The organism is Massilia sp. Masssp93, assembly GCF_059491295.1.
Map to the genome: position 1 here is coordinate 4,924,810 of NZ_CP168502.1, position 115,343 is coordinate 5,040,152.

Annotated in this window: 86 protein-coding genes, 1 other RNA gene and 1 pseudogene (1 of these 88 running past the window's edge); 48 read left to right on the forward strand and 40 right to left on the reverse strand. The window is 67.2% G+C overall.

Features of this window, described 5'->3' with window-relative positions:
• The first annotated feature begins 63 nt into the window (after nucleotides 1–63).
• The 8 genes from ACEN9Q_RS20370 (at nucleotide 64) to ACEN9Q_RS20405 (ending at nucleotide 11,678) form a co-directional block, all read left to right on the forward strand.
• Complete coding sequence (locus ACEN9Q_RS20370; protein WP_056447229.1) at nucleotides 64–249, forward strand: hypothetical protein; 186 nt, start codon at nucleotides 64–66, stop codon at nucleotides 247–249.
• 328 nt (nucleotides 250–577) lie between these two features.
• Nucleotides 578–1,000, forward strand: a complete 423-nt coding sequence (locus ACEN9Q_RS20375) for a DUF2141 domain-containing protein (protein WP_495625821.1) — start codon at nucleotides 578–580, stop codon at nucleotides 998–1,000.
• A 9-nt stretch (nucleotides 1,001–1,009) separates the two neighbouring features.
• Nucleotides 1,010–2,503 (forward strand): carotenoid oxygenase family protein, encoded by a 1,494-nt coding sequence (locus ACEN9Q_RS20380; protein ID WP_495625822.1) that lies wholly within the window; start codon nucleotides 1,010–1,012, stop codon nucleotides 2,501–2,503.
• Between the two features lie 12 nt (nucleotides 2,504–2,515).
• Complete coding sequence (locus ACEN9Q_RS20385) at nucleotides 2,516–3,625, forward strand: sensor histidine kinase (protein WP_495625823.1); 1,110 nt, start codon at nucleotides 2,516–2,518, stop codon at nucleotides 3,623–3,625.
• Between the two features lie 32 nt (nucleotides 3,626–3,657).
• Nucleotides 3,658–4,443, forward strand: a complete 786-nt coding sequence (locus tag ACEN9Q_RS20390; protein ID WP_495628975.1) for a LytR/AlgR family response regulator transcription factor — start codon at nucleotides 3,658–3,660, stop codon at nucleotides 4,441–4,443.
• A 315-nt stretch (nucleotides 4,444–4,758) separates the two neighbouring features.
• Nucleotides 4,759–6,993 (forward strand): NADP-dependent isocitrate dehydrogenase, encoded by a 2,235-nt coding sequence (locus ACEN9Q_RS20395; protein WP_495625824.1) that lies wholly within the window; start codon nucleotides 4,759–4,761, stop codon nucleotides 6,991–6,993.
• Nucleotides 6,994–7,533: 540 nt separating this feature from the next.
• Nucleotides 7,534–8,118 carry a PEP-CTERM sorting domain-containing protein gene (locus ACEN9Q_RS20400; protein WP_495625825.1) on the forward strand — a complete coding sequence of 195 codons (585 nt, stop codon included), beginning with the start codon at nucleotides 7,534–7,536 and terminating at the stop codon, nucleotides 8,116–8,118.
• A 20-nt stretch (nucleotides 8,119–8,138) separates the two neighbouring features.
• A complete protein-coding gene (locus ACEN9Q_RS20405) occupies nucleotides 8,139–11,678 on the forward strand; it encodes a pectinesterase family protein (protein WP_495625826.1) in 3,540 nt (1,179 codons plus the stop codon).
• A 49-nt stretch (nucleotides 11,679–11,727) separates the two neighbouring features.
• Here ACEN9Q_RS20405 and ACEN9Q_RS20410 read toward each other — a convergent pair whose 3' ends face one another.
• Complete coding sequence (locus ACEN9Q_RS20410; protein ID WP_495625827.1) at nucleotides 11,728–13,323, reverse strand: DUF4139 domain-containing protein; 1,596 nt, start codon at nucleotides 13,321–13,323, stop codon at nucleotides 11,728–11,730.
• A 166-nt stretch (nucleotides 13,324–13,489) separates the two neighbouring features.
• Between ACEN9Q_RS20410 and aqpZ the strand changes: the two genes are divergently transcribed.
• Nucleotides 13,490–14,218, forward strand: a complete 729-nt coding sequence (gene aqpZ / locus ACEN9Q_RS20415; RefSeq protein ID WP_495625828.1) for an aquaporin Z — start codon at nucleotides 13,490–13,492, stop codon at nucleotides 14,216–14,218.
• 93 nt (nucleotides 14,219–14,311) lie between these two features.
• Here aqpZ and ACEN9Q_RS20420 read toward each other — a convergent pair whose 3' ends face one another.
• Nucleotides 14,312–15,634: a metal-dependent hydrolase family protein gene (locus ACEN9Q_RS20420; protein WP_495625829.1), complete on the reverse strand. Its 1,323-nt coding sequence runs from the start codon at nucleotides 15,632–15,634 to the stop codon at nucleotides 14,312–14,314.
• Nucleotides 15,635–15,808: 174 nt separating this feature from the next.
• On the opposite strand from ACEN9Q_RS20420, the gene ACEN9Q_RS20425 reads away from it, so the two are divergent.
• Complete coding sequence (locus tag ACEN9Q_RS20425; protein ID WP_495625830.1) at nucleotides 15,809–16,114, forward strand: hypothetical protein; 306 nt, start codon at nucleotides 15,809–15,811, stop codon at nucleotides 16,112–16,114.
• On the opposite strand, the gene ACEN9Q_RS20430 is transcribed toward ACEN9Q_RS20425, so the two are convergent.
• Entirely contained in the window at nucleotides 16,115–16,993 is an 879-nt protein-coding gene (locus ACEN9Q_RS20430) for an NAD(P)-dependent oxidoreductase (protein WP_495625831.1), read from the reverse strand.
• Between the two features lie 139 nt (nucleotides 16,994–17,132).
• Between ACEN9Q_RS20430 and ACEN9Q_RS20435 the strand changes: the two genes are divergently transcribed.
• Nucleotides 17,133–17,561, forward strand: a complete 429-nt coding sequence (locus tag ACEN9Q_RS20435) for an ion channel (RefSeq protein WP_495625832.1) — start codon at nucleotides 17,133–17,135, stop codon at nucleotides 17,559–17,561.
• Nucleotides 17,562–17,762: 201 nt separating this feature from the next.
• Here the strand turns inward: ACEN9Q_RS20435 and lpdA are convergent, their stop codons facing one another.
• The 3 genes from lpdA to aceE all read right to left on the reverse strand — a co-directional run bounded on the left by lpdA (nucleotide 17,763) and on the right by aceE (nucleotide 23,759).
• Nucleotides 17,763–19,559: a dihydrolipoyl dehydrogenase gene (gene lpdA / locus ACEN9Q_RS20440; protein WP_495625833.1), complete on the reverse strand. Its 1,797-nt coding sequence runs from the start codon at nucleotides 19,557–19,559 to the stop codon at nucleotides 17,763–17,765.
• A 9-nt stretch (nucleotides 19,560–19,568) separates the two neighbouring features.
• Complete coding sequence (gene aceF, locus ACEN9Q_RS20445) at nucleotides 19,569–20,915, reverse strand: dihydrolipoyllysine-residue acetyltransferase (protein WP_495625834.1); 1,347 nt, start codon at nucleotides 20,913–20,915, stop codon at nucleotides 19,569–19,571.
• Nucleotides 20,916–21,062: 147 nt separating this feature from the next.
• A complete protein-coding gene (aceE, locus tag ACEN9Q_RS20450; RefSeq protein WP_056446125.1) occupies nucleotides 21,063–23,759 on the reverse strand; it encodes a pyruvate dehydrogenase (acetyl-transferring), homodimeric type in 2,697 nt (898 codons plus the stop codon).
• A gap of 405 nt (nucleotides 23,760–24,164) precedes the next feature.
• On the opposite strand from aceE, the gene folD reads away from it, so the two are divergent.
• The 6 genes from folD to ACEN9Q_RS20480 all read left to right on the forward strand — a co-directional run bounded on the left by folD (nucleotide 24,165) and on the right by ACEN9Q_RS20480 (nucleotide 30,410).
• Nucleotides 24,165–25,022, forward strand: a complete 858-nt coding sequence (folD, locus tag ACEN9Q_RS20455) for a bifunctional methylenetetrahydrofolate dehydrogenase/methenyltetrahydrofolate cyclohydrolase FolD (protein ID WP_056446129.1) — start codon at nucleotides 24,165–24,167, stop codon at nucleotides 25,020–25,022.
• Between the two features lie 336 nt (nucleotides 25,023–25,358).
• The gene (locus tag ACEN9Q_RS20460; RefSeq protein WP_495625835.1) at nucleotides 25,359–27,458 is read left to right on the forward strand and encodes a M3 family metallopeptidase; all 2,100 of its coding nucleotides are present in this window, start codon (nucleotides 25,359–25,361) and stop codon (nucleotides 27,456–27,458) included.
• 38 nt (nucleotides 27,459–27,496) lie between these two features.
• Nucleotides 27,497–28,162, forward strand: coding sequence for a DUF4124 domain-containing protein (locus ACEN9Q_RS20465; protein ID WP_495625836.1), 666 nt, complete (start codon nucleotides 27,497–27,499; stop codon nucleotides 28,160–28,162).
• A gap of 174 nt (nucleotides 28,163–28,336) precedes the next feature.
• Nucleotides 28,337–28,762, forward strand: a complete 426-nt coding sequence (locus ACEN9Q_RS20470; RefSeq protein ID WP_056446134.1) for a DNA polymerase III subunit chi — start codon at nucleotides 28,337–28,339, stop codon at nucleotides 28,760–28,762.
• Nucleotides 28,759–29,157, forward strand: coding sequence for a DUF2486 family protein (locus ACEN9Q_RS20475; protein ID WP_495625837.1), 399 nt, complete (start codon nucleotides 28,759–28,761; stop codon nucleotides 29,155–29,157). The genes ACEN9Q_RS20470 and ACEN9Q_RS20475 overlap by 4 nt, the downstream gene beginning before the upstream one ends.
• Nucleotides 29,158–29,273: 116 nt before the next feature.
• Nucleotides 29,274–30,410 (forward strand): branched-chain amino acid ABC transporter substrate-binding protein, encoded by a 1,137-nt coding sequence (locus ACEN9Q_RS20480; RefSeq protein WP_495625838.1) that lies wholly within the window; start codon nucleotides 29,274–29,276, stop codon nucleotides 30,408–30,410.
• 274 nt (nucleotides 30,411–30,684) lie between these two features.
• Here the strand turns inward: ACEN9Q_RS20480 and ACEN9Q_RS20485 are convergent, their stop codons facing one another.
• Nucleotides 30,685–30,999 carry a c-type cytochrome gene (locus ACEN9Q_RS20485; RefSeq protein WP_056446143.1) on the reverse strand — a complete coding sequence of 105 codons (315 nt, stop codon included), beginning with the start codon at nucleotides 30,997–30,999 and terminating at the stop codon, nucleotides 30,685–30,687.
• Between the two features lie 174 nt (nucleotides 31,000–31,173).
• On the opposite strand from ACEN9Q_RS20485, the gene ACEN9Q_RS20490 reads away from it, so the two are divergent.
• Entirely contained in the window at nucleotides 31,174–31,398 is a 225-nt protein-coding gene (locus tag ACEN9Q_RS20490) for a TIGR04438 family Trp-rich protein (RefSeq protein WP_056446146.1), read from the forward strand.
• A 263-nt stretch (nucleotides 31,399–31,661) separates the two neighbouring features.
• Here ACEN9Q_RS20490 and ilvD read toward each other — a convergent pair whose 3' ends face one another.
• Nucleotides 31,662–33,347: a dihydroxy-acid dehydratase gene (ilvD, locus tag ACEN9Q_RS20495; RefSeq protein ID WP_495625839.1), complete on the reverse strand. Its 1,686-nt coding sequence runs from the start codon at nucleotides 33,345–33,347 to the stop codon at nucleotides 31,662–31,664.
• Nucleotides 33,348–33,464: 117 nt separating this feature from the next.
• Here ilvD and ACEN9Q_RS20500 point away from each other — a divergent pair, with 117 nt between their 5' ends.
• Both ACEN9Q_RS20500 and lgt read left to right on the forward strand, forming a co-directional pair.
• On the forward strand, nucleotides 33,465–34,352 hold the full coding sequence (locus ACEN9Q_RS20500; RefSeq protein WP_495625840.1) for a LysR family transcriptional regulator: 888 nt from the start codon (nucleotides 33,465–33,467) through the stop codon (nucleotides 34,350–34,352).
• 1 nt (nucleotide 34,353) lies between these two features.
• Complete coding sequence (gene lgt / locus ACEN9Q_RS20505) at nucleotides 34,354–35,166, forward strand: prolipoprotein diacylglyceryl transferase (protein WP_495625841.1); 813 nt, start codon at nucleotides 34,354–34,356, stop codon at nucleotides 35,164–35,166.
• A 94-nt stretch (nucleotides 35,167–35,260) separates the two neighbouring features.
• On the opposite strand, the gene ACEN9Q_RS20510 is transcribed toward lgt, so the two are convergent.
• From ACEN9Q_RS20510 to ACEN9Q_RS20525, 4 genes are all read right to left on the reverse strand, one after another.
• Nucleotides 35,261–35,737 (reverse strand): EVE domain-containing protein, encoded by a 477-nt coding sequence (locus ACEN9Q_RS20510; protein ID WP_495625842.1) that lies wholly within the window; start codon nucleotides 35,735–35,737, stop codon nucleotides 35,261–35,263.
• 58 nt (nucleotides 35,738–35,795) lie between these two features.
• Nucleotides 35,796–35,976: non-coding RNA, 6S RNA (gene ssrS, locus ACEN9Q_RS20515), on the reverse strand.
• 44 nt (nucleotides 35,977–36,020) lie between these two features.
• Complete coding sequence (locus tag ACEN9Q_RS20520; protein ID WP_056446155.1) at nucleotides 36,021–36,332, reverse strand: cell division protein ZapA; 312 nt, start codon at nucleotides 36,330–36,332, stop codon at nucleotides 36,021–36,023.
• The gene (locus ACEN9Q_RS20525) at nucleotides 36,329–36,556 is read right to left on the reverse strand and encodes a hypothetical protein (RefSeq protein ID WP_056446158.1); all 228 of its coding nucleotides are present in this window, start codon (nucleotides 36,554–36,556) and stop codon (nucleotides 36,329–36,331) included. Before ACEN9Q_RS20525 ends, ACEN9Q_RS20520 begins: the two co-directional genes overlap by 4 nt.
• Nucleotides 36,557–36,945: 389 nt before the next feature.
• Between ACEN9Q_RS20525 and groES the strand changes: the two genes are divergently transcribed.
• From groES to ACEN9Q_RS20555, 6 genes are all read left to right on the forward strand, one after another.
• A complete protein-coding gene (groES, locus tag ACEN9Q_RS20530; protein ID WP_036169735.1) occupies nucleotides 36,946–37,236 on the forward strand; it encodes a co-chaperone GroES in 291 nt (96 codons plus the stop codon).
• 38 nt (nucleotides 37,237–37,274) lie between these two features.
• Nucleotides 37,275–38,921, forward strand: a complete 1,647-nt coding sequence (gene groL / locus ACEN9Q_RS20535) for a chaperonin GroEL (protein ID WP_056446161.1) — start codon at nucleotides 37,275–37,277, stop codon at nucleotides 38,919–38,921.
• A gap of 153 nt (nucleotides 38,922–39,074) precedes the next feature.
• Nucleotides 39,075–41,027 (forward strand): M13 family metallopeptidase, encoded by a 1,953-nt coding sequence (locus ACEN9Q_RS20540; protein WP_495625843.1) that lies wholly within the window; start codon nucleotides 39,075–39,077, stop codon nucleotides 41,025–41,027.
• A 70-nt stretch (nucleotides 41,028–41,097) separates the two neighbouring features.
• Nucleotides 41,098–41,520 (forward strand): hypothetical protein, encoded by a 423-nt coding sequence (locus tag ACEN9Q_RS20545; RefSeq protein WP_495625844.1) that lies wholly within the window; start codon nucleotides 41,098–41,100, stop codon nucleotides 41,518–41,520.
• Between the two features lie 163 nt (nucleotides 41,521–41,683).
• Entirely contained in the window at nucleotides 41,684–43,384 is a 1,701-nt protein-coding gene (locus ACEN9Q_RS20550) for a methyl-accepting chemotaxis protein (RefSeq protein ID WP_056446173.1), read from the forward strand.
• A gap of 139 nt (nucleotides 43,385–43,523) precedes the next feature.
• Nucleotides 43,524–43,973 carry a hypothetical protein gene (locus ACEN9Q_RS20555; RefSeq protein WP_495625845.1) on the forward strand — a complete coding sequence of 150 codons (450 nt, stop codon included), beginning with the start codon at nucleotides 43,524–43,526 and terminating at the stop codon, nucleotides 43,971–43,973.
• Nucleotides 43,974–44,130: 157 nt separating this feature from the next.
• On the opposite strand, the gene ACEN9Q_RS20560 is transcribed toward ACEN9Q_RS20555, so the two are convergent.
• Nucleotides 44,131–44,925 (reverse strand): AraC family transcriptional regulator, encoded by a 795-nt coding sequence (locus ACEN9Q_RS20560; RefSeq protein WP_495625846.1) that lies wholly within the window; start codon nucleotides 44,923–44,925, stop codon nucleotides 44,131–44,133.
• An 81-nt stretch (nucleotides 44,926–45,006) separates the two neighbouring features.
• Between ACEN9Q_RS20560 and ACEN9Q_RS20565 the strand changes: the two genes are divergently transcribed.
• Complete coding sequence (locus ACEN9Q_RS20565) at nucleotides 45,007–46,218, forward strand: MFS transporter (protein WP_157202025.1); 1,212 nt, start codon at nucleotides 45,007–45,009, stop codon at nucleotides 46,216–46,218.
• 176 nt (nucleotides 46,219–46,394) lie between these two features.
• Here ACEN9Q_RS20565 and glk read toward each other — a convergent pair whose 3' ends face one another.
• Together glk and ACEN9Q_RS20575 are read right to left on the reverse strand one after the other, a co-directional pair.
• On the reverse strand, nucleotides 46,395–48,269 hold the full coding sequence (glk, locus tag ACEN9Q_RS20570) for a glucokinase (RefSeq protein ID WP_056446188.1): 1,875 nt from the start codon (nucleotides 48,267–48,269) through the stop codon (nucleotides 46,395–46,397).
• Between the two features lies 1 nt (nucleotide 48,270).
• A complete protein-coding gene (locus ACEN9Q_RS20575) occupies nucleotides 48,271–49,911 on the reverse strand; it encodes an alpha-amylase family glycosyl hydrolase (RefSeq protein ID WP_495625847.1) in 1,641 nt (546 codons plus the stop codon).
• A 202-nt stretch (nucleotides 49,912–50,113) separates the two neighbouring features.
• Between ACEN9Q_RS20575 and ACEN9Q_RS20580 the strand changes: the two genes are divergently transcribed.
• A complete protein-coding gene (locus ACEN9Q_RS20580; protein WP_495625848.1) occupies nucleotides 50,114–52,840 on the forward strand; it encodes an alpha-1,6-glucosidase domain-containing protein in 2,727 nt (908 codons plus the stop codon).
• Between the two features lie 75 nt (nucleotides 52,841–52,915).
• The gene (locus tag ACEN9Q_RS20585; protein WP_495625849.1) at nucleotides 52,916–54,427 is read left to right on the forward strand and encodes a pectinesterase family protein; all 1,512 of its coding nucleotides are present in this window, start codon (nucleotides 52,916–52,918) and stop codon (nucleotides 54,425–54,427) included.
• Nucleotides 54,428–54,515: 88 nt separating this feature from the next.
• Here the strand turns inward: ACEN9Q_RS20585 and ACEN9Q_RS20590 are convergent, their stop codons facing one another.
• Both ACEN9Q_RS20590 and ACEN9Q_RS20595 read right to left on the reverse strand, forming a co-directional pair.
• On the reverse strand, nucleotides 54,516–55,301 hold the full coding sequence (locus ACEN9Q_RS20590) for a CPBP family intramembrane glutamic endopeptidase (protein ID WP_495625850.1): 786 nt from the start codon (nucleotides 55,299–55,301) through the stop codon (nucleotides 54,516–54,518).
• A 223-nt stretch (nucleotides 55,302–55,524) separates the two neighbouring features.
• Nucleotides 55,525–56,094: a hypothetical protein gene (locus ACEN9Q_RS20595; RefSeq protein WP_495625851.1), complete on the reverse strand. Its 570-nt coding sequence runs from the start codon at nucleotides 56,092–56,094 to the stop codon at nucleotides 55,525–55,527.
• A 619-nt stretch (nucleotides 56,095–56,713) separates the two neighbouring features.
• Between ACEN9Q_RS20595 and ACEN9Q_RS20600 the strand changes: the two genes are divergently transcribed.
• Complete coding sequence (locus tag ACEN9Q_RS20600; protein WP_056446216.1) at nucleotides 56,714–57,622, forward strand: hypothetical protein; 909 nt, start codon at nucleotides 56,714–56,716, stop codon at nucleotides 57,620–57,622.
• A gap of 145 nt (nucleotides 57,623–57,767) precedes the next feature.
• Here ACEN9Q_RS20600 and ACEN9Q_RS20605 read toward each other — a convergent pair.
• From ACEN9Q_RS20605 to ACEN9Q_RS20615, 3 genes and pseudogenes are all read right to left on the reverse strand, one after another.
• A pseudogene (locus ACEN9Q_RS20605) lies at nucleotides 57,768–58,551 on the reverse strand (DMT family transporter).
• 55 nt (nucleotides 58,552–58,606) lie between these two features.
• A complete protein-coding gene (locus ACEN9Q_RS20610) occupies nucleotides 58,607–60,478 on the reverse strand; it encodes a glucokinase (RefSeq protein ID WP_495625852.1) in 1,872 nt (623 codons plus the stop codon).
• A 119-nt stretch (nucleotides 60,479–60,597) separates the two neighbouring features.
• Nucleotides 60,598–61,938 (reverse strand): MFS transporter, encoded by a 1,341-nt coding sequence (locus ACEN9Q_RS20615; RefSeq protein WP_495625853.1) that lies wholly within the window; start codon nucleotides 61,936–61,938, stop codon nucleotides 60,598–60,600.
• Between the two features lie 166 nt (nucleotides 61,939–62,104).
• Between ACEN9Q_RS20615 and ACEN9Q_RS20620 the strand changes: the two genes are divergently transcribed.
• Complete coding sequence (locus ACEN9Q_RS20620; RefSeq protein ID WP_495625854.1) at nucleotides 62,105–64,231, forward strand: sensor histidine kinase; 2,127 nt, start codon at nucleotides 62,105–62,107, stop codon at nucleotides 64,229–64,231.
• Entirely contained in the window at nucleotides 64,228–64,827 is a 600-nt protein-coding gene (locus ACEN9Q_RS20625) for a response regulator transcription factor (protein ID WP_495625855.1), read from the forward strand. Before ACEN9Q_RS20620 ends, ACEN9Q_RS20625 begins: the two co-directional genes overlap by 4 nt.
• A 75-nt stretch (nucleotides 64,828–64,902) precedes the next feature.
• Here the strand turns inward: ACEN9Q_RS20625 and ACEN9Q_RS20630 are convergent, their stop codons facing one another.
• The 7 genes from ACEN9Q_RS20630 to ACEN9Q_RS20660 all read right to left on the reverse strand — a co-directional run bounded on the left by ACEN9Q_RS20630 (nucleotide 64,903) and on the right by ACEN9Q_RS20660 (nucleotide 79,522).
• Nucleotides 64,903–66,585 carry an alpha-amylase family glycosyl hydrolase gene (locus ACEN9Q_RS20630; RefSeq protein WP_495625856.1) on the reverse strand — a complete coding sequence of 561 codons (1,683 nt, stop codon included), beginning with the start codon at nucleotides 66,583–66,585 and terminating at the stop codon, nucleotides 64,903–64,905.
• 66 nt (nucleotides 66,586–66,651) lie between these two features.
• Nucleotides 66,652–68,292: an alpha-D-glucose phosphate-specific phosphoglucomutase gene (locus ACEN9Q_RS20635; RefSeq protein WP_495625857.1), complete on the reverse strand. Its 1,641-nt coding sequence runs from the start codon at nucleotides 68,290–68,292 to the stop codon at nucleotides 66,652–66,654.
• A gap of 88 nt (nucleotides 68,293–68,380) precedes the next feature.
• Nucleotides 68,381–69,715 carry an MFS transporter gene (locus tag ACEN9Q_RS20640; RefSeq protein ID WP_495625858.1) on the reverse strand — a complete coding sequence of 445 codons (1,335 nt, stop codon included), beginning with the start codon at nucleotides 69,713–69,715 and terminating at the stop codon, nucleotides 68,381–68,383.
• Between the two features lie 166 nt (nucleotides 69,716–69,881).
• On the reverse strand, nucleotides 69,882–71,642 hold the full coding sequence (locus ACEN9Q_RS20645; RefSeq protein ID WP_495625859.1) for a DEAD/DEAH box helicase: 1,761 nt from the start codon (nucleotides 71,640–71,642) through the stop codon (nucleotides 69,882–69,884).
• Between the two features lie 192 nt (nucleotides 71,643–71,834).
• The gene (locus tag ACEN9Q_RS20650; protein ID WP_495625860.1) at nucleotides 71,835–74,495 is read right to left on the reverse strand and encodes a TonB-dependent receptor; all 2,661 of its coding nucleotides are present in this window, start codon (nucleotides 74,493–74,495) and stop codon (nucleotides 71,835–71,837) included.
• A 313-nt stretch (nucleotides 74,496–74,808) separates the two neighbouring features.
• Nucleotides 74,809–76,320 carry a tryptophan halogenase family protein gene (locus ACEN9Q_RS20655; protein WP_495625861.1) on the reverse strand — a complete coding sequence of 504 codons (1,512 nt, stop codon included), beginning with the start codon at nucleotides 76,318–76,320 and terminating at the stop codon, nucleotides 74,809–74,811.
• Nucleotides 76,321–76,654: 334 nt separating this feature from the next.
• Nucleotides 76,655–79,522, reverse strand: a complete 2,868-nt coding sequence (locus ACEN9Q_RS20660) for a TonB-dependent receptor (RefSeq protein ID WP_495625862.1) — start codon at nucleotides 79,520–79,522, stop codon at nucleotides 76,655–76,657.
• Between the two features lie 534 nt (nucleotides 79,523–80,056).
• Here ACEN9Q_RS20660 and ACEN9Q_RS20665 point away from each other — a divergent pair.
• The 3 genes from ACEN9Q_RS20665 to ACEN9Q_RS20675 are packed head-to-tail and all read left to right on the forward strand — an operon-like array spanning nucleotide 80,057 to nucleotide 85,981.
• Entirely contained in the window at nucleotides 80,057–81,952 is a 1,896-nt protein-coding gene (locus tag ACEN9Q_RS20665; protein WP_495625863.1) for a glycoside hydrolase family 13 protein, read from the forward strand.
• A 10-nt stretch (nucleotides 81,953–81,962) separates the two neighbouring features.
• Nucleotides 81,963–84,893 carry an MGH1-like glycoside hydrolase domain-containing protein gene (locus tag ACEN9Q_RS20670; RefSeq protein ID WP_495625864.1) on the forward strand — a complete coding sequence of 977 codons (2,931 nt, stop codon included), beginning with the start codon at nucleotides 81,963–81,965 and terminating at the stop codon, nucleotides 84,891–84,893.
• Entirely contained in the window at nucleotides 84,890–85,981 is a 1,092-nt protein-coding gene (locus ACEN9Q_RS20675; protein WP_495625865.1) for an alpha/beta hydrolase, read from the forward strand. The genes ACEN9Q_RS20670 and ACEN9Q_RS20675 overlap by 4 nt, the downstream gene beginning before the upstream one ends.
• Here the strand turns inward: ACEN9Q_RS20675 and ACEN9Q_RS20680 are convergent.
• The 3 genes from ACEN9Q_RS20680 to ACEN9Q_RS20690 form a co-directional block, all read right to left on the reverse strand.
• Nucleotides 85,944–86,507, reverse strand: a complete 564-nt coding sequence (locus tag ACEN9Q_RS20680) for a GNAT family N-acetyltransferase (protein ID WP_056446254.1) — start codon at nucleotides 86,505–86,507, stop codon at nucleotides 85,944–85,946. The two genes, ACEN9Q_RS20675 and ACEN9Q_RS20680, sit on opposite strands and share 38 nt — an antisense overlap.
• A 4-nt stretch (nucleotides 86,508–86,511) precedes the next feature.
• Entirely contained in the window at nucleotides 86,512–86,994 is a 483-nt protein-coding gene (locus ACEN9Q_RS20685) for a GNAT family N-acetyltransferase (protein WP_229412803.1), read from the reverse strand.
• 177 nt (nucleotides 86,995–87,171) lie between these two features.
• Nucleotides 87,172–88,461 (reverse strand): amidohydrolase family protein, encoded by a 1,290-nt coding sequence (locus ACEN9Q_RS20690; RefSeq protein ID WP_495625866.1) that lies wholly within the window; start codon nucleotides 88,459–88,461, stop codon nucleotides 87,172–87,174.
• Between the two features lie 211 nt (nucleotides 88,462–88,672).
• Between ACEN9Q_RS20690 and ACEN9Q_RS20695 the strand changes: the two genes are divergently transcribed.
• The 5 genes from ACEN9Q_RS20695 to ACEN9Q_RS20715 all read left to right on the forward strand — a co-directional run bounded on the left by ACEN9Q_RS20695 (nucleotide 88,673) and on the right by ACEN9Q_RS20715 (nucleotide 95,520).
• Nucleotides 88,673–89,503 carry a phasin family protein gene (locus tag ACEN9Q_RS20695; RefSeq protein WP_495625867.1) on the forward strand — a complete coding sequence of 277 codons (831 nt, stop codon included), beginning with the start codon at nucleotides 88,673–88,675 and terminating at the stop codon, nucleotides 89,501–89,503.
• Between the two features lie 180 nt (nucleotides 89,504–89,683).
• Complete coding sequence (locus ACEN9Q_RS20700) at nucleotides 89,684–91,435, forward strand: ABC transporter ATP-binding protein (protein WP_495625868.1); 1,752 nt, start codon at nucleotides 89,684–89,686, stop codon at nucleotides 91,433–91,435.
• On the forward strand, nucleotides 91,425–93,224 hold the full coding sequence (locus tag ACEN9Q_RS20705) for an ABC transporter ATP-binding protein (protein WP_495625869.1): 1,800 nt from the start codon (nucleotides 91,425–91,427) through the stop codon (nucleotides 93,222–93,224). Before ACEN9Q_RS20700 ends, ACEN9Q_RS20705 begins: the two co-directional genes overlap by 11 nt.
• Nucleotides 93,225–93,465: 241 nt before the next feature.
• Nucleotides 93,466–95,232 carry a sensor domain-containing diguanylate cyclase gene (locus tag ACEN9Q_RS20710; protein ID WP_495625870.1) on the forward strand — a complete coding sequence of 589 codons (1,767 nt, stop codon included), beginning with the start codon at nucleotides 93,466–93,468 and terminating at the stop codon, nucleotides 95,230–95,232.
• Nucleotides 95,233–95,250: 18 nt separating this feature from the next.
• The gene (locus tag ACEN9Q_RS20715) at nucleotides 95,251–95,520 is read left to right on the forward strand and encodes a hypothetical protein (protein ID WP_495625871.1); all 270 of its coding nucleotides are present in this window, start codon (nucleotides 95,251–95,253) and stop codon (nucleotides 95,518–95,520) included.
• 99 nt (nucleotides 95,521–95,619) lie between these two features.
• Here the strand turns inward: ACEN9Q_RS20715 and ACEN9Q_RS20720 are convergent, their stop codons facing one another.
• Together ACEN9Q_RS20720 and ACEN9Q_RS20725 are read right to left on the reverse strand one after the other, a co-directional pair.
• Nucleotides 95,620–95,973 (reverse strand): hypothetical protein, encoded by a 354-nt coding sequence (locus ACEN9Q_RS20720; protein ID WP_056449697.1) that lies wholly within the window; start codon nucleotides 95,971–95,973, stop codon nucleotides 95,620–95,622.
• Nucleotides 95,974–96,060: 87 nt separating this feature from the next.
• The gene (locus ACEN9Q_RS20725; RefSeq protein ID WP_495625872.1) at nucleotides 96,061–96,954 is read right to left on the reverse strand and encodes a LysR family transcriptional regulator; all 894 of its coding nucleotides are present in this window, start codon (nucleotides 96,952–96,954) and stop codon (nucleotides 96,061–96,063) included.
• Nucleotides 96,955–97,044: 90 nt separating this feature from the next.
• On the opposite strand from ACEN9Q_RS20725, the gene ACEN9Q_RS20730 reads away from it, so the two are divergent.
• From ACEN9Q_RS20730 to ACEN9Q_RS20740, 3 genes are all read left to right on the forward strand, one after another.
• Nucleotides 97,045–97,482, forward strand: coding sequence for a PACE efflux transporter (locus tag ACEN9Q_RS20730; RefSeq protein ID WP_495625873.1), 438 nt, complete (start codon nucleotides 97,045–97,047; stop codon nucleotides 97,480–97,482).
• A gap of 109 nt (nucleotides 97,483–97,591) precedes the next feature.
• A complete protein-coding gene (locus ACEN9Q_RS20735) occupies nucleotides 97,592–97,753 on the forward strand; it encodes a hypothetical protein (RefSeq protein ID WP_495625874.1) in 162 nt (53 codons plus the stop codon).
• Nucleotides 97,702–99,405, forward strand: coding sequence for an FAD-binding oxidoreductase (locus ACEN9Q_RS20740; protein WP_495625875.1), 1,704 nt, complete (start codon nucleotides 97,702–97,704; stop codon nucleotides 99,403–99,405). Before ACEN9Q_RS20735 ends, ACEN9Q_RS20740 begins: the two co-directional genes overlap by 52 nt.
• Before the next feature lie 6 nt (nucleotides 99,406–99,411).
• On the opposite strand, the gene ACEN9Q_RS20745 is transcribed toward ACEN9Q_RS20740, so the two are convergent.
• From ACEN9Q_RS20745 to ACEN9Q_RS20770, 6 genes are all read right to left on the reverse strand, one after another.
• On the reverse strand, nucleotides 99,412–100,335 hold the full coding sequence (locus ACEN9Q_RS20745) for a hypothetical protein (RefSeq protein WP_495625876.1): 924 nt from the start codon (nucleotides 100,333–100,335) through the stop codon (nucleotides 99,412–99,414).
• Nucleotides 100,336–100,344: 9 nt separating this feature from the next.
• Nucleotides 100,345–104,067, reverse strand: coding sequence for a tubulin-like doman-containing protein (locus tag ACEN9Q_RS20750; protein WP_495625877.1), 3,723 nt, complete (start codon nucleotides 104,065–104,067; stop codon nucleotides 100,345–100,347).
• 24 nt (nucleotides 104,068–104,091) lie between these two features.
• The gene (locus ACEN9Q_RS20755) at nucleotides 104,092–104,574 is read right to left on the reverse strand and encodes a hypothetical protein (protein WP_495625878.1); all 483 of its coding nucleotides are present in this window, start codon (nucleotides 104,572–104,574) and stop codon (nucleotides 104,092–104,094) included.
• 17 nt (nucleotides 104,575–104,591) lie between these two features.
• Entirely contained in the window at nucleotides 104,592–106,073 is a 1,482-nt protein-coding gene (locus tag ACEN9Q_RS20760; RefSeq protein ID WP_495625879.1) for a hypothetical protein, read from the reverse strand.
• Nucleotides 106,070–107,566: a hypothetical protein gene (locus tag ACEN9Q_RS20765; RefSeq protein WP_495625880.1), complete on the reverse strand. Its 1,497-nt coding sequence runs from the start codon at nucleotides 107,564–107,566 to the stop codon at nucleotides 106,070–106,072. The genes ACEN9Q_RS20760 and ACEN9Q_RS20765 overlap by 4 nt, the downstream gene beginning before the upstream one ends.
• A 136-nt stretch (nucleotides 107,567–107,702) precedes the next feature.
• Nucleotides 107,703–108,245, reverse strand: coding sequence for a DUF3828 domain-containing protein (locus ACEN9Q_RS20770; protein ID WP_495625881.1), 543 nt, complete (start codon nucleotides 108,243–108,245; stop codon nucleotides 107,703–107,705).
• 113 nt (nucleotides 108,246–108,358) lie between these two features.
• Here ACEN9Q_RS20770 and ACEN9Q_RS20775 point away from each other — a divergent pair, with 113 nt between their 5' ends.
• On the forward strand, nucleotides 108,359–109,396 hold the full coding sequence (locus ACEN9Q_RS20775) for a M29 family metallopeptidase (protein WP_495625882.1): 1,038 nt from the start codon (nucleotides 108,359–108,361) through the stop codon (nucleotides 109,394–109,396).
• Between the two features lie 58 nt (nucleotides 109,397–109,454).
• Nucleotides 109,455–110,294, forward strand: coding sequence for a phytanoyl-CoA dioxygenase family protein (locus tag ACEN9Q_RS20780; RefSeq protein WP_495625883.1), 840 nt, complete (start codon nucleotides 109,455–109,457; stop codon nucleotides 110,292–110,294).
• A 117-nt stretch (nucleotides 110,295–110,411) separates the two neighbouring features.
• Here the strand turns inward: ACEN9Q_RS20780 and ACEN9Q_RS20785 are convergent, their stop codons facing one another.
• The gene (locus ACEN9Q_RS20785) at nucleotides 110,412–111,302 is read right to left on the reverse strand and encodes a LysR substrate-binding domain-containing protein (protein ID WP_056449720.1); all 891 of its coding nucleotides are present in this window, start codon (nucleotides 111,300–111,302) and stop codon (nucleotides 110,412–110,414) included.
• A gap of 171 nt (nucleotides 111,303–111,473) precedes the next feature.
• Here ACEN9Q_RS20785 and ACEN9Q_RS20790 point away from each other — a divergent pair, with 171 nt between their 5' ends.
• The 3 genes from ACEN9Q_RS20790 to ACEN9Q_RS20800 all read left to right on the forward strand — a co-directional run bounded on the left by ACEN9Q_RS20790 (nucleotide 111,474) and on the right by ACEN9Q_RS20800 (nucleotide 114,482).
• Nucleotides 111,474–111,983 (forward strand): GNAT family N-acetyltransferase, encoded by a 510-nt coding sequence (locus ACEN9Q_RS20790; RefSeq protein ID WP_495625884.1) that lies wholly within the window; start codon nucleotides 111,474–111,476, stop codon nucleotides 111,981–111,983.
• 142 nt (nucleotides 111,984–112,125) lie between these two features.
• The gene (locus ACEN9Q_RS20795; protein ID WP_056449887.1) at nucleotides 112,126–112,995 is read left to right on the forward strand and encodes an NmrA family NAD(P)-binding protein; all 870 of its coding nucleotides are present in this window, start codon (nucleotides 112,126–112,128) and stop codon (nucleotides 112,993–112,995) included.
• Nucleotides 112,996–113,204: 209 nt separating this feature from the next.
• Nucleotides 113,205–114,482 carry a glucan 1,4-alpha-maltotetraohydrolase domain-containing protein gene (locus ACEN9Q_RS20800; protein WP_495625885.1) on the forward strand — a complete coding sequence of 426 codons (1,278 nt, stop codon included), beginning with the start codon at nucleotides 113,205–113,207 and terminating at the stop codon, nucleotides 114,480–114,482.
• A 13-nt stretch (nucleotides 114,483–114,495) separates the two neighbouring features.
• Here ACEN9Q_RS20800 and ACEN9Q_RS20805 read toward each other — a convergent pair whose 3' ends face one another.
• Nucleotides 114,496–115,343: the 3' portion of a GGDEF domain-containing protein gene (locus ACEN9Q_RS20805; RefSeq protein WP_495625886.1), read on the reverse strand. 358 nt of this gene lie beyond the right edge of the window; 848 of the gene's 1,206 nt are visible here — the last part of the coding sequence; its start codon lies beyond the right edge, outside the window; it ends in the stop codon at nucleotides 114,496–114,498.

Below are 115,343 nucleotides of genomic sequence, written 5' to 3' on the forward strand. Positions count from 1 at the left end.
TTTGAAGGAGGATGTCATGAAAAACAACAATGTCAAGACGGCAGTTCGCCGCAAGGAGGGTGCATGAGCAAGTCATCCCGATATGAATGGCGCGACCAGCAGGCCGCGCTGCACGAGCGCATGAACGGGTTCCTCGCCAACCCGAGCAATGAACAGCTCGAGGCCGTCGTCGCCGAAATGCGAGCGTACGCGGCCGCGGCCCAGTCCGGCAGCATCGAAATTCCGCAGCGGTGGACCGCTTACGGTTGAGCTAGCGTGGGCACCCCGTGCCCACGCGCAATCGGCTCCGACACGGACGGGCACACCGGTCATTCACGCGCCGGTTGAACGCGTGGGCGGGGGCCGCCCACCCTACGTGCGGCGCGGTCATGGTTTTGTAGGGTGGGCACCAGTGCCCACGCGTGACGTTCGCGGTTCGTTGGCGCGTGGACCGGACGGCAAGCCCACCCGCCCCCACACATTTCACGCTCTTCCACCGCATTTCGCGCCACCCGGCTGCATGTCGTCGCATTGCCGACAAGACCACGACCCGCCTGGCTACAGTGTGTCCATCGAGACAACGACACTGGAGCCCACCATGATCCGCACCGCCTTCCTGGCCCTGGCCATCGCCGCCCCGCTTGCCGCCCCGCTTTCTGCCCACGCCGCCGACCTCGTCATCCACGTCGGCAACGTCAAATCCGCCACGGGCCAGGTGATGGTCGCCCTGTACGACGCCGCCGGCAGCTTCCTCAAGCGCCCGGCCCGCGTGACGAAAACCCCGGCCAGCACGGCCGGCGCGACCCTCGTCTTCCACGACCTCGCACCGGGCAGCTACGGCTTCTCGGTCTTCCACGACGCCAACGACAACGGCCGCCTGGACACGAACCTGATGGGCATTCCCACCGAGCCGATCGCCTTCAGCAACGACGCGCAAGGCCACATGGGCCCGCCCGCCTTCGACGCCGTCAGGCTGGCCGTGCCGGCCGCCGGCCTCGAGACGACCGTGTCCCTGCGCTGAGAGGCCACCATGCAACGACGCCAATTCCTCAAGGCCGGCGCCGGCCTCGCCGCCCTCGGTCTGTCCGGCCTCGCCCGTGCCGACGCCCACACGACGTATCGACGCTTCCACGCCGCCCTCGCGCGCGATCCGGGCCTCGTGGTGTACGCGAACGTCGACGGCAACCAGCAGGGCGCAGCCGTGGTCGAAGGCCGGATGCCGGCCGGACTGCAAGGCACGTTCTTCCGCAACGGTCCCGGCCGCTTCGAACTGGGCGGCGAGCGTTACCGGCACTGGTTCGACGGCGACGGCTTCGCCCAGGCCTGGCGCATCGGCGGCGGCACGGTGTCGCACCAGGGCCGCTTCGTCGAGACGCGCAAATTCCTCGACGAGTCCGCCGCTGGCCAGTTCCTGTATCCGGCCTTCGGCACGAACTTCGCGCGGCGCGGCTTTCGCGACAACGACAGCCTGAACACGGCGAACACGAACCTGCTGCCGTTCAACGACCGGCTGTACGCGCTGTGGGAAGGCGGTTCCGCGACGGAGATCGACCCGGCGACGCTCGCCACGGTCGGCATCCACACCTGGCGCGACGACCTGCGCGCGATGCCGTTCTCCGCGCATCCGAAAGTGGAGCCCGACGGCACGCTGTGGAATTTCGGCGCCCTGCCCGGCGCCGACAAGGTGGCGCTGTACCGCATCGGCGCGGCCGGGCAAGTGCTGCAGGCCGGCGTGATCGAGGTGCCGAAGCTCGCGCTGCTGCACGACTTTGCCGTCAGCGCGCGCCACCTGATCTTCGTCGTGCCGCCGTACGACATCGCCGCCGACGACAACCTGAGCCTGGCCGAACGCCACGTGTGGGCCGGCCGTACGCGCGGCGCCCGCGTCGTCGTCGTGGCGAAGGACACGCTGGCGATCCGCCGCGTCTACGAACTGCCGCCGCGTATGGTGTTCCACTTCGGGAACGCCTGGGACGAGGCCGGCGGCGCGGTCACCCATTTCGACCTCGTGCTGCACGACGGCGACTTCCTGGCCGCGGCGGGCCGCGTGATGGAAGGCGTGCGCGAGCCGAACCGCCCCGCCGCCCACGCGGCGATGCGCGTCAGTCTCCACCACGCCAGCGGCAGGGTCGAAACGGTGCGCCTGCTCGACGGCGCGGAATTCCCGCGTGTGATGCCGCACGTCGTCGGCCGCCGCCACGGCCGCCTCGCCGTCCTGTCGAGCGATGCGCGCAACGCGTCGCTCGTGCTGGACACGGTGAACGTCGTCGACGTCGACAAGGGCCGCGCGGACAGCTGGCGCTTCGGCCCCGGCTGGCGCGTCGAGGAACACGTGCTCGTGCCGCGCACGGGCGCGCGATCCGAAACGGACGGCTGGCTCGTGGGCGTCGCGCAGGACACCAACACGACGACCAGCGTGTTGACCGTGTTCGACGCGGCACGCGTGCACGCCGGCCCGCTGGCGCTGGCCCGGCTGCCCTATCGCACACCACATTGTTTCCATGGTAACTTTCTGGCTGCTTGATACAAGGACGACATGCCGACATCCACCACCCTTTCGATGCACCCGCTGGAAACGTTCGCCCCGTTCCGGCGCTGGCCGCCCTCGCCGCTGCGCAACCTCGTCTACACGTTCGTGTGGAATGGCCTCGTCGGCATCGCGCTGGCCTGCGCGGCCCTGCTGTTCGGCACCGCCACGCCCTTCGGCGCGCTGCTGGCGGAGATGCTGCTGGCGTCGAACGTCATCGGCTTCCTCATCCATGGCATGGTGCGCCTGCTGCGCGGCGTCGCGCCGGGACGGGACAGCCGCGCGCTGCGCAGCGCCAAGCTGCTGCTGACCGCGTGCTGCGCCCTGCTCGGCATGGCGGTCACCAACGCCCTGCTGGGCGGCCGCAGCATCTTCGACGAGTTGCTGCACACGGGCGCGCTCGCGCGCTACCTGCCGGGCGCCCTCGTCGTCGCGCTGCTGATGGCTGCCGTGCTGGCGTCCGGCGAGCGCCGCGTCGCGCGCGAGGTCGAGGCCGCGCGCCAGCAGGAGCAGATCGCCGAGGCCGCACGCCTGCTGGCCGAAGCCAAGTTGCGCACGCTGCAGGCCCAGATCGAGCCGCACTTCCTGTACAACACGCTGGCGAACGTCGTGAGCCTGATCGGTTCGGACCCGGCGCGCGCGCGTCACATGCTGGAGCGCCTGATCGATTTCCTGCGAGCGAGCCTGGCGGCCAGCCGCGCCGAACACGCCACGCTGGGCGCCGAGATCGACCTCGCCCGCGCTTACCTGGATCTGCTGACGGTGCGCATGGGCGCGCGCCTGCGCTACCGCATCGACGTCGACGCGTCCTGCCGCGACGCCGCCATTCCGCCCATGCTGATCCAGCCGCTCGTGGAAAACGCCGTCATGCACGGCATCGAGCCCACGGTGGACGGCGGCACGATCGTCCTGCGCGCGCGCCGGGGCGACGCCGGCCTGTGCGTGGAAGTGGCCGACGACGGGGCGGGCCTGTCGACCGCGCCGCCGCGGCCGGGCGGCGGCGTGGGCTTGTCGAACCTGCGCGAGCGGCTGCGCACCTTGCATGCCAATAATGCTCAAGTACAATTGCTTGAAAATCAAGACGGAGGCGTGACGTCACGTCTGATCCTGCCCTTATAAACAACGCTGACCGAGGTGACGCCATCGATCCCATCCGTGCCCTGCTTGCCGACGACGAACCGCACCTGCTGGCCTACCTCGAAGAGCAGTTGGCGATCGCCTGGCCGGAACTGCACATCGCCGGACGCGCCGGCAACGGCATCGAAGCGCTGCGCCTCGTCGACGAGCTGGCGCCCGACGTCCTCTTCCTCGACATCCAGATGCCCGGCCTGAACGGCCTCGACCTCGCGGCCCGCCTGGTCGACGACAGGCGCGCGCCGCGCGTCGTGTTCACGACTGCGCACGAGGCCTATGCGCTGCAGGCGTTCGAGCACGCCGCCTTCGATTACCTGCTGAAACCCATCCGCCTGGAACGCCTGCAGCGCACGGTCGAGCGCCTCAAGGAAACGCTGGCGGCGCCGCCGGCGGCGCCGTCCGCCGACATGCTGGCCGGCCTGCTGCGCCAGCTCGGCGCGGCCCCGGCGCCGGCCGCACCTGCGCCCGCGCCGGCGGCGCCGCTGCAATGGATCCGCGCCGCGCAAGGCCAGGAGACGCGGCTGATCGCCATCGACGAAGTGATCTATTTCCAGAGCAACGACAAGTACACGAGCGTATTCCTGGCCGACGGCGAGCACCTGATCCGCACGCCGCTGCGCCAGCTGCGCGACCAGCTCGATCCGCAGCAGTTCTGGCAGATCCACCGCGGCGCCATCGTGGCCGCGCGCCACGTGGCCGGCACGCGCACGGACTTCCGCGGCCGCCTGCTCGTGAGGCTCAAGGGACGCGACGAGCAACTCGTCGTCAGCCGCAACTACGCCGACCTGTTCCGCCAGATGTAGGCACGGTTGCCACGCGCCCGCCTGGATTCCGCATTGCGAAAAGGCCTTTCACGATCTGCTTCGCCTTTACGAAAAGGTCGTGCATAATAGCGCCTGTCCTATGTCTTATATAAGACTTAGCTGCACGGAAAGATGCAACGGTTCGTGGCCGCCGGATCGACGTTTGACGGAGTATGATCCTCGATCTGTTCACCACCTTGGCGCGTGGCCCGGACAGCCGTGGAAACCTCAAGAAACCGTTGCGCAGCAGGTTTATTGACGTTTCCCTTTTAGAAATAGTATTCCAAACCCTCCCGCACATCGAGGAACCAGCGTATGAGCAGTGATCAGACCATCATCTACACCCTAACCGACGAGGCGCCCCTGCTGGCCACCCACGCCTTCCTGCCCGTCGTCGAGACGTTTGCCAAACCCGCCGGCATCCGCATCGAAGAGAGCGACATCTCCGTCGCGGCGCGTATCCTCGCCGTCTTCGCCGACCGCCTGTCGGCGGACCAGCGCGTGCCGGACACGCTGTCGGAACTCGGCAAGAAGACGCTGCAGCCGGAAGCCAACATCATCAAGCTGCCGAACATCTCGGCGTCGGTGGGCCAGCTGCAGGCGGCCATCAAGGAACTGCAGGGCAAGGGCTACAACCTGCCCGACTATCCGGCCGATCCCAAGACCGACGAAGAAAAAGAGATCAAGGCCCGCTACGGCAAGTGCATCGGCTCCTCCGTGAACCCGGTGCTGCGCGAAGGTAACTCGGACCGCCGCGCGCCGCGCGCCGTCAAGGAATACGCCCGCAAGAATCCGCACTCGATGGGCGAATGGTCGCAGGCGTCGCGCACCCACGTGTCGCACATGACCCACGGCGACTTCTACCACGGCGAAAAGTCGATGACGCTGGACCGCGCGCGCGACGTCAAGATGGAGCTGGTCACGAAGAGCGGCGCGACCATCGTGCTGAAACCGAAGGTGTCGCTGCTGGACGGCGAGATCATCGACTCGATGTTCATGAGCCGCAAGGCCCTGCTCGAGTTCTACGAACAGCAGATCGAAGACGCGCACAAGACCGGCGTGATGTTCTCGCTGCACGTGAAGGCGACGATGATGAAGGTCTCGCACCCGATCGTGTTCGGCCACTGCGTCCGCACCTTCTACAAGGAGGCGTTCGAGAAGCACGGCGCCCTGCTGGACAGCCTCGGCGTGAACGTCAACAACGGCATGGCCGACCTGTACAACAAGATCGCCAAGCTGCCGGATTCGCAGCGCGAAGAAATCATCCGCGACATCCACGCCTGCCAGGAACACCGCCCGGCGCTGGCGATGGTCGACTCGGCCAAGGGCATCACCAACTTCCACTCGCCGAACGACGTGATCGTCGACGCGTCGATGCCGGCGATGATCCGCGCCGGCGGCAAGATGTACGGCGCCGACGGCCGCCTGAAGGAAGTCAAGGCCGTGATCCCGGAATCGACCTTTGCCCGCATCTACCAGGAGATCATCAACTTCTGCAAATGGCACGGCGCCTTCGACCCGCGCACGATGGGCACGGTGCCGAACGTCGGCCTGATGGCCCAGCAGGCCGAGGAATACGGTTCGCACGACAAGACGTTCGAAGTGCAGGAAGACGGCGTCGCCAACATCACCGACCTGGCGACGGGCGAAGTGCTGCTGTCGCAGAACGTCGAGAAGGGCGACATCTGGCGCATGTGCCAGGTGAAGGACGCGCCGATCCGCGACTGGGTCAAGCTGGCCGTCACCCGCGCCCGCAACTCCGGCATGCCGGCCGTGTTCTGGCTGGACCCGTACCGTCCGCACGAAAATGAACTGATCAAGAAGGTCAAGACCTACCTGAAGGATCACGACACGGAAGGCCTGGACATCCAGATCATGTCGCAGGTGCGCGCGATGCGTTTCAGCCTGGAGCGCGCATGGCGCGGCCTGGACACCATCTCGGTGACCGGCAACATCCTGCGCGACTACCTGACCGACCTGTTCCCGATCCTGGAACTGGGCACCAGCGCGAAGATGCTGTCGATCGTCCCGCTGATGGCCGGCGGCGGCATGTACGAGACGGGCGCCGGCGGTTCGGCACCGAAGCACGTGCAGCAGCTGACCGAAGAAAACCACCTGCGCTGGGACTCGCTGGGCGAATTCCTCGCGCTGGCCGTGAGCTTCGAGGACTTGGGCATCAAGACCGGCAACGCGAAAGCCAAGCTGCTGGCCAGGACGCTGGACGCCGCCACCGGCAAGCTGCTGGACAACCGCAAGTCGCCGTCGCCGAAGACCGGTGAACTCGACAACCGCGGCAGCCAGTTCTACCTGTCGATGTACTGGGCCCAGGAACTGGCCGCGCAGACCGAGGACGCCGAACTGGCCGCCTACTTCGCGCCGCTGGCCAAGCAACTGGTCGAGAACGAGCAGAAGATCGTCGCGGAACTGCTGGAAATCCAGGGCAAGCCGGTCGACATCGGCGGCTACTACAAGCCGGACAATGCCAAGGTCAAGGCCGTGATGCGTCCGAGCGCGACCTTCAACAAGGCACTGGAAAGCGTCGGCGCCTGATAGCGCGATACTGTCGGTAGTCCGATAAAAAACCCCGGTTCCGCGTCATGCGGGCCGGGGTTTTGTTTTGGCGTGACGCAATGGTGGGCACGGGGTGCCCACCCTACGGCACTGTTCGATGATACATAGGGTGGGCATTTGAGGCCGGGGGCCTCAAATAAAACGTGCCCACCTCCTCCCGGCCAAAATTGGTCAAGCCAATTCCCATTCTGGCCCAAATATATTTGCAACACGATTCAATTGGCCCGACCAATTATCGTATCCTTGTGCTAACATTCCCCGACCTGGCCGCCGAGTAACCGGTCCAGGCAGCGACATCCTCGCCGTCCCGCCATCATCGCAACGCCCAGCCACGAGCCGGCCGCCACGACCACGCGGAACGCCGCATCGCAGCAGCGCAGAACCGCAGCACCGCACCAAGGTCCGCCGGCATCGGCCGACTTCCCTGTTTCAGCATCGCACGCACACCGGTCCGGCCGGCCGGGCGCCTTCGCGTCCGTCTCCGGCCAGGCACGGCAGCGGCTCTATTCGGGAATAACAATGAAAACGACTACAATCTTGGAGACCCTCGTCGTCGCAGCCCTCGCTGCCGGCCAGGTACACGCAGCACCGCTTTCCCTGCACGACGCCACCATCACCGCCACCTACAACGGCAGCGCGGCCGACGTCCTCGGACTCGACCACCTGTTCGCGCAAGAACCCGGCAGCAACACGAGCACGCTCGATCCGACCGACAGCGGCGTCGAATTCCTCACCGCCGACTTCCTGTTCGGCTTCGATTTCGCCACGGACGGCAAGCTCACCATCTATGAAAACATGCCGGTCCCCACCGGCGACTACAAGCTGACCTTCGACTTCGGCGCGACCCTGCCCGCCGCCATCGCGAACTTCACGCTGCTGGACGGCAGCCAGGCGGACGGCGTGCCGGGCCTGTCCGTCATCGACGGCCATACCATCGGCCTCGACCTCGGCGGACTCGCCTGGCATGGCGACTTCGCGTCGATCACGACGCAGATCGGCGCCGCCGGTTCGGGCACGAGCGTGCCCGAACCTGCCGTCCCCGCCCTGCTGCTGGCCGGCGCCGCCGGTCTCGCGATCAGCCGCAAGCGCGCCCGCCGCGCGTAAGCCACCGCCAGGAGACCTTCATGAGATACGCACGCATCAAGGCTGCGCTGGCACTGGCCGCGCTTTGCGTCACCGCGAACGCCGCCACCGACCCCGCCCGCGCCACCGCCCCGCTCGACGGCTGGGCGAGCCAGGGCGGCGGCACCCTCGCCGGCGCCAACGCCACCACCGACCAGATCTACACCGTCACGAACCGCGCCCAGTTGCTGGCTGCGATCGCGAACGGCGGCACGACGCCCAAGATCATCAAGCTGTCCGGCATCGTCGACATGACCGAAGGGAAGCCGTACACGAGCACCGCCGACCAGTCGGCGCGCGGCGCCATCCGCCTCAAGAACAACACGACGCTGATCGGCGACGGCGCCAATTCCGGCTTCGTCAACGGCCACATCATCCTGTCGAACGTCAGCCAGATCATCATCCGCAACCTCAAGATCCAGAACCCGTGCGACGTCGAACCCATATTCGACCCGACGGACGGCGCGACCGGCAACTGGAACGCGGCGTATGACGCCATCGGCATCTCCGGCTCGGACCACATCTGGATCGACCACAACGCCTTCACCGACGCGCCGGTCACCGACAACTACCTGCCCATCGAAAACGGCCACGTGAAGCAATGCCACGACGGCGCCGTCGACATCACCAACGCGTCCGACTACGTGACGGTGTCGTACAACGTGTTCGGTGAACACGACAAGAACAACCTGATCGGCTCCAGCCCCACCGCCACGGCGGACGAAGGCAAGCTGCGCGTCACCTTCAGCAACAACGTGTTCCGCGCGATCCAGTCGCGCGCGCCGCGTGTGCGCTTCGGCCAGGTCCACCTCTTCAACAACTACTACGTGGGCAGCAAGACGGCGGCCGTGTACAAGAACAGCTACAGCGTGGGTCCCGGCGCGAACGCGAAGATCCTGTCGAACGCGAACGTGTTCGAGATCGCGGGCGCGAGCGGCTGCGACAGCGTGGTCAAGAATCCGGGCGACGCCGTCGCCGGCACGTTCAAGGACACCGGTTCGCTGCTGAACGGCGCGGCGCTCGGCGCGTGCGCGGTGTCGAACGCGACGACGTGGACGCCGCCGTACGCCTACACGCCCCGCCCCGCCGCCCTCGTGAAAGCGAACGCGCTGGCGCAGGCCGGCGGCGGCAAGCTGGCGACGGCGATCACCGGCACCGGCAAGACCACCATCGACACGGGTCCCTCGCTGAACTGCCCCGCCAGCGGCCTGTACTTCTGCGACGATTTCCAGGACGGGACCACGGCCAGGTGGAACCTGCTGCCGCTGGCCGGCCCGAACGGCACGTTCGGCGTGACCGATGAAGTGGCCGGCAGCGCCAGCAAGGTGCTCCAGTACACGGCCGCGTCGACGGGCGGCGTGCTTGCGCTCGTGAAGCCGGACGCCTTTACCGGCGTGCCCTCCGCCGACTATTACGTGGAAGCGCGCATCCGCCCGATGGCCAACGGCACCACGGGCAGCAAGCTGCTGTACCTCGTCGCGCGCTACGTTGACGCGGGCAACTGGTATGGCGCGGGCCTGAACGTCCAGAACAGCACGACGAGCACCCAGGTCGAGATCGCGCGCATGCTGAACGGGACACTGAGCCGCCCGAAACAGGCGAGGACGCCGATCGCGATGGACGCCCAGTTCTACACGGTCCGCTTCGAAATGATCGGCACCACGCTCACGGTCTACCTGGACGGCAAGAACCTCGGCAGCATCACCGACGCCTCGTTCGCGCAGCGTGGGCTGATCGGCCTGTACACGTCGAACAAATCGTTCCAGATCGACGACGTGCGCGTGGGCGATCCGCGCCAGAAGCCCGTGCAGCTGACGCTCGATCCGGCCGCCACCACCTACACGGCCGAAGCGGGCGACGCGCCGCGGCAGGTCGCGGTCACGGCCGTCACGGCGGACGGCACGGCGGACAGCTTCACGGTCGCGTCCAGCAATCCGGCCGTCGTCGGCGCCACCGCGAGCGGCAACGCCGTCACGCTCACGCCGCTGTCCGCGGGCACGGCCAGCATCGTCTTCACGAGCGGTTCGGAGCCCGGCCTCACGCGCACGATCGCCGCGACCATCGGCGCGCAATTCGTCCAGCCGACGCAGACCTATGCGCTGCAGGGCGCCAGCAGCCCGGCCGCGCAGGCGGGCGCAGTCAACGTCGATACGGTCCTGACGCTGACCTTCGACAGCCCGCCGACCTTGGGCGCGAACGGCAGCATCCGCATCTTCCGCAAGGCCGACGACGCGCTGGTCGACGTGATCCGCACGAGCGGCGAAACGGACGCCCTCGGCTATCCGGGCCAGAGCCTCGTGCGGCGCGTGAACACGGCGCCGATCCGCATCGCCGGCAATACGGTGAGCATCGCCCCGCACGTGGGCAAGCTGGCCTACGGCACCGAATACTACGTCGCCATCGCGGACGGCGTGTTCACGAACACGACGCTGGGCGGCCTGCCGTTCGTCGGCATCGGCAAGCTCGGTGGCTGGTCGTTCACGACACAACCGGCGGCGCCGACGTCGAGCACCGTCACGGTCGACGACGACGGCCCCGCCGACTTCCGCACCGTGCAGGGCGCGCTGAACTACGCGATGCAGAACTTCGCGAAGACGGCGCCCGTGACGATCAACGTCAGGAACGGCACCTACGACGAGCTGCTGTACCTGAACGGCAAGGACAACGTCACGATCAAGGGAGAAAGCCGCGACGGCGTCGTGGTCCGCTACACGAACAACGACACGCTGAACACCGGCACCGGCACGAGCCAGTCGTCGACGGTCGCGGGGTCCCCGGCCGGCGGACGGGCCGTCATGCTGGTCGAGAACGCGGACATGCTGGTGCTCGACACGCTGACCATCGACAACACGACCATCCGCTCGGCCGCCATCTCGGGCCAGGCCGAGACGCTGTACTTCAACAGCGACACGCGCCTCGTCGCGAAGCACGCGAACTTCTTGAGCGAGCAGGACACGCTGAACCTGAAAGGCTGGGCGTGGTTCTACGATGCGCTCGTGGCGGGCAACGTCGACTTCATCTGGGGCGGCAGCCACGCGGCCCTGTTCGAGAACAGCGAGATCCGCAGCGTCGGCGACAGCGCCAACGCCTCCAGCGGCGGCTACGTGCTGCAGGCGCGCGTGCCGGTGGCGACCGACATCGGCTACGTCTTCCTGAACAGCGCACTGACGCACGGCGCAGGTCCGGGTCCGAACCACGGCGACGTGCCGGCCGGTTCGACCTATCTCGCGCGCAGCCCCGGCGGCACGGCGACGTGGGACAACATCGCCTTCGTCAACTGCCGCATGGATGCGCACGTGGCCCCCGTCGGCTGGGCAGGCCAGGGCGTGAACGGGCAGCCGGCGCCGAATCCGGCCGTCGCCAGCGCGGATGCCGGCTGGCGCGAGTACGGCAGCACGACCCTGGCCGGCACGCCGCTCGACCTGCGCACGCGCGTGGGCGGCTACGTGCTGTCGGACGCGGATGTGGCGAACCGCTTCGCGACGCGCGACAAGGTGTTCGCGGCGTATGGCGGCGGCGCGGGGTGGAATCCGCAGCCGTGATCCCGGGCCCCCGGTACGCGACCGGGGGCCGTCGCGCAGGTTGTCCGGCTTATGGCAAACCCTGCACGACGCCGTCCTTCGGATAGTCGATGACGTAGTCGACGTCGAAACGCGCGGTCTCGTTCGGCTTCAGGGTCCGCGACCAGCCGACCAGTCCGCGCCGGTGTTCCCAGTCGCGCACGTCCGGCTCCGGACGCAGCGCCGTCTTGACGGTCACCTTGTCCGATTCGCTGATGGGCGTCGGTTCGAGCACCAGCACGTCGACGGGTTGGCGGTGGGTGCTCGTGACGACGTAGGTGTCGGCGATGCGGCGCTGGTTGGCGCCGTTGAAGAAGCCCACCTCGCCCGACTTGCGGTCGCGGTGTTCGACGGTCACGCGCACGAGCGGATCGCGCCCGAACGCGAACTGCAGGCGGTCGCCCGCCTGCGGGTCCCAGTGCTGCGCGCCGACGTACGACCCGTCGCGCTGCAGCTGCACCTGGCCGGGCAGCCAGACGCCGTCCGGCCGCGGCGCGCGCGCCGTCACGACCGCCGCCTCGTTGCCGCTGCGCGGCGCGATGAGGACGCGCTGCTCCGCCTTCAGCGTCTGGCGCGACAGGCCGACGGCGATCTCGCGGCCATCCGACGCCAGCGTGACGCGGGCCGGCACCTCGAACTCGGTCGTGAAGGTCCCCTGTGTTTCCAGGATCGGCGCAATGTAATCGTCCTGCCCGGCGGCTTCCACGGGCCGGATCGTGCGGTAGTCGGCGGAGGGCACGGGCGGCGGCGGCGGCGCGGGCGCGCGCAGGAACATCGCCGGATCGACCGGCGGCTGGTAATTCAGCAGCCACGGTGACGGATCGGGCGCGTACACGATCAGGTTCGGCTGCCCGGTCGACAGGCGCAGCCGGACGTTGCTCCAGTCCTCGCCCGTCTTTTGCGAAATCGTCGCCAGCCGCTCCAGGTCGATGGTGGCCGCGTTCGAATCGAGCGCGACCCGGTACGTCGGCTTCCAGCCCGCGCGGTTGACCTGGTAGGACAGCAGCAGCTTGCCGCCCTGCCGGGCCGCGACCTGCACCGTGATCGTCCGGCTCTCGCGCGTGCTGGCCTGGGCCCTGGCGAGGTCGCGCTTGAGGACGTCGAGCTGCTTCGACAGCAGCCGCTTCTTGACGTCGTCGTTGCGCACGCGCTCCAGCGCGTCGAAGGCGCCCTTGCGGATGGCGTCGAGCGTGCCGGTGAGGTTTTTCGCATCGACCGGCGCGGCCTTGTCGCCGCCCGCGCCCAGCCGCTCGAGATACCCCTGCACGATCTGGGCCGACTTGATGTCCGCATCGATCGCCGCGACCTGGTCCTGCAATGCCTGGACCTTCGCGTCGAGGTCGGCCTCGCGCGCACTCGGACTGTCGACGCGGCCCTGGTCGCGCGTGACGACCTGCCCGACCTGGATGCCGGCGTCGGCATGCAGCCGCACGGTGTCCTTGTCGAAGTTCGCCAGCAGCCCGGTGATCTCGACCTGCGTCGCGCCGGGTGCGACCTGCACGACGCGCTCCACGGTGGCGCTGCCGGGATACAAGGTAACGCTCTGGATCGGCGCTTCCGCGGCCATGGCGGTCGTCACCGCGACGAACGCCGCGCCGGCGACCGCTCCTCTCTGCCTGAATACCATGATGTCCTTTCGGGGTTGAACCCGCCGAGCTTATCAAATGGCGCATCCGCAAAAGCCGCGAAATGTAACAATGTTAACCATCATCTTCTGGCAACGTTGATGTTGTACAATTTCTTTTGCGACAAGTCGCGCAATGACCCGGCCCTACTCTCTTGGAGATCACACCATGTTTCGTAAATGTTTTGCCGAATTCCTCGGCACGTTCTGGCTCGTGCTGGGCGGCTGCGGCAGTGCCGTGCTGGCCGCGAAGTTCGGCGACGTCGGCATCGGCCTCGCGGGCGTCTCGCTCGCCTTCGGCCTGACCGTGCTGACGGGCGCCTATGCCTTCGGCCCCGTCTCCGGCGGCCACTTCAATCCGGCCGTCACGGTCGGTCTCTGGGCCGGCGGCCGCTTCCCCGCGCGGCACATCGTCCCGTATGTCGTCGTGCAGGTCTGCGGGGCGATCGCCGCCGCGGCCGTCCTGTACATGATCGCGAGCGGCAAACCCGGCTTCGACCTGGCCGGGGGCTTCGCCGCCAACGGCTACGGCGAGCACTCGCCGGGCGGCTACTCGCTCGGCGCAGCCCTCGTCACGGAGCTGGTCATGACGTTCATGTTCGTGTTGATCATCCTCGGCGCGACGCATACGCGCGCGCCGGTCGGCTTCGCCGGTCTCGCGATCGGGCTGGCGCTGACGCTCATCCACCTGATCAGCATCCCCGTCACCAACACGTCCGTCAATCCGGCCCGCAGCACGGGCCAGGCGCTGTTCGTCGGCGGCTGGGCGCTCTCGCAGTTGTGGCTGTTCTGGCTCGCCCCGCTGGTGGGCGGCGCACTGGGCGGGGTCGTGTACCGCGCCGTGCTGGAACGCGACGAGGCCGAGCCGGACGTGGAGGGGCGTCCGACCCGTCAATAAATTACGGCGCGTATCGTCGCGTGGGCACGGGGTGCCCACCCTACGACCTGGAACGCCGTCCGGCCCGTCAATAGATTTGACGCGTAGCGCCGTTCAGCGGACGGCGCCCCGTCGCACGACGACGCCGTCCTTCATCACGAACACCGGCCGCTCGGTGACCGTGATGTCGGCGACGGGATTGCCCGGCACGGCGACGACGTCCGCCAGCTTGCCCGCCTCCAGCGTGCCGACGCGATCGATGGTGCCCAGCAGGCGCGCCGCGTTGGACGTGCCGGCCAGCAGCGCCTGCGCGGGTGCCATGCCGTTGTCGACCATGTAGCGGAACTCGCGCGCATTGGTGCCGTGGGCGCCGACGCCGGCGTCGGTCCCGAGCGCGATCGGCACGCCGATCTGCACGGCGTGGCGGAACGTCTGGCGCACGTGCGCGGCGGCGGCGCGGCCCTTCTCCGCGATCACGGGCGGGAACGTGGCGATCTTTTCCTCGACGTGCATGACGGCGGAAATCGTCGGCACGAGATACACGCCCTTCGCCTTCATCATGCGCAGTGTGTCGTCCTCGAGAAAGCTGCCATGCTCGATCGAATCGACGCCGGCCGCCACCGCCATCGTCGCGGCCTTGTCGCCGTGCGCATGCGCCGCGACCTTGCGGCCCCACGCATGCGCTTCGCCGACCACGGCATTCATTTCTTCCTGGGTCAGTTCGGGCGCGTCGACGGGATCGGACAGCGACAGCACGCCGCCCGACGGCATGAACTTGATGACGTTGGCGCCGTACTTGATCTGGTAGCGCACCGCGGCGCGGCACTCGTCCGGCCCGTTGCACACGCCCTGCAGCGGCCCGGCCGGCGCAAGCTTCTGCGGCGGGATCGGGTCCTGGTCGGCGTGGCCGCCCGTCGAGCCGATCGCATAATTCGACACGAGCATGCGCGGCCCCGGCACCTTGCCCGCGTCGATGGCGTTGCGCAGGCCGAGCGCGATCCAGTCCGTCGAGCCGACGTCGCGCACGGACGTGAAGCCCGCTTCCAGCGTGATGCGGGCGTACCAGGCGCCGTACAGCGCCTGCTCGGCCGGGAAGCGCATCATGTTGTCGAAGAAATCGCCGTACCAGTTGTCGCTCGACTGGCCGGACAGGTGCACGTGCGCGTCGATGAAGCCCGGCAGCAGCGTGGCGTCGCCGAGGTCGATGACGTCGGCGCCGGCCGGCACCGCCGCCTTGTCATCCTGCGCGACACGGACGATCCTGTTGCCGACGATGGTCAGCTGCGGATGCTCGACCAGCTTGCCGCTGGCGCCGTCGAACATGCGCGCGGCGCGCAGCACGACCGTGTGTGGCGTCGACGGCATGGCGTCGGCCGCCCAGGCGTTGGTGGCCAGCAGGGCAAGGGAAGCGGTCAGGATGCGGGTTCGTGTTCTCATTGGCGGCAGCCCATCGGTGGAAAAGCGCCGATGTTACGCCGGGATGTTTTTATGAACAACGTATTCCGATGCGGCAGTGCGGAACACGGCATCATTTGCTAACCTCACAGACATTCCACTACCGACCCCGCATCCATGACGCCGCGCTGCCAATCGATTTCCGCAAACTTCCTGATGGGTGCCGGAATCCTGCCGCTGGCCCTGTACATTGCCTGGGTCACGGCTTTCCTGCTCACGACCGTGCCCGGCCAGCCGCCCCGCGTCCCGATCATCGACCCGATCGGGATGCTGGGCCTCGGCATGTTCGTCTACCTCGGCGCGCTCGTCGTCGCGGGACTGGGCATGGTGTGGTCATGGCTGCTGGTGCACGCGCATCCCGCACAGGGCACGCGCTGGACGCTGGTCCTGCGCGCCATCGTCGTGCTGGTGCTGGCGCTGCCGTTTGCCTTCAACTTCCTGGCCAGCATGCACCTCGTGTAATCAGTTCAACCCGCCCTGCCTTGCCGCATGCTTGCCCAGCGCCGCCAGATCGAGGTCACCATCGCCCTGCGCCACGGCATCCTGCAAGGTCGCCTTCAGGGTCGCGCCGAACGCCAGCGGCAACTGCTTGCCCTGGCCCGCCTCCACCGCGAGGCGCACGTCCTTCAAACCCAGCGACAATTTGAAGCCGGCCGGCGCATAGCGCTCCGCGGCGATCATCCCGCCATAGCCCTTGTAGACGGGCGAGCCGGCGAACAGCGTGCCCGTGACCAGGTCGATGAAATCCGCGGCCGGCACGCCGTGCGTGCGCGCCAGCGCGGTGCCTTCGGCCGTCGCCTCGATCGCGCACGCGAGCATCAGGTTGCACGCGAGCTTGACGGCGTTCGCCTGTTCCGGCTCGCTGCCGAAGCGCCACGTCCTTTGTCCCATCAGGTCGAACAGCGGCTGCACGCGCGCGATCAATTCGTCGCTGCCGCCGGCCAGGATATTCAGCTTGCCCGCTTGCGCGACGTCGACGCGGCCCAGCACAGGCGCCGCCACGTAGCCGACGCCATGCTCGACGTGCAGCGCCGCCATCTCGCGCGCGAACGCGACGGAGACGGTCGCCATGTTGACGTGGATGCTGCCGGGCGCCATCGCGGCCAGCACGCCGCCGTCCAGCAGCACGGCGCGCGTCGCGTCGTCGTCGGACAGCATGGTGAAGACGACGTCGGCGATGCCGCATTCGGCGGGCGTCAAGGCCGGCTTGGCGCCGAGCGCCGCCAGCGCGTGCACGGGTTCCGGGCTGCGGTTCCAGACGTGCACGGGCTGGCCGGATTGCAGCAGGTTGGCGGCCATGTGGTGGCCCATGCCGCCCAGGCCGATGAATGCGATGCTCATGTATGGCTCCTTGGTTGGGTGCCGTCGGACGACGGACCGGAACAGTATTAAACCAGCAATCGCCGACCTTCGCCGCGCCACCGCTGGCGCTGGGGTTTGCTATGCTGGCCGCTGTTCGCATCGATTCGAAAGGATGGGCATGGGCATCGCCATCACCGCCTGCGCGTTCCTGCTGGTTGCCACCACCGTGTTCCACTACGAAGTCCTGCGCCTGATCACGGCGGGCCTGCCCGCGCTGCGGATCCCGGCGCGCATGCAGCTCGTGTTCGTGATCGTCGGCGCGTTCGCCGCGCACTTCATCGAGATCCTGCTGTACGGCTTTGCCTACTACCTGCTGGCGACCCGGTTCGGCATCGGACACATGGGCGACACGGGCCCGCTGCCGTTCACGCGCTGCCTGTACTTTTCCGCCGAAACCTACACGACGCTGGGCTACGGCGACGTGCTGCCGCACGGCGACCTGCGCCTGCTGGCGGGCGTGGAAGCGCTGAACGGCATGCTGCTCATCGGGTGGACGGCGTCGTACACTTATCTGTCGATGGTGCGGTTCTGGGATGACAAACCATAACGTCGGACAATGCCTGCTCACGTAGGGTGGGCGACCTCCGCCCACGCGGCGATACGTAACGGCGTCGTATTCGTGCACGAGCCGGGTGACGTCAACTATCACCGCGTGGGCACGGGGTGCCCACCCTACGATCGTTTGACGCCCGAAAAAAAACCGGGACACGCGGTCCCGGTTTTCGATGCAGCCAGCCTGGCGCCTGAATCAGCGCTTGCGCGGCGGCGGCAAGTCGGTGCAGACGCCTTCGTAGGCTTCCGCCGCCATGCCGATCGATTCGCCCAGGGTCGGGTGCGGGTGGATCGTCTTGCCGATGTCCACGCCGTCCGCGCCCATCTCGATGGCCAGCGCGACTTCGCCGATCATGTCGCCGGCGTTCGTGCCGACGATCGTGCCGCCGATGATGCGATGGGTCTCGGCATCGAACAGCAGCTTCGTGAAGCCTTCCGAGCGGCCGTTGGCGACGGCGCGGCCCGATGCGGCCCACGGGAAGTGGCCCTTCTCGATCTTGATGCCCTTGGCTTTCGCTTCGTCTTCGGTCAGGCCGACCCATGCCACTTCCGGATCGGTGTAGGCCACCGACGGGATCACCTTCGCATCGAAGAAGGCCTTCTCGCCGTGCGCGGCTTCCGCTGCGACGTGGGCTTCATGCACGGCCTTGTGCGCCAGCATCGGCTGGCCCACCAGGTCGCCGATGGCGAAGATGTGCGGCACGTTGGTGCGCATCTGGCCGTCGACCGAGATGAAGCCGCGGTCGCTGACCGCGACGCCCGCGTTCTCGGCGCCGATCTTCTTGCCGTTCGGGCTGCGGCCCACGGCCACCAGCACGAGGTCGTAGACCTGCGCTTCCGGCGCCGGCTGCCCCGCTTCGGCGGCTTCGAACGTGACCTTGATCCCTTCCGGCAGCGCTTCCACGCCGACGGTCTTGGTCTTCAACATGATGTTGTCGAAGCGGGCCGCGTTGAACTTCTGCCAGACCTTGACGGCCTCGCGGTCCGCGCCCTGCATCAGGCCATCCATCATCTCGACGACGTCGATGCGCGCACCCAAGGTCGAGTACACCGTCGCCATTTCCAGGCCGATGATGCCGCCGCCGATGACGAGCATGCGCTTCGGCACCTGGCGCAGTTCCAGCGCGCCGGTCGAATCGACGATGCGCGGATCTTCCGGCACGAACGGCAGCTTGACCACGGCCGAACCGGCCGCGATGATCGCCTTCTGGAACGCGACGACCTTCTTCGCGCCGTCCGGACCGGTCACTTCGATGTGGTTCGGGCTCAGGAACTTGCCGACGCCTTGCACCACATTGACCTTGCGCGCCTTGGCCATGCCGGCCAGGCCGCCCGTCATCGTCTTGATGACCTTGTCCTTGTAGGCGCGCAGCTTGTCGATGTCGACGTCCGGCTTCGCGAACGACACGCCGAGGTCCGCCATGTGCGCCGTCTCGTCCATGATGTGCGCCACGTGCAGCAGCGCCTTGGACGGGATGCAGCCCACGTTCAGGCAGACGCCGCCCAGCGTGGCGTACTTCTCGACGAGGACGGTGTTCATGCCCAGGTCGGCCGAGCGGAACGCGGCGGAATAACCACCGGGGCCCGCGCCCAGCACCATCATCTCGCATTCGATGTCGACGGCGCCGGTGTAGCTCGACGCATTCGGAATCTGTGCGGGTGCGACGGCGGGCGCCGGAGCGGCGGGTGCCGCGGCCGGCGCCGGTGCGGCTGCCGGTGCGGGGGCCGCCGCGGCAGGCGCCGAAGCGCCGGCGCCCGCGTCGTCCACGGTCAGCAGCAGCGAACCTTCGTTCACCTTGTCGCCGACCTTGACCTTCAGTTCCTGCACGACGCCGGCGTGGGTCGACGGGATCTCCATGCTGGCCTTGTCCGATTCGACAGTGACCAGCGACTGGTCGACCTTGATGGTGTCGCCGGGCTTGACCATCAGTTCGATGATTTCGACGTCCTTGAAATCGCCGATATTCGGGACTTTGACTTCAACGGTGCTCATGGGCTCTCCTTACAGCAGCGTCTTGCGCAGGTCGGCCAGGACGTCGGCCAGGTAGGTCGTGAAGCGGGCGCCGGCGGCGCCGTCGATCACGCGGTGATCGAACGACAGCGACAGCGGCAGCATCAGGCGCGGCTGGAATGCCTTGCCGTCCCACACCGGTTTCATCTGCGACTTCGACAGGCCCAGGATGGCCACTTCCGGCGCGTTGATGATCGGCGTGAACGCGGTGCCGCCCAGGCCACCGAGCGACGAGATCGTGAAGGTCGCGCCCTGCATATTGGCCGGCGACAGCTTGCCGTCGCGCGCCTGCGCCGACAGTTCGCCCATTTCGGTGGCGATCTGCGACACGGACTTCTTGTCGGCGTCCTTGATGACCGGGACGACCAGGCCGTTCGGCGTGTCGGCCGCGAAGCCGATGTTGTAGTACTTCTTGAGGATCAGCTGGCCGTTGGCTTCGTCGAGCGACGCGTTAAAGTTCGGGAACTTCTTCAGCGCGGCGATGGAGGCCTTGATCACGAAGGCCAGCATGGTCAGCTTGACCGTCGACTTGGCCTTGGCGTACGACGCGTTCGATTCGACGCGCAGTGCTTCCAGGTCGGTCACGTCGGCTTCTTCGAACTGCGTCACGTGCGGGATCATGACCCAGTTTCGGTGCAGGTTCGGGCCGGAGATCTTCTTGATGCGCGACAGCGGCTGCGCTTCGGTCTCGCCGAACTTGGAGAAGTCCAGCGACGGCCATGGCAGCAGGTTCAGGCCTGCGCCACCGCCCGCACCTGCCGGCGCGGCCGTCGGGCCGGCGGCCAGCGCCGACTTGACGAAGCCCTGCACGTCCTGCTGGGTGATGCGGCCCTTGGGACCGGAACCCTTCACCTTGTTCAGGTCGACGCCCAGCTCGCGCGCGAACTTGCGCACGGATGGCGAGGCGTGGGCGGCGGAGAAGCTCGCGGCAGGACCGGCGGCGGCCGGTGCCGCGGCAGGCGCAGGCGCCGGTGCGGCCGCAGGCGCCGGTGCCGGAGCGGGTGCCGGTGCCGGTGCCGGTGCCGGTGCAGCGGCCGGAGCCGGTGCCGCGGCGGCGGGTGCCGGTGCGGCGGCGGCAGGCGCGGGCGCCTCGCCGCCGGCGGCTTCCTCGAGCAGCAGCACGAGCGAGCCTTCGCCGACCTTGTCGCCGACCTTGACCTTCATTTCCTTCACGACGCCGGCGTGGCTGGACGGGATCTCCATGCTGGCCTTGTCCGATTCCACCGTGATCAAGGACTGGTCGACCTTGATCGTGTCGCCCGGCTTGACCATCAGCTCGATGATTTCGACTTCCTTGAAGTCACCGATGTCGGGGACTTTGACTTCCACAATGCTCATAGTGTGTTAGCTCCGTATTCTTATCGTTAGCTCATCCGTCGCCCCTGCGCAGGCAGGGGCCCAATTTTTGCGCGATTGGTTACACAAGCAAGCTTGGGTCCCCGCCTTCGCGGGGACGACGTCTTTCGGCGCGCGAGCGCCAGAGCATTACTGGGTCACAGGATTCGGCTTGTTCGGATCGATGCCGTACTTGGCGATCGCGTCCGCCACCACCTTCGCGTCGATCTTGCCTTCCTCGGCCAGCGATTTCAGCGCGGCGACCGTGATGTAGTAACGGTTCACCTCGAAGAATTCGCGCAGCTTGGCGCGGGTGTCCGAACGGCCGAAGCCGTCGGTGCCCAGCACCTTGTACGTGCGGCCGCTCGGGACGTAGGCGCGGATCTGCTCGGCGAACAGGCGCATGTAGTCGGTCGTCGCGACGATCGGGCCTTCGGAACCCTGCAGCAGCTGGGTCACGTACGGCACGCGCGGCGCGTCGAGCGGGTGCGTGAGGTTCCAGCGCTCGGCGTCCTGGCCGTCGCGGGCCAGCAGCGTCAGCGACGGGCACGACCACACGTCGGCGGCGACGCCCCAGTCGTTCTTCAGCAGTTCGGCGGCGAACACGGACTCGCGCAGGATGGTGCCGGAGCCCATCAGCTGCACGCGCTGCTTGGCCGACTTGTCGCCTTCCTGGAGCAGGTACATGCCCTTGATGATGCCCTCTTGCTGGCCTTCCTTCAGGCCCGGCTGCTCGTAGTTCTCGTTCATGATGGTGATGTAATAGAACACATCTTCCTGCTTTTCCACCATGCGATGCAGGCCGTCCTGGATGATCACCGCCACTTCGTGCGCGTAGGTCGGGTCGTACGGCACGCAGGTCGGGATCGACGCGGCGAAGATATGGCTGTGGCCATCCTCGTGCTGCAGGCCTTCGCCGTTCAGCGTCGTGCGGCCCGCCGTGCCGGCCATCAGGAAGCCGCGGGCGCGGATGTCGCCGGCCAGCCAGGCCAGGTCGCCCACGCGCTGCAGGCCGAACATCGAGTAGTAGGTGTAGAACGGGATCATCACGCGGTTGTTCGTCGAGTACGACGTCGCCGCGGCGATCCACGAGCACATGCCGCCCGCTTCGTTGATACCTTCCTGCAGGATCTGGCCCGCCTTGTCTTCGCGGTAGTACATCACCTGGTCCTTGTCGACCGGCTCGTACAACTGGCCTTCCTGGTTGAAGATGCCGATCTGGCGGAACAGGCCTTCCATGCCGAACGTACGCGATTCGTCGACGAGGATCGGGACGATGCGCTGGCCCAGGCTCTGGTCCTTCAGCAGCGTCGTCAGCGTACGCACGTAGGCTTGCGTCGTCGAGATCTCGCGGCCGGCCGCGGTCGGGTCGGTGACGGCCTTGAAGGTCGCCAGCGGCGGCACGGCCAGCTTCTCGTCGGCCTGCTGGCGGCGCTGCGGCAGGTAGCCGCCGAGGGCCTGGCGGCGCTCGTGCAGGTATTTCATTTCAGGCGCGTCGTCGGCCGGCTTGAAGAACGGGATCTCGGGCAGCTTGTCGTCCGGGATCGGGATGGCGAAACGGTCGCGCATTTCGCGGATCGCCTCGTCGTCCAGCTTCTTGGTCTGGTGCGCCGTGTTGCGCGCCTCGCCCGACTTGCCCATGCCGAAGCCCTTGACGGTCTTCACGAGCAGCACGGTCGGGGTGCCCTTGTTTTCCTGGGCGTTCTTGAAGGCCGCGTAGATCTTGTGCGGATCGTGGCCGCCGCGGGTCAGGCGCCAGATGTCGTCGTCGGTCATGTTCGCGACCATCTTCAGCAGCTCGGGGTGCTTGCCGAAGAAGTGCTTGCGCACGTATGCGCCGTCCTTGGCCTTGTAGTTCTGGTATTCGCCGTCGACGGTTTCCATCATCACGCGCTGCAGGATGCCGTCCTTGTCCTTGGCCAGCAGGGCGTCCCAGCCCGGGCCCCAGATGACCTTGACGACGTTCCAGCCGGCGCCGCGGAAGTCCGCTTCCAGTTCCTGGATGATCTTGCCGTTGCCGCGCACCGGACCGTCCAGGCGCTGCAGGTTGCAGTTGACGACCATGACCAGGTTGTCGAGCTTTTCGCGCGCGGCCATGCCGATCGCGCCCATCGATTCCGGCTCGTCCATCTCGCCGTCGCCGCAGAAGACCCAGACCTTGCGGTTGTCGGTCTTGGCGATGCCGCGGGCTTCCAGGTACTTCAGGAAGCGCGCCTGGTAGATCGCCATGATCGGGCCCAGGCCCATCGACACGGTCGGGAACTGCCAGAAGTCCGGCATCAGTTTCGGGTGCGGGTAGGACGACAGGCCGTGGCCGTCGACTTCCTGGCGGAAGTTCAGCAGCTGCTCTTCGGACAGGCGGCCTTCGAGGAAGGCGCGCGCGTAGATGCCGGGCGACGAGTGGCCCTGGATGTACAGCAGGTCGCCGCCGTGGTCTTCGGTCGGGGCGTGCCAGAAGTGGTTGAAGCCGATGCCCAACATGTTGGCCAGGGAGGCGAACGACGAGATGTGGCCGCCGAGGTCGCCGTCGACGCGGTTGGCCTTGACGACCATCGCCATCGCGTTCCAGCGCATCCACGAGCGCAGGCGCTCTTCGTATTCCAGGTTGCCGGGGCAGTGCGCTTCCAGGTGGGCCGGAATCGTGTTCACGTAGGCGGTGTTGCTCGAGAACGGAATGTGGGCGCCGCGGCGGCGCGCCAGATCGACCAGGCGCTCCAGCAGGTAGTGCGCACGATCGGTACCTTCGAATTCGATCACCGCTTCAAGCGCTTCGAGCCATTCCTTGGTCTCGAGCGTATCCGGGTCGTTGGCGGCTTGAGCCGTCAACTGGTCGAGTTGAGCTGACATTGCTACGTCTCCTTGAGTGTGGTGCCCCACCCGATCCTGAATTCGTCACGGACGTTTGGTGGCGAAAAGACTATCCCTTGAATAAAGCCTGTCGATTCTACCAGTGGAGCACGCAATTTTCAAAATATGATATTCGATTTCATAATGTGAGATGAGAACAATGCGAGGCGCATGCCAACTATTGCGTTCACAGAAAAACGTCGTCCCCGCGCAGGCGGGGACCCAATTTGCATGCGCCGTCGAAACGCACAAAACCGGGCCCCGCGCGCGCGGGGGCGACGGTGGTAACGCTCATCCCGCCTGTACAGGCACGTCCACTAATATGACAATGAAAATGCCGAAGCGGCGCGCGATACCTGTGTCGCGCTTATAATTTCGTTTTTGTCCAGCACACGAGCCCCCGCCATGCCCGCCCAACTGATCGACGGAGTCAAACTTTCCCAACAACTGCGCGCCGACATCGCCGCCCGCACCGCCGCGCTCACCGCCGCCGGCCACAAGCCCGGCCTGGCCGTGATCATCGTCGGCGACGACCCGGCCAGCCACGTCTACGTGCGCAACAAGGTCAAGGCCTGCGGCGACGTCGGCTTTCATTCGGTGCTGGAAAAATACGAGGCCGATTTGTCGGAACAGGCCCTGCTGGAGCGCATCGCCGCCCTGAACGCCGATCCGGCCATCCACGGCATCCTCGTGCAGATGCCCCTGCCGAAGCATATCGACCCGTCGAAAGTCATCGAAGCCATCGCCACCAGCAAGGACGTGGACGGCTACTCGGTGCTGTCGGCCGGCGAACTGATGACCGGCCTGGAAGGCTTCCGCCCGTGCACCCCGTACGGCTGCATGAAGCTGATCGAGACGACCGGCGTCGACCTGCGCGGCAAGCACGCCGTCGTCATCGGCCGCAGCAACACGGTCGGCAAGCCGATGGCGCTGCTGCTCTTGCAACAGAACGCCACCGTCACCATCTGCCATAGCGGTACGCCGGACCTGGGCTACCACACGCGCCAGGCGGACATCGTGGTCGCCGCCGTCGGCCGCCGCAACACGCTGACGGGCGACATGGTCAAGCCGGGCGCCATCGTAATCGACGTGGGCATCAACCGCAACGACGAAGGCAAGCTGTGCGGCGACGTCGACTTCGACAGCGTCGCGCCGGTCGCCTCCCACATCACGCCGGTGCCGGGTGGCGTGGGGCCGATGACCATCACGATGCTGCTGATGAATACGCTGGAGTCGGCCGAGCGCGTGGCGAAACGCAGCTGAGCGCCCTCGTCGGCCGGCGAACGTCCGCGTGGGCTCAGGGAGCCCACCCTACGTCGGCCGAAAGGTAGGATGGGCACCCCGTGCCCACGCGTGACCCGCGCGGTCGGCTGGCTGGTAGGGTGGGCACCCCGTGCCCACGCGTGACGCGTGCGGTCGGCCGGCTGGTAGGGTGGGCACCCCGTGCCCACGCGTGACGCGCGCGGTCGGCTGGCTGGTAGGGTAGGCACCCCGTGCCCACGCGCGACGCGTGCGGCATGTTGGCGTTACGCGTTCGTGAATGCCCGAATCGGCCGGCCCGGGTAAGATGGCGGTGAGATTGCATACAAGGACATAGAAATGACGACCGAAACGACCAATCCCCTCCTCGACTTCTCGGGCCTGCCCCGGTTCGACCTGATCCGGCCGGAACACGTGACGCCCGCGATCGAGCAACTGATCGCCGCGGCGCGCGACGCCGTGCGCCAGGCCGAAGCGCCGGCCGCGGGCCCCGTCACGTGGGACAACTTCGTCGTCCCGCTCGAGGAAGCGACGGAACGCCTCGGCCGTGCCTGGGGCATCGTCAACCACCTGAACCACGTGATGGACACGCCCGAGCTGCGTGCCACCTACAACGAGAACCAGCCGAAGATCACCGAGTTCTGGACGGAGCTGGGCCAGAACGAGGCGCTGTTCGACAAATACAAGCAGCTGCGCGCGAGCGGCGACTTCGCGAACCTGGCCCCGGCCCGCAAGCGGATCGTCGAGAACGCGCTGCGCGACTTCCGCCTCGGCGGCGCCGAGCTGCCGGAAAAGCAGAAGGAACGCTTTGCCGAGATCCAGGAAGAGCAGGCCAGGTTGTCGACGCGCTTCTCGGAAAACGTGCTGGATGCGACCAACGACTACAAACTGCTCGTCGCCGATGAAGCCGACCTGTCCGGCCTGCCGGACGACGTCAAGGCGGCCGCGCGCGCGGCGGCCGAGCGCGACGGCAAGACGGGCTGGCAATTCAGCCTGCACTTCCCGTCCTACTTCCCGATCCTGCAATTCGCCGACAAGCGCGAGTTGCGCGAGCAGATCTACCGCGCCAACGCCACCAAGGCGTCCGAGATGGGTGCCGTGTTCTCCGAGCTGGAAAAGTGGGACAACACGGGCAACATCGCCCAGCTGTTGAAACTGCGCGACGAGGAAGCGAAGCTGCTCGACTTCCAGAGCTTCGCGCATGTCTCGCTCGAACCCAAGATGGCGGAGACGCCGGAACACGTGATCGAGTTCCTCGAAGACCTCGCGCGCCGCGCCCGTCCTTACGCCGAAAAAGACCTGGCCGAGCTGCGCGCGTTCGCGCAACAGGAACTCGGCATCGCCGACATGCAGGCCTGGGACGTGGCCTATGCGTCGGAAAAGCTGCGCGAGAAGCGCTACGCGTTCTCCGGCCAGGAAGTCAAGGAGTACTTCCCGGAGCCCAAGGTCGTCGCGGGCCTGTTCGGGCTGATCTCCAAACTGTTCGGCGTGACGATCGCGCCGGACGACGCGCCGGTCTGGCATCCGGACGTGCGCTTCTATCGCATCGAAAAGAACGGTCACTCAGGTTCTCAACTTGTCGGGCAGTTCTACCTCGACCTGTACGCGCGTCAGGGCAAGGGCCAGGGCGCGTGGATGGACGACGCGCGCGGCCGCAGGCTCACGACGGGCGGCATCGTGCAGACGCCGATCGCGTACCTGACCTGTAACTTCACGCCGCCGGCCGAGGTGGATGGCAAGCTGCAGCCCTCGCTGTTCACGCACGACGAAGTGACGACGCTGTTCCACGAATTCGGCCACGGCCTGCATCACATGCTGACGGAAGTCGACGAGCTGTCCGTGTCCGGCATCTCGGGCGTGGAATGGGATGCCGTCGAGCTGCCGTCTCAGTTCATGGAAAACTTCTGCTGGGAGTGGGACGTCCTGCAAGGCATGACGGCGCACGTGAAGACGGGCGAACCGCTGCCGCGCGCGCTGTACGACAAGATGCTCGCGGCGAAGAACTTCCAGTCCGGCATGCAGACGCTGCGCCAGGTCGAGTTCTCGCTGATCGACATGCACCTGCACTACGACTTCGACCCGACCAGCCAGAAGACCGTGCAGGACCTCGTCGACGAGGTCCGCACCAGGTTCTCGGTGCTGATCCCGCCGTCGTTCAACCGCTTCCAGCATTCGTTCGGCCACATCTTCGCGGGCGGTTACGCGGCCGGCTATTACAGCTACAAGTGGGCCGAGGTGCTGTCGGCGGACGCGTATGCCGCGTTCGAGGAAGCCGTCGAGGCGGGCGGCGGATCGCTGCTCGACGAAACGGGAAAACGCTTCCACCGCGAGATCCTGGCCGTGGGCGGCTCGCGTCCGGCGCTCGAATCGTTCAAGGCCTTCCGCGGCCGCGAACCGACGATCGACGCGCTGCTGCGTCACAACGGCATGCAGGCCTGACGGGGCACGCGCCGCGCGGCGCCGGAACGGGAATGGCGATGAAACGGAAACACGGAGCACATCGGGCGGGACGGCACGTCGCCGTGCTTGCCCTCGGCGTGCTCATCGCCGCCGGCGCCGCCGCGCAGGACCGGATGTACAAGTGGAAGGACGCGAAAGGTGTCGTCCACTACAGCGACACGCCGCCGCCGAAGGGCCAGGCGCAGGTGCTGCGCCCCGACAGCCGGCCGGCGCCAGCGCCGTCGCTGCCGTACGAACTGGCGCGCGCCGCGCAGAACCATCCGGTGACGCTGTACACGACGGCGCGCTGCGGCGCCTGCGACCAGGGCCGCGCCCTGCTGCGATCGCGCGGCATCCCGTTCGCGGAAAAGACGGTGACCACGGCCGAAGACCAGCAGCAGTTGCATCGCGTCGGCGGCAAGGACGAGCTGCCGCTGCTCGTCGTCGGCCGCCGCCAGGTGACCGGCTTCTCGGGCGACGCGTGGAACGAAGCGCTCGATTCGGCGTCTTATCCACGCCAGACGATGCTGCCGCCGGGTTACCAGACCGGTGCCGTCGAAGCGGCCGCCCCGGCGAGCCTGCCGGCACCGCCGCCCCGCGCACCGGCGGCATCGGCGCCGGATGCGGCGGCCGCGCAAGCGGAGCGGCAACAGCCCAGGCAGCCGCCGCAACCGAAAAAAACGCCACCGGATTTCCAGTTTTGAGCGCGATTTCAGTTTTGAGCGCAATATCGGACGGTTACGCTATGCTTCTGCTGCCGCTCACCCTTAGCCGTCGTTCCCGCGAAGGCGGGAACCCAAGTTCGTCCGCGCAGCCGGCCACGCAAAATTGGGCCCCCGCCTGCGCGGGGGCGACGTAGTTTATACTCCCGACCGACCATGACCCGGATCGACTTCCACACCAACATCCCCGACAAGCTCAGCTACGTCTGCCGCCTCGCGCGCAAGGCGTACGCGGCGCACGCGAAGCTCGTCCTGCTGGCCGACAGCCCGGCCCAGGCCGATGCCCTGAACGAGGCGCTGTGGACGCTGTCCGGCACCGACTTCATCCCGCACGTGATGGCCGGCGATCCCCTCGCGGTCGAGACGCCGGTGATCGTCACGTTCGACGAACAGGTCGAGCTGCCGCATCGCGACATGCTTGTGAACCTCACGCGCCGCACGCCGGCCGGCTTCGAACAATTCGCGCGCGTATTCGAAATCATCTCGACCGACGAGGAAGACGCCGCGGCCGGCCGCGCGCGCTACGTCGCGTACAAGAAGCAATCGTATCCGTTGACGCACTTCGTGGCGGGCCAGTCATGAGCGACATTCCCTTCAACGACGAAAGCATCCCGGTCCTGACCGAGGTCGTGGCCGAGACGGCAGCGGCCGCCGACGTACCTGCCGCCGCCCCACCTGCCGCCGACCTGCCTACCGACCACGTACCCGCCGACGCCGAGGCCCCCGCACATCGCGAGCTCGACGACGACGCCTGGCGCACGCTCGAGGAGCGCATCGTCGCGCGCGTACTCGACCGCCTGCAGGACCGCGTCGAACTTGTGCTGGAAGACCAGGTCCGCAGCAGCATGGCGCCCGTGCTGGACCACGTGGTGACGCGGCTGGCGGCGGAATTGCGCGACGGCCTGCAGCTGACCGTCGAGCAGGTCGTCGCGCGCGCGGTCGCGCAGGAGCTGGCGCATCTGCGCACGCGCGGCTGAGCACATTGCACGTCTCTCCGCCGGAACGCTTTGCGCGCACGGCAAATTAGGGTAACTTTGCCGTGCGCACATAATATGCGGCCATACAAGCTGCCCTATTCCTTCCTGGAGAGAACATGCAGGTCACTACGAAACTCATCCCCTTCGCCATCGCCCTCGCCTTCGCGGGCACGGCCGGCGCGCAGCAGGTCGTCAAGATCGGCCACGTGGCGCCCATCTCCGGCCCCAGCGCCCACCTCGGCAAGGACAACGAGAACGCCGCGCGCATGGCGATCGACGAACTCAATGCGAAGGGCTTCACGCTGAACGGCCAGAAAGCCACGCTGCAGCTGATTTCCGAAGACGACGGCGCCGATCCCAAGCAGGGCACGGCGGTGGCGCAGAAGCTCGTCGACGCCAAGGTCAACGGCGTGATCGGCCACCTGAATTCCGGCACCACCGTGCCCGCGTCGAAGATCTACAACGACGCCGGCATCGTGCAGATCTCGCCCGCCACCACGGCGCCCGTCTACACGCGCCAGCACTTCCCGGGCGCGTTCCGCGTCGTCGCCAGCGACGCCAAGCTGGGCAGCACGCTGAGCAAGTACGCGATCGACTCGCTGCACGCGAAAAACATCGCCGTCATCGACGACCGCACGACGTACGGCCAGGGCGTGGCCGACGAATTCGTGAAGGGCCTGAAAAAGCCGGGCATCAAGGTCGTCGGCCGCGAATTCACGAGCGCGACCGCCACCGACTACACGGCGATCCTCACGTCGATCAAGGGCAAGAAGCCGGACCTGATCTTCTTCGGCGGCATGGATTCCGTCGCGGGTCCGATGCTCAAGCAGATGAAAGCCCTCGGCATCAACGCCGTGTTCATGGGCGGCGACGGCATGTGCACCGACGCGCTGGGCCGCCTCGCCGGCGACGGCCTCGGCGAGGGTCACGTGTATTGCGCGGAAGCGGGCGGCGTCAAGGGTCCGCAAGAGAAAGTGATGGAAGACTTCCGCGCCCGCTACAAGAAGAAGTTCAACATGGACGTGCAGCTGTACGCGCCATACGTCTACGATTCCGTGATGGTGATGGCGAAGGCCATGCAGGACGCCAGGTCGGCCGATCCGGCCAAGTACCTGCCGGTCCTCAAGAACATCAAGTACGAGGGCGTGACGGGCACGATCCAGTTCGATGCCAACGGCGACATCAAGGACGGCGCGCTGACCCTGTTCACCTACAAGGGCGGCAAGCGGACGAAGCTGGACGTCATCCGCTGATTCCGTTGCGCATGAAAAAACGCGCCGTGACCGGCGCGTTTTTTCGATACGTAGGGTGGGCGCCCTGCGCCCACGCGCACGTCAACATGACGCGAACGTCACGCGTGGGCTCGGGGAGCCCACCCTACAGGCTGGTTATTTTCGCGTAAAAAAACGCGCCGTGAATCGGCGCGTCTTTTTCGATACGTCGGGTGGGCACCCTGTGCCCACGCGGAGGTCAACGTGACACGAACGTCACGCGTGGGCTCGGCGAGCCCACCCTACGTTACAGCAATTATTTCTGCGACAGGACCCACTTGACCAGCGTGTGGGCTTCCGCTTCGGTGACCTGCGGGTTGGCCGGCATCGGGACCGGACCCCAGACACCCGAACCGCCCTTCATGACTTTCGAAACCAGCTTGCCTTCGGCATCTTTCTGGCCTGCGTATTTGGCGGCGACATCCTTGTAGGCCGGACCGACCAGCTTGGATTGCACGGAGTGGCAAGCCATGCAATTCTTTGCTTTCGCCAGGGCGGCCGCGTCTTGCGCGAACGCGCTGGTCGACGCTACGGCTGCGACTGCAACAAACAACATCAGGGAACGTTTCATCAGCTATCTCCAGTTGAGGGCATTTCTCATAATTCGATTCTATCGTGTTTCGCGGCCGGGAACGGCAGGGACATAATCAGTAACGGATGATACAGATTGTCGTTGACCAGATGGCAGGAATCCGTTGCTTTACGGCACTGCTGTTGTAAGATGGCCGTTCGAAAGGAATACCGTATGCCCCTGATCCTGCTGATCCTCGTCCTCGTCGTCCTGCGCTTCTTCGAGGTCTGGCGCTTTGCCGAACTGTCCTGGTGGTGGATCGCCGGCCTGATGGCGGTCGCCTTCATCTGGTTCGAATTCATCGAAAAGACGCTGGGCCTCGACAAGCGCAAGGCCCACGCCCTCGAGGAAAAGCGGCGCAAGGAACGCGTGAAGCAGAGCTTCGGCAAGCGCAAATGATGCGCCCGGCAGCTTAGCACGCGGGGTTCGTTGCCGAACATGCCATGTGGCGTATATGGCATGTTCCCGGGACGTATGAACGTATCGACGTACACGAACGTGTGAACGTACATGAACGCATGAACGTACACGAACGTATGAACGTACACGAACGTATGAACGTCGTCCCCGCGAAGGTGGGGGCCCAAGTTCATCGCGGTTCGAAAAACTTGGGTTCCCGCCTGCGCGGGAACGACGGTTTTCGGTGCGCTGACTGCGGATGTTCAGCAGGTGACGGCCCCCTTGCTCGCCGGCTGCGCCAGCGCCGCGAACTTGGCCAGCACGCCGCGGGTGTAGCGCGGGGCCGGACGCACCCAGGCCGCGCGCCGGCGGGCGATCTCGTCGTCCGGCACGTTCAACTGGATCAGCTGGTGGTGCGCATCGATCGTGATCGAATCCCCTTCCTGCACGAGCGCGATCGTGCCGCCCTCGAACGCTTCCGGCGTCACGTGGCCCACGACCATGCCCCAGGTGCCGCCCGAGAAGCGGCCGTCCGTGATCAGCCCGACGGATTCGCCGAGCCCCTTGCCGATCAGCGCCGCCGTCGGCGCCAGCATCTCCGGCATGCCCGGACCGCCGCGCGGCCCCAGGTAGCGCAGCACGAGCACGTCGCCCGGATTGATCTGGTTGGCGAGGATCGTGTCCATCGCGCTGTACTCGTCGTCGAACACGCGCGCCGGCCCCGTGATCACGGGATTCTTCAGGCCCGTGATCTTGGCCACGCAGCCTTCCGGCGCCAGGTTCCCCTTCAGGATCGCCAGGTGGCCTTCCTTGTACAACGCGCGGTCCAGCGGCCGGATGACGTCCTGCCCGGCCGGCGGCGCGGACGGCACATGTTCGAGCTCCTCGGCCAGGGTGCGGCCCGTGATGGTGATGCAGTCGCCGTGCAGCAGGCCGGCGTCCAGCAGCAGCTTCATGACCTGCGGGATGCCGCCCGCCCGATGCAGGTCCGTCGCGACGTATTCGCCCGAGGGCTTCAGGTTGCAGATCACGGGGACCTTCCTGCGGACCCGCTCGAAATCGTCGATCGACCATTCCACCTCGGCCGCATGCGCGATGGCGAGGTAGTGCAGCACGGCGTTGGTCGAACCGCCCGTCGCCATGATCAGCGCGACGGCGTTCTCGATGGATGCGCGCGTGATGATGTCGCGCGGTTTCAGATCGCGCTTGACGGCCTCCACGAGCACGCGCGCGGACTGCGCCGCGGAGCCCACTTTTTCGTCGTCCGGATTGGCCATCGTCGACGAGTACAGCAGCGACATGCCGAGCGCCTCGAACGACGACGACATCGTGTTCGCCGTGTACATGCCGCCGCACGACCCGGACGACGGGCAGGCGTTGCGCTCGATGCCGTCGAAGTCTTCCTGGCTCATGCGCCCCGCCGTGAATTCGCCCACCGCCTCGAACGCGGAGACGATCGTCAGGTCCTTGCCCTTCCAGTGCCCCGGCCGGATCGTGCCGCCGTACACGTAGATGCCGGGGACGTTCGTGCGCGCCAGCGCGATCATCCCGCCCGGCATGTTCTTGTCGCAGCCGCCGATCACGACGACGCCGTCCATCCACTGGCCGTTCACGCAGGTCTCGATGCAGTCGGCGATCACCTCGCGCGAGATCAGCGAGAACTTCATGCCCTCGGTTCCCATCGACATGCCGTCGGAAATGGTCGGCGTGCCGAACACCTGCGGATTCGCGCCGGCGTCGCGGATGGTCGCGATGGCGACGTCGGCCAGTTTCTGCAAGCCGGAATTGCAGGGGGTGATCGTGGAATGGCCGTTGGCGATGCCGATCATCGGCTTGTCGAAATCCTCCTTCCGGTAGCCCATCGCGTAATACATCGAGCGGTTCGGACTGCGGGCGACGCCTTCGGTCACATGGCGGGAACGGCGGTTGTAGCGCGGCTGGTCGGGCATGGCGGGCTCCTGGCGGGACGATTTTTCCAGCATGCCGCGCGGACCGGTTCGCGTCAAATGGGCCGGCAGCCGTGCTTCTGATATCCTGCGCGAATCACAGACCTACCGCTCATATCGATGAACGTGGAATTGCGCCAGCTGCGCTACTTCGTCACCGTGGCCGAGGAATTGCACTTCGGCCGCGCCGCCGCGCGCCTGCACATGACGCAGCCGCCGCTGTCGCAGGCCATTGCCGCGCTGGAGGACGGCCTCGGCACGGCGCTGTTCCTGCGCAACCGGCGCACGGTCGCGCTGACGCCGGCCGGCAGCGCCCTGCTGCCCGAAGCCCGCCGCATCCTGGGCGAGGCGGCCCTGCTGCCCGAGCTGGCGCGGCGCGCCGCGAGCGGCGAAGCGGGCCGGCTGGCGCTCGCGTTCATCACGTCGGCCGACTACAGCGTGCTGCCGCCTTTCCTGCGCCGCTACAGCGAGCGCTATCCGGGCGTGCAACTGAGCCTGCAGGAAGCGACGTCCGACGTGCAGGTCGACGAACTGCTGCGCGGGCGCATCGACGCCGGCCTCCTGATCCCGCCGCTGCCCGAGCGCGCGCGCGCCGAGCTGGAATACATGAAGGTGATCGACGAGCCGCTGATCCTGTGCGCCCCCACGGGCCTCCTGCGCAGGAAAGGCCCGGTCGCCCTGCGCAAGCTGCCCTCTCTGCCGTTGATCATTTTCCCGCGCGAGATCTCGCCCGCGCTGCACGACGCCATCCTGTCGTGCTTCCGCGCGGCCGGCATCACACCGGCCGTCGGCCAGCAGGCGATCCAGATGCAGACCATCGTCAGCCTGGTCTCGGCAGGCATGGGATTGGCACTTGTGCCACAATCCGTGGCTAACCTCATGCGGCCGGGCGTAGAATACCGTGCCCTCGCCGACACGACTCCCCTGGTCGAGACCGGCATCGCATGGCGCCGCGATAACCCTTCGCCGGTGCTCAAGGGCTTCCTGGAACTATTGAGGACTATTTGATATGCTCGTTCACCCGCAACCGAACCCGGTCGCCTTCAGCATCGGCCCCGTCGAGATCCACTGGTACGGGATCATGTACGTGGTCGCCTTCGCCCTGTTCATCCTGCTGGGCCGCGTCCGTATCAAGACGCAGGCCCACGTGCAGGCGCAAGGCTGGACCTACACCGACCTCGACGACATGCTGTTCTACGGCATGCTGGGCGTGGTGATCGGCGGGCGCCTCGGCGAAGTGCTGTTCTACCGCCCCGACTATTATTTCTCGCATCCGCTCGAAATCATCCAGACCTGGCACGGCGGCATGTCGTACCACGGCGGCTTCATCGGCGTGCTGATCGCGATGGCGCTGTGGGCACGCAAGCGCGGCCGCAACCTGATGGACGTGTACGACTTCATCGCGCCGATGGTCCCGATCGGCTATGCCTGCGGGCGCCTGGGCAATTTCATCAATGCGGAACTGCCGGGGCGCCTGGCCGATCCGAACCTGCCGTGGGCGATGATCTGGCCGGGCGTCGAGGGGCCGCGCCATCCGTCGCCGCTGTACCAGATGCTGGTCGACGGCATCCTCGTGTTCGTGATCATGTGGCTGTTCGCGCGCAAGCCGCGCCCGCGCCTCGCGGTGGGCGCGCTGTACACCTTGCTCTACGGCTGCGCGCGCTTCTTCACCGAGTATTTCCGCGTGCCCGATTGGGAAACGCATGTGATGGGATTGCCGATCACGTCGGGGCAGGTGTTGTCGCTGCCGATGATCGTGGCGGGGCTCATCATGCTGGGGTGGGCGTATTCGGACGCGAACAAGCGCGCGGTGCACGCATAGCCGTCGTTCCCGCGCAGGCGGGAACCCAAGTTTTACGCGTGTCGATAGCGCACGCAAATGCGGCCCCCGCCTCCGCGGGGGCGACGGTGTTGCGTTACGCGGCCAACGCGGGCACGCCCATCAAATCCAGCACCTTGTCCCACTGCCCTTTCGTCACCGGCGAAATCGACAGCCGGCTGCCCTTCTGCAGCAGCACCATGTCTTCCAGTTCCGGCACCCCGCGCATCTCCGTCAGCGGCAGATAACGCCCCTCCGCCACCGCCGTCACGTCGACCGAGATCCAGCGCGGCTGTTCGTGCGTGGCCTTCGGATCGAAATAATGGCTGCCTGGATCGAATTGCGACGCATCGGCATACGGGCCGCTCGCCACCTTCGCGATGCCCGCCACGCCCGGCACGGCGCAGCTGGAGTGGTAGAACAGCACGCCGTCGCCCACCTGCATCTGGTCGCGCATGAAGTTGCGGGCCTGGTAGTTGCGCACGCCGAACCAGGCGACCGTCTTGCCGGGGGATTTGACCATGTCGGCGAAACTCACTTCATCGGGTTCGGACTTCATCAACCAGTAGCGCATGTGCGGCTCCATCAAAAAAAAAAGCGGTTGCGACTCATGGTCCGCAACCGCTCGTGTGTTTATCCCCGCCTGTGCCGTTTTTGCCGGCATCCCGAACCTGATGGCTCAAGGTGGTCGCAGTCAGTTCAATTTCGGGTTCGTCGAACTAGCGACGATCGCGCCCACCGAACATGTTCCACAACCTATGCGAAAGAATGGTTCAAGGAATATATGGCAAATCTCGAACACCGCAGGGTAGACGGCAGTTTACTACGATGGACGGGCATGTCAAACGTTTTTGGTCTCAAGCCAGGTTTTCGTCGGCCGAGAGTGCGGCATCCAACACCGTGTGCATCGCTTCCAGTTTCTGCTTGACTTCGAGGATCGTCATGTCCGACAGCGGGCCTTGCGGCGCTTTCACGGACAGGAATTCGGCCGCCACCGACAGCGCCGCCATGACGGCGATGCGGTCCGTGCCGCGCACCTTGCCGGAGTCGCGCAGCGCGCACATTTTGGCGTCGAGATAGGCCACCGCTTCGCGCAAGGTCTTTTCTTCGCCGTCGCGGCACGCCAGGCGATAGGGCTGGCCCATGATGTTCACGTCGAGCTGGATCATTGCGGGGCCTCGGCGTCGTCGGAGGTTGCGGGAGCGGGTTCGAGGTGGGCCAGCAGGCCTTCGACGCGCTGCTGGGCCGCGAGCAGCCGGTTCTTGAAGTCGACGTTTTCCGCGCTGAGCAAGGCGTTCGCCTGGCGCAGCAGATAGTTCTCGCTGCGCAGCGCCTGGGTCAACTGGGCGAGCCGGTCGATCTTATCGGAGAGGTCTTGGAATTCGGAAATCATCCGTAACTATAGGTTGGAGTTGAATTTTTCGTCAACAGGCGCGCGTTCGCGTGCGCGCCGAGGCCGGCCGGTTCTACCGATCGTGCGCCCGCTGCCGGACGATCGGTGTTACTCTCGCATGATTATGCATTCATCAACCGCCGCCCGGCATCTGCGTCAGGTGGCGCGCCTGCGCATTGTCACATATCGGTCCTTCCGATTGCGAAGCGACAAAAAGTCCATCAAAACCCGAACACTGTGGCTTGAAATGCTAAATTATCGTCCCTATAATTAGCACTCGTTAGTAGAGAGTGCTAACAAACCTTTCTACGCCGCAGCGAACCGATCCCGAGGATGGTCCGCTGCGGTTCTTAGGAATAGCTTGTCAAATCAACCAAAAGGAGTTTTGCATGAACCTTCGCCCATTGCACGATCGCGTGATCGTGAAGCGTCTCGACCAGGAAACCAAGACCGCATCCGGCCTGATCATCCCTGACGCGGCGGCCGAGAAGCCGGACCAAGGTGAAGTGCTGGCTGTCGGCAACGGCAAAGTGCAAGAGAACGGCAACGTCCGTCCGCTGGAAGTGAAAGTCGGCGACCGCGTCCTGTTCGGCAAGTACTCGGGCCAGACCGTCAAGGTCAACGGCGACGAGCTGCTGGTCATGCGCGAAGAAGACATCATGGCCGTCGTGGCCCAGTAATTCGTCCAATAACTTCCTGAAGAATCGGAGAAATAAATATGGCAGCTAAAGATGTAATTTTCGGCGACGTCGCACGCGCCAAGATGGTCGAGGGTGTCAACATCCTGGCCAACGCAGTCAAGGTCACCCTGGGCCCGAAAGGCCGCAACGTCGTGCTGGAACGTTCGTTCGGCGCCCCGACCGTCACCAAGGACGGCGTCTCGGTCGCGAAAGAGATCGAACTGAAAGACAAGCTCATGAACATGGGCGCGCAGATGGTCAAGGAAGTCGCTTCGAAGACCAGCGACAACGCCGGTGACGGCACCACCACCGCGACCGTGCTGGCACAAGCCATCGTGCGCGAAGGCATGAAGTTCGTTGCCGCCGGCATGAACCCGATGGACCTGAAGCGCGGCATCGACAAGGCCGTCGCCGCCACCGTCGAAGAACTCAAGAAGATCGCCAAGCCGACCACGACCTCGAAAGAGATCGCCCAAGTCGGCACGATCTCGGCCAACTCGGATTCGTCGGTCGGCGAGCGCATCGCCGAGGCGATGGAAAAAGTCGGCAAGGAAGGCGTCATCACCGTCGAAGACGGCAAGTCGCTGAACGACGAGCTGGACATCGTGGAAGGCATGCAGTTCGACCGCGGCTACCTGTCGCCGTACTTCATCAACAACCCGGACAAGCAGGTCGCCGTCCACGAGAACCCGTTCATCCTGCTGTGCGACAAGAAGATCTCGAACATCCGTGATCTGCTGCCGGTGCTGGAGCAAGTCGCCAAGGCCGGCCGTCCGCTGGTGATCGTCGCCGAAGACATCGAAGGCGAAGCGCTGGCGACCCTGGTCGTCAACAACATCCGCGGCATCCTGAAGACCGTCGCCGTCAAGGCACCGGGCTTCGGCGACCGTCGCAAGGCCATGCTGGAAGACATCGCCATCCTGACCGGTGGCCAGGTCATCGCCGAAGAAGTCGGCCTGACCCTGGAAAAGGTCACGCTGAACGAACTGGGCCAGGCCAAGCGCGTCGAAGTGGGCAAGGAAAACACCATCATCATCGATGGCGCCGGCGCCGCCGAATCGATCGAAGCACGCGTCAAGATGGTCCGCGTCCAGATCGAAGAAGCGACCTCGGACTACGACCGCGAGAAGCTGCAGGAACGCGTGGCCAAGCTGGCCGGCGGCGTTGCCGTCATCCGCGTCGGTGCCGCGACCGAAGTCGAAATGAAAGAGAAGAAAGCACGCGTGGAAGACGCGCTGCACGCCACCCGCGCTGCCGTCGAAGAAGGCATCGTTCCGGGCGGCGGCGTGGCCCTGCTGCGTGCGCGCGCCGCACTGCAGGTCAAAGGCGACAACCCGGACCAGGAAGCCGGCATCAAGATCGTCCTGCGCGCAATGGAAGAGCCGCTGCGCATGATCGTCCAGAACGCCGGCGAAGAGCCGTCGGTCGTCGTCGCTGCCGTCATCGCCGGTCAGGGCAACTACGGCTACAACGCCTCGAACGGCACCTATGGCGACATGGTCGAAATGGGCGTGCTGGATCCGGCCAAGGTCACCCGCTCGGCACTGCAGAACGCAGCGTCGATCGCCGGCCTGATGCTGACCACCGACTGCATGGTGTCGGAAGTCGCCGAAGACAAGCCGGCTGCCGGCGGCATGGGCGGCATGGGTGGCATGGGCGGCATGGGCATGGACGGCATGATGTAATTGCCGGACAGGCTGCCGGCTTCGCGCCGGCACCGTTCAAAAAAAGCTCGCAGGGTTCGCGCCCTGCGGGCTTTTTTATTTAGAATCCTCCGCTACGGAACGCGCACGAAAGGATGCGGCATGGGACGGTTACGCCGGGCGGCAAGAGCCGCGATGTGCGGGATGCTGATGCTGGCGGCGAGCGCCGGCGCGGCGCAGGACAGATCGGGCTTCGACACGGGCGGCATGGACCGGAACGTCCGCCCCGGCGACGACTTCTTCGCCTACGCCAACGGCGCATGGGCGCGGCGCACGCCGATCCCCGCCGACCGCTCGACCGTGGGCACGATCGGCGCGCTCGACGACCGCAGCCGCGAGCAGGTCCGCGCGATCCTCGACGACGCGGCGCGCGACGCTGGCAGCCGCATGGGAACCGCGTATCGCGCCTTCCTCGACACCGCCGCCATCGAGCGCCTCGGCATGGCGCCCGTCGCGGCCATGCTCGCGCGCCTGCACGCGGTCGGCACGCGCGACGCGTACGTCGCCGCGGCGGCCGACGCGGGACGGCGCGGCGTCGCACTGCCGCTCGACTTCAAGGTGGAACCCGACGATGGCGATCCCGATCGCTACGCGCTGATCGTGTCGCAGGCCGGCCTCGGCATGCCGGACCGCGACTACTACCTGTCCGGCACCGCCGCCATGCGCGCCGCGCGCGCGGCGTACCGGCGCTACCTGGCCGCCACGCTCGCGCTGGGCGGCGTGGCCGACGCCGGCGCCGCCGACCGCCTGATCGCCTTCGAGACGCGCATCGCGCGCGCCAGCTGGACGTCGGCCGCGAGCCGCGACGCGCAGCGCACCTACAACCCGCTGCCGCTGAACCGGGCCGGCCCGCGCCTGGCGGCGCTGGCGCACGCGCTCGGATACCGCACGGCGCGCGCCATCGTGCGCCAGCCCGACGCGGTGGCGGCGATCCTCGGCCTCGTCGACACGGCACCCGTCGCGACGCTGCGCGACATGCTCATCGTCCGCACGCTCCACCGCTATGCCGCCGTGCTGCCGGCCGCCGTGCACGATGCCGACTTCGCGTTCTACGGCCGCGCGATCGACGGCGTCGACACGCCGGAGCCGCGCTGGCGCCAGGCCGTCGCCTTCGTGCTGGACGCCGTGCCCGACGACGTGAGCCGGGTCTACGTGGCGCGCCATTTTTCGCCCGCCACGCGCGCCGCGGCGCAGCGGATGGTCGACAACCTCGTGGCCGCATTCGGGCGCCGCATCGACGCGTTGGACTGGATGGCGCCCGCGACGAAGGCGCGCGCGCGGCGCAAGCTCGCGTCGTTCCGCGCGCAGGTGGGCTATCCGGACCGCTGGCACGATTACGGGCTGCTCGCCATGCGCGACGGCGACGCGTTCGGTAACGCCTGGCGCGCCGCGGCCTTCCATCACGACTGGGACGCGGCCAAGGTCGGCCGGCCCGTCTACCGCTGGGAATGGAGCGCGACGCCGATGACGGTGGACGCCTTCGCCAATTATCCGAAGGTGGCGATCGTCTTCCCCGCCGCCATCCTGCAGCCGCCGTTCTTCGACGCCGGCGTCGACCCGGCCGTCAACTACGGCGGCATCGGCGCCTCGATCGCGCACGAGATGACCCACCACTTCGACGACCAGGGCGCGCGCTACGACGAGCGGGGACGGCTCGCGGCGTGGTGGTCGGCGCGCGACCGCGCCGCGTTCGAGGCGAGAACCGGCAAGCTGGCGGCCCAGTTCGACCAGTACGCGCCGCTGCCCGGCGCGCACGTCGACGGCACACTGACGCTGGGCGAGAACATCGCGGACCTGGGCGGCCTGGCCATCGCCTACGACGCCTGGCATGCGGCGCTGGACGGCAAGCCGGCGCCCGTGATCGACGGCCTGACGGGCGAGGCGCGCTTCTTCCTCGGCTGGGCGCAGATCTGGCGCCTGCGCTACCGCGACGCCGACCTGCGCCGGCGCCTGCTCACCAATCCGCACGCGCCCGCGCCGCAGCGCGTGTGGACCGTGCGCAACCTCGACGCCTTCTATCCGGCGTTCGGCGTCGAGCCCGCCGACCGCCTGTACCTGAAGCCCGCCGACCGCGTACGGATCTGGTGAAGCACGCAAGCGTGCGAGCCCGCGCGCGCAAGCGTTGCATACTGGCGGCATCGAACGACACGGAGGCACCATGGCGGCAGTCAACCTGGACGAACTCGGACATGCGGCGCTCGTCGTCGACGACGGCGCCAAGGCCCTCGTCGCGCGCGCGACGGGCATGATTCACCTGCTCAACGACGACTACATGGACGAGGAAGCGCCGGTGCCGGCCGACGGCGATGGCGATCGCGATGGCGAACAGGCCTACGTCGTCGTGCCGCCGGCCAGCCTGCTGGGCATCGGCGACCAGCTGGTGTTCCGCTTCGCCGCCGCGCATCTGGCGGACGACCAGGCCGCCGTCCGCGCGCTGGTCGACGCCAACGACACCGACGGCTTCGCGCGCCTGCTCGACGAACGGGGCGCGACGGCATCCTGGCAGCATTTCCGCAGCGAGGAAACGAGGACGGCACTGCGCCGCTGGTGCGACGAGCACGGCCTGCAGGCGAAGGACTGACACTGTGGCGCGCGCCCACATTACGAGAATTTAATGTTCCGCCGAGCGCGGCACAATCCTATACTTTCCCCAAGGCACTTACATTTGCCTTATAGAACGATAGCGCCGAAACCCCGCACTGTCTCTTTTTCATCGATTCCCTCTACGCTCGGAGAGGCACACCATGAACGTGAAGAACATGAAAGTCGGTACCCGGCTTGCGCTCGGCTATGCCCTCGTCCTCGCCCTGCTTGCCGTCATCGTCGGCTTCGGCCTGCTGAAAATGCAGGAGATGCAGGCGCACCTCAAGCTCATCACCGACGTGAACAACGCCGAAATCGCCCTGATCGGCACGATGAAGGAAAGCGTCAGCGACCGCATGATCGCGCTGCGCAATCTCGCCATCCTGACCGACGCGAACAAGATGGCGCAAGAAACGGCGGACCTGCGCCAGCAGGAAAACACCTATACCGACGCCAGGGACAAACTCGGCAAGGCGTTCGAAAACCCGACCACGACGGCCGAGGAAAAAGCCTTCTTCGCCAAGTTGCAGGATGAGGAAAACGCCGCGCTGCCGCTGATGGCCGAAGCAGAAAAGCTCGGCCTCGCCAACAAGATCGACGCAACGAACGACCTGCTGATGAACAAGGCCGCGCCGCTGGAGACGGCCTGGCTCGGCACGATGAAAGCCCTGGGGCGCCTGGAAATCCAGCAGAACGACGACGCCAAACGCGCGGCGAACGACGAATACGACGCCGCCGTGCGCCTGATGCTGGGCCTCGCCGCCGCCGCCCTCGCCGCCGGCAGCGGTGCCGCCGTGCTGGTGACGCGCACCCTGATCCGGCAGCTGGGCGGCGAGCCCGATGCGGCCGCGCACGTCGCCGCGCGGATCGCGGCGGGCGACCTCACCGTCGACGTGCCGGTGAAGCCGGGCGACGACGCCAGCCTGATGGCGGCGATGCGCGACATGCGCGACAGGCTGGCCACCATCGTCGCCGAAGTGCGCTCGGGCACCGACGCCATCGCCACCGCGGCCGGCGAGATCTCGGCCGGCAACCTGGACCTGTCGAGCCGCACCGAACAGCAGGCCGGGTCGCTGGAAGAAACCGCGTCGTCGCTGGAAGAGCTGACGTCGACCGTGCGCCAGAACGCCGACAATGCCCGGCAGGCCGACGACATGGCCGCGTCCGCGTCCGACGCGGCCGTCAAGGGCGGCCAGGTCGTGGCGCAGGTGGTCGACACGATGGCGGCGATCGACGCGTCGGCCCGGCAGATCGTGGACATCATCGCCGTCATCGACGGCATCGCGTTCCAGACCAATATCCTCGCGTTGAACGCGGCCGTGGAGGCCGCGCGGGCCGGCGAGCAGGGCCGGGGGTTCGCCGTCGTCGCCGGCGAGGTGCGCAACCTGGCGCACCGGGCCGGTTCGGCGGCGAAGGAGATCAAGGCCCTCATCGACGCGTCCGTCGACAGGGTCGGCATCGGCTCGGCGCTCGTGGGCGACGCCGGCGCCGCGATGACCGAAATCGTCGGCCGCGTGCAGGGCGTGACCGGCGTCATGGCCGAGATCTCGGCCGCCAGCCGCGAGCAGAGCACGGGCATCGAACAGGTGAACCAGGCGGTCGCGCAAATGGACGAGGTGACGCAGCAGAATGCGGCGCTCGTCGAACAGGCCAGCGCCGCCTCCCAGGCGATGCAGGAACAGGCCGCGCGGCTGGCGCGGCTGGTCGGCACGTTCACCCTGGCCGGTGGCGGCGCGGCGGCCGCGCGTCCAGCTTCGGTGGCTCGTCCTGCCGCGCGGCCGCAGCTGGCCAGGCAGATGCCGCGGCCGGTCGTCAGGACGGCCGTGGCGGCGGGCGTCAGCGCGGACTGGGAAACGTTCTGACGCGGCCGTCAGTGCGCCGCCGGCGCGCCGGCGGCGGCATGATTTGCGCGATTTTCATGTCTTGTTCTTTCCATTACAGACACGTTGCCGGGTAACACCACTTGGTTTAGACTGGTTCTTTGCCTTCCATCGAGCCATCATGTCCGCACGCCCCGTCCGCCTGCTGAGCGCCACCTTCCTCGCCCTGGCCGCGCTCGCGGCCTGCAAGGGCGAAAAGCCGGCGCCGCCGCCGAAACCGGCGGCCGTCCAGGCACCGGCCGCGCCCGCGCGCACGCGCGACCAGGCGATGGCCGAGCTGATGGCGCTGCCGGAACTCAAGACGTGGTCGGACCAGATCGAAAAGCGCTCGCACGGCGCGGCCCACGGCGCCGTCATCGAGGACGACCCGAACCCGCGCATCATCGAAGGCAAGGCGTATTACCAGCTGAGCTTCGTGGAAGACCGCAAGCAGGACGTGCACCGCCGCGCCAGCTTCCTCGTGGCGCACCAGGGCGACGAGATCCTCGTCGAGGACCCGGACAACGACACCGTGCAGTCGCTGGCCGAGTGGCGACGCAATATCCGGAAGATCGAACTGAAGTCGGGTTGAGCCGGGTCATTCCGTCTACTTGATCGGGCACAAACCAAAGTAAATCCGACGCGCCTATCGTGGACGCTGCCGCTGACCGTGCGGCGTCGTCATCCACGCCGCGTGGACGGTGGCGCCACTCCTCCCCCGGTCGGCGGCGCCTCCCTTCCCCATCGCGTCAAGCCCGCGCCCGCCATTCGGCCAGGTAGTGCTGCGGCGTCTTGCCGAGCAGCTTGCGGAACATGCTCGTGAAGGCGCTGGGGCTGGCATAGCCGAGCGCCTGCGCGACGGCGCCCACGCTCTCGCCGCGCGCCAGCATCTCGAACGCGTGCGCCAGGTGCACCTGCTGCACCCACTGGCGGTAATGCAGCCCCGTCTCGCGCGGGAACAGCCGGATCAGCGTGCGCGCGCTGGCGCCCGCATCGAACGCGTAGTCGTCCAGCCGGCGCAATCTGCCGGGATGCGCCATGACGTCCGCGCACAGCGCCTGCAGGCGGCGGTCGCGCGGCCACGGCACGGCGATCGGCACGGTCTCCATCGCCGCCAGTTCCGACAGGATCAGCCGCGCCAGCGCTTCGCCGCGCCCGCCGGGCGGATAGTCGACCGGCTCGAGCGACAAGGCCAGGATCAGCTCGCGCAGCAGCGCGCTCACTTCCAGCACCTTGCAACCGTCGACGAGCGTGCCGGCAGCAAAAGGCTCGATGTACAGCGCGCGCATGTTCACGCGGCTGAGCATCGTCAGCTCGTGCACGACGCCGGGCGCGATGAGCAGCGCCCGCCGCGGCGGGATGATCCACACGCCCAGTTCCGTGCGCACCCGCATCACGCCCTCGCTGGCATACAGCAGCTGGACCCACGGGTGGCTGTGGGCTTCGACCAGTTCGCCGTGCTGCACTTCGGACGGCACGGCCGTCACGCTGCGCGGCAGCGTGCGGAATTTCTGGCGATAGCGGGGCGATGGCGAGATTGTCACTTGGGCGACGAAAAATGGAATATGCGCTCGAATATACGATATTACACTGGACCGCCATTCATCGAGAACACCACCATGACCATGCCCACTTCGCCCGCCGTCGCGGCGTCCGGGCCGGCCAGCGCCGCGCCCGGGGCCGTGCTCCAGATCCTGTTTTCCGTCGCCTTCGTGCACCTGCTGAACGATTGCGTGCAGGCCGTGCTGCCGTCGATCTATCCGCTGCTGAAGGCGCAGTTCGCCCTCAGCTTCACGCAGGTCGGCCTGATCACGCTGACGTTCCAGTGCACCGCGTCGCTGCTGCAGCCGTGGATCGGCCTGTACACCGACAAACGCCCGATTCCCTTCCTGCTGCCGGCCGGGATGTGCGTGACCCTGGGCGGCGTCGCGCTGCTGGCCGTCGCGGGCAGTTTTCCCATGCTGCTGCTGGCGGCCGGCATGATCGGCGTCGGCTCGTCGACCTTCCACCCGGAAGCCTCGCGCGTGGCGCGGCTGGCGTCGGGCGGGCGCTTCGGCTTCGCGCAGTCGCTGTTCCAGGTCGGCGGCAACCTCGGTTCCGCGTTCGGCCCGCTGCTGGCCGCCGCCATCATCGTCGGCCGCGGCCAGGGGCGCATCGCCTGGTTCATGCTGTTCATCCTCGTCGCCGTGATCGTGCTCGTGGGCGTCAGCCGCTGGTACGGCAGCCACCTCAAGACCGTCACGCGCAAGGCCGCCGCGCATGCCGGCCCGGCGCTGCCGCGCGCGACCGTCTGGCGCGCGCTGGCCGTGCTGGCGATGCTCGTGTTCTCGAAATACGTCTACATGGCGAGCCTGTCGAGCTATTACACGTTCTACCTGATCGAGAAATTCCACGTCCCCGTCGGCACCGCGCAGCTGTACCTGTTCGTGTTCCTGGCCGCCGTCGCCGCCGGCACGTTCGCGGGCGGCCCGATCGGCGACCGCATCGGGCGCAAGCGCGTCATCTGGGTGTCGATCCTCGGCGCCGCGCCGTTCACGCTGGCGCTGCCGTACGCGGATCTGCTCTGGACCGGCGTGCTGTCCGTGGTGATCGGGCTCGTGATGTCGTCCGCGTTTTCCGCGATCGTCGTGTTCGCGCAGGAGCTCGTGCCGGGCAAGGTCGGCATGATCGCGGGGATCTTCTTCGGGTTGATGTTCGGCGTCAGCGGCATCGGCGCCGCGGCCATGGGACATATCGCCGACGTGGCGGGGATCGAGACGGTGTATCGGCTGGCGTCGTTCCTGCCGTTGCTGGGGATTCTGGCGGCGTTCTTGCCGAAGATCGAAGCGCGTAAATAAACCGCGGCGTTAAAAAACATCGCTCGCGTAAGTAAACCGCCGCGTTAAAAAATATCGCTCGCGTAGATAAAGCGCTGCATAAAAAACCGTCGTTCCCGCGCAGGCGGGAACCCAATTCGCACGCGATGCGATAACGCGCGCAAATTGGGTCCCTGCCCGCGCAGGGACGACGTTGCTTAGCTGTCGAGGTGGGAGATCAGCGCCCTGCGTCCTTCTCCCTCGCCTTCCGTCGCCGCCGGCGGCAACGCCCGCGCATGATGCACGTCGACGGAGATACCGACCGCCATGATGTCGATGAGGAGCAGCTGCAGGATCCGCGAAATCATCGCGAGGAAGTGCGTGCTGTCTTCCGCATGGTCGACGGCGAGCAGAACGTCCGCGCGGCGCGCCAGCGGCGACTGGCTGTTGCAGATGGCGATGACGTCGGCGCCCGCCGAGCGCGCGGCTTCCACGGCCGCCAGCAGGTCCGGCAGGCGGCCCGAGTTCGAGATCGCCACGACCACGTCGCCGGGTCCCAGCAGCTCGGCCGCCAGCTTGAACAGGTGCGAGTCGCCGTACAGCGCCGTCGGGATGCGGAAGCGGAAGAACTTGTGCTGGCCGTCCAGCGCCACCACGCGCGAATTCCCCATCGCGTAGAACTCCACGCGCTTGGCGCGGCTCACCAGTTCGATCGCGCGGTCGATAGCGCGCACGTCCAGCTGGTCGCGGAATTGCAGGATCGCCGAGATCGTGTTGTCGATGACTTTCGCCGACAGATCGTGCGTGCTGTCGCTGCCGCGCACCTGGCTGTGGCGCACCGGGATCGACCCCGTCAGGCTGCTCGCGAATTTCAGTTTGAAGTCGGCGAGGCCGAGGAAGCCGAGCGAGCGGCAGAAGCGGATCACGGTCGGCTGGCTCACGTCCGCCAACCTGGCGATGCCGGCGATCGGTTCGTTCAGCACGAGGCGCGGCTGTTCCAGCACGAGGCTCGCCACGCGCTGCTCGGCGGGCGTCAGTTCCGGCTGCAGTTTATGGATGCGGTCCATCAGCGTGTTGCCGCCGCTGCGTCCGCGCAGGTGCTCCGAGAGGATGTTCGCGACGCCGTCGAACGCGACGTGCGGCGTCGAGATCACGTACGTCGGGATGTCCGACAGGTAGCTGGAAAAACGGCCCTTCGCTTCGAAGCGCGTGCGGAACGGCGACGTCCGGAACCACTCGCCCAGGCGCGGCACGATGCCCCCGCCGATGAAGATGCCGCCGAACGCGCCCAGCGTCACCGCCAGGTTCGCCGCCGCGCCGCCCAGCATGCCGCAAAAGCATTCCAGCACTTCCAGGCACAACGGATCGTCGGCGTCGAGCGCACCCGCGATGATCTCGGCCGACGTGCGCGCCGGCGTCTCCACACCATTACGTTCCGCCAGCGCGCGATAAATGATCTCCATGCCGGGGCCGGAGATCAGGCGCTCGTTCGACACGTGGCTCCATTCGCGCCACGCGGCCTGCAGGATCGCGAATTCGCGCTCGTCGCTGGGCGCGAAGTTGACGTGGCCGCCCTCGCTGCCGAGCGTGACGAAGCCGTCGACGGTCGGAATGCCGCCCGAGACGCCGAGGCCCGTGCCCGGTCCGAGCACGCCCAGCACGGCGCCCGGCACGGGTTTGCCGGGGCCCACCTGCATCAGGTCGGACTCCTTGAGACCGGGGATCGCCATCGCCAGCGCCGTGAAGTCGTTGACGATCAACAGCGTGTCCAGGCCCAGTTCGCGCCGCACCGCGTCCGTGGAGAATTCCCACGGGCGGTTCGTCATGCGCACGTAATCGCCGTCGACGGGGTTCGCGAGCGCGAGCGCGCCGTGGTGCAGGCGCGCGTCCGCGTGCTCGTCGAGGTAGAAACGCAGCATCGGGACGATGCCCGCGAAGTCGTCGCACTTGAGCACGCGCACCGAGCGATAGCTGCCGGGCGCGGTCTGCAGCGCGAAGCGTGCGTGCGTCGCGCCGATGTCGGCCAGCAGGCGCGCGCCGTCGGCGAACGCGGTGCGGGCGGGTTTGTTATCCCCTTCGAGTTGTTCTTCCATATCAGGCGATCGTACCGAACCAGGCGCCGTATGGCGGCAGCGTGACCGTCGTGCCGTTCACGTCACCCGGCAGGCCGTGGCCTTCCAGCGTGTGCGCGCCCGCCGCTTGCGGCCAGTCGAACGTCAACGGTGCGTTGGTCACGTTGAACACCGCGAGCACGGACGGGTGGCCATCGAGGTCGCGGCGCAGCGCCAGCGCCTGTTCCGGCACGTCGAAGAACACGATGTCGCCGCGCGTCAGTGCCGGCTGCGTGCGGCGCCAGTGGATGACCTTGCGCGCGAAGTTCAGCGTCGACTGCGGGTCCCGGTCCTGCCCCGCCTCGGCCAACGCCGCGTGCTCGGGCGGCACGGGCAGCCACGGCGTGCCCGTCGTGAAACCGGCATGCGCGCCGTCGTTCGTCCACGGCATCGGCGTGCGGCAGCCGTCACGGCCCTTGAACTCGGGCCAGAACGTGATGCCGTACGGGTCCTGCAGAAGTTCGTACGGGACGTCCGCTTCCGGCAACGCCAGCTCATCGCCCTGATACAGGCACGGCGTGCCTTTCAGCGACAGTTGCAGCGCCAGCACGAGCTTGGACAAGGACGCGCGCGATGCGGGCGTCGCTTCGGCGCCCGACCAGCGCGTGGCGACGCGAATGCTGTCGTGATTACCGACCGACCACGACGCCCAGCCATCCTTCACGCGCGCATTGAATTCCTCGACCTGGCGGCGGATATGGCGGCTGGAGAACTGGGGCGTCAACAGGTTGAAGCTGTACGCCATGTGCAGCTTGTCGCCGCCCGACGTGTAGTCGGCCATCACGGCCAGCGAATCGTCGGCCCCCACTTCGCCGATCGCGACGGCGCCGAATTCGTCCAGCAGCTTGCGCAGCTTTTGCAGGAACGCGATGTTCTCCGGCTGGGTCTTGTCGTGGATGTGGGCCTGCATACCGTACGGGTTCACGTCCGTGACGGTCGACGTGTCGCGCACGAGCGCGGGCGGATTGCTTTTGAGCGTACGGTCGTGGAAGTGGAAGTTGCAGGCGTCCATGCGCACGCCGTCGACGCCGCGTTCGAGCCAGAAGCGCAGCGCATCCAGGTGGGCCTGCTGCACCTGCGGGTTGTGGAAGTTGAGCTGCGGCTGGCTGACGAGGAAGTTGTGCATGTAGTACTGCTTGCGGCGGCTGTCCCACTGCCACGCCGAGCCGCCGAACACGGACAGCCAGTTGTTGGGCGGGTTGCCGTCCGCGAGCGGATCGGACCACACGTACCAGTCGGCCTTCGGGTTGTCGCGGCTGGAGCGGCTTTCCACGAACCACGGATGATTCTCCGCCGTGTGCGCCATCACCTGGTCGATCATGATCTTGAGGCCCAGGCCGTGCGCACGCGCGACGAGCGCGTCGAAGTCGGCGAGGGTGCCGAACAGCGGATCGACGTCGCAGTAGTCCGCGATGTCATAGCCGAAGTCCTTCATCGGCGACTTGAAGAACGGCGAGAGCCAGACGATGTCCACGCCCAGGCTGGCGATGTAATCCAGCCTGGCGGTGATGCCCGGCAGGTCGCCCACGCCATCGCCGTTCGTATCGAGATAGCTGCGCGGATAAACCTGGTAGATGATGGCTTCGCGCCACCACGGATTCTTGTCGTGCGAAGAAGTGGTCATCTGGTGTCCCTCTAGTAATTTTTACGCAATATACAGGATGAAGGACATGATGACAATCGTCACGAAAATAGGGGATCAACAGCAAATGTCCATTTAAATCATTGACTTACGTATTTTCACACAAAACTGAATCGCTTCGTGTGGTAGTCAAACTACATCAAAGAATGTTAACCTGTCGCGCCAACCGGACATTCGCACCACCATGACAAGACCGACTCTCCACGCCAGCATCGCCTTCGTATTCATCCTGGCCAGCGCCGGGGCCCATGCCGCCATCGGGCCGGACGCCTGCGACGGCAAAAACTTCCAGACCGTCCTGCACCCGGCCGCCGCCCGCTTCGATGCGCGCGCCGTCTGGCTCGACGGGCGGCTCGTCAAATGGCCGGGCAGCGCGCCCGACGGCATCTTCAGGCTCTATCACTCGGCGCGCGGTGCGATCGCCGCGCCCATGGGCGGCACGGTGAGCGGCGCGGACGGCGCGATCCGCCTCGACGTCTTCTCCGGTCCCGTGGCGCCGGCCATTGCGACGCGTTTCAAATACCTGGCCGGCGGCCCCGTGCTGCGCGTGGACGACAATGACGCCGCGTCCCTGCCCGGCCTGCACCGCGGCCAGCTCGTGCTCGTGCGCGAGGACGCGACGGGCCGCGTGCTGGACGCCACGCGCATCCAGGCCGCCGGCGCCCTCGACGACCTGTACGCGCCCGCCGCCGACCTGCCGCAACTGGGCGTGGACGTCGGCGGCGGCCGCACGCGCTTCACGGTGTGGGCGCCGACCGCGCAGCAGGCCGCCGTCTGCGTCTACGACGGCGGCACCGGCGGCGTGCGCGCCGTGTACCAGATGGACTTCGACGGCCGCACGGGCGCCTGGCGCGCCGCGCTGCCGGGCGACCTGACCGGCAAGTACTACAAATACGCCGTCGACGTACCGGTCGATGCGGGCATCGTACGCAACCTCGTCACCGATCCGTACTCGATCAGCCTGACGACGGATTCGAAGCGCAGCTACATCGCGCGCCTGGATGCGCCGCGCCTGAAACCGGCCGGCTGGGACACGACGCCGGCGCCGCAAACGGTCAAGAATCAGACGGACATGGTCGTCTACGAACTGCACGTGCGCGATTTCTCGCGCGACGACGCCAGCGTGCCGGCCTCGCATCGCGGCAAATACCTCGCGTTCACGGACACCGGTTCGGACGGCATGAAGCACCTCGCGGCCCTCGCGCGCAGCGGCCTGACGGACGTGCACCTGCTGCCGGTGTACGACATCGGCAGCGTGCCGGAAACCGGATGCGCGCTGCCGCAGCCGGTGGGCCGCGCCGACGGCGACACCCAGCAGGCGCTCGTGAAACGCACGGCGGAAACGGATTGCTTCAACTGGGGCTACGACCCGTTTCACTACAACGCGCCGGAAGGCAGTTATGCGACCGATGCGGCCGACGGCGCGCGCCGCATCGTCGAGTTCCGCCAGATGGTGCAAAGCCTGCACAAGACGGGCCTGCGCGTGGGCATGGACGTCGTGTTCAACCACACCTTCATTGCGGGACAAAACGAGAAGTCGGTCCTCGACCGCATCGTGCCCGGCTATTACCACCGCCTGAACGCGACCGGTGCCATCGAGCGCTCGACGTGCTGCGACAACACGGCGACGGAAAACCGCATGATGGGCAAGCTGATGATCGATTCCGTCACGCTGTGGGCGAAGGAATACAGGATCGATTCGTTCCGCTTCGACCTGATGGGCCACCAGCCGCGCGCCGTGATGGAAGACTTGCAGCGCACGGTGAACGCGGCAGCGGGACGCGACGTGCAGCTGATCGGCGAAGGCTGGAACTTCGGCGAGGTGGCGGACGGCGCGCGCTTCGTGCAGGCGTCGCAGCTGTCGCTGAACGGCAGCGGCATCGGCACGTTCAACGACCGCCTGCGCGACGCGGTGCGCGGCGGTTCCGCGGGCGACTCGGGCGAGGCGATGTTCGGCCGCCAGGGCTGGATCAATGGCCTCGTCTACGATCCGAATGCGCACGCCGGCGACCGCCCCGCCGCCGACCTGCTGAAAACGACGGACCTCGTGCGCGCGGGGCTCGCGGGTTCGATCCGCTCGTATCCGCTGCATACGTTCGACGACAGGACGGTGCCGCTCGCGGCCATCGACTACAACGGCCAGCCGGCCGGCTATGCGAGCGAGCCGGGCGAAGTCGTGAACTACGTCGAGAACCACGACAACCAGACCCTGTTCGACATCGACGTCTTCAAACTGCCGCTCGCGACGTCGAGCCAGGAGCGGGCGCGCGTGCAGGTGCTGGGCATGGCCGTCGACGCGTTCGCGCAAGGCGTCGCGTATTACCACGCGGGCATCGACGTGCTGCGCTCGAAATCGCTGGACCGCAACAGCTTCAATTCCGGCGACTGGTTCAACCGCATCGACTGGACCTACCGCGACAATCATTTCGGCACGGGCCTGCCGCCGGCCGACGACAACGGCCGCGATTGGCCGCTGCTGAAGCCCCTGCTGGCCGACGCCGCGCTCAAGCCCACGCCTGCCGACATCGCGTTCGCGCGCGACGCGTTCCGCGACCTGCTCGCCATCCGCGCCAGCTCCACCCTGTTCCGCCTGCCGACGGCAGCGGGCATCAGGCAGCGCCTGCGCTTCTTCAACACGGGCAGCACGCAGGTCCCGACCGTGGTCGCTGCGCACCTGGACGGCCGCGGCCTGGACGGCGCGGGATTCGCCGGCATCGCGTACCTCATCAACGTGGACACGGTCGGCCACACGGTGACGGACCCGGACGCCATCGGCAGGCGCATGCGCCTGCACCCCGTGTTCCTGTCCGGGCACGCGGCCGACAAGCGCGCGACGCAGGCCACGTTCGACGGCGCGACGGGCGAGTTCACGATCCCGCCGCGCACGGCCGTCGTGTTCATCGAGGATTGATTCCGGCTGGACCATTTGCCGTTTTGGCCAGACCACTCTACAATGGAACGACGACAGCTACCCTCCACGGAGACCATGAAGCGTTCGTTCCTTGCCGTCCTCGCCATCTGCACGTCGGCCGGTGCCGCGCCGGTCGACTCCTCTCCCGCCAACGGGGCCGCCAACGTCAATCCGGACACGCACCTGGTCCTGCGCTTCGCCGGCCCGCCACACATCGGCAATGCCGGCACGATCCGCATCTACGACGCGGCCGACGATCGCCTGGTCGACGTGCTCGACATGAGCATCCCGGCCGGCCCCACCGAACGCGCATCGGGTCCATATCCGCCCTACCTCGCCGCGCCATACGACTACGGCGGACCGCGCCGGACCAACGCCGACACCACGCCGGGCACGCCGTCCGCGCCGGGCGTCGAGCCTGCGGCGGGCCGCTACCAGCTGACGATCATCGGCGGCTTCACGGACGGGTTTCATTTCCACCCCGTGATCGTGCACGGCAACGCCGCCACGATCTATCCGCACCACGACCTCCTGCGCTACGGGAAAACCTATTACGTGCAGATCGACCCGGGCGTGCTGACGGTGGCCGACGGCAGCTTCCAGGGCGTCGCGGGCAAGCGCGGCTGGCGCTTCGCGACGAAGGCCCGCGGTCCCGCCGCGGACGCGCGCCGCGTGACCGTGGCGACGGACGGCAGCGGCGACTTCGACACCGTGCAGGGCGCGCTCGACTTCGTGCCGGACGACCACGCGGGCCGGGTCACGATCTTCGTGAAGAACGGCGACTACGAGGAAATCGTCTACGCCCGCAACAAGCACGACATCACGCTGCAGGGCGCGAGCCGCGACGGCGTGCGCATCCATTACGCGAACAACGAGGTATTCAATCCGCACCCGCCGAACGTCGGCACGAACGAGTTGCCGGGCACCTTCCCGTCGCGGCGCGCGGCGTTCGCCCTCGACCACGTGCACGACGTCGCGCTGGTGAACCTCACCATCGCGACGACCTTGGGCGGCCAGGCGGAAGGCCTGCTGCTCAACGGCGAGCGCGACATCGTGAAAGACGTGACGATCCTTGGTGCCGGCGACGCCCTGCAGACGAACGGCAGCGCATACTTCGAGAACATCCGCCTGACGGGCACCGGCGACACGATCCTCGGCCGCGGTCCCGCCTACTTCCGCAACTGCGAGATCGAATCGCGCGGCGCGTTCATGTGGATCCGGAATCCGCAGACGAATCACGGCAACGTCTTCGACCACTGCACGTTCCGCGCGACCGGCGGCGCGACCGTTCTCGCGCGCCTGCCCGAGAACAAGGGCCGGAACTACCCGTATGCGGAAGCCGTGCTGCTCGACGCGTCGCTGGAGGGCATCGCGCCCGCCGGCTGGGGGCCCATCGAGGGCGATGCGTCGCACGTGCGTTTTTGGGAATTCAACAGCCGGGATGCGAACGGCAAGCCGGTGGACGTGGGTGCGCGGCATCCGGCGTCGCGCCAGCTCGACAAGGATCGCGATGCCGAGACGATCGCCCATTATCGCGATCCGGCCTGGGTGCTGGGTGGGTGGCAGCCGGCGCCGGTCGCTCGATGAGCGTCCGCACTGCGTCGACCGGGAGCGGACAGGACCTGCGCGTCGACGTCGGGCGCGATCGTGGACGGGCGCAGACGATTCGGATCGGCTACGTGAGCGTGTGCCGCGCCGCCGTTCCGCTGCGTCGGTAAGCCCGCAGCACGGCTGGCACTGCACCCAGCGGCAAGCCGGCATGAATGACGATCAGCCACCACAGGCTATGCGTCAAGGCATAGGCGATCGTGAATACGAAGGCGGACACGATCGACGCAATCAGCTGTTTCGGAGACTTGAATCCATGCGCGATGCCATATGCCAGGGCGGAGACCGTAATGGCGAGCGGGAGGCCAATACTGGGCGTGAGCAGCAGCAGGATGAAACCGCGGTAAAGGATTTCCCATCCGGCGGTCATGATGATCGAACCGAGTGCGAAGACCAGGGCTTCGCCGCCGGCGCGCGGCCAGGGAAAATCCGTGTCGAGCAACTTGCGTTCGTGTTCGGCGCGACGCTCGGGCGTATGACGCCGCTCCATCACGCTGCTGGCCACGCCAAGACCACCCAGCAGCAACACGGCAAAGCCCAGGCCCCATGCGCCGGCGCTGGACAGCGGGACATCGAATCCGATGTCGCGGGCCGTATAGCCGGCCTGGCTGGCGCCAATCCACAGTACCCCCAGCATGATCACGACCGGCCAGCTCATGGACCAGTAACGACGCATGGGCGTACGCGCTGGCTTATCGCTTTGCGGGCGCAGGCTGCGCCACAGGTTGAGCGCAGGCGCGACCAGCAACAGATAGGCTGCGAGTAAATAATTCAGCATGAAGGAAACGAAGCGACCTGCGTGGCTCGGCCAGCGCCCGGCTAACGCCCGGGCGATGGGATGGATGTGCAGCATAGCATCCGGGCGGGGGCTGAAAAGTCAACGTTTTCCACGCCTCGGCAGCACAGACAAAGCGGTTCGAAAACGCTCTGAATACAGTTACGAGTGGAAGACCTATAGACGCGCTCCTATGCGCTAACTCGTTGTTGAGATGGTCAGTCCGCGGTCAAGGCTGTGTAAAAGTCCAACGGCGACGCCGCATTCTGTCGATGCGCCCGACATCGCTACGTCCGGCATATCACTTCACATGGGCATAAAACTTGACGTTTACTTTGCATGTGCGTTCGGAGTGGAACTCTACGCCATTGCCTTGTTCGTCGGTGACACCGGCATATGGTTCGCCACACCATGTGAAGTTGTAGTGCATTCCAGGCATTACCTTGCCATCGGTTGCGCGAACAAGCCGTGGCGTAGTCATATAGGGACCACTCCCGATCTTCTCGACAAAATATAACCGGTCCGGCGTGATAAAAAATGGGGCGCGCACATACACCGAGCGTCCTTGGGCATCAGTAACGCCTTCAAAGGATAGAACGGCTTTTCGAGTCTGCTGGGAACTCTCAGGTTCGGTATAGAGTTTCAACTTATAGGGTACGTTCGCGCGGATCTGACGGGTTTCCGGATTGCGCAATCGGAAATGGCAACCGAACGTCCCCTCCCCGATGGCAGTCGTTCCCGGTACCTGGTCTGCCTCGCAGGCGTACGATGATGCCGAAAGAACCGTATTCGAATGTTCGCCCGCAGGCCTGGATGCGCACCCCGCGACCAGAATGCTCAGGCCAAGATTTGCAATGATAAAACTGCGCAATTTTCTCCTCGCTTATCGATGGGCACACGCTGCCGCGCGCGCGTGCATTGAAGTAACGGGCTGCCCTTGCCGTGTGATGAGTTGTGCAGCCGCGGGGTCGGCTAAATGGGTAAATGGGTAAATCAGTCACGCTGATCTCATCAGCGGCAGTCCGGGTTGCCGAACCCGGCAGTTCGACTCAGCATAGCAGGTTGCAGGGCTGGAAAAATATCGAACTATCACAACCGACTGCTAACGACCCGAAACGAGCCGAACGAATGAGCTGATCTCATCTTTCCTTCTAATGTCGGAGCACCTTGACCGCTGCGCGTCGAAACCTGTGCCTTTGATCATCACTTGGTGCCGCGACAAAGTCCGTTACATCGACCCAGGCTTTTCAAGCAGAATCCAACCTGTTCCAGTTTCAGCGCCTGAAAATTCGTAAATAGCACCGTCAAAAGTTTCGCATATCTTCTTGATTTCTATGCCGTAAATTGCTCTGGTGATTGGTTTATGAATGCGCACGATTCATTTAATTGCCAGAAAATTACCATCGAGGCATGTGCGAAGCCAATGCCGTAAAACCAATCATGTTAGAATTAACTGGGTGTCATTTTAGCAACATAAAAGAGACCGACGCATGCTACAGAAACGCAAAACCTTGAAGCAGTACGCAGCACGACTCGATGATACGCCCTGGCTTACCGTGTCCCGTTATGCCTGGGGAGCATTCTCGGTGATCGCAATCGCGGCACTGGTCGCGCCCGCGGCCTGGCGCCCCACGGTCAAGATGCTGGGTCTGGCCATGCCGCTGCTCTTTTTTGCGGCCAAGGATGTAGCGCAGCTACCCCGAGTCCTTGTCCTGATGCGTGATTTGCGATGGCAGCGTGCAGGCGCCCTTCGATACGTTTCGGCCTGCTTCCCGCCTGCGCTGATAGGTCTTGCCCGCGTTGATCGTGAATTATGGAGAGGCTTTTTCGGGTGGGTGCGTCGTCAGCCAGCCGCGGCGCGTCCGGCCGGCGTTAAGCTGAGCGTCGACGAACGCAGCGCATATTCGACTGTCGTCGCATTGGGTTTACTCTCCACGCTTGTCGAGCTGCCCATCGATGCGGCGATCCTGCCTTTGCTCATCGCCGATCCAGTCGCGGTCAAAACCATCCACCTGGCGGCCGTCCTGTCCGCTGCATACGGTGTTGTCTGGCTCCTGGGCGACCGCTGGTTGGTTCGAAGCGGCTATCATGTTCTTACCGATACCCACCTTGATCTCCAGGTCGGCGCGCGGGCCAAAGCGCTTATTCCGCTTACAGCCATCGAAGACATCTCTCTTTTGCGGGAGTCGATGGACGAGTGGCGCGCCAAACGCTCGTTAGGTCATGCAGATACGGTCAACGTGACCCCATTCGACAAGCCGAATATCGTCTTGTGTCTTGCGCCGGAAGCCGGCTGCGTGATCACCCATCACGGCCTCGCCCGAAACGAAGCGCGCTATATCTTCCTTTACCTCGACCATCCGGGCAAATTGATTGCCGCGTTAGCCCCGATGCCTTGACCGGCCGGTTAATCCGGAACCGAAGACGCGATGTGCTCTTGCATTGGAGTCAGCATGATCGGATGGATGATGTGCGTGGCCGCGCTTGGATTGGCCTGATGGTAGCCGTCCCCAACGGCCCGATGCGCGGATCTTGCAGGAGGCCCTACCCCCGCCCGCGCGCCCGGTCCGTCAACACGAGCGCAATGCCGCCGAGGATCGCGACGACGGCCACCGCAAGCCGCGGCGTGAACGCCTCGTCCAGCCACAACGTCCCGCCGACGGCCGCGATCACGGGCACGGACAGCTGCACGCTCGCGGCCTGCAGCGCCGTCAGGCCGCGCAGCGCCGCGTACCAGATCACGTAGCCGAGCCCCGACGTCAGCGCGCCGGACGCGATGGCGAGCGCGATGCCGGCGGCGTCCGCATGGGCGCGCGCGGCGAACACGACACCCAGCAGCAACGCCAGCGGCAGTGCGCGCAAAAAATTGGACGCGGTGGCCGCGAGCGGGTCCGGCACGCCGCGCCCGCGCAGCGAATACGCGCCCCATGCGGCACCGGCAACGGCCATCAGCGCCGCTGGCCGGCAGCACGAGCACGACGAGGCCCGCGGCCGCCAGCGCCAATCCCATCCAGCCGGGCAGCGCGAACCGTTCGCCGCCCGCGAGGCCGACGGCGAACATCGTCAGCTGGACGGCGCCGAACAGGATCAGGGCGCCCGTCCCCGCCGGCAGCGTGAGGTAGGCAAACGAGAACGCGGCGACGTAGGCGAACAGCATGGCGGCGGCGCGCCAGTCGGCCTTTGCCGCGGGACGCGGCTTGACGCGCATCGCGCAGATCAGCACGAGCGCGCCGGCCGTCACGCGGACGGCGCCGAACGTCGCGGGATCGATGTGGCCATCGCGCAGCGCGACTCGGCACAGCAGCGAGTTCGCCGCGAATGCCGCCATTGCGAGCGCCGTCAGGACGATCGTGGCGGATGTCGCGCGCGCCACGATGGTCCGGTCAGATGTCGAGGTGGGAAATCAGCAGGCGGCGGCGTTCGCTGTCGCCGTCGCCTGCGGCTTCGCCGGCCGGGCCGAGCGAGATGCCGACGGCCATGATGTCGATGAGGAGCAGCTGCAGGATGCGCGAGATCATCGACAGGAACGTCGTGCTGTCCTCGCTGTGGTCGACGGCGAGGCACACGCTGGCCTTGCGCGCCAACGCCGATTTGCTGCTCGTGATCGCGATGACGTCGGCGCCGGCGGCGCGCGCCACGTCGACGGCGTCCAGCAGTTCCGGCAGCTGGCCCGTCGTCGAGATGGCGATGACGACGTCGCCGGGACCCAGCAGCTCGGCCGCCAGCGCGAACAGGTGCGAATCGCCGTACGACGACGTCGGGATGCGGAAGCGGAAGAATTTATGCTGGCCGTCCAGCGCCACGACGCGCGAATTGCCCATCGCGTAGAACTCGACGCGCTTGGCGCGGCGCAAAATGTCGATGGCGCGGTCGATCGAGTTCACGTCCAGCTGGTCGCGGAACCGCAGGATCGCGGACACCGTGTTGTCGATGACCTTCGCGGACAAGTCGTGGGTGCTGTCCGTCATGCGCACCTGGCTGTGGCGCACGGGGATCGTGCCCGTCAGGCTGCCGGCGAATTTCAGTTTGAAGTCGGCCAGGCCCGCGAAGCCGAGCGAGCGGCAGAAGCGGATCACGGTCGGCTGGCTGACGTCCGCCAGCTTCGCGATCTCGGCGATCGGCTCGGACAGCACCTTGCGCGGATGCTCGATCACGAGCTGCGCCACGCGCTGCTCGGCCGGCGACAATTCGGCGTGCAGGTGTTGCACGCGTTCCATCAGCGTGTTGGCGCCGCTGCGGTTGCGCAGGTGTTCCGACAGGATGCTCGAGACGCCGTACAGGGCCGGCGTCGGCATCATGATCACGTAGGTCGGGATCTGCGCCAGGTAGCTGGAAAAACGGCCCTTCGCTTCGAAGCGCGTGCGGAACGGCGACGTCTTGAACCACTCGGCCATGCGCGGCACGATGCCGCCGCCGATGAAGATGCCGCCGAACGCGCCCAGCGTGACGGCCAGGTTGGCGGCCGCGCCCCCCAGCATGCCGGCGAAGCATTCCAGCACCTCGAGGCACAGCGGATCGTTGTGTTCCAGCGCGCCGGCGACGATGGCGGCGGCGTCGCGCGCGGGCGCCTCGACGCCGTTGCGCAGCGCCAGCGCGCGGTAGATGATTTCCATGCCGGGGCCGGAGATGAGGCGCTCGTTCGACACGTGCTGCCATTCGCGCCAGGCGTATTGCAGGATCGCGAATTCGCGCTCGTCGGCCGGGGCGAAGTTGACGTGGCCGCCCTCGCTGCCGAGGGTGACGAAGCCGTCCACGGTCGGGATCACGCCCGACACGCCGAGGCCCGTGCCGGGACCGAGCACGCCCGACACGGCATTCGCGATCGGCTTGCCGCCGCCGATCTGCAGCAGGTCTTCCGGCTTGAAGCCCGGCAGCGCCATCGCCAGCGCGGTGAAGTCGTTCACGATCAGGAGCGTCGTCAGGCCGAGCGTGCGGCGCACTTCCTCGGTCGAGAACTGCCAGTCGCGGTTGGTCATGCGGATGAAATCGCCGCTGATCGGGTTCGCGAGCGCGAACGCCGCGTGGGTGATGCGGGCGCCGCCGCTCTGGGCCTGGGTCTGGGCCAGGTAGGCGTTCAGCAGCGGGGCGATGCCGGGGTAGTCGTCGCACAGCAGCACGGCCACGTTGCGCAGCACGCCCGGCGCGATCTCCAGGGCGAAACGCGCGTGGGTCGCGCCGATGTCGGCCAGCAGGCGCGGGCCGTCGGAGTAGGCGGCGCGGGTTGGCTTTTGTTCGGTATCGGGCTCAAGCTTCATGGTCGCACTTCTTGGGAATATCTTGTCTATTGCGCCAAGGATACCATTGATTGAAATGCACAAAGGGCGGTTTCGCGCGAAACCGCCCCTCGTGTGCCCTTCCTGTCGTACCGCCGCGATTATTGCCCGCGCGCCTCCGCATCGATCCTGGATTGGGCCCCGGTATCGCGCATGAAGCAGCAGACGATCAGCGTGCAGGCGACCACCGCCGTTGCGTACCAGTAAAAGCCGCTTTCCAGGTGGATCGACTTGAACCACAAGGCCAGGTACTCGGCCGTGCCGCCGAACACGGACACCGCGAACGCATACGGCACGCCGACGCCGGTGGCGCGGATCGTGGCCGGGAACAGCTCGGCCTTGACGAGGGCGTTGATCGACGTGTAGCCGGACACGATCATCCAGGCGCAGGCGATGAGGCCGAACGCCTCCCACGGACCGCTGGCGTTGCGGATCGCGCTCAGGAGGGGCACGGTGAACAGGGTGCCCAGCAGCGCGAAGCCCACGAGCAGCGGACGGCGGCCGATGCGGTCGGACAGCGCGCCGTACAGCGGCTGCAGGCACATGGCGAACAGCAGCGACGCGGCCGAGACGGCGGTGGCCTGCGAATCGGTCAGGCCGACGGACAGGCGCAGGAATTTCTGCATATACGTCGTGTAGACGTAGAAGGTCAGCGTGCCGCCCATCGTCAGGCCGACCACCAGCAGCACTTCACGCGGATGCTGGGCCAGCTGCCTCAGGCCGCCCATCGATTTCGCTTTTTTGCGCGCGGCCTCGAACGATTGCGTCTCCGGCAGGTCGTGGCGCATGCGCAGGGCCAGCAGCGCGAGGCAGGCGCCGACGAAGAACGGAATGCGCCAGCCCCACGCGCGCAGCTGCTCGGCGTCGAGCAGGAACTTCTGCAGCACGAGCAGCAGGATCAGCGCCAGCAACTGGCCGCCGATCAGCGTCACGTACTGGAAGCTGGTGTAGAAGCCGCGGTGCTTCGAGTCCGCCATCTCCGACAGGTAGGTCGCGCTGGCGCCGTATTCTCCGCCCAGGCTGAGGCCTTGCAACAGGCGCGCCAGCAGCAGGATGCAGGGCGACAGGATGCCGGCGGCGGCGTAGGTGGGCGCGCAGGCGATCAGCAGGGAGCCGAAACACATGAGCAGCACGGACGTCATGAGGGCCTTTTTGCGGCCCAGGCGGTCGCCGATGTGGCCGAACAGGACGCCGCCGATGGGACGCACGAAGAAGCCCAGCGCGAAGATGCCCGCCGTGGACATCATCTGCGCCGTCGGGTCCTGCTTGGGGAAGAACGAGCTGGCGAAATACAGCGCGAACGCCGAGTAGCAGTAGAAATCGAACCACTCGACGAGGTTGCCGGCCGAGCCGATGAAGATGGCCTTCAGGCGCTTGCCGGAGATGCGTTCGCCGGCGTCGGCATGCACCTCGGCGCTGGTCTTCGTTGTGACTGTGTTCATGGTTTGTCTCCTTATGATCGACGGGAGATCCGCATGGCACTCCCGTCTCTAGGTGTCCACTATCCCAGCCGGCCGGCGCGCGCACATCCGCAACTTCGGCGTACCCTTCTCCGTAAAATTACGGAGGCGGTTCATTTCCGCCCGGGTAGCTGCTATCGTTGTCCCCATGCGCACCCTGTTCACCCCTCGCACCTTTCGCCGCTTCCTCGTCGCCGCCGGCGCGCTGGCCGTCATCGCGGCGTCGGGCAACTGGGCCGAACGGCACGAGCTGCAGACCAAGACGGAAGGCCTGCGCCAGGCCGCGGCGGCGCACGTGCTGGGGCTGCGCGGACTGGTCGAACGGCACGACTTCCTGCCGCACGCGGCGGCCCGCCACCCCGACGTGCAGGACCTGCTGCGCGCCCCGCGCGACGCGGCGCTGCGGGCGCGCGTCGACGATTATTTTGCCGACCTGCAGGCGACGACCGGCGCCGCCGCGCTGTTCCTCGTCGACCGCGCGGGCCTGACGCTGGCCGCCAGCAACTGGAACCTGCCGTCCAGCTTCGTCGGCCAGTCCTATCGCCAGCGGCCCTACTTCGAGGATGCCGTGCAGGGCCGGCGCGGCCTGTTCTATGGCCTCGGCCTCACGACGGGGCAGTCCGGCCTGTTCATCGCGGAGCCCGTGCGGGCGGACGGCGCGATCCTCGGCGTGGTCGTCGTCAAGATCAGCCTGGAGCCGCTGCAGGCCACGTGGATGCGCGGCGCCGATCCGGTGGTGCTGCGCGACAGCCACGGCATCGTCTTCCTGAGCGCCGTGCCGGAATGGCTGTTCCACGGCATCCGGCCGGTGTCCGCCGCCGAGCTGCGGTGGGTCGCCGCGCACCGCCAGTACGGCAACCGCGACCGCTTTCCCGTGCTGCCCTGGACGATCGAGTCGCGCAGCGCCACGCCCGCCTTCGTGCTGCATACGAGCGTGCAGGGGCGGCGCACGAACCTGCTCGCGCTGGACACGCCGCTGCCGGAGCTGGGCTGGACCCTCACCGTCACGACGGACATGAAGGAAGTCGTGCAGGCGCGCCAGCTGGCGCTCATGCTGGCGGCGCTGGCTGTCGCGCTGCTGCTGCTCGGCGTGCTGTACTGGCGCCTGCGCGAAAAGCGCTTCATCGAACAGCGCACCGCCCGCATCGAGCTGGAACGGCGGGTCGAGGAACGCACCCGCGACCTGGAGGAAGCCCACGCGTTCCGCAAGGCGATGGAAGATTCGCTGCTCGTGGGCATGCGCGCGCGCGCCCCGGACGGCACGATCATCTACGTCAACCCGGCCCTGTGCGCGATGGTGGGCTACAGTGCGGACGAACTGCTCGGCCGCCGGCCGCCCTACCCGTACTGGCATCCGGACGACCTGGAAAAACAGGCGCGCGAAAGCGCCGATGCGCTGCAGGGACGCGCGGCGCCGCACGGCTTCGAATCGCGCATCCGGCACAAGGATGGCCACGACGTGATCACGATGGTCTACGCCGCGCCGCTCGTCGACGCGCAGGGCGTGCACCGCGGCTGGATGAGTTCCGTCGTCGACATCACCGCGCAGAAGCAGGCCGAGGCCCGCCAGCGCGACCAGGAAGTCCGCCTGCAGCGCAGCGCGCGCCTGGCGAGCGTCGGCGAGATGGCGTCCACCCTGGCGCACGAACTGAATCAGCCGTTGATGGCGCTGTCGAATTTCGCCGTGGCCGCACGCGCGCTCGCCGCGCAGTCGGCGCCGCCCGCCATGCTGGCCGGCGCGCTGGACGAGATCGTCGAACAGAGCAAGCGCGCCAGCGAGATCGTCAAGCGGGTACGCGCCTTCATCAATCCGCAGCGGGCCCAGTACGAAAGCCTGACGATCGCCAGCGTCGTCACGCACGCGGCGGCGCTCCTGACGCCGGAGCTGCGGCGCGACGGCATGGCGCTGCGCCTGGACCTCGACGACGACGGCGCCCGCGTGCGCGCCGACCGGGTCCTGCTCGAACAGGTGCTCGTCAACCTGATCCACAACGCGATGCACGCCATGCAGGACCGTCCGCGCGGCAGCATCGAGCTGGCCAGCCGGCTCGTGGACCAGGGCGTGCGCGTCAGCGTCATCGACGAGGGCCCGGGCATCCCGCCCGAACAGCTCGACCAGATCTTCGCCCCGTTCTTCACGACCCGCCCCGACGGCCTGGGGCTGGGCCTGAACATCTGCCGCACCATCGTCGAGGCCCACGGCGGCGCCATGACCGTCGACAACCGCGCCGGCGGCGGCGCCGCCTTTTCCTTCACGCTTCCCACCGTGCCATGAAAGACATCCCACTCACGCTGTATGTCGTCGACGACGACGAGGCCCTGCGCCGCTCGCTGCTCCTGCTGCTGTTTTCGCAGGGACTGGCCGTGCAGGCCTTCGAATCCGGAGAAGCGTTCCTGGAGGCGGTCGACATGCGCCAGCCGGGCTGCGTGATCCTCGACCTGCGCCTCGGCGGGATCAGCGGCCTGGCCGTGTTCGACCGCCTGCGCGCGGAACACAGTCCGCTCGTCACGCTGTTCCTGTCCGGCCACGGCGACATTCCGACCGCGCTCGAGGCGGTCCGCCAAGGCGCCTGGGACTGGGTGGAGAAGCCGGACACGCAGCACCTGCTCGACAAGCTGCCGGCCGCCATCGCCGAGGCGCGTTCCCGCGCGCAGGCGCTGCGCTCATGGGCGGAGCTGACGCCGCGCGAACGGGAAGTGGCGCGACTCGTCGGCATGGGGCAGCCGAACAAGGAGATCGCGCGGGTGCTCGTGCCGCCGTGCGGGCCACGGTCGGTCGAGACGCATCGCGCGAACATCTTCAGCAAGCTGCAGTGCGCCAACGATAACGAGTTGGGGCGGTGGCTGGCGGCGCATCCGTGGCTGGGGTAATGGGCGCGTGGGCACGTTTCGTTTGAGGCCCCCGGCCTCAAACGCCCACCCTACGGCCGGCTACGTATGCCGTGGTCAGTCCTGCGCAATCAGCGCGACCGGGGCGCGCGTATCGAACTGCACCTTGCCGCCCGAGACGACGGCCGTGCGGCCCGTGTACGCATCGCGCACCGTCTGGCCGTCGCCGAACACGCCGGCCACGGAGATCGGCACCGTGCGGTCCTGCGGCAGGTCGAGGGCGATGACGACGCGGTCGGCGACGCCATCCTTCTCGTACGTGCGCTTGAACGTGTACGGGCTGGACGCGATCATCCGGTGCACGCCCGCGCCCACGGCCGGATGCGCGTGGCGGAAGCGGATCAGGCGCGCCCAGTAGTCGCGCACCTCGGCCACGCCGTGCAGGCCGACGCGCGCATTGGTGTTCAGCTGGTCCCAGTTCATGAAGGAACGCAGGTTGGCGTCGCCCACCGCGCCGTCGATCTTCAGCACGCGCGCCGTCTCGTCGCCGTAGGTGACCTGCGCGGCGCCCGGCGTCAGCAGCAGCTTGTTCGCTTCCTCGAACGGGTGCTCGCGCATGGCCTCGAACGGATGGCCGTCGTCGTGCGAATCGATGTAGTTCAGCACCGAGGCGCCTTTCAGCGGCCCGTTCAGCAGGTTCGAATAGCTGGAGAACAGCGCCTCGTAACCCTGGCTCGCGTCGTGCGGCAGGGAGAAGTTGATCATGCTGTCGAAACCGTTGTCGAAATAGTCGACCTTCGTGCCGTCGTCGTATGCGAACGTGCGGCCGTTCTCGATCGCGTAGTTGAATGCCTCGGCCGTCATGTAGAACGGCTTGTTGCCGATCCTGTCGACGGCCTGCCTGCCGGCCGGCGTGCGCTTCCAGTCCTCGTACGCCTGGCTCGCGACCTTCTTGATGTCCTTCCACACGCCGGGTTCCGTGTGCTTGACGGTGTCGCCGCGGAAGCCGTCGAAGCCGTACTTGCGCACCCAGTCGGCGTGCCATTTCATCAGGTAGTAGCGCGGTGCGCGCGGGTAGCCCGTGCGCTTGAAGAAGTCGTCCAGCTCCTTCACTTCGCGGTCGTAGCGCCCTTCCTTCTTCCATTTCGCGACGAGGAAAGGCGGCAGGGCGACGTTCGCATTGCTGTCGGTGCGGAAGTCCGGCAGGTTCTTCACGAGCGTGCAGTCGACCGTGCCCTTGACGTCCTTGAAGGTACAGGCCGGCGCCGTGCGCACCCAGTCCGACGGCCACACGGTGTCCTCCGCGGTGACGGGACCGGTGTGGTTCATCACCACGTCGAGCAGCACGCGGATGCCGCGCGCGTGCGCCGCCTCGACCAGGTCGCGCACGTCCTTCCCGGTGCCGAGGTTGGCGTCGACGGCCGTGAAGTCGCGCGCCCAGTAGCCGTGGATGGCGTAGCTGACGCCCGTGCCTTCGTCCGTGGAGCCGTGGATCTGTTCCACCGGCGGCGAGATCCAGATCGCATCCACGCCCAGGTCCGTGAAATACCCGTCCTTGATCCTGGCCGTGACGCCGGCCAGGTCGCCGCCCATGAAACCGCGCGCGACCGCCGCATCGTTCTTGCGGCCGTACGCATGGTCGTTCGTCGGATCGCCGTTGTTGAAGCGGTCGATCACGAGGAAGTAGACGGTCGCGTTATCCCAGGTGAACGGCTTGCCCTTGACCGGCGACAGGTCGGGCGCGGCGGACGCGGCGCCGAAGGCGAGCATCAGGGAGGCGGCGAGAACGGGGAGTTTCATGCGGGGTCCTGTTTAAGTAGTTAAAGAACGTCGTTCCCGCGCAGGCGGGGACGACGGTGGGGTGAGTCACGTGATCACGCTCGGCTGCTCCCGGCCCGTGCGCGCCTTGAGTGCCGACACCTGCTCGGCGATGGCGATCAGCGGCGCCAGCGCGTCCTGGGTGTCGAGGTTGTGGCGGGCCGGGTCGGCTTCGTAGCGTTCCAGGTACAGGCGCACGGTCGCGCCCTCGGTGCCGGTGCCGGACAGGCGCAGCACGATGCGCGAGCCGTCCGCCATGACGATGCGCACGCCCTGGCGCGTGGCGACGGAACCGTCAACCGGGTCGGTGTAGGTGAAATCGTCGGCCAGCTGCACGCGGTAGCCGCCCAACGTCTGGCCGGCCAGGCCGGCGAGCTTGCCGCGCAGCGCGTCCATCATCGCGTTGGCGGCCGCGGCGTCGACGGCTTCGTAGTCGTGGCGCGAATAGTAATTGCGGCCGAAGCGGGACCAGTGGTCCTGCACGATCTCGTTGACCGATTTGCCGCTGGCCGCGATCAGGTTCAGCCAGAACAGCACGGCCCACACGCCATCCTTCTCGCGGATGTGCGCCGAGCCGGTGCCGTAGCTCTCTTCGCCGCACAGCGTCGCGAGGCCGGCGTCGAGCAGGTTGCCGAAGTACTTCCAGCCGGTCGGGGTCTCGAAGCACGACACGCCCAGCGCGGCCGCCACGCGGTCGGCGGCCTGCGACGTCGGCATGGAGCGCGCGATGCCCTTGATGCCGTCGCGGTAGCCCGGCGCGGCGGCCGCATTGGCCGCGATGATGGCGAGGCTGTCCGACGGCGACACGGCCAGCTTGCGGCCGACGATCATGTTGCGGTCGCCGTCGCCGTCCGACGCGGCGCCGAAGTCCGGCGCGTCCGGGCCGTCCATCAGCGCGATCAGTTCGGCCGCGTTGACGGGGTTCGGGTCCGGGTGGTGGCCGCCGAAATCCTCCAGCGGTTCGGCATTGACGACGGTGCCGGCGGGCGCGCCCAGCATGCCTTCGATGATGGCCTTCGCATACGGGCCGGACACGGCGTGCATGCCGTCGAAACGCATCGTGAAGCCGCGCGCGAACAGGGCGCGGATGGCGTCGAAGTCGAACAGCCCGGCCATCAGCTCGGCGTAGTCGGACACGGAATCGATCACCTCGACTTCCATGTCCTCGATGCGGATGCTGCCGATGTTGTCCAGGTCGACGGGGCCGGCGTCGCTGATGCGGTACGAGGCCAGGGTCTTCGTGTGTTCGTAGATCGCCTCGGTGATCTTTTCCGGCGCCGGGCCGCCGTTGTCGATGTTGTACTTGATGCCGAAGTCGCCGCTTGGCCCGCCCGGGTTATGGCTGGCGGAGAGGACGATGCCGCCCAGCGCCCCGCGCTTGCGGATCACGCAGCTGACGGCCGGCGTCGACAGGATGCCGCCGCGGCCGACGAGCACGCGGCCCACGCCGTGGGCGGCGGCCATGCGCAGGATGGTCTGGATGGCGGCGCGGTTGAAATAACGGCCGTCGCCGCCGAGCACCAGGGTGCGGCCCTGCACGTCACCCAGCTCGCCCAGCGTCAGGAAGATGGCCTCGACGAAGTTTTCCAGGTAGCCGCTCTGCTGGAACTCCGTCACCTTCTTGCGCAGGCCGGACGTGCCGGGGCGTTGCCCGGCGAACGGGGTCGTCGCAATCGTCTGAATCGTCATGTGTTGCTCCTGTCCATGTCGTGCTCCTGTCGGGAGCTGTTGTCAAACCCGTAAGGATACGACACTCGCAGGGGGCATGGCGCAGCGCTTACCGGCCGGCGCGTTCCGTCCGGTCGGTCACGAACAGCGCCAGCACGGCCGCGATGACCATCGACGCGCCGCCCAGCACCAGCGTGAACACCGCGTGGTTGCCGAACAGGTGCTTCGTGAACCAGCCGAGCACCAGACCGCTGACGACCTGCGGAATGACGACGAAGAAGTTAAACAGGCCCATGTAATAGCCCATGCGGTTGGCCGGCAGCGCAGCGGCCAGGATCGCGTACGGCATCGTCAGCACGCTGGCCCAGGCCAGGCCGACGCCGATCATCGGCAGCATCAGCGCATACTTGTCGTGGATGAAGAACATGCTCGCCAGCGACAGGCCGCCGATCGCGAGGCACACGGCGTGGCAGGCCTTGCGGCTGGTGGCGCGCGCCAGCACGGGGAGCACGAAGGCGGCCAGCGCGGACACGCCGTTGTACATGGCGAACATCACGCCGACCCAGTTGCCCGCTTCCTGGTAGCCGGCCGACAGCGGATCGGTCGTGCCGTAGACGTTGTCGGAAATCGCGGCGCCCGTGTAGATCCACAGCGCGAACAGCGCGACCCACGTGAAGAACTGGACGAACGCCAGCTGCACCATCGTCTTCGGCATGTGGGCGAAACCGCCGATGATCTCGCGCAGCGCCACGCCGAAGTTGCGCGAATGCTTGCGCTGGGCCTGGAAGCGGTCGAGGTCCGCCGGCGGCAGCTCGGTCGAACTGAACACCGTCCACGTCACGGCCAGGATGAACGCGGCGCCGCCGACGTAGAACGCGTAGCGCACCGAATCCGGCACCGCGCCGCCCACCGGCACGTTGGACACGCCCAGGTAGTTCGTGAAGATGATCGGCAACAGCGACGCGATCACGGCGCCGCAGCCGATGAGGAAGGTCTGCATCGCGAAGCCGGCCGTCTGCTGCGACGTATCGAGCTTGTCGCCGACGAAGGCGCGGAACGGTTCCATCGACACGTTGATGGATGCATCCATCAGCCACAGCACGGCGACGGCCATCCACACGGTCATGGAATTCGGCATCAGGAACAGCGCGGTGGCGGCGAGGACGGCGCCGAGGAAGAAGAACGGACGGCGGCGGCCCCAGGTCGGGTGCCACGTGTTATCGCTGAGGTAACCGATCACCGGTTGCACGAGCAGGCCCGTGACGGGCGCGGCGAGCCAGCACAGGGCCAGGTCGTCCATCGAGGTGCCGAGCGTGGCGAAGATCCGGCTGGTATTCACGTTTTGCAGCGCAAAGCCGAACTGGATGCCGAAGAAGCCGAAGCTCATGTTCCACAGCTGCCAGAACGACAGCCGCGGCTTGAGCGTGTGAGTTTGCATTTCCATCTATGTCCCCTAACGCGCCTGGACTCGTGCCAGGCTGCCACATGTAGCAAAGTAACATGTGGTTTTATGGGTGTCAATGAAGATCACCCAGTGGGAAGCAATGAAATGTAGTCAAACAACACGCGGGGTGGGCACGGCGTACCCGCCCCGCGGCGAGACGATCCGATCAGCCCTTGCGGGGCTTCTTGTCGGCGAACTTGCGCTTTGCCGGCTTCTGCGCCGGCGGCTCCTGGCCGTCGCGCGTGATGCCCAGCTGCTGGCCCGCCACCCACACCTTCTTCAGGTGGTCGATCAGGTCCTGCGGCAGGTCGGCCGGCATGTCGAGCGTGCTGAAATTGTCGTAGATCTCGATGCGGCCGATCTCCTTCGACGGCACGCCGCCTTCGTTGGCGATCGCGCCCACGATGTTGCCTGGCTTGACGCCGTGGAAGTGGCCGACTTCGATACGGTAGGTCGCCATGCCCGGCTCCGGCGCGCGTTCCACCCGCTCCTTCTTGAAGCCTTCGCGGGCGGCGCGCGGCGCACGCTCGTCGCCGAAGCTTTCACGGGCCGGGCGCGCGGGACGCTCGTCGCGCTCGCGGAATTCCGGCTTCGGCTCGCGGTCCGGTTTTTCGAGCAGCAGCGGCTCGTCGCCGCGGTACAGCTTGGCCAGCGCGGCCGCGATGTCGATGGCCGGCACGTTCTGTTCGCGCTCGTAGTCTTCGATGAGGGAACGGAACACGTCCAGGCCGCCCGCGGCCAGGGTCTGGCCGATCTGCTCCTTGAAGCGGGTGATGCGCACCTCGTTGACGGCCTTGATGGTCGGCAGCGACAGTTGCGCCACCGGCTGGCGCGTGGCGCGCTCGATCGCCTTCAGCAGGCCGCGTTCGCGCGGCGTGATGAACAGGATCGCGTCGCCGCTGCGGCCCGCGCGGCCCGTGCGGCCGATGCGGTGCGTGTAGCTTTCCGGGTCGGACGGCACGTCGTAGTTGATCACGTGGCTGATGCGCTCCACGTCCAGGCCGCGCGCGGCCACGTCGGTGGCGACGAGGATGTCGATCTTGCCGTTCTTGAGCTGCTCGATCGTGCGCTCGCGCTGTTGCTGGGCCATGTCGCCGTTGATGGCGGCGGCCGCGAAGCCGCGCGCCTGCAGCTTGGCCGCCAGTTCCTCGGTGCCCAGCTTCGTGCGCGCGAACACGATCATGCCGTCGAACGGCTCGGCTTCGAGGATGCGCGTGAGCGCGTCGAGCTTCTGCATGCCCGCGACGAGCCAGTAGCGCTGCGTGATGTTGGTGGCCGTCGTGGTCTTGGCGGCGACCGTCACTTCGGTCGGCTCGCGCAGGTAGGTCTTGGCGATGCGCTTGATCTGCTGCGGCATCGTGGCCGAGAACAGCGCCGTCTGGCGTCCCTCGGGCGTCTCCTGCAGGATGCGCTCGACGTCGTCGATGAAGCCCATGCGCAGCATTTCGTCGGCTTCGTCCAGTACGAGGGTCTTCAGCTGCGAGATGTCGAGCGAGCCCTTGTCGAGGTGGTCGATGACGCGGCCGGGCGTGCCGACGACGACCTGCACGCCGCGGCGCAGCGCCGACAGTTGCGGGCCGTAGCTCTGGCCGCCGTAGATCGGCAGCACGTGGAAGTTCTTGAGGTGCGAGGCATAGCTCTGGAAGGCTTCGGCCACCTGGATCGCCAGCTCGCGCGTGGGCGCGAGCACGAGGGCCTGCACGGCCGGGTTCTTGACGTCGATGCGCGCCAGGACCGGCAGCGCGAAGGCGGCCGTCTTGCCGGTGCCCGTCTGCGCCTGCCCCAGTATGTCGCGGCCTTCCATCAGGAGGGGGATGGTGGCCGCCTGGATCGGCGACGGCGTCTCGTAGCCGACCTCCTTCAGTGCCTTGAGGATGGGTGCCGGGATGTCGAGGTCGGCGAACGTCTGGAGCGGGGTGTCATGCATGGAGGGAATCTTCAAAAATCGTAAGCAAACCTCCAGTTTACTCCTTTAGGCGCCAAGGTTCAGGATTATTTGCGTGCAGCGCAAACGTAGGGTGGGCACACCGTGCCCACGCGCAACGCCGACGATACTCAGGCGCTACGCGTGGGCACAGGGGTGCCCACCCAACGGACGTTCGGAGCGAACCGAGCGCGATTACAGCTTGTAGTTAAAGCCGAGCAGCATCTGGCGGCCGTACTTCGTGTAGCCGCGCGGACGGTCCGACGAACCCGAATAGGTCTGGAACGCCGTGTCGGTCAGGTTGTTCACCTGGAACAGCACGGACAGGCCCTTGACCTGCTTGAAGTCGTAGCCGAGCTGCAGGTCGACGACGCGGTCCGGCTTGGTGAACGTCAGCTCGGTGGCGCCGCCGATGCCGCCGATCTCGGCCACGTAGTCGCTGCGGTAACGCTGGCTGACGCGGGCCGAGAAGCCGTTGTTCTCGTAGTACGCCGTCACGTTGAACACGCGCTTCGACAGGCCCGGCAGCGGGATGCTCATGTCGCCGAAGCTCTGGTTCTTGACCGAGATCTCGCTGGTCGTGAACGCCGCGTTGGCCGTGATGCCGAAGCCGTCCAGCACCGGGGTGAACATGTCCAGCGGCACCGAAGCGGCCAGTTCCAGGCCTTCCAGCTTGCCGCCCTTGCCGTTCTGCGGCTGGGTCATCGTACCGATGTCGCTGGTCGCGCCCTGCAGGTGGTATTCGGAGAAGTCGCGCGGGCCCGTGACGGTATAGATGTAGGACTTCAGGTCTTTATAGAAGCCCGCCGCCTGCACGTAGCCCTTGTTGCCGAAATATTTTTCCCACGACAGGTCGACCGCGTTCGCGCGCCACGGATCGAGCTGGGCATTGCCGCCGTTGCCGTAAGGCGTACCGGTGCTCTGGTGCGTCAGGCCGACTTCACGCGATGCGTTCAGCTCGTCCAGGCGCGGGCGGGCCAGCGTCTTGTTGGCGCCGAAGCGGATGATCTGCTGGTCCGGCAGGCTCCAGATCAGGTTGACGCTCGGCAGGTAGTCGTTGTACTTCTTGCCGTCGGTGAGCGGCACCAGGTCGGCGAACGGCCAGGCGCGCAGCGTCTGGGCGGTCGAGCTCTGGTCGGTGTGCACGGCCTGGATGCCGATGTTGCCGCGCAGCGGCATCGACATCAGTTCGGTGTCGATGTTCAGCTTGGCGTAGCCGGTCTGGACCTTCTCGGTGATGTTCCAGTTCTTGGTGGCGCCCCACGGCACCAGCACGGCCGGCGTGTACGGACCGAAGTTCTGCGACAGCACAGCCGGGATATCCCAGCTCAGCGTATCCGGCAGCGCGTACAGCGACTGCGCGCCGTTGACCGCGCCGGCGGCGATGGCGCCCGTGCCCAGCTTGGTGAAGCCGGTCTCGAGGTGGCGCTTTTCCTTGTCGCGCTTGGACGCGTTGAAGCCCACTTCGACGCTGTTGAACAGCTTGCTGTCGAAACGGTATTCGGCGCTCAGGCGGAACGAGTTCAGCTTGTCCTTCAGGTGCGGTGCGTTGACGTAGCCGTCGCCGTACTGGCCGCCGATGGCCAGCTGCGCCGGGTCGTTGTACACGCCGGTCAGGCCGATGTTCGGGATGGTGCCGTTCGCGTAGTCGAACGTCATCGTCTGGCGCGCCGCGAGGCCGGTGTTGATCTCGTCGAGCTCTTCCTTGTGGTCGGCCTGCGAGTGGCTCAGGTCCGCGACGAAGGTCCAGTCGCCCGCGATGAACTTGTTGTTCCAGCCGTAGGCCGTCAGCACGTCGTTCTGGTGATAGTGGTTGTTGCGCACCACCGGGTTGACGTTGTTGGCGGTGCCGGCCGTCATGACGCCGTTGCCGTTGATCGAGCCCGGCGTGAACGAGACGTTGTTGTCGTCGGTCAGCTGGACTTCCATGCCGCGGCGGTCTTCATCCAGCTTGAAGCGCGAGTGATACGCGTCGAGGGTGGACGTGAATTCGCGGCTCGGGTGCCATTCCACGACGGCCATCAGGCCGTCGCGCACCTGGTTGCCGGTCTGCGCCAGCGACTTGATGCCTTTCGGGACCTTGACGGTCTTGCCCGGCACGGACGAGGTGTTGTCGACCCAGTCCCAGGTCTCGAACTGGCGCGACTCGTTCGGCTTGTCGGCGCGTGCGTAGCCGACCGCCACACCCAGCGTGCGATGGAGGAACTGGTCGACGTAGGACGCGCTGATGCGGCTGCCCGTGTCCTTGCTGCCTGCGCTGACCTTGCCCTGGCTGTTCTTTTCGCCGCGCACGTTCAGCGTGACGACGCGCTCGCGCAGCGACAGCGGCTTGATCGTCTGCAGATTGACGGTTCCCGACAGGCCCTGGCCGACCAGGGACGCGTCCGACGTCTTATACACGGTGACGGCGTTGATCAGCTCGGACGGATACTGGTCGTACTCGACCGTGCGGTTCGCGCTGGTGCTGACTTGCTCGCGGCCGTTCAGCAGCGCGGTCGACAGGTCGCCCGACGTGCCGCGGATGCTGATCTGCTGCGCCTGGCCGTTGACGCGCTGCGCCGACAGGCCCGGCAGGCGGGCCAGCGATTCGGCGATGCTGATGTCCGGCAGCTTGCCGATGTCCTCGGCGGAAATCGTCTCGACGATGCTGGTCGAGTCGCGCTTGACGGCGATCGCGTCCTCGATGCTGCGACGGATGCCCGTCACGGTGACGGTCGTGACCGGCGCCGCCTGGACGCCGTCGGCACCCTGCGTCTGCGCGGACGCCTGGGCGCCCGCGAGCGCCAGGAATATGGCGCAACCCACCGCGACCGGGCTCAGTTGGAATACGGGCTGGCCGCCCTTCGAAATCTTCATGTGTCCCCTCGACGTAATCAATATGCAGTTTGCTTATCAGAGGAACGTCAGCCTTTTGCCGAAGCAGGCGCCGGCCACGGGCTTGAACGTTCGGAACCGATTCTGTATTAAAACTAGATTACGTGTCAACGAAACATGAGTTTTACTAAAGATATTGTGGTTTTCGCCCACGAATTGCTCACAAAATAGGCATATCGTGCGTAGTCTGAGTAAATACCTATCTTGCGAAGATGTAGTTCGAGTACAAACAGAGGAATGAAAACGGTTACAAAGAAGCGGGCGCCGCCCGGCCGCGCCACCCGCCACCCAGACCTTACATCCCGGGCGCCTTGCAATACCCGGCAATGAACTCCGCGTGGCCGGGCATGAAGTCCACGCATTTGCCGATCACGTCCGCCACGCTGTCCATGTATTCTTGTATCCCCTCTTCCGATTGCACATCGACCAGCGGGTGGTAAGCCTGGGGATGGATGTTCTGGCCGATCAGCACCTGGCGCCAGCCGACCTCCGTGAACAGCTCGTTGTCGACGCGGCGCAGGCGGCCGTGCGTGCGGTACAGGTCGATCTTTTCGCGCAGCGTGGCCGGGATCTCCATGTGCGCGCAGGCGCGCCAGAACGCGGCGTCGTCGCGCTGGTTGGCGTAGTAGTGCAGGATGATGAAGTCGCGGGTGCGCTCGTAATGGAAGCGCGACAGGCGGTTGAACGCGTCCACGTCCGGCTGGCTGAAGCCCTGGTCCGGGAAATAATCGAGCAGGCGCTGGATCGCATCCTGGATCATGTGGATGCTCGTCGATTCGATCGGCTCCAGGAAACCGCTCGACAGGCCGATCGCCACCACGTTCTTGTCCCACGCCTTCTTGCGCATGCCCGTCGTGAAGCGGATCGGACGCGGATCCGCGAGCGGCTTGCCGTCCAGGTTCGCCAGCAGCACGGCCGCGGCCTCGTCGTCGCTGATGAAGCGGCTGCAGTACACGTGGCCGTTGCCGATGCGGTTCTGCAGCGGGATGCGCCACTGCCAACCCGACTTGTGCGCGGTGGCGCGCGTGTACGGCGTCATCTCCGGCACGGATTCGCACGGGACGGCCAGCGCGCGGTCGCACGGCAGCCAGTGCGTCCAGTCCTCGTAGCCGGCCTGCAGGGTCTGCTCGATCAGCAGGCCGCGGAAGCCCGAGCAGTCGATGAACAGGTCGCCCTCGATCCGGTCGCCGTTTTCCATCACGACGGCGTCCACGTGGCCGTCGCCGGCGCGCTGCGTCGCGCGCACGATCTTGCCTTCGATGCGCTCGACGCCGCGGCTTTCCGACAGCTTGCGCAGGTGGCGCGCGTACAGGCCGGCGTCGAAGTGGTAGGCGTAGGTGATCTCGGCCAGCGGCGAATTGCCCAGGTCCGTGCGCGGCAGCATGAACTTGTTGGCGCGCGCGGCCGCGCGCGTGATCGAATAATCGGCCAGGTCGCGCGCGCGGCCCAGGCCGTGCATCTTGTGCCAGTACTGCTCGAAGCCGACCATCCACAGGTCCTGGCCCAGGCGCCCGAAGCCGTGCATGTAGCGGTCGCCCAGGCGGCCCCAGTTCACGAACTCGACGCCGAGCTTGAAGGTGCCGTTGGTGGCCTTCAAAAACTCGGCCTCTTCGATGCCGGCGACGGTATTGAAGCGCTGGATCATCGGGATCGTGGCCTCGCCCACGCCGACGATGCCGATTTCGTCGGACTCGACGAGGCGGATGCGGTAGCGGCCGCGCAGCGCGGTGGCCAGGGCGGTGGCGGTCATCCAGCCGGCGGTGCCGCCGCCGACGATGACGATGGTGTTCAGGTGAGGTACTTGCATGCTCGGTCTCGCCGCTTTACAGGTCATTCATGAAAAAACACCCCTGCGGACCAGGGCCGGCAGGGGTGCTCCATTAAACTGTCGACATTGACAGGATACCGTAGGGTGGGCGGCCTCCGCCCACGCGTGACGTTTGCGTTGTGCCGGCGTCACGCGTGACGTTTGCGTTGTGCCGGCGTCACGCGTGACGTTTGCGTTGTGCCGGCGTCACGCGTGACGTTTGCGTTGTGCCGGCGTCACGCGTGACGTTTGCGTTGTGCCGGCGTCACGCGTGACGTTTCCGTTGTGCCGGCGTCACGCGTGGGCACGGGGTGCCCACCCTACGATAATGCGCTTAGAACTTGTAGCTCGCGCCCAGGCTGTAGGTACGGCCGAACGTGATCTTCTCGGCGATTTCGCTCGGGTCCGCCGCGTAGCGGACGAACGGCGAGTTCGTGAAGTTGTTCACGGCTGCCGTCAGCGACAGGCCCTTCAGCATGGTGTGGTCGCCGAACTCGTAGGTCAGCTGGCCGTCGACCGTCGTGTTGCCACGGATGAAGGTGAGCTGGTTGTTGTCCTGGAAGTCGCTGATCTCGCCCAGGAAGTCGCTGCGGTGCTTGGCCGCGACCGACGCACGGAAACCGTTCGCTTCGTAGTACAGGCGCAGGTTGGTCACCTGGCGCGACAGGCCCGGCAGCGGGATGGTCGACACGCCGCCCGTGTCGATCACGGTCAGGCCCGTGGTCAGCAGGTTCACCGAGCTCAGGGTGCTCGAGTGGTTGACCTCGACACCGAAGCCGTTCAGGTACTTGGTCAGCATGGCGAACGGCAGCGACGCCGTCAGCTCGATACCCTTGATGTTGCCGCCCGTACCGTTGACCGGGGTGTTCAGGATACCGACCGTGGAGCCGGCGAACGGACCCGATGCCGGCAGCGGGGTCTTGGCGGACAGCAGGCCGGTCGTGGCGAAGTCGACGCTCTTCGGCACGGTCAGCACGTACGTGTCGAGCTTCTTGTAGAAGCCGGCGACGGCGACGTAGCCCTTGGCACCGTTGACCGTGAAGTATTTTTCCCACGACACGTCCAGCGCCTTGGCACGGAACGGTTCCAGGTTCGGGTTACCCGCGCTGCCCGACAGGATCGGACCGTCGTGGTACGTGTTGTTCAGGCTCACGCCGCCGCCCGGACGCAGGTCGCTCATCTTGGTGCGCGACAGCGTCTTGCCCAGGCCCAGGCGCAGCATCTGGTCGTGCGGCAGTTCGAAGCCCAGGTTCAGGCTCGGCAGGAAGTCGTTGTACGAATGGTGACCTTGCACGACATAGGCCGGGCAAGCCTGGCCGGCGACGCCGGCGCACTTGCTCGTGTCGACGACGGTACCGGTCGAGCTCTGGTTCGTGTGGATGTACTGGCCGCCGATGTTGCCGCGGTAGGACAGGCCGAACAGTTCGCCCTCCAGGTTACCCATCAGGTAGCCAGTCGAGACCTTTTCCGAGACGTCCCAGTTCTTGTCCGTCTGGATCGGCTGGTCGACTTTCGGCAGCAGCTGGTAGATCGAGCCGAGCGAACCGAGCGGGTTCCAGGCGACGACCGGGATGCCCGACTGCGGCGTCACGACGACGTCCGTGCCCGGCACCGGTGCCGAACCGTACGGACCGGTACCGACGACCAGGTTGCCTTCGTTCTGGTCGCGGTTCTTGCTGCGGTTGGTGCGGTTGAAGCCGAATTCGACGGACGTCAGCGGACCGAGTTCGAGGTCGTGCTTGGCGGACAGGCGGCCCGACTTGATGTCGTCCGTGGTCACGCCGACGGCGACATAGCCCGCCTGCGGGTTGCCGGTCAGGCCACCGCCCCAGCCCGCGTGGTCGGTCAGGACGACCTGGCCGCGGTCGGCGTAGTTGAGCGACGTCGTGTAGACCGGGCTCAGGTTGTCCTTGCCGGTGAAGCCGGTCCAGGAAATCGTGGACAGGTTGGCGGCGTCGCCCGGCTGGCCGGCCGTCGTTTCGTAGCGGCTCGAATCGTGCTTGACCTTGGAGCCGGACAGGTCGCCCGTCACGGTCCAGCCTTCGTGGCGCAGGCGGCTGTTGATGCCCCAGGAATTCAGGGTGTCGATCACGGCCTCGATGTGGTTGCGCACGTCGCCCTTGAAGTTCGAGCAGGTGCCGGACACGGCCACGCCGTCGACGATGGTCGCGTTGGTCAGCACACCGTTCGGGTCGTACGAACCGGTGCTGCCGCAGACCGAACCTTCGAGGCCGGTCTTCTTGGTGTTGTCGGTGTTCTTCGAGTGGAACAGGTCGATGGTGGTCAGGAAATCCTTGTTCGGACGGAACTGCAGGATACCCATCACGCCCTTGTTCGTCTGCGGGTCGCGCTGGACGTCCGTCTTGAAGCCGTTCGGCACGGCCACGTTCTGGCCGTTGTACGTGGCCGAACCCGGCGAACCGCCCCAGCCGTCGGCCTGGAACTGCTCGGCGCCGGTGTCGTTGAACTTGACCGCGCCCAGGGCCACGCCGATCGTGCGGTTGGCGAACTGGTCGATGTAGGTCAGGGTGCTGCGGTAGCCGGTGCCGGTCCCGAGACCTTCGTTGTGCTCGCCGAAGCGCATGGTTTTGTAGCCGACGGCGACGGTGCGCTTGGCGAAGTCCAGCGGCATCACGGTGCGCTGGTCGATCGTCGACGCGATGCCCTGGCCCATCAGGCTGGCGTCCGGCGACTTATAAATGGTGATGGTGCCCAGCATTTCGGCCGGGTACAGGTCGAACTTGACGCCGCGACTGTCGCCGGCCGACGCCTGCTCGCGGCCGTTCAGCAGCGTACCGTTGAAGTCCGGCGACAGGCCGCGGACGGAAATCGCGGACGCGCGGCCCGACGACTTGTCGCGCTGCGCCGTCACGCCCGGCAGGCGCGAGATCGACTCGGCCACGGTGGCATCCGGCAGCTTGCCGATGTCTTCCGCCGAGATCGCCTCGACGATGGAATTCGAATTCTTCTTGATCGAGATCGCCGCTTCGATGCCGCGGCGGATACCGGTCACGGTCACCTGGCTGATCGGGTTGCCGTTGGCGTCCGTCGTCTGCACGGCTTGCGTGACGGTGGAATCCTGCGCGTACACATTGGTGCCGAGCGCCGACAAGAACACGGCGCAACCGGCGGCTACCGGGCTCAGCTTGAATACAAGGGCGCCGTTGATATTACGCGCGTGCTTGCCATTAAAAATCTTCATTTGTCCCCTCAAATCATCAGATCTCATTGTTTTCCCGAGGACGACGCGTGAGCCCGCACACGGGAGCCAGAAGCAAACGTTACTTGGACGTTCTGTCAAGGATTCTGTATTAAAACTAGATCCAGTGTCAACGCAACTTGCTTTCAATTACGGGAATGTAGGAGTTTTACGCCGTTTTGGCTTAAAAACGACTTTTCTCGTTGTATGCGAGCTACAAACGATACGTACACGTGATGTAGTCGCGCTACAAATTGATTTCTTTGCACCAATATGGTCGTCAAATGCACATTTTCTGTGCAAATCAACGTAGTAGCTTTACCGAATGTGGGGATTTGCCAACATTTGATCTTGCACATCCTTGGGAAACCGGTGTAGCAAAACTAGAGAATAGAGATGTGTCCTGCGTTGCTGGGCTCAATCGTCTGTAGTATTCTCCAAGCAATAATGTAATAAGCTCATTACCTTTGAGCAATTATTCGGTCAAATCGATGTAGTTGCGCTACGTCGACAGACGCCGCCCGCCCTGGAGACCCCATGTCCGTCCCTGCCCGCTCCCGCATGCACACCGTTCTCGCCAGCCTTTTGCTCGGCGCCGCCCTGCTCACCTTTCCTGCCGCTGCATTGGCCGCCACCTTGGCCGCCGCATCGGCCACGACGCCGGCCGCCATCGACCACATGGATCCGCCCTTCTGGTGGACGGGCATGCACGACCGGCGCCTGCAACTGATGGTGCACGGCGCCGCCATCGCCGACCTGGAACCGGCCCTCGCCTATCCCGGCGTGCGCATCGCGGCGGTCACCCGCGTGGCCAACCGCAACTACCTGTTCATCGACCTGGACATCGCGCCCGACGCGCAGCCGGGCGACGTCGCCATCGAATTCAGGGCGCCGGCGGGCGGCGCGGCGCGGTCCACCCGCTACACCTATCGCCTGCTGGCGCGCGCGCCGGGGTCGAGCGAACGGCAGGGATTCAATACGGCCGACGCGATCTACCAGCTCATGCCGGACCGCTTCGCCAACGGCGACACGCGCAACGACAGCGTGCCGGGCCTCGCCGATAAGCTCGACCGCGCGCTGGGCCACGGCCGCCACGGCGGCGACATCCAGGGCATCATCGACCACCTCGACTACATCGCCGGCATGGGCTTCACGCAGCTGTGGCCGACGCCGCTCGTGGAAAACGACATGCCGGCCGCGTCCTACCACGGCTACGCCGCCACGGATCATTACAAGATCGACCCGCGCTTCGGCAGCAACGAGGATTACGTGCGCCTGTCGCGCGCGGCAAAGCAGCACGGCGTCGGCCTGATCCAGGACGTGGTGCTGTCGCACATCGGCCTGGATCACTGGTGGATGAAGGACTTGCCGACGCCGGACTGGATCAACCACGACGGCAAATTCGTGCCGACGATGCACCACCGCACCGCCGTGCAGGACCCGTACGCATCGAAGGAGGACGCCAGCAATTTCACGACCGGCTGGTTCAGTCCCGGCATGCCGGACCTGAACCAGACCAACCCGTTCGTCGCCAATTACCTCATCCAGAACAACATCTGGTGGATCGAGTACGCGGGCCTGTCCGGCCTGCGCATCGACACGTTCGGCTATTCGGACGGCGCCTTCCTCGCGCAATACACGCACCGCCTGCTGGCCGAATATCCGCACCTGAACATGGTGGGTGAGGAATGGAGCAAGCTGCCGCCCGTCGTCGCGCACTGGCAGCGCGCCCCGACCTCCATGCCCAGCCTGATGGACTTCCCGCTGACGGAAGCGATGCGCACGGCGCTGGCCGACAAGGACAACCGCAACACGTTCAACGACGTGTACGAGACCCTGTCGCTGGACTATCTCTATCCGAACGCCTCGAACCTCGTGCTGTTCGAAGGGAACCACGACATGGCCCGCCTGTACAGCGTCGTCGGCGAAGACCTCGCGCGCTGGAAGATGGACCTCGCGTTCGTGATGACGATGCCGCGCATCCCGCATTTCTATACCGGCGACGAACTCCTCATGACGAGCACCACCGACCGGCGCGACGACAGCAGCTACCGCCGCGACTTCCCCGGCGGCTGGGCCGGCGACAAGGTCAACGCGTTCACGGGCGCGGGTCTCACGCCGCGCCAGCGCGAGGCGCAGGACTTCGTGAAGAAGCTCGTCAACTGGCGCAAGAGCGCGGACGTCGTCCACCACGGGAAGCTGATGCAGTACGGGCCCGAAAACAATACCTGGGTCTACTTCCGCTACGATGCGCATCACAAGGTCATGGTCGCGTTCAACGCCAACGACAAGGAAACCGCGCTGCCGGTCGCGCGCTTCCACGAAATGCTGTCGGGCGTCGCGGGCGGGACCGACGTGCTCACGGGCCGGCGCTTCGACCTCGCCAGGGAAATCCGGCTGCCGGCGAAATCGGTCGTCATCCTCGACATCTAACGTTTGCGACATGAACAAACTCACGCTCCTCGCAGCCGCCCTCTTCGCGCAATCCGTGACCGCCATCGCCGCCGAAGCGCCCCCGCTGCGCTACGACATCTACGTGCGCGGCGCCTTCAACGGCTGGGGCACGGACAACGTCCTCGCCTACCAGGGCAAGGGCGTCTACCAGGCCGACATCCTCGTCAGCCCCGGCAACCACGCCTTCAAGGTCGGCAGCCGCGACTGGGCCGCGGAATGGGTCGTGAATCCGGCCGCCAGCGTCAGCGTCAAGCTGGATGCCGCGTATCCGCTGGCGACCGAAGCGGGGCCGGAAGACTATCTGTTCACGAAGACGACGGCCACGTTCCGCTTCCGCGTCGACGTGTCCGATCCCAAGCGTCCCGTGCTGACGGTCGCGCGCATCGAGACGCCCGCCGCCGCACCGGCAGCGGACCCGCACGCGGGCGCGGGCGCGACGGCCGCGCTGACCTTCCCCACCTGGGACGGCAAACAGGAAACGGCACGCTTCTCCGTGCGCGATCCGCAGGCGCCGCTGCGCAGCTATGCGCAATCGACGACCATGCAGCTGCGCGACCCCGGTCCGCAATCGACGACGTATGACGAAGACGCGTCGCTGCCGGTCGTGCGCAGCGGCAGCCTCGCGTTCGACGCCCTGTTCGCGCTGGCCGGCCACGAGATGAAGCTGGATTCGGTCAGGGAAATCCGCGACGGGAACTACAACGGCGGCGCCGCGATCCCGTGCGACTGCTTCGAGACCGGCGAGAAATGGCATTACGTGTGGACGCGCGACCTGTCGTACGCGGCGGATCTCGGCCTCGCCATGCTCGATCCGCAGCGCGTGCGCAACTCGCTGCTGTTCAAGCTGTCCGGCTGGCGCGCGGGCGTGACGATGGCGCCGCAGGTCGCCGGCACGGCGGACGGCCTGCAGGTCGTGCAGGACACGGGCAGCGGCGGCAGCTGGCCCGTCAGCACGGACCGCATCACGTGGGCCTTCGCGGCCGAGGAAGTCCTCAAGACGCTGCCGGCGAACGAGCGCACGGCGTTCGCGGCCAGGGCGCTGCACGCGCTGTCCAACACGATAGACAACGACCGCATCGCCGCCTTCGACCCGGCGACGGGCCTGTACACGGGCGAGGAATCGTTCCTCGACTGGCGCGACCAGACCTACGCGAAATGGATTCCCGACGACCTGGCCTCGATGGCGAGCAGCCACGCGCTGTCGACCAACGTCGGCCACTACAAGGCCCTGACGGTGGCCGCCATGCTGGCACGCGAGCAGGGAGACAAAGCCCGCGCCGCGCGCTACGACAAATGGGCGCGCGACCTGAAACGCGCCATCAACGCGCGCCTGTGGCTGGCAGATGCCGGCATGTACAGCAGCCTCACGGCCGCGCACTTCGACGGCGCGCCGCTGCACAAGTTCGACTGGCTCGGGCAGTCGCTCGCCATCGTCACCGGCGTCGCCGACGGCGCGCGGGCGAAAAGCATCCTCGCCAGTTATCCGCACGGCCCGATGGGCGCGCCCGTCGTCTGGCCGCAGCAGCCGGACATGCCCGTCTACCACAACCGCGCGATGTGGCCGTTCGTCACCGCGTACGGCCTGCGCGCGGCCATCCTGGGGCGCAACGTCGCCGTGGCCGACGCGGCGTACGACACGCTGATGCGGGGCGCCGCGCTGAACCTGTCGAACATGGAAAACCTCGAGTGGCTCTCCGGCCAGCCGCTGCTGCTGGACGAGGCGCACCCGAACCTGATCGGCCCCGTCATCGATTCGAAGCGCCAGCTGTGGTCCGTCGGCGCCTACCTCGGCATGGTGATCCGCGACGTGTTCGGCGTCTCCACCACGCGCGACGGCATCGAGGTGGCGCCATTCGTGACGGCCAGGCTGCGCGGCGGCGTGTTCGCGGCCGGCGACACCGCCGCCCTGTACAACCTGCGCCTGCAGGGCCGCGCCGTCAACGTCAAGCTGCATTTGCCGCCCGCGCCGGCGGCCGGCGGCAGCGGCTATTACGCGGTCGAACGCATCCTCGTGGACGGCAAGCCGGCCGGCGCCGCGATCCCGTGGAGCGCGCTCGGCGCGCACAGCGACATCGACGTCCAGCTGGGCAAACTGGTCGCGGGCGACACGGCCATCCATCGCGTGAACGCCGACCCGTACGAGGAAGCGCCGGCGGTATTCGGTCCGCGCGAACCGCGCATCGACGCGCTCTCCCGCGCCGGCAAGGCCACGACGCTGGCGATCGCGCCGGCCGACCGGCAGGCGGGCATCGCGTACAACGTCTACCGCGACGGCAAGCTGGTCGCGTCCAGCCTGCCGGCGGGCGCGTGGACGGACCGCGCCGGCGCGGCGACGTCGTGCTACGCCGTCGAAGCCCAATACACGGTATCGGGCAACCGCAGCCACCACAGCGTGCCGCGCTGCGTCGACGCGGGCGTGGCGATCGCCGCGACCGACCCGCGCGTGCAGGCCGGCGTGGCGCTCGCGCCGGCCAACGCGCGCTTCGCCGAGCCGCATCTCGCCGACTGGGGCCGGCCGCTCGATCGCTTCACGGTGCTCGACGTACGCGTGCCGGGGACGGGCGACTACGCCGTGCAGGTCCGCTACCACAACGGCGCCAACCAGGTGAACCTCGGCATCAGCGGTGGCGTAAAATGGCTGGCGCTCAAGGATGAGTCGGGGAAGATCGTCGCGCAAGGCGTCGTGCAGCTGCCGCACGCGCGCATCGACAAGGCGAACACTCCGACCGTGTATTCGACCCCGCTGGCCGCGCGCCTGAAGGCGCATGTGCCGTACCGGATCGAGATGAGCGATTTCTACAACATGAGCTATTTGGACAGCAACCGCAGCTTCAGCGCGGCCGGCGGCGTCGACGGACCGTCGAACCGCTTCGACATCTACGGCGTGCGGCTGCTCGCCATCCACGGAACAAGACAATGAAACTGATCGCAATCGCCGCCGCCGTGCTGTTGCCCACGCTACTGCTGCTGGCCCAGGCGCCGGCCGCCGCCACGACCGTGCGCGTGCACTACGCGGCCGGCAAGGAGGGCATCCAGGTCCGGGCGGACAAGGGCGCCGCCGGCTGGTCGCAGGGCGTGCCCGCCACGCCCGAGGGAGGACCGCTGAACGTCTGGACCTTCACGTGGCCGGACGCGCTGGGCGACATCCAGATGAAGCCCGCGCTGGGCGCGGACAAGGTGTCGATCGGCGGCGTCTACCGCGTGCCGGCCGGCGCCACGCTCGACATCTACCCGTTCTTCGGGCCGCCGTTCGGCAAGGTCGCGATCGTGAAGGACTTCGCCTCGCCACAGATGAACAACAAGCGCGCGCTGCGCATCTACCTGCCGCCCAGCTACGGCGAAAACGCGGCCAAGCGCTACCCCGTGCTGTACATGCACGACGGCCAGAACCTGTTCGATGCGAAGACGGCGTCGTACGGCGTCGAATGGGGTGTCGACGAGACGATCAACCGCCTCGTCGCGACGGGCGCGATGGACGAGGTGATCGTCGTCGGCATCGACAACACGCCGGACCGCATCCCCGAATACACGCCGTGCTGCGATCCGAAATACGGCGGCGGCAAGCTGAAAGCCTATGACGCGTTCATCGTGGAGACGGTGAAGCCGTACGTCGACCGCACCTACCGCACGCTGCCCGGCAAGGACACGACCGCGATCATGGGCTCGTCCCTGGGCGGCCTCGCCTCGGTGCTGATCGCGCAGCGCCATCCGGACATCTTTTCGAAGGCGGGCGGCGTTTCCAGTTCGTTCTGGTGGAACGGCGGGACGACGATCGCGACACTGCCGGAGCGCGTGCCCGTGAAGTTCTACATCGACGCCGGCACCCGCGACGACGGCCTGGACGACACGGCGAAAATGCGCGACGCCATGCTGGCCAAGGGCTGGCGCGACGGCGACGACCTGATGTTCTACAAGGCCGAGGGCGGGCGCCACAACGAGGCGTCGTGGGCCGCGCGCGTGGACAAGCCGCTCACGTGGTTCTTCCCATGGGGCTCGACCCGGCAGTAGCGCGACGCGATGCGGGCGGTTCGATGTCGATGCTGTACAGGTTGCTGCCCGCGCCGCCCGGCACGAGATGGACGACGCGCTCGAACCGCAGGCCCATCTTGCGCAGCAGGCCGTTCGACGCGACGTTGCCGGGCGACGTGATGGCCAGCACGCGCGGCAGGCCCAGCGCGGGCGCGAGGCCCAGTACGGCCATGCCGGCCTCGTAGGCGTAACCGCGGCCGCAGTAAGGCGCCAGGTAGGCATAGCCGATGTCGACGCCGTCCAGCGTCTCGCGCTTGATCAGGCCGCACATGCCGATCAGCGTACCGCTGCCCTTGAGCTCGACGACGTAGAGCGAGTGGCCGCACGCCTCCTGCATCGCGATCGGGCCGTCGAGCAGGGCCTGGAGCGCGTCCTCGCGCGTGCGGATGCCGCGGTCGCCGATGTGTTCGAGGAAGCCGGGATCGTTGACGAGCGCCAGGTAGAAATCGGCGTCGCCGCGGTCGGCGGTGCGCAGGCGCAGGCGCGGGGTCGCGAGGATCTCCACGGCTTCAGTCTTCTTCCGGCAGCGGCCAGCGCGCCGGATCTTCGAGCAGCTTGTACATCACGTACGCGTCCACATAGCCGAGCCGGCGGTGACGATACGCCTTGGGCAGCGTGCCGACGATGGAAAAGCCGAGCCGTTTCCACAAGTAGATCGCGGGGTTGTTCGTACTGACGACGAAGTTGAACTGCATCGCCAGGTAGCCCTTGCGCCGCGCCTCGCCGATGCTGTGCTCGCCAAGCAGGTGGCCGACGCCCACGCCCTGCGCGTTCGGGCTCACCATGTACGAGGCATTCGCCACGTGCGCGCCGCGGCCCACGTGGTTGGGCTGCAGCTTGTACATCCCGAGGATCCGCTCCTCGCCGCGCACGGCGACATAGGTCGACGCCTCGGCGGCGAACCAGTAGTCGTACGTGTCTTCGCGGCTCGTGCCGGCATCCTGGGCATAGGTCTCGCCCTCGGTCGCATGTGCCTGGAAAATGGTCCACATAGCATTGAAATCAGTTTCAGTAGCGGGACGAATCTGGATATCTTTCACTGCGTGACCTGCTGGATGTATCGAAAGCGCAAGATTCTACCTAAGGTTTCGGCTGCACGGCTGCGAAACCGGTAACCAGACGTAGAAAATTTCCGTTGAATAAAGGTAGGAAAGACTTCGTGCCGTGCGTTACTGCCCCGCTCGGCTGGAAGTTCCCAACCGGAAATCCACCGTGGCCGGCCGGTCCGGCAGGTGCAGCGTCGCCCGTGCCGGCGGCGCCTCGCTGACGACCTGGCCGCCGCGCAGCACGAGCCGGCGCGCGGCGCGCAGGCGGATCGCCTCGACGGGGTCGGCGGCGTCGAGCCATACGAGGTCCGCGCGGCAACCCGGCGCGATGCCATAGCCCTGCAGACCGAGGATGCGGGCGGGGGTTTCCGTAATTGCCTGGAAACACTGGCGCATCGCGGCCTGGCCCGTCATCTGCGCGACGTGCAGCCCCATGTGCGCCACTTCGAGCATGTCGCCGGAACCGAGGCCGTACCACGGGTCCATCACGCAATCGTGGCCGAACGCCACCGGCACGCCGGCCGCCAGCAGTTCCGGCACGCGGGTCATGCCGCGCCGCTTGGGATACGTGTCGTGGCGGCCCTGCAAGGTGATGTTGATGAGCGGGTTCGCGATGGCCGCCACGCCCGACTCCGCCATCAGCGGCAGCAGCTTGCTCACGTAGTAATTGTCCATCGAATGCATCGACGTCAGGTGCGACCCGGCCACGCGGCCTTGCATGCCCAGACGCAAGGTTTCGGCAGCAAGAGTTTCGATGTGGCGCGACAGCGGGTCGTCGCTTTCGTCGCAATGCATGTCGACCATCAGGCCCTGCTCCGCCGCGTATTCGCACAACAGGCGCACGGATTCGGCGCCGTCGGCCATCGTGCGCTCGAAGTGCGGGATGCCGCCGACGACGTCCACGCCCATGCGGATCGCGCGCTTGAGGTTGGCGAGGGCCGTCGGGCTGCGCAGCAGGCCGTCCTGCGGAAACGCAACCAGTTGCATGTCGATGTAGGGCGCGGCGCGGCGTTTGACGTCGAGCAGCGCCTCCACGGCCAGCAGGCGGTCGTCGCACACGTCGACGTGGGTGCGGATCGCCAGCAGCCCGCGCGCCACGGCCCAGTCGCAATAGCGCAACGCGCGTTCGACGAGCGCCTCCTGCACCAGTTGCGGCTTCAGCTCGCCCCACAGCGCGATGCCTTCGAGCAGGGTGCCCGATTCGTTCACGCGCGGCAGGCCGTAGCTGAGCGTCGCATCCATGTGGAAATGGGCGTCGACGAAAGGCGGCGTCACGAGGTCTCCGCCCACGTCGATCTCGCGCGCGCCGCGCTGCGGTAAAGCGGGGTCGACGGCCGCGATGCGGCCCCCTTCGATGGCGATGTCGGCCCGGCGGCCGTCCGGCAGGGTGGCGTTGCGGAGGACGAGATCCATGCTGACGACTCCTGATGGGTTGGGATCACATCAGATTACCACGATGGCCATCTTGTCAATGATCTACATCAAACCATAATGCTGCACCGCAAGATTTCCTTATAAAAACAACATAGAATTCGCTTTTCAACCCGCATAAAGCCATTTACACTCATCTTATTGCAGTGCGTCATAAACCATACGGTTATAACCTGAAAGACAAGGAACCCAGATGACTTCACTTTCCGAACAGTTGTCCGCCGTCCGCAAGTCCCAATGGGAAGCCCAGCTCGACGTGTTCCGGGACTTGAGCAAACGCGCGCTCGACAGTGCCGAACAACTGATTGCACTTAATATGAAGACCTCCCGCGCATCGGTCGAGCAAGCCACGGGAACTTTCAAGCAATTCCTCGAAGCCAGCAATCCGCGCGATCTGCTGGCCGTCGGCTCGACGGCCCAGGGCCAGTGGCAGCAATTCTTTGCCTACGGCCGCGAACTGCTGGGCATTGCCACCGGCACCCGCGAGCCCGCCTGGAGCACGCAGCAAACTCCGCTGCAACTGGTTCCCGCCGCGACGGCGAACATTCCCACGTCGGTGCCGCAACTGCTGGAACAGACGGCCATCGCGACCGCCGACGCCACCACGATCCACAGCGAGATCGCCCACGCCGCCATCGACACCGGCAGCGCGCTGGCCGAAGCCGCGCTGGATGCGGGCCAGCAGGCCGTCGCCCGCGCCACGGACACCGCCGCGGCGCCGGCCGCGGCGCCGACGACCACCGTGACCGAGGCGGTCGTCGCGGCCCCGCCGGCCCCTGCTCCCGATCCGGTCGAAACGGCCATCGCCGACGACGTGCCGCGCGCCAAAGCCAAGCCGTTGGCCAAGGCCCTGAACGAGGTCGCGCCGAAGCCGGCGGCCGCCGAGCATCCGATCGCGTCGACCGTGCCGCTGGAAGCCGGCCCCCAGGTCGACCTGCCGATCGTCACGCCGGCCGAAAGCACGCCGCCGCTGCGCGTCGTGACGCAGGGCGGCAAGGGTGCGCGCAACCAGCGCAAAAAATAAAAGTCATCAGCAGGTAGGGTGGGCACCCCGTGCCCACGAGCGGCGCATGCATGGTGCGACCGTCCGCGCGGGCACAGGTGCCCACCCGACGGCTGAAAAAATAGTACATTAGCGGGCTCCGGCCCGCTTTTTCGTTTTCGCGTCCGTTTTCACGCACCACCAACAAGAACAGGATCTTCAATGGGTTTGGCAAGGCTGATCGGCGGCTTCGTGCGCCGCCACTGGCGTTCCTACGCGTCGTCGGCGGTGATGCTGTTCGGCGTGGCCCTGTGCACCGTGCTCGTGCCGCGCAAGGTCGGCGCCATGATCGACGGCCTCGCGGCGCACCGCCTCGGCGGGCACGATCTTCTCGTCCAGCTGTTCGAACTGCTCGGACTGGGCCTCGCGATCTACGCCCTGCGCGTCGCGTGGCGCCTGCGCCTGTATTCGGCGTCGTACCGGCTCGGCGTGGAGCTGCGCACCAGGCTGTACGACCGCCTGTCGGCGCAGGGTCCGGCCTTTTTCCAGCGCCAGCGCACGGGCGACCTGATGGCGCTCGGTACCAACGACATCGACGCCATCGAGCAGGCCGCCGGCGAGGCGATGCTGGCCGGCTTCGACGGCACGCTGACCCTCGTCATGGTGCTGGGCATCATGTTCCTCGGCGTCGACTGGCGCCTGACCCTGATCGCCCTGCTGCCTTTCCCCTTGATGGCGCTGGCGTTCAAGCGCATCTCGAGCCACATCCACACGGCGTCCACGGATTCGCTGAAGCGCTTCTCGGCCCTCAACGACCACGTGCAGGAAACGCTGTCCGGCGTGCGCACGCTGCGCGCCCTCGGCCTGGAACAACGCAGCGCCGACCAGTTCGCGCAACTGGCCGCGCGCGCCGCCGACGCGAGCCTCGCGGCGCAGAAATGGGAAGCCGCGTACGAGCCGGCCGTCGGCCTCACGCTCACCGCCGCCACCGGCCTCACGCTGGGCCTCGGCGGCTATCTCGTGTGGCAGGGCCAGATCACGATCGGCAGCCTCACGAGCTTCACGATGTACCTGGGGCAGCTGATCTGGCCGATGTTCGCGGCCGGCTGGGTGCTGTCGCTGATCGAGCGCGGACGCGCCGCACTGGCGCGCCTGCAGCCGCTGCTCGATGCACCGCTCAGCGTCGACGACCACGGCACGCTCGACCATCTTGAACGCGGCCCGCTGGTGCTGGAGCACGTGCGCTTCACGTATGGCGGCGATGCGCGCGCCGCGCTGGACGACGTCTCGCTGCGCCTGGAGCCGGGCAAGACGCTGGGGCTCGTCGGCGCCACCGGCGCGGGCAAGTCGACGCTGCTGCGCGTGCTGCTGCGCCAGGCCACGCCGCAGCACGGCCGCGCCACGTGGGGCGGGCATGCGCTGGAAGACTACACGCTCCAGGCGCTGCGCGCGCACATCAGCTGGGTGCCGCAGGAATCGTTCCTGTTCTCCGCGTCGATCGCGGAAAACATCGCCCTCGGCCGCCCGGGCGCGTCGCGCGCGGAGATCGAGCAGGCCGCGCAAATGGCGGCGATCCACGACGACATCCTGCGCTTCCCGGACGGCTACGACACGCCCGTCGGCGAAAAAGGCATCACCCTGTCGGGCGGCCAGCGCCAGCGCGTGGCGATCGCGCGCGCGCTGCTGGCCGACAGCGCGCTGCTGCTGCTCGACGACGCGCTGTCGGCCGTCGACACGGGCACCGAAACGAACATCCTCGACCACCTCGACGAGGTGCGACGCAAACGTCCCGAACTGTCGGCCATCATCGCGAGCCACCGCCTGTCGGCCGTCGTCAACGCCGACCTGATCGTCGTGCTGCGCGACGGCCGCATCGTCGAACGCGGCACGCACGACGAACTGCTCGCCCTGGACGGCTGGTACGCCAGCCAGTGGCGCTACCAGCAACTGGAGGCCAGCCTCGATGCCATCTGAGACCGACAACAAAACCAAGAAAAGCGTGACCGCGGCGCAGGCGCGCCAGGCCGCGGGCCTGCTGCGCCGCGCCGCGCACCCGGACCGCGCCCACCTCGGATGGGCCACGCTGTGGCTGATCCTGGCCGCCGGCCTGGAAGTGCTCGGCCCCCTGCTGGGCAAGAAGCTGATCGACGACCACCTGCTGCCGCGCCATCTCGACTGGCCGCGCATGGCGTGGCTGCTGGCCGGCGTGGTCGTCACCGGCTGGGCCGCGTCGTGGCTGCGCTTCCTGCAGCTCGTGCGCTTGTCGGGCATGGCGATGCGGGCCGTGCAGCGCCTGCGCGAATGGGTCTACGGCCACGTGCTGCGCCTGCCGATGGCGTTCTTCGACCGCGCGATCACGGGCCAGCTCGTGAGCCGCGTCACCAACGACACCGAGGCCGTCAAGACCCTGTACATCCAGGTGCTGTTCGTGATCCTGGATTCCAGCATCGTCCTCGTCGGCACATCGATCGCGATGGCCTGGCTGGACTGGCACCTGATGGTGATCGTGCTGGCGCTCGTGCCGGCCGTGCTGGGCATCGTGTGGCTGTACCAGCGGCTGTCCGCGCCCGCGGTCACGCGCGCGCGGGCGCTGCGCAGCGACATCAACGGCCAGATGGCCGAATCCATCGGCGGCATGAGCGTGCTGCAAGCGAACAATGCGCAGCACCGCTTCGGCCAGCGCTTCGCCCGCACCAACGACCAGCACTACACGGCCCGCGTGGCCGAGCTGCGCGCCAACGCCTTCCTGCTGCGGCCCGCGCTCGACTTCCTCAACGTCGTGCTGCTGGCCGTCGTCATCTTCAGCTTCGGTCAGCGCAGCATGAACGCCGTCGAGGTCGGGGTGCTGTACGCGTTCATCAGCTATATCGCGCGCGTCGTCGAGCCGCTCATCCAGATCACGATGCAGTTTTCCGGCCTGCAGCAGGCCGTCGTCGCGACGGCGCGCGTGGCCGCGCTGCTCGACGAAGCGGGCGCCGCCGAACACCTGGCCGGCCGCGTCACGTCCGAACGCACGGCCGTCGCGCGCGACGTCCCCGCCGTGCGCGTGCGCGACCTGAGCTTCGGCTATGCCCCCGGCCAGACGGTGCTGCACGACCTGTCGCTCGACATCCCGCAGGGCGCCTTCTTCGGCATCGTCGGCCACACGGGCAGCGGCAAGTCGACGTTGCTGTCGCTGCTGCTGCGCTACTACACGTTCGACCACGGCACGATCACGCTGTTCGGCGAGCCGCTGGCGACCATCGGCAACGAACGGTTCCGCGCCGAGGTGGGCCTGGTGCCGCAGGACCCGTTCCTGCTCGCGGCGTCGGCGCGCGAGAACATCGACATGGGACGCGGCCTGCCGCATGCAGCCATCGAGGCGGCCGCGCGCGCGGCGCACGCGCACGAGTTCATCGCGCGGCTGGAGCAAGGCTACGACACGCCGCTTGGCGAAGGCGGCTCGCGCCTGTCGTCCGGCCAGAAGCAGCTGATCGCGATCGCGCGCGCCCTCGCCGGCCAGCCCCGCATCCTGCTGCTGGACGAAGCCACGTCGCGCATCGACAGCCAGACCGAGCAGATCGTGCAGCAGGCGCTCGACGAACTGCGCGGGCAGGTCACGATCATCGCCATCGCGCACCGCCTGTCGACGATCCGCGACGCCGACCGCATCGTCGTGCTGAACCACGGCCGCATCAGCGAATCCGGCAACCACGAGGCGCTGATGCGCATCGAAGGCGGCCTGTACCAGCGGCTTTATCTGCTCCAGCAATTGAGCGTGTGACCCCGCCCGCGGATGCGTTTCCGCTGTCGCGGCGGTGTTGGCTTTGCGTCAACTTTGTTATCTGAACATTATTTCCCGCGGCGGCGCGACTTTTTCAATACGAAACTGTGTCTTTTCCGCATACATCGCTCTAATTCTTGATCTTTCTCAATTGCAAGAGCCTATAATTGCATATACAGATGTCCCGAATTGAGGGACCACACTTCCTCGGGGAGCTATGTTGGCAGGCCTATACCGTGCATTGCAGCACCGACGCAGCCGTGCGCTGCTGGCCCTGCTATTGCCCGTTGCCGGCGCCGCCCTGGCCGAGGACGTGGCGCCCGTACGCGACCACTTCGCCGAACTCGGCGAAATCATCCGCGTCACACCCCGGCGCGGCGCGCCGCTGCTGGCCGCGCTGGAAGCCCAGGCGGTGCGCACGCCGGCCGAACATGCCCGTTTCCTCATCCTGTCCTGTGACCTGAGCCACCGCCTCGGCAAGCACGAGGAAGCCGTACGCCTGTGCGAACAGGCGCTGCAACTGGGCCGCCAGGTGCACGACGACAGCCTCGTCGCGCGCGCGCTGCTGTCCAAGGCCTATGCCGTGTTCGGCCTGAACGAGTCGGGACAGTCGCACCAGCTGGTGTGGGAAGCCGAGCGCCTCGCCGCCGCCAGCCCCGACGTCGGCCTGCGCATCCTCGTGCTGATCTCGTCGGGCGAATCGTTCGCCGAGGAAGGCAACTTCCCCGTCGCGCTCAACAAGCTGCAAGGCGCCGTGACGCTCGCGCGCCAGAGCGGCGATCCGCTGGAAGTCGCCATCGCGCTCAAGTCGCTGGCCTACCTGTACGGCCAGATGCGCGAATTCGACAAGGGTTTCGAGGCGATCGGCGAAGCGGAACGGCTCGCGGAACAGGTCAATTCGCCGGGCCGCCTGGCCATCTTCAAGACCACGGAATACATCCTCGCGGCGAACAACGGCGACATCGCGCGCGGCACGAAAGCCCTGCTGTCCGCGCTCGCGCTGGAACGCGGCATCGGTGCCGACGCGATGGTCTCCAACACCCTCGTCAACCTGGCCGACGCCTACCTCAAGCAGCAGGACTGGCGCCGCGCCCTGATGTATGCCCAGCAGTCGCTCGACCAGGCGCAGAAGCTGAACGACGACTCGCTCGCCGCCACGGCCCGCGTCAATGTGGGGCAGGCGTATCTCGGCATGGGCCGCCTGGCCGAGGGCAAGAAGCAGATCGAGCAGGGCATGGACTGGTACGAGCGCTCCGGCAACAAGCCCGACCAGCAGGGCGTGCTCGTCGAATACGGCGACGCGCTGGAACGCGCCGGCGACCTGGCCGGCGCGCTGGCCGCGTATCACCGCGAGCGCGCGCTGTCGAACGAATTGTTCGAGACGCGGCGCCAGAAGGCGATGATGGAGCTGCAGGAAAAATACGAGGCCGACAAGCGCCAGCGCCAGATCGAGATGCTGCGCCAGGAAAACCAGGTCAAGTCGACGGAACTCGACAACCGCCGCCTGCAGCAGCGCATCTGGTGGCTGCTCGCGCTCGTGTTCGCGCTCGCGTCGGTCATCGTCGGCATCCTGTACCGCAAGGTGCGGCACGCCAACGCCCAGCTCGAGGAAAAGAACCAGGAGCTCAAGCAGCAGAGCGCGCGCGACCCGCTGACGGCCCTGTACAACCGCCGCCACTTCCAGGAGTTCATGCGCGGGCACCAGGCGATCGAGCGCCGCGGCGTGGGCAACGACGGCATCCGGAGCGGCGACGACATGGTCAGCGCCATGTTCCTGCTCGACGTCGACCACTTCAAGAACATCAACGATACGCACGGCCACGGCGCCGGCGACGCGGTGCTGCGCGAGATCGCGGACGCGCTGCGCGAGATCCTGCGCGAGACCGACATGATCGTGCGCTGGGGCGGCGAGGAATTCCTCGCCTTCCTGCCGGCCGTGTCGAGGGACAGCCTGGACGAGGTGGCGCGCCGCCTGCTGGCCGGCATCCCGGAACGCACCATCGAGTAGCAGGGCACCCGGTTGTCGGTGAACGTATCGATCGGCTTCGCGCCGTTCCCGCTGGTGCAGGGCGGAAGCAGCATCTCGTGGGAGCGCGCGATCAACATCGTCGACATGGCGCTGTACCTGGCCAAGGGCCACGGCCGCAACCGCGCGTACGGCGTGCGCGGCATGGCCGGCCTCGATCCGGCGGCGCTGGACGAGGTCGAGCAGGACATCGAGAAGGCGTGGCGCACGGGGCTCGTGGACCTGTCCATCGTGACGGCACATGCGCCGGAATTGCGGATGGCGTCCTGAGTCACGTCGTTCCCGCGCAGGCGGGAACCCAAGTACTTACGTCGGCGCCGACACCTTAGGTTCCCGCCTTCGCGGGAACGACGGTTTCAAGGCTACGTGCTACTTCGCCGCCTGCTGCATCTTCTCGCCGGTCTCTTCCACCTTCCTGCCGACCTTCTCGGTCGCTTCCTTCGCGCCCTCGCGCGCCTCGCGCACGGCGGCATCGGCCTTGTCGACCTGCGCCTGCACCTTGTCCGTCACCCGGTCGTTGATCTTGTCGATCTTGTCGTTGACGTGGTCGAGCTTTTCCTGGACCCGGGCGCCGGCCGCGTCGACCTTTGCCTGCGCGCGCGCGCCCGCGTCGTCGATGGCCTTGCCGGCCTGCTGGGCGGGGCCGATACCGTCGCCGCCGCGGTTGCAGCCGGCCAGCAGCAGGGCCGCCAGCAGCGTCACCGAAATGAATGTGCGATTCATGCTGCGTCCTCCTTGTCGTCGCCTTTATTGCCGAATATACACCTGTGATGCCGGCGGCGGCGCGCGGGGAACGGCAACGACCTGCCGTCAATCCTGCGGCATCCGCCACGCCGCGCGCATCAGCTCGACGTAACGCCGCGCCCCGAGGCCCAGCGGGCGCTCGCGCGACCACACGACGTCGACCCACAGGCGCAGCTGGTTGCTGATGTTATCGAACGGGATCTCGACGAGGCTGCCCGCCGCCACCAGCGGCTGCACCAGCGCGCGCGGCAGATAGGCCCAGCCGAGGCCCGCCTGCACGAGGTTCAGCGTGGCGAGATGGCTGTCGACGCGCCACACGTCGCGCGCGTGCACGAAGCGCGGATCGCGGCCCGGGCTGTCGCGGCCCGCGACCACGATCTGGCGCGCGTCGATCAGGTCTTCCAGCCGCGGCGCGCCGCCCGCCAGCAGCGCGTGCCCCGGCGCCAGCACGGCGACGAGCAGTTCGCTGCCGACCTCCTGGAACGCCTCGCGGTCGTCCAGGCGTTCGCGTTCGAACACGAGGGCCAGGTCCACGCCGCCGTCGTGCAGCAGGCGCAGGGCGTCGGCCTGCGGCGCCGACAGGACCTCCACTTCGAGCGACGGGAATTCGCGCGCCAGCACGGCCAGCGGCGCGCTCCAGCGGCCCGCGATCAGCTCCGGCACCACGGCCAGCGACAACCGGCGTTCCAGGCCGCCGTGCAGCGCGAGCGCGTCCGCCTGCAGCCGCCGCAACTCGCTGGCGACGTGGCGCGCGCGCGGCTCCAGCGCCCGCGCGGCGTCGGTCGGACGCGGATCGCGTCCGGACCGGTCGAACAGCGCCAGGTCGAGCTCCGCCTCGAGCTGGGCGATGGCCATGCTGACGGCCGACGGCACCCGCCCCAGCGCGCGCGCGGCGGCGGAAAACGAACCGTGGTCGAGCACGGCCAGGAAGATGCGCACGCTGTCGCTGGAAAACGCCATGACTTGTCAATAAAGTTGAAAGGTCCTGACTTTATACATCAAGCGCATCGATATATCCTCACGCCATCGGATTTTTTCGGGAAGCTGGACATGCAAGGCATCAAACGCAAGATCGTCTACGTCGCACTGTACGAAGCCATCGCCGTCGCCTGCACGACGGCCGGCCTGGCCGGCCTCGCGCACCACGACGCCGGCGACGCCGGCCTCGCCGCCGTCCTCGCGTCGGCCACGGCCATCGCCTGGAACGTCATCTACAACACGCTGTTCGAAGCCTGGGAAGCGAAGCAGGCCAGGGGCGGACGGAGCCTCGCGCGCCGCATCGTCCACGCCGTCGGCTTCGAGGGCGGCCTCGTGCTCGCCATCGTGCCGATGTTCGCGTGGACGCTGGGGACGTCGCTCATCGACGCCTTCATGCTCGACATCGGGCTGGTCGTGTTCTTCACCCTCTACAGCTTCGCGTTCAACTGGGCGTTCGACCGCGTGTTCGGGCTGCCGACGGCGGCGCTGGGCAGGGCCGGCGCCGCCTGAGATCGCGCGCATCCGGTTCGCCCCGCCCGCCTCCCGGTTCGCCACATTCCACTGGCCCGGGTCGTCCGGCCGGCGTAGCCTGACACGCATCGATTCCTCAGGAGACACCGTGAAACGACGATTCCTTCTCAAGGCCGCGGCGGCACTGCCGTTCGCGCTGCCGGTCGCGCTGCCGTTCACGCCCAGCGGCGCGGCGCGCGCGGCCCCCTGCGCCGGCGCGTGCGTCCGGGCGACGCCGGCTGGCCGTCCGCCGGCGCGTGGGATGGCCTGAACCACAGCGTGGGCGGCCGCCTCGTCAAGCTCGACGCGCCCTTTGCCGGCTGCGCCGCGGGCCCGGATGCGCCGGCCTGCACCGCCGCCCTCGCCCGCCTCAAGAACGGTTTCGACATGGGCGACCAGCCGAATTTCACGCACACGAGCGGCTGGCTCGACGCCTGGTCGTCGCAGCCGAGTGCGTACGCGGTCGTGGCGCGCACGGCGGCGGACGTCGCCGCCGCCGTCGATTTTGCGCGCACCCACGACCTGCGCCTCGTCGTCAAGGGCGGCGGCCACAGTTACCAGGGCACGTCCGACGCGCCGGACTCGCTGCTGGTCTGGACCCGGCACATGAACGACGTGCGTGTGGAACCGGATTTCGTCGCGCACAACTGCGGCGGCGCGCCGCAACCGGCCGTCACGCTGGGCGCGGGTGCCATGTGGATCGATGCCTACGATGCCGTGACGACGCGCGCCGGCCGCTACGTGCAAGGCGGCGGCTGCACGACCGTCGGCGTCGCAGGCCTCGTCCAGAGCGGCGGCTTCGGCAGCTTCTCGAAACGCTGGGGCACGGCGGCGGCCGGCCTGCTGGAGGCGGAGGTCGTGACGGCCGACGGCGAAGTCCGCATCGCCAACGCTTGCACCAACGCCGACCTGTTCTGGGCGCTCAAGGGCGGCGGTGGCGGCAGCGTCGGCATCATCACCCGGCTGACCTTGCGCACGCACGCGCTGCCGGCCACGTTCGGCGCCGTGTTCGGCAAGGTCCGCGCCGCCAACGACGCCGCATTCCGTGCGCTGGCCGGCAAGGTCGTCGGGTTCTACGCGGACAGCCTGTTCAACCCGCACTGGGGCGAACAGATCGTGTTCAACGGCGACAACACCGTCGACGTCTCGATGGTGTTCCAGGACCTCGACGAAGCCGCCGCCGCGCGGACATGGGCGCCGCTGCTCGACTGGCTGCGCGGGCACGACGAGTACACGTTCGAGAAGCCGTTCAAGGTGCTGGCCCTGCCGGCGCGGCACTTCTGGGATGCCGCGTTCTACCGCGAGCACGCGCCGGGCTTCATGGTCGCCGACCCGCGTCCGGGCGCGCCCGCGCACCACGTGATCTGGAAGGGCGACACCGACCAGGAAGGCTGGTTCATCCACGGCTACAAGTCGGCGTGGCTGCCGGCCGCGCTGCTCGATGCGCACCGCCAGGCCGGCCTCGCCGATGCGCTGTTCCAGTCCAGCCGCCACTGGAGCGTGGCGCTGCACTTCAACAAGGGGCTGGCCGGCGCGCCGGCGGCCGCGCTCGACGCCGCGCGCGCCACCGCGACCAACCCCGCCGTGCTGGACGCCTTCGCGCTGGCGATCATCGCGGGCGGCGACGATCCGCACTTCCCCGGCATGCCGGGCGGCGCGGTCGATGCCGCGCGCGGCCACGAACGCGCGCAGGCGATCGGCCGGGCGATGGACGCGCTGCTGAAGGCGGCGCCGCGCGCCGGGTCGTACGTCTCCGAAAGCGATTACTTCCTGCGCGACTGGCAGGATGCATTCTGGGGCGCCAACTACCCGCGCCTCGCGCAGGTCAAGCGCAAATACGATCCGGACGGGCTGTTCTTCGTGCACCACGGCGTGGGCAGCGAAGCGTGGAGCGAGGACGGATTCACGCGGCTGGGCGCATGACCGCGGCTACTGCCCGCCGTCCGCGGGCACGGCCAGCGGGTGCTCGCCGCGCGCGGCGTCGACCCGCACCTTGAGCGCGCGCGTGGCGTCGTCCTCGCCCCAGCGCTTCGTGAACGCCTGCAAGCGCGAGCGCGCCCGCTCGGCATTGCCGGCCGCCAGCGCGGATTCGACGGCGCCGCGCGCCTCGCTCCACGCACCCGCGCGCTGGCGCTTGCGCGTGCACGCGTTCGACGCCTCGTTCAGCGCGCGCTGCAACCGTTCCAGCTGCTGCGGCGTGGCGCGGCCGGCGCGCAGCGCGATCAACTCGTCCTGCGCTTCCTTGCCGCGGCAATCCCGGGCCTGCACGATGGCGGCATCGATGCGCCGGTCGATCTTCCTGGCCGACGGCTTCGCCCACAGCCACACGCCCCACAGCACGGCCAGCGCGACGATCCACCAGCGCAGGCGGATCGGCTGGCGGCCCGGCGGCTTGTTCGCGGCCGCGGGCGCGGGCGGCGGCGGCCACGGGATGCCGCGGGCGCGCTCCGGCGCGGCGGTGCCGCCGTCGACGGGACGGCCGCCGTGGCCGAAGGCGGTGGCGGACGGCGTCGGCGCAGCAGCGACCGTGGGCCCGGCCGATGCGGTGGCGGACGGCGTCGGCGCAGCCGCGGGTCTCGTCGACGCGGCGGGGACGCCGCGCACCGGCTCCGCCGCGAACCCGGCATCCGGCGCGTCCGACCACCCGGACAATCCGGCCGCCGCTTCCGCCCCGGCGGCGGCAACCGTGGCGGCAGCCGCGGCGGCCTCGCGGCGCGCGCGCCCGTCGTCCCGCGCCGGCGCGGGCGTGCCTGTCTGCTGGGCCGTCCCGCAATACGGACAGTAGTTCACGCGGCGCGGCATGCCGCGTGCGCAGGCGGCGTTGACACAGCGGTAGATCGCTTCGTCCTGCACGGCGCGTCCTTATTCCGGGTCCGGGACGTCGTCGTCCGGATCGGGAATCGCCGTGTCGACGGCCGCCATCACTTCCGGGATGTCGGCCACGAGCTTCCACTTGTCCGCGCGCGGATTCCATTGCATGTTCCAGATGCGCGTGCCCGGATCGATCTCGCCGCGCGTCAGCTGCTGCACCACTTCGTCCAGTGCGAACGGCCCGCGCTGGACGCCGCCGACGAACAGCTTGTAGCGCGCGGCGACGGGCGTGGCGCCGACGACGTACGCGGCCGGGCCCAGGTTCGGCCCGGGCACGGCATCCGGCACACCCGGCGTCGGCGCGACGACGGTCGGCGCGGCCGGCGCGTACTGCGTGCCGGGCATGGCGGGCGTGGCTGCGCGCCGCTCCAGCGCCTGCGCGGCGCGCGCGTCGGCGCCGAGGAATTCGGGGCGGATCACGCGCTTGTCGACGGGCCGCTCCACTTCCCACGCGTAGGCGTCGGACGCGGAATCGGGCACGGTCTCGGTCCACGTGTCCAGCTGGGCCAGCGCCGCTTCCACCTGGGCCGGCGACAGTTGCGGGTCGATGGACACGGCGCGCCGCATCCACTGGTCGTACAGGCGCCGCGCCGTGATGGTCGGCAGCGACGGCGACGGCAGCTGGGCGCCCGTCTCGTCCACTTCCAGCCTGGGTTCGTACACGCGCAGCTGATAGTGGCGCATCAGCGCGGCCAGCAGCGCCAGCTGGTGCGGGCCCATCGCGGCCAGGCGCTGGCGCGTCGCCGCGATCACCTGCTCGCGGTAGTAGGTGGGGAGGCCATTGGAGCGGATCGCATACTCGTTGCCGATCTGGAGCCACTCGCCCGATCCCGGCTCGACCTCGAACAGGTATTGCCCGCGCGGCTGGAACGCCGCCTCGCGGTCGCCGGCGTCCTGCTTGCGGCGCAGGACGCCCAGCGCGATCGCGGCGAGGAAGAATTCGTAGTCGTCGGCCAGCCGATTCAGTTCGTCCATCGACGGCGAGACCGGATGGCGGAAGCGCGTCGAATCGAAGTGCAGGTGCGTGGGGATCTTCGGGTTCTCGATCTGGTAGCTGGCGCGCCACGTCGGCAGGCCGCGCAGGATCGTCATCGGGTAGCCGGACAGTTCGATGTAGCACACGGCCCGTCCCGGCACGCCCGTGTTCACGACGGACACGAGGTCGCCGTGGAAGAAACCGGTGGGCACGGCGGCGCGGATCTCCGGCTCCAGCCTGCGCCACGCGGCCGGGTCGCCCACGCCGACGAAGCACTTGAACTGGTCGGCGCTGGGCGTGAACTCGGCCGAGAAGCGCGCGTTAATCCACGGCATGGCGCTCTTGATCCACTCGCTGAACACGCGGTGCCGTTCCTGCGGCGACATCGCGCCGAGCCGTTCGACGAGGGGATCGGGCAGTTCGGCGCCCGCCTGTTCGCCGGACAGCTGCAGTTGCGCGCGCCGGAACAGCTTGAGCAGGAGATCGGCGCGCAGGCGCTCGTCGCCCAGCTGCGGGAACAGGCGCGCGGAGCCGCCGAATTCGAGCAGCACCTCCTCGCTCCACGCGCTCACGTCGCCCGTCAGGCGCACGGGTTCCGGCAGCACGTCGCTCGCGAGCTTGATGTAGGTGGCATGTTCCTGGCGCGCGTCGGCACGCAGTTGGCCGATGCGCTGATCGACGGCGGCCAGCATCGACGCGACGTTGCGCCGCCCTTCCTGGAATTCGCCGGCCACGCCGCTCCAGCGCACCTGGCCGTGTTCGTCCGGCGCCTGCGGCTCGCCGAGCCAGCCGGACAGGCTTTGCATCACGTCGACCGCCTGTCCCGCCGCGACGGCCAGCAAGTGGAAGCGCAGGTAGTCGGCGATGTCGCGCTTGAGGTGGTTCATGATTTCGCGCGCCTGCGCATCCTTGCCGAACAGGCGGCCGGCCGCCTGCGTGAGGTGGTTCAGCGATTCCTCGACCTGGCGCGTGCGCAGCGCATCGCGCACGTCGCGGTAACGCTTGCCGTTGCGCTGGACGTGCGCCAGGTCGCGCTGCGCCAGGCGGGCTTTCACCTGTTCCAGCAGCGACAGCACGAATTCCAGTCCGCCCTGCTTGCGGTCGTCCAGCAGCATGTACAGGCGGCCGCGCACGTTCAGGCGCAGTTGCGCGAGCAGTTCGCCGGTACGCCGCTTGATGCGGTCCTCGCTCGTCTCGGCCGTGGCGCCGGCTTCGCGGATGGCGTCGCGCTCCAGGTCCGGCAGCAGTTCGACGACCTTTTCGCGCCACAGCTTGAGGTCGTACGACGCCATGATGCGGTCCATCTCCAGCTGCACCTTGCTCTCGACGCGCTCCAGCAGCGAGCGCTGGTCCTTGCCCTCCAGGAGCATGTCGGTGAGCGCGTATTCCTGGAACGGCGTGACGTCGACGGTGCCTTTCTTGAAATCGGGGAATTCCGTGAACGGATGCTCGGCCATGCCCATCTGCTCGCGCATGAAGGCGTCGCGTTCCTGGTCGGCGGCGCGCCGCGCGGTCGTGCCGTCGCTGGCGACGAGGCCGAAGAACGCCTTCACCATCAGGGCCGCCAGCTCGTAGGCGCGGATGTCTTCGCGCAGGCTTTGCTGGGTGTCGAGCACCGCCTGGCCGAACGCGGAATAGACTTTCGAATACGACAGGCGCATGTCGCCGAAGCGCTGTTCCGGCACGCGCGGGTTGTAGGGCCCCAGCTTGTGCTGCTGCTGGTTGACGGCGACGGAGCGCTTGCGGTTGGCGAAATCGGCCGATGCGAAATCCTCGAACAGCGTGTCGGCCACCATCTGGTACACGTCCTTCACGTCCTGCGTGGCCTTGTTCGCGAGATTCGCCGTGTCGACGAAATACACGTCGTCGAACGGCGTGCCGCGGCCGACGATGCTGTCCGGCTCCATCCACTGCACGCGCGCGTTCATGTCGCGCATGCCCGTCTCCAGCTCCATCATGGTCGCGTACGCGTTCGCCTCCGTGCGTTCCTTGTTCGCCCTGGCGTAACCGGACGGCAGGAACATCACGAGGTCCACCTGGCTGTCCGACACTTCCTGGCGCGCGACCGCCTTGGCGATCCAGCCCAGGTCGATGGCGCTGCCCGCGCCCGTGCCGCCCGCGTTGGAGGCGATGACGACGATGCGGAATTTCGACGTGTCGACCTGCAGGCCGAGGCGCTGGTAATTCTCCTTGCGCTCGATGCCCGCGTTACTGCTCAGGAAGTTCAGCGCGCCCTTGATGCGGCCGCGCAGCTTGGGGTATTTGTCGAACAGGTACAGCCGCGCGAGCGCCCGGATCTGGCCCGCGCCCTTCGATGGATCGATGCCCAGCGAGCGCAGTTTCTTCGGCCGCAGCGGCATCCAGTTCTCGATCAGCGGGAAACGCGCGAGGCTGTCGTCGGACTCGTGGTACTGCGGCAGGTCGAGCGGTTCGACGAGGCGTTCTTCGTCGGACAGTTTGACGAGCTCGAACCACGGGTCGGTGCGCTGCGACTTGCCTTCGTCGATGACGGCGTTCGCATCGAGGTCGAAGTGGAGAAAACGCGCGACCGGAAAGTCGGCGATGGAGTCGACGCGGGTCGGATGGCGGCGGTTCCACACGGCCGCGAGGATGCGCCGGCGGATGCGCATCATGACTTCCATGCCGGTGCCGCCGGCGCCGATGAACAGCGTCGGGCGCAGGTCGACTTTGAGCTCCACTTTGTTGCCGAGCGATGCGGGATCGGGAAAATCTGCCATGGTGTTCTCTTTGAAAGCGTGGCGTCAGCGGCGGCCGACGAAGAAGGCCGCGACCAGCGTGACGACGCCGACGACGACCAGCGGTCCGGTGATCGCCGGGGTCAGGTATCTGCTCGCATTGACGATGGCCAGCACCACGGCGGCGGACAGGAAGCCCATGCCGACGAACAGCAGCCAGCCCGCGCTGCCGGCCGACGACGGCGCCACGCGCTTGACGACGAGGTGGTGCACGTACGCGTTCCGCACGAAAAAGTAAATCACCAGCAGCACGACGAAGGCCACGGCGCCGATCGCCATGTCGCGCCCGGCCGTGTCGCGCAGCGGCGCCGCGCTCGTGTTGGTGGCGCCGCCGGGCGCGATCTCGACGGGCTGCGTGGCCGTGTCGGGCGTCGTCTTGGGCAGGCCGTCCTGGGGCGTGGTCGCGGCCTGGTTGGGCAGCTTGAAACCCGGGTCGGTGCCCGCGGTGTCGGGTGCGGGCTGGCTTGGCTTGGTCTGCGCGTTCTGCATGGTGTTTTCCGTTGGGTTCATCGGCCGAGCCGCACCTGCGCGCCTTCGCGCAGGTCGAGCAACTGGTGGCCGAACAAGGTCGTCTTCAGGCGGGCCACTTGATTGCCCGCCTTGTCGTAGATCGGTTGCGTGGCGCCCGCCCGCGTGTGCACGGTGCGCAGTTCGTCTTCCACGACGAGCTGCACGCGGCGCGGTCGGCCGTAGGCGTACGCGCCGCCCGCGGCGGCGGCCAGCAGCGCCAGAGCACCGCCGAGGAGCAGCACGAGCGGCCCCGCGCCGTAATGCACGTGCACCTCGACGGGCAGCACGGCCGTCGACGCCTGGATGTCGGCCGGCGGCGTGAAGATGTCGGGCAGCGGATCGCCCGGGAACAGCGCCGCCATGCGCTCGCGGAACGCCTGCGACAATTCCAGCTTCTGGTCCTGCAGGTGCAGCTCGATGCGGCCCGGCAGCACGTACGCGGACCCGGCCGACTTCAGCGCCGCCAGCGACCATTTGCCCGGCAGCTGCGCCACCGGCAGCTGCATGGTCGACGCCAGCGGTTCGGCGCGGCCGGGCGCCAGCCGCGCGACGGTGGTCGTGCGCAGCACGATCGGACGGTTCTCGCCGCCGAGCACGGAGCGCGCGGAGATGGCCGCGCCGGCGATCGTGTACGGATAAATCGTGTTCTCCAGCTGCCACAGGATCGTCGCGCCGGGCGTGCGCGCGTCGGGCGCCACGTCCGCGCGCAGGCGGCCCGCCGCGTCCATCGAGAACTCGACGCCGGGCGCGTTCTCGACCTTGCGCGGCACGAGGCGCACCGTGTCGCGGTCCAGCGGTTTCAGGCGCGCGGGCGGTTCCGTGATAACGCGCCGCACGCGCCCGGCCGCGAGCATGGCGTCGAGGGCACGCGCGCCGTCCTGGCCGACGGCGAACACATAGACCATCAGGCCATTCGCGCGGTAATGCTCGCCCGCGACCGGCATGCGCAGCGGGAAGGCGAGCGCCTTCGTGATGGCCGCGCCGCGGTGGATCAGCGCATAGAATTCGCGGTTGCGCCGGGCGGTCGCCTGGTCGTTGTTCGGGCTGTTGCGGTTGTTCGTCACCAGCCAGACGAGGCCCGGCTTCCCCTGCAGCACGCGGCTGACGGTCGTCTCGACGGCTTCGCCCAGGTCGGTGTCGGCCAGCGCCGCGCCGCCGGGCTTCTTCGCCGTTTCGAGCCCGGCCAGCGCGGCCTGCACATGCGCGGCCGTGGCGTTCGTCACCTGCTCGGACAGCAGCGCGCGCGGCGACGGCGCGCCGGGCAGCGACTGGTTGAACGCGGCCAGCACGAGCGCGTCGCCCGGCTGCGCGACGCTGCCCGCGAGGGCCGCCACCAGCGGCTTGAACGGCGAATGCGGGTCGGTGTAGAACGGCTCCATCCATCCCGAGTTCTGCACGAGCACCACTTGCGGCACGGCCCATGCGGCGCCAGTGCCGAGCAGCGCGAGGAGCCAGACGAAGAGGCGGGCGGCCGTCACGTCGGCGCGTCCAAATTCCAGCCGCGGATCCGGTTCCAGTCTGGGTGGTGCAGCCACAGGCGGTTGGCGTAGACGAAGGGCACGCATTCGAGCGGCCGCGCGAGGCGCGCCACTTCGTCCAGGATCACGTTGCGCCGGCCGATCCACTCCACCGTGGTGCGGGCGATCACGCGGTTGGCCAGCGCGTCTTCGGCGCGGCCCGTGTATTTGTGGAAGCGCAGCACGAGCCCGCTGGGCTGGCTGCGGTTGTTGTTAAAGCTGCGCAGCAGCGGCAGGACGAGGGAGTCGTCTTCGTGCTGGTCCTCGACGTGCTCGCCGGACCACGGTTCGTCGACGACCGGATGGCCGCGCCGGAACAGCAGGTTCGCGAAGCCGAGGCGCGCGCCGTCGATCGGTTCGCGCTGCGGACGTTCGGCGCCCAGTTCGAGGAAGGAGTACGACTGGCCGTCGTGCCCGATCAGCCACATGCGGCCGTCGCGGCTCAGCGTGGGGCCGCCGAGGTCGAGGCTGGGCAGCCACGTGTCCGGCCACGCGAGCCAGCGCGGCGCGTCGCCGGGACGCCACGCGAGCTGGCCCTCGCCGTGCAGCCAGAACAGCTGGCCGTCGTAGCCGATGGGCCGCGTCCAGCCGGACAGCGGCAGCGCGCCGCAATCGAATTGCGGGCCGGGCGCCAGGTCGGCGCCGAGCGCGCACAGGCCCAGCGTGCCGCCCGGGTTGCGCACCAGGACGCCCAGCTGGCGCCGCATCATGCCGGGCGCGGCGACGACGGGCGCGGCCAGCAGGGCTTGCGTGCGGCACGTCTCGCTGACCGGGTTGATGCCGAGGCGGTACAGCCCGTGCGCGGTGGGCACGAGCGCCACGTCGCCGCGGCGCGCCGGGACCTGCAGGTACGACATCGGCAGCCAGCCGTAATCGGACGCGCCGAACGCGAGATCGGCCGTGCCCTCTTCCGGCATCAGCACGTGCCAGACTTCGGCCAGCGGGTCCCAGTACTGCAGCACGCCGCGCCCCGGGGCCAGCGCGAGCAGGCGCTGTTCGGGAAAGCCGCAGGTGGCGGCCGCGAACACGCAATGGGCATTCGGCGGCGGCGGCATCGCGGCGTCGAAGCGTCCGACGCTGGGCGCGGGCGGGCGCTCCTCGAGGCTGTCGCCCAGCGCCAGCGACGTCACGGGCAAGCCATGCGGCACGTGGCGGGGCAGCAGCGCGTCCGCATACGGCCCCCACCAGTCGGGCCGGCGCTCCGGCACGGCGCCGAGCCGTTCGAGCGGACGGCCGCATTCGGGGCAGAAGGCGAACCCCTCGGGATAGATGGCCGCGTGGTCGCAGGACAGCGGCAGCGACGCGCCGAGCAGGTGCGCGCAATCGGCCAGGCGGCCGCGTGCCTGGGCCTGCCAGTCGATCCGGCCCAGGCCGTCGCTGGAGGCCAGCTCGAACTGCCCGCTGCGCTCATCCTCCAGCCAGATGCTGGTCGGCGTTTCCCATCGGTATGCCATGCGCTCCCACCGTCGATTCGTCAAAAGGGATCGCGGCCCGCGCAAACCTGGGGCCGTTATCGTTTTGGAATCATAGCGCCGCGATCAAGCCCATGGCGCCCTGTTCACGGAGTAGCGTGTGGCTGTGCTTCCGGGATCAAATGATGGATCGGCCGGGGGAACTTTCGGGCAGATCCAATGCCGCCCGGTTCACCTGGCGGATCTTCCATGTGCCGTTGTCCAGCACCATCGCCAGCACCAGTTCGTGCTTGGCGTCGCCGTCGCCGTCCAGCGTGACGAGGACGTCGGCGGCGTTGGCCTGGCGGCGCAGGGTGACGGCCTGCACGCGGCCGCGCAGCCAGGCGCCCCGGATGCGCGCCGACTGCAGGAAGTAGTCGCCCGCCGTGCGCCCGGCGCCGGTCGCCTGCAGGCGCTTGAGCAGTTGCTCGACGAGCGGCTTCGCGACGTACGTATTCAAGCGTTCGTAACGGTCGCTGAGGGGATCCTGGTCGGCGTCCAGCGTCTCCAGATACCAGCCGTAGAATTCCGCGGCCACGGCCTCGGGCGCGCGCGCCGTGGCGGCGGACGCGTGCGCGGCGCGCGGGGCCGCCGGCAGCGGTCCCGCCAGACCCGCCAGCGCGGCCGCCAGCAGCAGGCCGGCCGATTTGCGCTTGAGAAAATTTCCTTTATGAATCAACATGATGGCGCTCCTGACAGCCAGACTGTGCAGCAATCCGGCCAAGTGCTTCGTGAGCTGCCGCAAGCGTACGGGCGACGTATAATGCCGGGTTGTCCGCCCTGCCCGCCCACACCATGACGTCCACCGACACCCTGCCCGCCGCTTCCATCGACGCCGCCGCCGCGCACCTGCGCGACGTGCTCGCCATCGCGCTCGACCACACCCACGAGCGGCGCGCGCTGGTCGTGTACGACACCCGCACCGCACTGGCCCGCGGCCTCGTCGAGGCTTACCGCCGCAACGTGCCCGGCGCGACGTTCATCGACTTCGACACCGTCGCGCCCGACGCGGTGCTGGCGACCTTCCGCACGCTCGCGCCGCGCGACCTCGTCGTGCTGGTGCAGTCGACGAACTTCCGCCTGGACGGCTTCCGCCTGCGCGTGGAACTGTTCAAGCTGGGACTGAAAGTGATCGAGCACGTGCACCTGTCGCGCATGCCGGGCACGCAGGGCGAGCATTACGTCGAAGCGCTGGCCTACGATCCCGCCTACTTCCGCGGCGTCGGCCACGCGCTGAAGGCCCGCATCGACCGCGCCCGCCGCGCCGAGGTGCATGGCGGCGGCGACGTCCTCACCTTCGCCTCGCCGCTGGAAAGCGCGAAGCTGAACGTGGGCGACTACGGCGCGATGAACAACGTCGGCGGCCAGTTTCCGATCGGCGAGGTGTTCACGGAAGCGCAGGACCTGGAAGCCGTCAGCGGCCGCGCGCAGGTGCACGTCTTCGGCGATACGTCCTACCTCGTCAACCGGCCCGCGGCACCGGTCACGCTCATCGTCGACAAGGGCCGCGTCGTCGGCACGGAGAACGCGACGCCGGCCTTCCAGGAAGTCCTCGACATCATCCGCCGCGACGAGGGCGAAGTATGGGTGCGCGAACTGGGCTTCGGCATGAATCGCGCCTTCACGCGCGAGCGCCGCGTGGACGACATCGGCACGTACGAGCGCATGTGCGGCATCCACCTGTCGCTGGGCGCCAAGCACGGCGTGTACGCCAAGCCGGGCTTCAAGCGCAAGGACGCCCGCTACCACATCGACGTGTTCGTCGTGACGGACGCCGTGTACCTGGACGGCGAGCGCGTGTACGCGGATGGGGCGTGGACCGTCGCCAGTTGATCTTTCGATCGCCGCCGCCTTTCTCTACAATGGCATGGTCACTTCACCGGACCATGCCATGCTCACTACCGCACAACGCGAGCAGTACCAGCGCGACGGCTACATCGTCATCCCGAATTTCAAGAACGGTGACGAGATCGCGCGCCTGCGCGCACGCGCCGGCGAGATCGTCGACGCGTTCGACCCTGCCGAATCGCGCGCCGTCTTCACGACGCGCGACCAGGCCCGCGCCAGCGACGCCTGGTTCCTCGGCTCGGACAACACGATCCGCTGCTTCTTCGAGGAGGAAGCCTTCGGCCCGGACGGCCGGCTGAAACAGGCCAAGGCCCTGTCGATCAACAAGATCGGCCACGCCATGCATGACCTCGACCCCGTATTCGACGCCTTCACGCACGACGCGACACTGGCGGCCGTCGCGCGCGACCTGGGCCTGGAACAGCCGCAGGTATGGCAATCGATGTATATCTTCAAGCAGCCGGGCATCGGCGGCGAGGTGCGCTGGCACCAGGACGCGACGTTCTTCGATTCCACGCCGATCAGCGTGACGACGTTCTGGTTCGCGCTGGAAGACGCGACGATCGAGAACGGCTGCCTGTGGGTGGAACCGGGCGGCCACCGCGGTCCGCTGCGCGAACGCTTCCTGCGCGACGGCGACGCCGTCACGATGGAAAAGCTGGACGGCATGCCGTGGCCGGACGACAGCACGGCGGTGCCGCTCGAAGCGAAGGCCGGGGACCTCGTCTGCTTTCACGGCCTGCTGCCGCATTACAGCGCGCCGAACCGCTCGAGCGTGTCGCGCCATGCGTTCACCCTGCACGTGACGGATGCGCGGACCGCGTATTCGCCGCGCAACTGGATCCAGCGCGACGACAGCTTGCCGGTGCGCGGGTTCGTTTGATCCTGCTGGAACGGCGATATTGCCCGGTGTCGCGCCACCTGCGAAATCGGGCAACGCTTCATCGCCGGACTGCCTGGCCGCTCGTCGGGCATCGTTCTTGCGAGGCGGCTGGCCCAGTCAATCGCAACCCTTGATCCAGTGGACGAAAGCCTGCACCCGCGAGTCCCGCCGCAGATGATGGGGATAGACGATCCAGAACGCATAGGGATTTTCGAGCCTGCGCCGAAACGGCGCCACCAGGTGCCCTTGCCGGAGATCGTCGCGCACGAGCGGTTCAGGCGCCAGGGCAAACCCCTTGCCGGCCCGTGCCGCCTCGAGCGCCACGTACACGCTCGAGTACCGCAAGCATGGGTGAGATGGCGGCAGCGATGTGTTCGCAAGCTCGCACCATTCCATCCAGCCCGGCGGTTTTCCGGAAAGCTGGACAGTACTGTCGTGAATCAAGGTGTAATTCAGGACGTCGGACGATGCCGCCAGCGACGCCGCTCCGGGCAGTGCCGGACTGCAAACCGCGATCACCTCCGCACTCATCCACGCCTCGACGGTAACGCCCGGATAATTGCCGTCCCCGTAGCGTAATGCGACGTCGAAGTCGCCTTTTTCGAAACTGACGACCCGGTCATCGTCGGTCAATTCGACGGGGAACGCCGCGTGCAATGCATACTCCGCAACCCGATGCGCCAGCCATTTCGCAGCCAGGGAAGGCATCGCGGTCACCCGCAACGGCTTCGCTTCGGCATACCTGGCGGGGTCAAGGACGTCTTCCAGGGCACTGAACAGGGTGTCCAGCCTGGCAGCCAGGCGTTGCCCATCGGGCGTCAAACTGACTGCCCGGTTGTTGCGGACGAACAGCTGCGTACCCAAGTACTGTTCCAGGCGTTTTACTTGATGACTGACAGCCGTCGGGGTCACATGGAGTTCGTGCGCCGCCTTCTGGAAGTTCTCGTGCCGTGCCGCCGCCTCGAAACTGCGGGCTGCGATCAGAGGCGGATTCCGTCTTGGTCTCATGCCAATATTCTAGCAGCGTGATTTTTATTCATCCGACGAAAAAAAGCTTTCGTTTGCCTGCCCGCCGATCGGCCCATAGACTCCATTTCCCACCGAAGGAGAATCGAATGCATGCCTCACACGATAGCGTCGCGTCGCCGGCGCTCTTTATTTCGCGGAAAGGCCTGCCGCATGAATGGCATTGAGCTGCGCGCCGCGGCGCCCGACGATGCACCCGCCATGCTGGCCCTGCTGCAATCCGCCGCGCGGGAGGGCGACACGCTCCCCTTCCTCGACGGGCTCGACGCGGATTTCATCGCGTCCCAGTGGCTGCAGGCGACCGGTTGCGCAGTGGCTTGCCGCGGGGGCGCCGTGCTCGGGATGTACCGCTACGGGGCGGCCATGCCTGGCCGCGGTTCCCATATCTGCACCGGCACGTTCGTGGTCAGCCGCCATGCGCGCGGCCAGGGGATCGGGCGTGCGCTCGTCGCGCATTGCATCGATGCGGCAACGGCCGCGGGTTACCAGGCCATGCAATTCAACCAGGTGGTGAGCACCAACACCGCGGCGCTCTCGCTGTACAGGAGCCTCGGGTTCACCGAAGCCGGGTGCATACCCGATGCGTTCAGGCATGACCGGCTCGGCTATGTGCCTGCCTACATCATGTACCGGCGGCTCTTCCAGGACGCCGTCCAGGCATGAGCGCATCCGGCGAACGCTGCGGTCATTCCTGACAAGAACTGTCAGGCGCCGCGCTTAACATGGTCGCCTCGTGATCGCGCCGGAACGCGGCGACGGCGCCGCCCGGCAGGCGATCACGCACCGAACACGAAAGGAGAACGTCATGCACATCATCATCGGAGGCACCGGCCACGTCGGCTCGGCCACGGCGCGCGCGCTGTTGCGTCGCGGCGAGCCCGTCACGGTCGTCACGCGCAACGCCGGCCACGCGGCCGACCTCAGGAATGCCGGGGCGAAAGTCGCCGTGGCGGACGTGCGCGACGTGCCGGCGCTGCGCGCGATCCTGCGCACGGGCACGACCGCGCTGCTGCTGAATCCGCCCGCCGCCCCGTTCACCGACACGGATGCCGTCGAGCGCGCGAACGCCGCGGCCATCGTCGACGCGGTCACGGGCTCGGGATTGCGCAAGGCCGTTGCGGTGTCCACGTTCGGCGCGCGTCCCGGCGAGCCGTGCGGCGACCTGACCGTGCTGTTCGAATTCGAAGAGAAGCTGCGGGCACAGGCGATTCCGGTCGCGGTCAACCGCGGCGCCTATTACATGAGCAACTGGGCCGAGATGCTCGATACCGTGCGCCACCGCGGCAAGCTGCCGAGTTTCTTTCCGGCCGACGCCGCCATCCCGATGGTCGCCCCAAGCGACCTGGGCGAAGCCGCCGCCGGCAGATTGATGGAACCGGCCGACCAGGCCGACATCCGCTACATCGAGGGGCCGCGGCGGTACACGCCGCGCGACGTCGCCGACGCGTTCGCGCACGCGCTGGGCAGGCCGGTCGACGTCGAGGTGATCCCCCGCCACGCATGGGAACAGACGTTCCGGCAGCTCGGGTTTTCCGCGGAAGCGGCACGCTCCTATGCCTGCATGACGGGCACCGTGCTGGACGAGCAGGACCGCTGGCCGGACACGCCCGTGCGCGGCCCGACGACGCTCGAGGACTTCATCCACGGCGTGCTTGATCGGCGCCAAGGCAATTGAGACCGCACAAGTCGTAAGTATTAAAACTACACACTATATGCGAATTGCATTGACATGAAAATACACGTGGCTAACAATCCTCTCCGTCGGGCGCAATTAAACACCAGAACGATCGCCCGATACGTAGTAAAAGTACCTGGCTGACACGGACTTTTGCACGACCTCCGTTGCCGGCCGGGACCTTACCCGTATCACATCGGAGGAGAAGCATGAAGAAGAGCACCATCGTCGCCCTGCTCGCGGCAGGGATGATGACGTCCATGGCGGCCGCCACCCAGGCGGCCACCCCCACCCAGCAGGCCGGCGGCAGCACGGCCATCGTCCTGCAGGGTTTCCACTGGAACTCGGCCAATTATGCCGGCCCGGACTGGTACAACACGCTGCTGAACAATGTCGGCGACTTGAGCAGCATGGGATTCACCCACGTGTGGTTCCCGCCGCCGTCGGATTCCGCCGCCAAGCAAGGCTATCTGCCGCGCCAGCTGAACAAGCTCGATTCCAGTTACGGCAGCGCGGCCGAACTGACGAACGTCGTCTCCGCATTCAAGAACAAGGGCGTCAAATCGATCGTCGACGTCGTCGTCAACCACCGCGTGGGCACCACGGGCTGGTCCGATTTCACGAATCCGAACTGGACCACCTATTCGATCGTCAATAACGACGAGTGCAATTGCGGCCTGGGCGCGGCCGATACGGGCCAGGGCTTTTCCGGCGGGCGCGACCTGGCGCACACGAATGTGGGCGAAGTCCAGAACGGCATCATCAACTGGCTGAATTACACGCTGAAGCCGGTGGGCTTCTCGGGCCTGCGCTTCGACTACGTGAAAGGCTTTTCCGCCAGCTACGTCGGCCAGTACGCGAACGCGTTCGCGCCCGATTTCTGCGTCGGCGAAATGTGGCCCGACTCGTTCGACCTGAACAACCTGGACGCCAACCGCCAGGCCATCATGAACTGGATTAACGGCACCAGCAACAGCTGCGGCGCGTTCGACTTCACGACCAAGGGCATCCTCAACGACGCCCTCGCCAACGGCAATTACTGGCGCCTGAAAGCGGCCGACGGCAAGCCGCAGGGCGCCATCGGCTGGTGGCCGGCGATGTCGGTGACCTTCGTCGACAACCACGACACCGGCCCCGCCGAGAGCTGCGGCACGGGCCAGAACCTGTGGCCGGTGCCGTGCGGCTCGGTGCTGGAAGGGTATGCCTACATCCTGACCCATCCGGGCATCCCGACCGTGTTCTATCCGCACATCTACAACTGGAATCTCAAGACGCAGATCGCGGCGCTGATGGCGGCCCGCAAGAATGCGGGTGTGACGTCGACGTCCGCCGTCGCCATCCAGCAGGCCACGCAGGGCCTGTACGCGGCCATCGTCACCGGCACGACGCACCAGCTGGCGATGAAGATCGGCCCGAACAGCTGGAGCCCGGGCAGCGGCTGGACGCTGCAGACCTCCGGCAACAACTACGCCGTCTGGATGAAATGAGCGGCGCCGCGGCTCAGGCGACCACCGCCTGCAGCCGCACCACCTGGCCGCGGCCCGCGAGGTCGCGGCCATGCACGCTGACGCGGTCGCGGCCGTGCTGCTTGGCGTGGTACAGCGCCTCGTCCGCGCGGCGCAGGATGTCTTCCCACTTGTGATCCTGCCCGTCCAGCGCGGCCACGCCCACGCTGACGGTCATCGTGACCTCCTGGCCGTCGACGGCCAGCGTGGCCGCGGCCACCGCCTCGCGCAGGCGTTCGGCGATGCCGCACACGGCGCCCAGGTTTTCGCCGGCGATCAGCACCGCGAACTCCTCGCCGCCGATGCGGAACAGGGCATCGTAGCCGCGCAGCACGCGCGCCGACAGCCCGGTCACGTGGCGGATCGCCGTGTCGCCCACGTCGTGGCCGTAGCGGTCGTTGATGGCCTTGAAGTGGTCGATGTCGAACGTGATGAAGAACATGGCCGAGCCGGTGCGCCGGCAGCGGCGGAAGTCGCGCGTGGCGATGTCGTGCAGGGCGCGCCGGTTCAGCCAGCCGGTCAGCACGTCCGTCAGCGATGCGCGGCGCAGCGCCAGCGTCTGCTGATGGGTCACGATCAGCGCGCAGCACATCGTCGCCAGCGACAGGTACAGCAGCGTCGCCAGCGCGCCCGACGTGCGGACGTACTGGCCGTACGTCGGGTTCGACGGGTCGCTCGCGGCCGCGGCCATGACCGCCAGCCGCACGACCTGCTGCAGCGCGGCCAACAACTGCAACATGATGAGCGGCAGGTACGACGCGCGCACCTCGTGTTCGCCCCGGCGCCACAGCAGCCGGGCGGCGGCCAGGTCGATCGCACACACGATGGGCGTGAACAGCAGCA

Coding starts and splice junctions, on each gene's coding strand:
- aceE (WP_056446125.1), bottom strand. CDS start 23,759: ATGTCAGCTCAACTCGACCAGTTGACGGCTCAAGCCGCCAACGACCCG.
- ACEN9Q_RS20470 (WP_056446134.1), top strand. CDS start 28,337: ATGACCCGGATCGACTTCCACACCAACATCCCCGACAAGCTCAGCTAC.
- ACEN9Q_RS20635 (WP_495625857.1), bottom strand. CDS start 68,292: ATGACGATTCAGACGATTGCGACGACCCCGTTCGCCGGGCAACGCCCC.
- ACEN9Q_RS20775 (WP_495625882.1), top strand. CDS start 108,359: ATGACGTCCACCGACACCCTGCCCGCCGCTTCCATCGACGCCGCCGCC.
- aqpZ (WP_495625828.1), top strand. CDS start 13,490: ATGTTTCGTAAATGTTTTGCCGAATTCCTCGGCACGTTCTGGCTCGTG.
- ACEN9Q_RS20655 (WP_495625861.1), bottom strand. CDS start 76,320: ATGCAAGTACCTCACCTGAACACCATCGTCATCGTCGGCGGCGGCACC.
- ACEN9Q_RS20520 (WP_056446155.1), bottom strand. CDS start 36,332: ATGATCCAGCTCGACGTGAACATCATGGGCCAGCCCTATCGCCTGGCG.
- ACEN9Q_RS20575 (WP_495625847.1), bottom strand. CDS start 49,911: ATGACCACTTCTTCGCACGACAAGAATCCGTGGTGGCGCGAAGCCATC.
- ACEN9Q_RS20405 (WP_495625826.1), top strand. CDS start 8,139: ATGAGATACGCACGCATCAAGGCTGCGCTGGCACTGGCCGCGCTTTGC.
- ACEN9Q_RS20755 (WP_495625878.1), bottom strand. CDS start 104,574: ATGCAGAACGCGCAGACCAAGCCAAGCCAGCCCGCACCCGACACCGCG.
- ACEN9Q_RS20590 (WP_495625850.1), bottom strand. CDS start 55,301: ATGCTGCACATCCATCCCATCGCCCGGGCGTTAGCCGGGCGCTGGCCG.
- aceF (WP_495625834.1), bottom strand. CDS start 20,915: ATGAGCATTGTGGAAGTCAAAGTCCCCGACATCGGTGACTTCAAGGAA.
- ACEN9Q_RS20465 (WP_495625836.1), top strand. CDS start 27,497: ATGAAACGGAAACACGGAGCACATCGGGCGGGACGGCACGTCGCCGTG.
- ACEN9Q_RS20430 (WP_495625831.1), bottom strand. CDS start 16,993: ATGAGCATCGCATTCATCGGCCTGGGCGGCATGGGCCACCACATGGCC.
- ACEN9Q_RS20785 (WP_056449720.1), bottom strand. CDS start 111,302: ATGAGACCAAGACGGAATCCGCCTCTGATCGCAGCCCGCAGTTTCGAG.
- ACEN9Q_RS20380 (WP_495625822.1), top strand. CDS start 1,010: ATGCAACGACGCCAATTCCTCAAGGCCGGCGCCGGCCTCGCCGCCCTC.
- ACEN9Q_RS20705 (WP_495625869.1), top strand. CDS start 91,425: ATGCCATCTGAGACCGACAACAAAACCAAGAAAAGCGTGACCGCGGCG.
- ACEN9Q_RS20795 (WP_056449887.1), top strand. CDS start 112,126: ATGCACATCATCATCGGAGGCACCGGCCACGTCGGCTCGGCCACGGCG.
- ACEN9Q_RS20615 (WP_495625853.1), bottom strand. CDS start 61,938: ATGAACACAGTCACAACGAAGACCAGCGCCGAGGTGCATGCCGACGCC.
- ACEN9Q_RS20435 (WP_495625832.1), top strand. CDS start 17,133: ATGGGCATCGCCATCACCGCCTGCGCGTTCCTGCTGGTTGCCACCACC.
- ACEN9Q_RS20460 (WP_495625835.1), top strand. CDS start 25,359: ATGACGACCGAAACGACCAATCCCCTCCTCGACTTCTCGGGCCTGCCC.
- ACEN9Q_RS20730 (WP_495625873.1), top strand. CDS start 97,045: ATGCAAGGCATCAAACGCAAGATCGTCTACGTCGCACTGTACGAAGCC.
- ACEN9Q_RS20640 (WP_495625858.1), bottom strand. CDS start 69,715: ATGGAAATGCAAACTCACACGCTCAAGCCGCGGCTGTCGTTCTGGCAG.
- ACEN9Q_RS20790 (WP_495625884.1), top strand. CDS start 111,474: ATGAATGGCATTGAGCTGCGCGCCGCGGCGCCCGACGATGCACCCGCC.
- ACEN9Q_RS20625 (WP_495625855.1), top strand. CDS start 64,228: ATGAAAGACATCCCACTCACGCTGTATGTCGTCGACGACGACGAGGCC.
- ACEN9Q_RS20480 (WP_495625838.1), top strand. CDS start 29,274: ATGCAGGTCACTACGAAACTCATCCCCTTCGCCATCGCCCTCGCCTTC.
- ACEN9Q_RS20675 (WP_495625865.1), top strand. CDS start 84,890: ATGAAACTGATCGCAATCGCCGCCGCCGTGCTGTTGCCCACGCTACTG.
- ACEN9Q_RS20600 (WP_056446216.1), top strand. CDS start 56,714: ATGCTACAGAAACGCAAAACCTTGAAGCAGTACGCAGCACGACTCGAT.
- folD (WP_056446129.1), top strand. CDS start 24,165: ATGCCCGCCCAACTGATCGACGGAGTCAAACTTTCCCAACAACTGCGC.
- ACEN9Q_RS20550 (WP_056446173.1), top strand. CDS start 41,684: ATGAACGTGAAGAACATGAAAGTCGGTACCCGGCTTGCGCTCGGCTAT.
- ACEN9Q_RS20565 (WP_157202025.1), top strand. CDS start 45,007: ATGCCCACTTCGCCCGCCGTCGCGGCGTCCGGGCCGGCCAGCGCCGCG.
- ACEN9Q_RS20700 (WP_495625868.1), top strand. CDS start 89,684: ATGGGTTTGGCAAGGCTGATCGGCGGCTTCGTGCGCCGCCACTGGCGT.
- ACEN9Q_RS20720 (WP_056449697.1), bottom strand. CDS start 95,973: ATGAATCGCACATTCATTTCGGTGACGCTGCTGGCGGCCCTGCTGCTG.
- ACEN9Q_RS20580 (WP_495625848.1), top strand. CDS start 50,114: ATGACAAGACCGACTCTCCACGCCAGCATCGCCTTCGTATTCATCCTG.
- groL (WP_056446161.1), top strand. CDS start 37,275: ATGGCAGCTAAAGATGTAATTTTCGGCGACGTCGCACGCGCCAAGATG.
- ACEN9Q_RS20690 (WP_495625866.1), bottom strand. CDS start 88,461: ATGGATCTCGTCCTCCGCAACGCCACCCTGCCGGACGGCCGCCGGGCC.
- ACEN9Q_RS20400 (WP_495625825.1), top strand. CDS start 7,534: ATGAAAACGACTACAATCTTGGAGACCCTCGTCGTCGCAGCCCTCGCT.
- ACEN9Q_RS20500 (WP_495625840.1), top strand. CDS start 33,465: ATGAACGTGGAATTGCGCCAGCTGCGCTACTTCGTCACCGTGGCCGAG.
- ACEN9Q_RS20610 (WP_495625852.1), bottom strand. CDS start 60,478: ATGAAGCTTGAGCCCGATACCGAACAAAAGCCAACCCGCGCCGCCTAC.
- ACEN9Q_RS20370 (WP_056447229.1), top strand. CDS start 64: ATGAGCAAGTCATCCCGATATGAATGGCGCGACCAGCAGGCCGCGCTG.
- ACEN9Q_RS20555 (WP_495625845.1), top strand. CDS start 43,524: ATGTCCGCACGCCCCGTCCGCCTGCTGAGCGCCACCTTCCTCGCCCTG.
- ACEN9Q_RS20750 (WP_495625877.1), bottom strand. CDS start 104,067: ATGGCAGATTTTCCCGATCCCGCATCGCTCGGCAACAAAGTGGAGCTC.
- ACEN9Q_RS20685 (WP_229412803.1), bottom strand. CDS start 86,994: ATGTGGACCATTTTCCAGGCACATGCGACCGAGGGCGAGACCTATGCC.
- ACEN9Q_RS20620 (WP_495625854.1), top strand. CDS start 62,105: ATGCGCACCCTGTTCACCCCTCGCACCTTTCGCCGCTTCCTCGTCGCC.
- ACEN9Q_RS20765 (WP_495625880.1), bottom strand. CDS start 107,566: ATGGCATACCGATGGGAAACGCCGACCAGCATCTGGCTGGAGGATGAG.
- ACEN9Q_RS20510 (WP_495625842.1), bottom strand. CDS start 35,737: ATGCGCTACTGGTTGATGAAGTCCGAACCCGATGAAGTGAGTTTCGCC.
- lpdA (WP_495625833.1), bottom strand. CDS start 19,559: ATGAGCACCGTTGAAGTCAAAGTCCCGAATATCGGCGATTTCAAGGAC.
- ACEN9Q_RS20645 (WP_495625859.1), bottom strand. CDS start 71,642: ATGCATGACACCCCGCTCCAGACGTTCGCCGACCTCGACATCCCGGCA.
- ACEN9Q_RS20545 (WP_495625844.1), top strand. CDS start 41,098: ATGGCGGCAGTCAACCTGGACGAACTCGGACATGCGGCGCTCGTCGTC.
- lgt (WP_495625841.1), top strand. CDS start 34,354: ATGCTCGTTCACCCGCAACCGAACCCGGTCGCCTTCAGCATCGGCCCC.
- ACEN9Q_RS20650 (WP_495625860.1), bottom strand. CDS start 74,495: ATGAAGATTTCGAAGGGCGGCCAGCCCGTATTCCAACTGAGCCCGGTC.
- ACEN9Q_RS20525 (WP_056446158.1), bottom strand. CDS start 36,556: ATGATTTCCGAATTCCAAGACCTCTCCGATAAGATCGACCGGCTCGCC.
- ACEN9Q_RS20585 (WP_495625849.1), top strand. CDS start 52,916: ATGAAGCGTTCGTTCCTTGCCGTCCTCGCCATCTGCACGTCGGCCGGT.
- ACEN9Q_RS20670 (WP_495625864.1), top strand. CDS start 81,963: ATGAACAAACTCACGCTCCTCGCAGCCGCCCTCTTCGCGCAATCCGTG.
- groES (WP_036169735.1), top strand. CDS start 36,946: ATGAACCTTCGCCCATTGCACGATCGCGTGATCGTGAAGCGTCTCGAC.
- ACEN9Q_RS20630 (WP_495625856.1), bottom strand. CDS start 66,585: ATGAAACTCCCCGTTCTCGCCGCCTCCCTGATGCTCGCCTTCGGCGCC.
- ACEN9Q_RS20725 (WP_495625872.1), bottom strand. CDS start 96,954: ATGGCGTTTTCCAGCGACAGCGTGCGCATCTTCCTGGCCGTGCTCGAC.
- ACEN9Q_RS20475 (WP_495625837.1), top strand. CDS start 28,759: ATGAGCGACATTCCCTTCAACGACGAAAGCATCCCGGTCCTGACCGAG.
- ACEN9Q_RS20375 (WP_495625821.1), top strand. CDS start 578: ATGATCCGCACCGCCTTCCTGGCCCTGGCCATCGCCGCCCCGCTTGCC.
- ACEN9Q_RS20695 (WP_495625867.1), top strand. CDS start 88,673: ATGACTTCACTTTCCGAACAGTTGTCCGCCGTCCGCAAGTCCCAATGG.
- ACEN9Q_RS20490 (WP_056446146.1), top strand. CDS start 31,174: ATGCCCCTGATCCTGCTGATCCTCGTCCTCGTCGTCCTGCGCTTCTTC.
- ACEN9Q_RS20540 (WP_495625843.1), top strand. CDS start 39,075: ATGTGCGGGATGCTGATGCTGGCGGCGAGCGCCGGCGCGGCGCAGGAC.
- ACEN9Q_RS20770 (WP_495625881.1), bottom strand. CDS start 108,245: ATGTTGATTCATAAAGGAAATTTTCTCAAGCGCAAATCGGCCGGCCTG.
- ACEN9Q_RS20410 (WP_495625827.1), bottom strand. CDS start 13,323: ATGGTATTCAGGCAGAGAGGAGCGGTCGCCGGCGCGGCGTTCGTCGCG.
- ilvD (WP_495625839.1), bottom strand. CDS start 33,347: ATGCCCGACCAGCCGCGCTACAACCGCCGTTCCCGCCATGTGACCGAA.
- glk (WP_056446188.1), bottom strand. CDS start 48,269: ATGGAAGAACAACTCGAAGGGGATAACAAACCCGCCCGCACCGCGTTC.
- ACEN9Q_RS20660 (WP_495625862.1), bottom strand. CDS start 79,522: ATGAAGATTTTTAATGGCAAGCACGCGCGTAATATCAACGGCGCCCTT.
- ACEN9Q_RS20420 (WP_495625829.1), bottom strand. CDS start 15,634: ATGAGAACACGAACCCGCATCCTGACCGCTTCCCTTGCCCTGCTGGCC.
- ACEN9Q_RS20485 (WP_056446143.1), bottom strand. CDS start 30,999: ATGAAACGTTCCCTGATGTTGTTTGTTGCAGTCGCAGCCGTAGCGTCG.
- ACEN9Q_RS20665 (WP_495625863.1), top strand. CDS start 80,057: ATGTCCGTCCCTGCCCGCTCCCGCATGCACACCGTTCTCGCCAGCCTT.
- ACEN9Q_RS20395 (WP_495625824.1), top strand. CDS start 4,759: ATGAGCAGTGATCAGACCATCATCTACACCCTAACCGACGAGGCGCCC.
- ACEN9Q_RS20425 (WP_495625830.1), top strand. CDS start 15,809: ATGGGTGCCGGAATCCTGCCGCTGGCCCTGTACATTGCCTGGGTCACG.
- ACEN9Q_RS20780 (WP_495625883.1), top strand. CDS start 109,455: ATGCTCACTACCGCACAACGCGAGCAGTACCAGCGCGACGGCTACATC.
- ACEN9Q_RS20800 (WP_495625885.1), top strand. CDS start 113,205: ATGAAGAAGAGCACCATCGTCGCCCTGCTCGCGGCAGGGATGATGACG.
- ACEN9Q_RS20385 (WP_495625823.1), top strand. CDS start 2,516: ATGCCGACATCCACCACCCTTTCGATGCACCCGCTGGAAACGTTCGCC.